The 115343-nt window shown below is 62.9% G+C and carries 92 protein-coding genes, 2 pseudogenes and 3 CRISPR repeat arrays (2 of these 97 running past the window's edge); of the genes and pseudogenes, 15 read left to right on the top strand and 79 right to left on the bottom strand.

The genetic code is table 11. The annotated features are described in order from the left end of the window. A protein-coding gene (locus ABZN20_RS04230; protein WP_367025178.1) for an IS1380 family transposase crosses the window boundary here: on the top strand, window positions 1–734 show its 3' portion. 658 nt of this gene lie to the left of the window's left edge; only the last 734 of its 1392 coding nucleotides appear in the window; the start codon falls outside the window, past its left edge; it ends in the stop codon at window positions 732–734. A 411-nt stretch (window positions 735–1145) separates the two neighbouring features. Here ABZN20_RS04230 and ABZN20_RS04225 read toward each other — a convergent pair whose 3' ends face one another. From ABZN20_RS04225 to ABZN20_RS04160, 14 genes and pseudogenes are all read right to left on the bottom strand, one after another. Further along, the gene (locus ABZN20_RS04225; RefSeq protein ID WP_367026857.1) at window positions 1146–1385 is read right to left on the bottom strand and encodes a hypothetical protein; all 240 of its coding nucleotides are present in this window, start codon (window positions 1383–1385) and stop codon (window positions 1146–1148) included. 29 nt (window positions 1386–1414) lie between these two features. After that, window positions 1415–2608, bottom strand: coding sequence for an ISAzo13 family transposase (locus ABZN20_RS04220; RefSeq protein WP_367025483.1), 1194 nt, complete (start codon window positions 2606–2608; stop codon window positions 1415–1417). A gap of 23 nt (window positions 2609–2631) precedes the next feature. Beyond that, complete coding sequence (locus ABZN20_RS04215; protein ID WP_367026856.1) at window positions 2632–5100, bottom strand: YCF48-related protein; 2469 nt, start codon at window positions 5098–5100, stop codon at window positions 2632–2634. Between the two features lie 141 nt (window positions 5101–5241). Beyond that, window positions 5242–5985, bottom strand: a complete 744-nt coding sequence (locus ABZN20_RS04210) for an InlB B-repeat-containing protein (protein ID WP_367026855.1) — start codon at window positions 5983–5985, stop codon at window positions 5242–5244. Then, a complete protein-coding gene (locus ABZN20_RS04205; protein ID WP_367026854.1) occupies window positions 5976–7517 on the bottom strand; it encodes an FG-GAP repeat protein in 1542 nt (513 codons plus the stop codon). The genes ABZN20_RS04210 and ABZN20_RS04205 overlap by 10 nt, the downstream gene beginning before the upstream one ends. Before the next feature lie 25 nt (window positions 7518–7542). Then, window positions 7543–9444, bottom strand: a complete 1902-nt coding sequence (locus ABZN20_RS04200) for an InlB B-repeat-containing protein (RefSeq protein WP_367026853.1) — start codon at window positions 9442–9444, stop codon at window positions 7543–7545. Window positions 9445–9518: 74 nt separating this feature from the next. Further along, entirely contained in the window at window positions 9519–11399 is a 1881-nt protein-coding gene (locus ABZN20_RS04195) for an InlB B-repeat-containing protein (protein WP_367026852.1), read from the bottom strand. 32 nt (window positions 11400–11431) lie between these two features. Then, a complete protein-coding gene (locus tag ABZN20_RS04190; protein ID WP_367026851.1) occupies window positions 11432–12004 on the bottom strand; it encodes a hypothetical protein in 573 nt (190 codons plus the stop codon). An 8-nt stretch (window positions 12005–12012) separates the two neighbouring features. After that, window positions 12013–12564, bottom strand: a complete 552-nt coding sequence (locus ABZN20_RS04185) for a hypothetical protein (RefSeq protein WP_367026849.1) — start codon at window positions 12562–12564, stop codon at window positions 12013–12015. A 311-nt stretch (window positions 12565–12875) separates the two neighbouring features. Further along, window positions 12876–13271, bottom strand: a pseudogene (locus ABZN20_RS04180) (transposase); the annotation flags it as partial. Next, a complete protein-coding gene (locus ABZN20_RS04175) occupies window positions 13172–14227 on the bottom strand; it encodes a transposase (protein ID WP_367025156.1) in 1056 nt (351 codons plus the stop codon). The pseudogene ABZN20_RS04180 and the gene ABZN20_RS04175, both read right to left, overlap by 100 nt. 216 nt (window positions 14228–14443) lie before the next feature. Continuing rightward, on the bottom strand, window positions 14444–14977 hold the full coding sequence (locus tag ABZN20_RS04170; protein ID WP_367026848.1) for a hypothetical protein: 534 nt from the start codon (window positions 14975–14977) through the stop codon (window positions 14444–14446). A gap of 245 nt (window positions 14978–15222) precedes the next feature. Beyond that, a complete protein-coding gene (locus ABZN20_RS04165; RefSeq protein ID WP_367026847.1) occupies window positions 15223–16227 on the bottom strand; it encodes a hypothetical protein in 1005 nt (334 codons plus the stop codon). A 102-nt stretch (window positions 16228–16329) separates the two neighbouring features. Further along, window positions 16330–17685: a multidrug effflux MFS transporter gene (locus tag ABZN20_RS04160; protein WP_367026846.1), complete on the bottom strand. Its 1356-nt coding sequence runs from the start codon at window positions 17683–17685 to the stop codon at window positions 16330–16332. 313 nt (window positions 17686–17998) lie between these two features. Here ABZN20_RS04160 and ABZN20_RS04155 point away from each other — a divergent pair, with 313 nt between their 5' ends. Next, on the top strand, window positions 17999–18997 hold the full coding sequence (locus ABZN20_RS04155) for a helix-turn-helix transcriptional regulator (RefSeq protein ID WP_367026845.1): 999 nt from the start codon (window positions 17999–18001) through the stop codon (window positions 18995–18997). Between the two features lie 23 nt (window positions 18998–19020). On the opposite strand, the gene ABZN20_RS04150 is transcribed toward ABZN20_RS04155, so the two are convergent. From ABZN20_RS04150 to ABZN20_RS04135, 4 genes are all read right to left on the bottom strand, one after another. Further along, complete coding sequence (locus ABZN20_RS04150) at window positions 19021–19557, bottom strand: DUF2058 domain-containing protein (protein ID WP_367026844.1); 537 nt, start codon at window positions 19555–19557, stop codon at window positions 19021–19023. A gap of 48 nt (window positions 19558–19605) precedes the next feature. After that, window positions 19606–20790 carry an acetate/propionate family kinase gene (locus tag ABZN20_RS04145; RefSeq protein ID WP_367026843.1) on the bottom strand — a complete coding sequence of 395 codons (1185 nt, stop codon included), beginning with the start codon at window positions 20788–20790 and terminating at the stop codon, window positions 19606–19608. Window positions 20791–20797: 7 nt separating this feature from the next. Continuing rightward, a complete protein-coding gene (locus ABZN20_RS04140) occupies window positions 20798–21097 on the bottom strand; it encodes a hypothetical protein (RefSeq protein ID WP_367026842.1) in 300 nt (99 codons plus the stop codon). A gap of 70 nt (window positions 21098–21167) precedes the next feature. Beyond that, window positions 21168–23603, bottom strand: a complete 2436-nt coding sequence (locus ABZN20_RS04135; RefSeq protein WP_367026841.1) for a phosphoketolase family protein — start codon at window positions 23601–23603, stop codon at window positions 21168–21170. Window positions 23604–24381: 778 nt separating this feature from the next. On the opposite strand from ABZN20_RS04135, the gene ABZN20_RS04130 reads away from it, so the two are divergent. Continuing rightward, the gene (locus tag ABZN20_RS04130) at window positions 24382–24660 is read left to right on the top strand and encodes a hypothetical protein (RefSeq protein ID WP_367026840.1); all 279 of its coding nucleotides are present in this window, start codon (window positions 24382–24384) and stop codon (window positions 24658–24660) included. A gap of 56 nt (window positions 24661–24716) precedes the next feature. Then, window positions 24717–25910, top strand: coding sequence for an ISAzo13 family transposase (locus ABZN20_RS04125; RefSeq protein WP_367025483.1), 1194 nt, complete (start codon window positions 24717–24719; stop codon window positions 25908–25910). A 55-nt stretch (window positions 25911–25965) separates the two neighbouring features. On the opposite strand, the gene ABZN20_RS04120 is transcribed toward ABZN20_RS04125, so the two are convergent. The 11 genes from ABZN20_RS04120 to ABZN20_RS04070 all read right to left on the bottom strand — a co-directional run bounded on the left by ABZN20_RS04120 (window position 25966) and on the right by ABZN20_RS04070 (window position 42012). Next, entirely contained in the window at window positions 25966–29349 is a 3384-nt protein-coding gene (locus tag ABZN20_RS04120) for a GH36-type glycosyl hydrolase domain-containing protein (protein WP_367026839.1), read from the bottom strand. Window positions 29350–29431: 82 nt separating this feature from the next. Further along, window positions 29432–30202, bottom strand: coding sequence for a DUF2950 domain-containing protein (locus tag ABZN20_RS04115; RefSeq protein WP_423246441.1), 771 nt, complete (start codon window positions 30200–30202; stop codon window positions 29432–29434). 12 nt (window positions 30203–30214) lie between these two features. Then, a complete protein-coding gene (locus tag ABZN20_RS04110; protein WP_367026838.1) occupies window positions 30215–30532 on the bottom strand; it encodes a hypothetical protein in 318 nt (105 codons plus the stop codon). Then, window positions 30529–32451, bottom strand: coding sequence for a DUF3300 domain-containing protein (locus ABZN20_RS04105; protein WP_367026837.1), 1923 nt, complete (start codon window positions 32449–32451; stop codon window positions 30529–30531). Before ABZN20_RS04105 ends, ABZN20_RS04110 begins: the two co-directional genes overlap by 4 nt. Window positions 32452–32541: 90 nt before the next feature. Then, a complete protein-coding gene (locus ABZN20_RS04100; RefSeq protein ID WP_423246440.1) occupies window positions 32542–33411 on the bottom strand; it encodes a patatin-like phospholipase family protein in 870 nt (289 codons plus the stop codon). A gap of 198 nt (window positions 33412–33609) precedes the next feature. After that, window positions 33610–34962, bottom strand: a complete 1353-nt coding sequence (locus tag ABZN20_RS04095; protein WP_218806980.1) for an IS1182 family transposase — start codon at window positions 34960–34962, stop codon at window positions 33610–33612. A 38-nt stretch (window positions 34963–35000) separates the two neighbouring features. Next, a complete protein-coding gene (locus ABZN20_RS04090) occupies window positions 35001–35531 on the bottom strand; it encodes a hypothetical protein (RefSeq protein ID WP_367026835.1) in 531 nt (176 codons plus the stop codon). Window positions 35532–35549: 18 nt separating this feature from the next. Beyond that, window positions 35550–36323, bottom strand: a complete 774-nt coding sequence (locus ABZN20_RS04085; protein ID WP_367026834.1) for a DUF3313 family protein — start codon at window positions 36321–36323, stop codon at window positions 35550–35552. A 454-nt stretch (window positions 36324–36777) separates the two neighbouring features. Continuing rightward, window positions 36778–38859 (bottom strand): glycogen debranching protein GlgX, encoded by a 2082-nt coding sequence (gene glgX / locus ABZN20_RS04080; protein WP_367026833.1) that lies wholly within the window; start codon window positions 38857–38859, stop codon window positions 36778–36780. 37 nt (window positions 38860–38896) lie between these two features. Then, the gene (locus ABZN20_RS04075) at window positions 38897–41329 is read right to left on the bottom strand and encodes a glycogen/starch/alpha-glucan phosphorylase (protein WP_367026832.1); all 2433 of its coding nucleotides are present in this window, start codon (window positions 41327–41329) and stop codon (window positions 38897–38899) included. Window positions 41330–41868: 539 nt separating this feature from the next. Further along, window positions 41869–42012: a hypothetical protein gene (locus ABZN20_RS04070; RefSeq protein ID WP_367026831.1), complete on the bottom strand. Its 144-nt coding sequence runs from the start codon at window positions 42010–42012 to the stop codon at window positions 41869–41871. Between the two features lie 139 nt (window positions 42013–42151). Between ABZN20_RS04070 and ABZN20_RS04065 the strand changes: the two genes are divergently transcribed. Both ABZN20_RS04065 and ABZN20_RS04060 read left to right on the top strand, forming a co-directional pair. Beyond that, window positions 42152–43144 carry a DUF6929 family protein gene (locus ABZN20_RS04065; protein WP_367026830.1) on the top strand — a complete coding sequence of 331 codons (993 nt, stop codon included), beginning with the start codon at window positions 42152–42154 and terminating at the stop codon, window positions 43142–43144. A gap of 93 nt (window positions 43145–43237) precedes the next feature. Further along, complete coding sequence (locus ABZN20_RS04060; protein WP_367026829.1) at window positions 43238–45589, top strand: fatty acid cis/trans isomerase; 2352 nt, start codon at window positions 43238–43240, stop codon at window positions 45587–45589. A gap of 1 nt (window position 45590) precedes the next feature. On the opposite strand, the gene ABZN20_RS04055 is transcribed toward ABZN20_RS04060, so the two are convergent. Further along, the gene (locus ABZN20_RS04055; protein WP_367026828.1) at window positions 45591–45926 is read right to left on the bottom strand and encodes a hypothetical protein; all 336 of its coding nucleotides are present in this window, start codon (window positions 45924–45926) and stop codon (window positions 45591–45593) included. 2 nt (window positions 45927–45928) lie between these two features. Next, on the bottom strand, window positions 45929–47347 hold the full coding sequence (locus ABZN20_RS04050) for a sensor domain-containing diguanylate cyclase (protein ID WP_367026827.1): 1419 nt from the start codon (window positions 47345–47347) through the stop codon (window positions 45929–45931). A 340-nt stretch (window positions 47348–47687) separates the two neighbouring features. Between ABZN20_RS04050 and ABZN20_RS04045 the strand changes: the two genes are divergently transcribed. Together ABZN20_RS04045 and ABZN20_RS04040 are read left to right on the top strand one after the other, a co-directional pair. Further along, window positions 47688–48938 carry a hypothetical protein gene (locus tag ABZN20_RS04045; RefSeq protein ID WP_367026163.1) on the top strand — a complete coding sequence of 417 codons (1251 nt, stop codon included), beginning with the start codon at window positions 47688–47690 and terminating at the stop codon, window positions 48936–48938. A gap of 590 nt (window positions 48939–49528) precedes the next feature. Beyond that, a complete protein-coding gene (locus tag ABZN20_RS04040; protein ID WP_367025483.1) occupies window positions 49529–50722 on the top strand; it encodes an ISAzo13 family transposase in 1194 nt (397 codons plus the stop codon). Between the two features lie 66 nt (window positions 50723–50788). Then, window positions 50789–51941: a CRISPR direct-repeat array (repeat unit 36 nt; unit sequence GTCTTAATCCCTTCTTCATCAGGTCTCGATTACAAC). Between the two features lie 67 nt (window positions 51942–52008). Here ABZN20_RS04040 and istB read toward each other — a convergent pair. The 9 genes from istB to ABZN20_RS03995 all read right to left on the bottom strand — a co-directional run bounded on the left by istB (window position 52009) and on the right by ABZN20_RS03995 (window position 63399). Beyond that, a complete protein-coding gene (gene istB, locus ABZN20_RS04035; protein ID WP_367025276.1) occupies window positions 52009–52764 on the bottom strand; it encodes an IS21-like element helper ATPase IstB in 756 nt (251 codons plus the stop codon). A gap of 26 nt (window positions 52765–52790) precedes the next feature. Further along, entirely contained in the window at window positions 52791–54329 is a 1539-nt protein-coding gene (gene istA / locus ABZN20_RS04030; protein ID WP_367025277.1) for an IS21 family transposase, read from the bottom strand. Window positions 54330–54563: 234 nt separating this feature from the next. Beyond that, window positions 54564–58656: direct repeats of the CRISPR family, unit length 36 nt; unit sequence GTCTTAATCCCTTCTTCATCAGGTCTCGATTACAAC. Window positions 58657–58822: 166 nt separating this feature from the next. Continuing rightward, window positions 58823–59140: a CRISPR-associated endonuclease Cas2 gene (cas2, locus tag ABZN20_RS04025; RefSeq protein WP_218809138.1), complete on the bottom strand. Its 318-nt coding sequence runs from the start codon at window positions 59138–59140 to the stop codon at window positions 58823–58825. A gap of 2 nt (window positions 59141–59142) precedes the next feature. Further along, window positions 59143–59916, bottom strand: coding sequence for a CRISPR-associated endonuclease Cas1 (locus ABZN20_RS04020; RefSeq protein WP_218806812.1), 774 nt, complete (start codon window positions 59914–59916; stop codon window positions 59143–59145). After that, window positions 59913–60887 (bottom strand): CRISPR-associated endonuclease Cas1, encoded by a 975-nt coding sequence (gene cas1, locus ABZN20_RS04015; protein ID WP_367026826.1) that lies wholly within the window; start codon window positions 60885–60887, stop codon window positions 59913–59915. The genes ABZN20_RS04020 and cas1 overlap by 4 nt, the downstream gene beginning before the upstream one ends. A gap of 7 nt (window positions 60888–60894) precedes the next feature. Beyond that, a complete protein-coding gene (gene cas2 / locus ABZN20_RS04010) occupies window positions 60895–61179 on the bottom strand; it encodes a CRISPR-associated endonuclease Cas2 (protein WP_218806814.1) in 285 nt (94 codons plus the stop codon). Window positions 61180–61308: 129 nt separating this feature from the next. Further along, window positions 61309–62478 (bottom strand): TIGR02221 family CRISPR-associated protein, encoded by a 1170-nt coding sequence (csx2, locus tag ABZN20_RS04005; protein ID WP_367026825.1) that lies wholly within the window; start codon window positions 62476–62478, stop codon window positions 61309–61311. A 138-nt stretch (window positions 62479–62616) separates the two neighbouring features. Further along, the gene (gene csx16 / locus ABZN20_RS04000; RefSeq protein WP_367026824.1) at window positions 62617–62916 is read right to left on the bottom strand and encodes a CRISPR-associated protein Csx16; all 300 of its coding nucleotides are present in this window, start codon (window positions 62914–62916) and stop codon (window positions 62617–62619) included. Continuing rightward, window positions 62917–63399, bottom strand: a complete 483-nt coding sequence (locus tag ABZN20_RS03995) for a Uma2 family endonuclease (protein ID WP_218806817.1) — start codon at window positions 63397–63399, stop codon at window positions 62917–62919. Between the two features lie 212 nt (window positions 63400–63611). Here ABZN20_RS03995 and ABZN20_RS03990 point away from each other — a divergent pair, with 212 nt between their 5' ends. Together ABZN20_RS03990 and ABZN20_RS03985 are read left to right on the top strand one after the other, a co-directional pair. Next, window positions 63612–63923 carry a DUF1778 domain-containing protein gene (locus ABZN20_RS03990; protein ID WP_218806818.1) on the top strand — a complete coding sequence of 104 codons (312 nt, stop codon included), beginning with the start codon at window positions 63612–63614 and terminating at the stop codon, window positions 63921–63923. Next, the gene (locus tag ABZN20_RS03985; protein ID WP_218806819.1) at window positions 63892–64377 is read left to right on the top strand and encodes a GNAT family N-acetyltransferase; all 486 of its coding nucleotides are present in this window, start codon (window positions 63892–63894) and stop codon (window positions 64375–64377) included. Before ABZN20_RS03990 ends, ABZN20_RS03985 begins: the two co-directional genes overlap by 32 nt. A 93-nt stretch (window positions 64378–64470) precedes the next feature. On the opposite strand, the gene cmr6 is transcribed toward ABZN20_RS03985, so the two are convergent. Further along, a complete protein-coding gene (gene cmr6 / locus ABZN20_RS03980) occupies window positions 64471–65667 on the bottom strand; it encodes a type III-B CRISPR module RAMP protein Cmr6 (RefSeq protein ID WP_367026823.1) in 1197 nt (398 codons plus the stop codon). Between the two features lie 47 nt (window positions 65668–65714). Here cmr6 and ABZN20_RS03975 point away from each other — a divergent pair, with 47 nt between their 5' ends. Further along, window positions 65715–65930, top strand: coding sequence for a CopG family transcriptional regulator (locus tag ABZN20_RS03975; protein ID WP_367026822.1), 216 nt, complete (start codon window positions 65715–65717; stop codon window positions 65928–65930). Next, the gene (locus ABZN20_RS03970) at window positions 65927–66349 is read left to right on the top strand and encodes a putative toxin-antitoxin system toxin component, PIN family (protein WP_367026821.1); all 423 of its coding nucleotides are present in this window, start codon (window positions 65927–65929) and stop codon (window positions 66347–66349) included. Before ABZN20_RS03975 ends, ABZN20_RS03970 begins: the two co-directional genes overlap by 4 nt. Before the next feature lie 14 nt (window positions 66350–66363). On the opposite strand, the gene cmr5 is transcribed toward ABZN20_RS03970, so the two are convergent. Together cmr5 and cmr4 are read right to left on the bottom strand one after the other, a co-directional pair. Then, window positions 66364–66711, bottom strand: a complete 348-nt coding sequence (gene cmr5 / locus ABZN20_RS03965) for a type III-B CRISPR module-associated protein Cmr5 (RefSeq protein ID WP_367026820.1) — start codon at window positions 66709–66711, stop codon at window positions 66364–66366. Between the two features lie 2 nt (window positions 66712–66713). Further along, window positions 66714–67634, bottom strand: coding sequence for a type III-B CRISPR module RAMP protein Cmr4 (gene cmr4 / locus ABZN20_RS03960; protein ID WP_367026819.1), 921 nt, complete (start codon window positions 67632–67634; stop codon window positions 66714–66716). Window positions 67635–67676: 42 nt separating this feature from the next. On the opposite strand from cmr4, the gene ABZN20_RS03955 reads away from it, so the two are divergent. After that, entirely contained in the window at window positions 67677–67985 is a 309-nt protein-coding gene (locus ABZN20_RS03955) for a type II toxin-antitoxin system Phd/YefM family antitoxin (RefSeq protein ID WP_367026818.1), read from the top strand. After that, entirely contained in the window at window positions 67982–68377 is a 396-nt protein-coding gene (locus ABZN20_RS03950; RefSeq protein WP_367026817.1) for a type II toxin-antitoxin system VapC family toxin, read from the top strand. The genes ABZN20_RS03955 and ABZN20_RS03950 overlap by 4 nt, the downstream gene beginning before the upstream one ends. Before the next feature lie 4 nt (window positions 68378–68381). On the opposite strand, the gene ABZN20_RS03945 is transcribed toward ABZN20_RS03950, so the two are convergent. The 33 genes and pseudogenes from ABZN20_RS03945 to ABZN20_RS03785 form a co-directional block, all read right to left on the bottom strand. Beyond that, a complete protein-coding gene (locus ABZN20_RS03945) occupies window positions 68382–69629 on the bottom strand; it encodes a type III-B CRISPR module-associated Cmr3 family protein (RefSeq protein ID WP_367026816.1) in 1248 nt (415 codons plus the stop codon). Then, complete coding sequence (gene cas10, locus ABZN20_RS03940; protein ID WP_367026815.1) at window positions 69626–72763, bottom strand: type III-B CRISPR-associated protein Cas10/Cmr2; 3138 nt, start codon at window positions 72761–72763, stop codon at window positions 69626–69628. The genes ABZN20_RS03945 and cas10 (ABZN20_RS03940) overlap by 4 nt, the downstream gene beginning before the upstream one ends. A gap of 18 nt (window positions 72764–72781) precedes the next feature. Continuing rightward, a complete protein-coding gene (locus ABZN20_RS03935) occupies window positions 72782–73810 on the bottom strand; it encodes an RAMP superfamily CRISPR-associated protein (RefSeq protein WP_367026814.1) in 1029 nt (342 codons plus the stop codon). A 117-nt stretch (window positions 73811–73927) separates the two neighbouring features. Then, window positions 73928–76057, bottom strand: coding sequence for a CRISPR-associated ring nuclease (locus tag ABZN20_RS03930; protein ID WP_367026813.1), 2130 nt, complete (start codon window positions 76055–76057; stop codon window positions 73928–73930). Beyond that, complete coding sequence (locus ABZN20_RS03925; RefSeq protein WP_367026812.1) at window positions 76054–76647, bottom strand: NUDIX domain-containing protein; 594 nt, start codon at window positions 76645–76647, stop codon at window positions 76054–76056. Before ABZN20_RS03925 ends, ABZN20_RS03930 begins: the two co-directional genes overlap by 4 nt. An 88-nt stretch (window positions 76648–76735) precedes the next feature. Beyond that, window positions 76736–78427, bottom strand: coding sequence for an RAMP superfamily CRISPR-associated protein (locus tag ABZN20_RS03920; RefSeq protein ID WP_367026811.1), 1692 nt, complete (start codon window positions 78425–78427; stop codon window positions 76736–76738). Next, window positions 78424–79392, bottom strand: a complete 969-nt coding sequence (gene csm4 / locus ABZN20_RS03915) for a type III-A CRISPR-associated RAMP protein Csm4 (RefSeq protein WP_367026810.1) — start codon at window positions 79390–79392, stop codon at window positions 78424–78426. Before csm4 ends, ABZN20_RS03920 begins: the two co-directional genes overlap by 4 nt. A 50-nt stretch (window positions 79393–79442) precedes the next feature. Further along, complete coding sequence (gene csm3, locus ABZN20_RS03910) at window positions 79443–80168, bottom strand: type III-A CRISPR-associated RAMP protein Csm3 (RefSeq protein ID WP_367026809.1); 726 nt, start codon at window positions 80166–80168, stop codon at window positions 79443–79445. Window positions 80169–80221: 53 nt separating this feature from the next. Further along, window positions 80222–80765 (bottom strand): annotated as a pseudogene (locus tag ABZN20_RS03905) (REP-associated tyrosine transposase). A 58-nt stretch (window positions 80766–80823) separates the two neighbouring features. Next, the gene (gene csm2 / locus ABZN20_RS03900) at window positions 80824–81291 is read right to left on the bottom strand and encodes a type III-A CRISPR-associated protein Csm2 (protein ID WP_367026807.1); all 468 of its coding nucleotides are present in this window, start codon (window positions 81289–81291) and stop codon (window positions 80824–80826) included. Between the two features lie 9 nt (window positions 81292–81300). Further along, window positions 81301–84048: a type III-A CRISPR-associated protein Cas10/Csm1 gene (gene cas10, locus ABZN20_RS03895; protein ID WP_367026806.1), complete on the bottom strand. Its 2748-nt coding sequence runs from the start codon at window positions 84046–84048 to the stop codon at window positions 81301–81303. A 147-nt stretch (window positions 84049–84195) separates the two neighbouring features. After that, window positions 84196–85913: a CRISPR direct-repeat array (repeat unit 36 nt; unit sequence GTCTTAATCCCTTCTTCATCAGGTCTCGATTACTAC). A 212-nt stretch (window positions 85914–86125) separates the two neighbouring features. Beyond that, a complete protein-coding gene (locus ABZN20_RS03890; protein WP_367026805.1) occupies window positions 86126–86548 on the bottom strand; it encodes a hypothetical protein in 423 nt (140 codons plus the stop codon). Window positions 86549–86556: 8 nt separating this feature from the next. Next, the gene (locus ABZN20_RS03885; RefSeq protein WP_367026804.1) at window positions 86557–87087 is read right to left on the bottom strand and encodes a hypothetical protein; all 531 of its coding nucleotides are present in this window, start codon (window positions 87085–87087) and stop codon (window positions 86557–86559) included. A 10-nt stretch (window positions 87088–87097) separates the two neighbouring features. Next, window positions 87098–87502 carry a hypothetical protein gene (locus tag ABZN20_RS03880; RefSeq protein ID WP_218806841.1) on the bottom strand — a complete coding sequence of 135 codons (405 nt, stop codon included), beginning with the start codon at window positions 87500–87502 and terminating at the stop codon, window positions 87098–87100. Window positions 87503–87654: 152 nt separating this feature from the next. Further along, window positions 87655–88785, bottom strand: a complete 1131-nt coding sequence (gene csm6, locus ABZN20_RS03875; RefSeq protein ID WP_218806842.1) for a CRISPR-associated ring nuclease Csm6 — start codon at window positions 88783–88785, stop codon at window positions 87655–87657. Between the two features lie 41 nt (window positions 88786–88826). Further along, complete coding sequence (cas6, locus tag ABZN20_RS03870; RefSeq protein WP_218806843.1) at window positions 88827–89822, bottom strand: CRISPR system precrRNA processing endoribonuclease RAMP protein Cas6; 996 nt, start codon at window positions 89820–89822, stop codon at window positions 88827–88829. Window positions 89823–90306: 484 nt separating this feature from the next. Further along, a complete protein-coding gene (locus ABZN20_RS03865) occupies window positions 90307–91761 on the bottom strand; it encodes an NADH-quinone oxidoreductase subunit N (RefSeq protein WP_367026803.1) in 1455 nt (484 codons plus the stop codon). A gap of 1 nt (window position 91762) precedes the next feature. Then, on the bottom strand, window positions 91763–93238 hold the full coding sequence (gene nuoM / locus ABZN20_RS03860; RefSeq protein ID WP_367026802.1) for an NADH-quinone oxidoreductase subunit M: 1476 nt from the start codon (window positions 93236–93238) through the stop codon (window positions 91763–91765). Then, the gene (nuoL, locus tag ABZN20_RS03855; RefSeq protein ID WP_367026801.1) at window positions 93235–95076 is read right to left on the bottom strand and encodes an NADH-quinone oxidoreductase subunit L; all 1842 of its coding nucleotides are present in this window, start codon (window positions 95074–95076) and stop codon (window positions 93235–93237) included. The genes nuoM and nuoL overlap by 4 nt, the downstream gene beginning before the upstream one ends. Window positions 95077–95084: 8 nt before the next feature. Next, window positions 95085–95393: an NADH-quinone oxidoreductase subunit NuoK gene (gene nuoK, locus ABZN20_RS03850; protein WP_367026800.1), complete on the bottom strand. Its 309-nt coding sequence runs from the start codon at window positions 95391–95393 to the stop codon at window positions 95085–95087. 11 nt (window positions 95394–95404) lie between these two features. Continuing rightward, window positions 95405–95899, bottom strand: a complete 495-nt coding sequence (gene nuoJ, locus ABZN20_RS03845) for an NADH-quinone oxidoreductase subunit J (protein WP_367026799.1) — start codon at window positions 95897–95899, stop codon at window positions 95405–95407. 22 nt (window positions 95900–95921) lie between these two features. After that, window positions 95922–96437: an NADH-quinone oxidoreductase subunit NuoI gene (gene nuoI, locus ABZN20_RS03840; protein WP_218806849.1), complete on the bottom strand. Its 516-nt coding sequence runs from the start codon at window positions 96435–96437 to the stop codon at window positions 95922–95924. Window positions 96438–96450: 13 nt separating this feature from the next. Continuing rightward, the gene (gene nuoH, locus ABZN20_RS03835; protein WP_218806850.1) at window positions 96451–97401 is read right to left on the bottom strand and encodes an NADH-quinone oxidoreductase subunit NuoH; all 951 of its coding nucleotides are present in this window, start codon (window positions 97399–97401) and stop codon (window positions 96451–96453) included. Beyond that, window positions 97398–100460 (bottom strand): NADH-quinone oxidoreductase subunit NuoG, encoded by a 3063-nt coding sequence (gene nuoG, locus ABZN20_RS03830; protein WP_367026798.1) that lies wholly within the window; start codon window positions 100458–100460, stop codon window positions 97398–97400. Before nuoG ends, nuoH begins: the two co-directional genes overlap by 4 nt. Continuing rightward, on the bottom strand, window positions 100453–101736 hold the full coding sequence (nuoF, locus tag ABZN20_RS03825; protein ID WP_218806852.1) for an NADH-quinone oxidoreductase subunit NuoF: 1284 nt from the start codon (window positions 101734–101736) through the stop codon (window positions 100453–100455). Before nuoF ends, nuoG begins: the two co-directional genes overlap by 8 nt. Then, a complete protein-coding gene (nuoE, locus tag ABZN20_RS03820; RefSeq protein WP_218806853.1) occupies window positions 101736–102209 on the bottom strand; it encodes an NADH-quinone oxidoreductase subunit NuoE in 474 nt (157 codons plus the stop codon). Before nuoE ends, nuoF begins: the two co-directional genes overlap by 1 nt. Before the next feature lie 15 nt (window positions 102210–102224). Next, window positions 102225–103988, bottom strand: coding sequence for an NADH-quinone oxidoreductase subunit C/D (nuoC, locus tag ABZN20_RS03815; protein ID WP_367026797.1), 1764 nt, complete (start codon window positions 103986–103988; stop codon window positions 102225–102227). Window positions 103989–104006: 18 nt separating this feature from the next. Further along, on the bottom strand, window positions 104007–104648 hold the full coding sequence (locus ABZN20_RS03810; RefSeq protein WP_218806855.1) for a NuoB/complex I 20 kDa subunit family protein: 642 nt from the start codon (window positions 104646–104648) through the stop codon (window positions 104007–104009). 8 nt (window positions 104649–104656) lie between these two features. Beyond that, entirely contained in the window at window positions 104657–105076 is a 420-nt protein-coding gene (gene ndhC, locus ABZN20_RS03805; protein ID WP_218806856.1) for an NADH-quinone oxidoreductase subunit A, read from the bottom strand. A 181-nt stretch (window positions 105077–105257) separates the two neighbouring features. Beyond that, window positions 105258–108422: an efflux RND transporter permease subunit gene (locus ABZN20_RS03800; protein ID WP_367026796.1), complete on the bottom strand. Its 3165-nt coding sequence runs from the start codon at window positions 108420–108422 to the stop codon at window positions 105258–105260. After that, window positions 108419–109549 carry an efflux RND transporter periplasmic adaptor subunit gene (locus tag ABZN20_RS03795; RefSeq protein WP_255556466.1) on the bottom strand — a complete coding sequence of 377 codons (1131 nt, stop codon included), beginning with the start codon at window positions 109547–109549 and terminating at the stop codon, window positions 108419–108421. Before ABZN20_RS03795 ends, ABZN20_RS03800 begins: the two co-directional genes overlap by 4 nt. A 166-nt stretch (window positions 109550–109715) precedes the next feature. Then, window positions 109716–111311, bottom strand: coding sequence for a TolC family protein (locus tag ABZN20_RS03790; RefSeq protein WP_367026795.1), 1596 nt, complete (start codon window positions 111309–111311; stop codon window positions 109716–109718). A gap of 203 nt (window positions 111312–111514) precedes the next feature. Then, window positions 111515–111766 (bottom strand): zinc-ribbon domain-containing protein, encoded by a 252-nt coding sequence (locus ABZN20_RS03785; RefSeq protein WP_218806859.1) that lies wholly within the window; start codon window positions 111764–111766, stop codon window positions 111515–111517. A 235-nt stretch (window positions 111767–112001) separates the two neighbouring features. On the opposite strand from ABZN20_RS03785, the gene ABZN20_RS03780 reads away from it, so the two are divergent. Further along, window positions 112002–112811 carry a helix-turn-helix domain-containing protein gene (locus tag ABZN20_RS03780; RefSeq protein ID WP_367026794.1) on the top strand — a complete coding sequence of 270 codons (810 nt, stop codon included), beginning with the start codon at window positions 112002–112004 and terminating at the stop codon, window positions 112809–112811. 6 nt (window positions 112812–112817) lie between these two features. Here the strand turns inward: ABZN20_RS03780 and ABZN20_RS03775 are convergent, their stop codons facing one another. The 3 genes in view from ABZN20_RS03775 to ABZN20_RS03765 are tightly spaced (at most 60 nt apart) and all read right to left on the bottom strand, a layout consistent with a single transcriptional unit that may run on beyond the window. Further along, the gene (locus tag ABZN20_RS03775) at window positions 112818–113903 is read right to left on the bottom strand and encodes a YkgJ family cysteine cluster protein (RefSeq protein ID WP_218806861.1); all 1086 of its coding nucleotides are present in this window, start codon (window positions 113901–113903) and stop codon (window positions 112818–112820) included. A gap of 60 nt (window positions 113904–113963) precedes the next feature. Beyond that, window positions 113964–114467 (bottom strand): hypothetical protein, encoded by a 504-nt coding sequence (locus tag ABZN20_RS03770; RefSeq protein WP_218806862.1) that lies wholly within the window; start codon window positions 114465–114467, stop codon window positions 113964–113966. A gap of 18 nt (window positions 114468–114485) precedes the next feature. Beyond that, window positions 114486–115343, bottom strand: partial view of an ABC-F family ATP-binding cassette domain-containing protein gene (locus ABZN20_RS03765; RefSeq protein WP_367026793.1) — the 3' end only. The gene runs 1044 nt beyond the window's last position; only the last 858 of its 1902 coding nucleotides appear in the window; its start codon lies off the right edge, out of view — the gene reads right to left on this strand; it ends in the stop codon at window positions 114486–114488.

The raw sequence follows: 115343 nt of genomic DNA, 5'->3' as shown, positions 1-115343 counted from the left end.
GCCTGCGCCAGGCCTGGCCGGATACCCACCTCGTCCTGCGCGGGGATGGCCATTTCGCCAACCCGGAGTTGATGGCCCTGTGCGAAGCCGATGCACGGATGGATTTCCTCTTCGGCCTGGCCGGCAACCAGGTGCTGACGCCCAAGGCCGAGCCGCTGCTTGCCAAGACGCGCGCCTTGCATGCGCAACGCTGTGATTTCGCTCGCCGCGCCGAACAGCCCGAGCCGGCGGCGACCCGTTTGTATGACGAGGTGGCCTACCAGGCCGGTTCCTGGCCCAAGGCCTATCGGGTGGTGCTCAAGGCCGAGGTCATGGGCCTGGGGGACAACCCGCGCTTCGTCGTGACCTCGCTCGCCGACCCGACGCCGGAGGCGCTGTACCGGGATCTGTACTGCGCACGCGGCCAGGACGAGAACTTCATCAAGGCGGTGAAGAACGATCTGGCCAGTGATCGCACCGCCGACCATGCCTTCCTCGCCAACCACCTGCGCCTGTTCTATGCCTGTGCCGCCTACAGCCTGATCCACAGCCTGCGGGAGCACACCCTGTGCCACACCGAACTGGCCAAGGCGCAGCCCATGACCCTCATCCTGAAGCTGTTCAAGCTGGCGGTGCGGGTGGTGCAGTACAAGGACCGGATCAAGTTGCACTTGCCGAGCGCCTGTCCGGTGAAGGCGCTGTTGCACCGGGTCACCGAGATACTCTATCTCGTCCGACCACCGGCCATGGCCTGAAGCGCGCCGTCACCCTCAACCGAGGAGGATCCGGCAGGACTCGGAGGGTTGATTGCGTCCAGTGTCTGGATTCCGGCCACCACCCCCGCGAAAAGAGGCAGGTCGAGGGGCTGCCCATGCCTCATGGGGGGCGTAGGTCAGTTCGGTGGACTGAAAAAATAGGCAGCTGGCCAAGCTATCGGGCGCAGGGGGCATTTTTATGAAACATCCGGGATAAGTATCTCCCTAAGTTATTTTGTACATTCTTTCGTTGAACATGTCGGTTGAGCGCTAACACGTTGCGGTCTGGCGTGTTTCGGAAATTGAGGTCTTTCGGTCGGTGGGGGCTGGTCTCCTGTTTCCTTGATACCGGGGTGAGAAATAACCACTGCGGGTTGTCAGTCCGCAGCGGCTCGGAGGCATGAGTGGACTTCAGCGTGCGCCGACGAATGACACTCGGCGAAACGGCACGTCGACCGGTGGCGTCTGGACCGCCCAGGTCGTCCCGCCGTCGGTGGTCTGCAGAATGATGCCGTGGCTGGCCTCGACGCCGATGCCCCTGCCGACCATCCAAGCCGTATCTTGAGTGGCCGCGCTTACGCCCAAGAGGTAATAGTTGCCGGGCACGTTAACCCGCTGCCGTGCCCAGTCCGTCCCACCGTCGCTAGGCATTGGAACAAAATAAATCTGCCATATGAATGCTACGGCAGGATCGTATAATTCCATTCGCCATGGAAGGCATGGCGCTGTATTTTGAGGCCGTCCATTTCCGCGTCGGTGACCTTGATCCCTTTGGGATATTCGCTATCGTCCAGTTCGCAATAGACCCGCAAGCCTTTGCGATTGGTCGTCGAGGCAATCAAATTCACCACGACCTCGTGACTGATGAGCGGACGACCGCGCCAATTCATCGTGATAAAGGAAAATAGGCGATGCTCAATCTGGTTCCATTTGCTGGTTCCCGGCGGGAAGTGACACACCGTGATGGCCAGTCCTAACTCGGTGGCTAATGCCTGAAGCTCCCGCTTCCATAAGCGCACACGCGAGCCATTGCTCCCACCGCCATCGGCCGTAATCAACAAGTGCCGTGCCTTCGGATAACACGGTGCGCCCATGGAGTGCCACCAGCGGCGAATACTTTCCACCGCGAATTGCGCGGTGTCGTGATCCGTCCCGACATTGACCCAGCCGATATTCAACGTCGGATCGTAAATGCCATACGGTGCCACCTTCCCCAGTTCGGGGTCTTGAAAATCATACACCCGAACGGCTTCCGGCTGCCCTTCGGGGCGCCATTCCAGGCCCTGTTGCTTGAAATTCCCGACCAGTTCCTTCTTCTTGGTGTCCACCGAGATGACCGGATCGCCCCGCCCTTGGAACTGCTTCACCTGGGTGTAGATATGCTCGAACTGGGCATTGCGATCCGGATGCGAACCGCCCTCCAAGGTTTTTCGATTACCTTGCAGGCTATAGCCCAGCGCGCGGAGCAGTTCGCCCACCATCCGATGGCTGGTTCGGTGCCCCATCTCAGTGAGGGCTTCGGCCAATTGCCGCGTGCTCTTACACGTCCAACGCAACGGGGATTCCGGATCCCCGCGCGTCACCGGATCAATCAATCGCTCCAAATCGGCCTTCAGGGTGGAGTCCTGGTCAACCGTCCGTTTCCGGCCTGCCCCCTTCCGGCGAATACGGCCCTGAGGCAAGGCATTCTGTTGTTCCAACTCTTGGCAGCCTTGACGAATCGCCTCTCGACATAAACCGGTTTCCCGTGACACGGCCGAGATTCCGCCTCGGCCAATCGCCAGCGCCTCCGCCCCGGCAACCAAGCGCCGCAGACGCTCGTCCAGGTACCGATCGAGTTTCTCAAAGCGCTTCTTGATTGCGGCATGTTCCATACCGCAACTTTAGAACAAACCCCTCAGTATTTGGAAGAGTTATTTTGTTCCAACGCCCTAGTCCGGTAGGCGACGTTGTAGTCCGCGGCAATCCAGGCGGTCTCGCTGTCCACCGTAGCAACGCCGTTGTTGTGGCTGAGTCCGTGGCCCATCTGGAGTTGCCAGGTCTTGCCGCCGTCCGAGGTTTTCGACACGGTGCTGTCCGTGCCCACCGCCCAGGCGGTCTGCCGGTTCGGGGCGGCCACGTCGATGAATGCCTGGGCGCGCAGTGTGGCGGTGGTACCCTGCCGTTCCCAGGTTCGTCCGCCGTCGGCGGTGTGGAGGACGACGGCATAGCCGTCCTCCTGGTCGCCGACGATCCAGGCAACCTTGGAATCCACCGCGGCCACTTCGTAGAGATTGGTGCTGGTTCCGCTCGCTTGCTGGACCCAAGTCCTCCCGCCGTCGCGGGTCCGCAGAATGGTGCCCCCGTTGCCGACCACCCAGGCGGTCTTCGCATCGGCCGCTCCGATCCCGTGCAGCTCGACGTCCGGGATCGAGCCCGGTTGCCCTTGGCGAACCCAGGTCTGGCCGCCGTCGCGGGTTTTCAGGATCACGCCGTAACCGCCGTCGCGGTCGCCGACGACCCAGGCGACTTCGCGGTTTGCCGCCTTCACGTTGTTGAGCGCCACGTTGGGAACGTCGCCGGCCGAGCCCTGGCGTTCCCAGCGTAGGCCACCGCTGGCGGTATGCAGGATGACGCCGTAGCCGTCCGCCGGCGCGGTGCCGACCACCCAGCCTTGGGCCAGACCGGGGAGGGGGGCGAACACGGCTTTCACGGTCTTGGACTGGTTCAGCTTCACCGTGCAGGGCTTCTTGCCGGAGCAGCCAGCGCCGCTCCAGCCCTTGAAGCGGTAGCCCTCGGCGGGGACTGCAGTCAGGGTGACGGCTGTGCCTTTGGCGAAGCCGGCCTCGCAGGTGGCGCCGCAGTCGATGCCTACCAGCAGGCTCGTCACGGTGCCGCCGTTGGCGGTCACGGTCAGCCGGTAGGCGGAATCGTAGGCATAGACGGCGCCGGCATTCGTCAGGCCGGAGACCGTCGCGTCGAAGGCGCCGATGAAGGCGGTGCCGCCGTTTGCGGAAAGGGCAGTTTTGCCGAAATGGGCATTGGCCTCGGCGTCGCTCGTTCCCGATTCCGTCTGCGCGGTGAGTTTCTGCTGGATGCGCCAGCGCTTGCCCTCGCGGCGATAGAGGTAGGCGGCTCCGGCATGGGTCAGCCCCTCCGCATCGGCGAATGTGGCGCCGATCAGCGCGGTATCGCCATCGGCCGTCAGCGCGCTGGAGCCGAAGAAAGCGTTTTCCATTGCATCCGCCTTGCCGTTGGGAGTCTGCGCGATCAGCTTCTGCTGGATGTTCCAGCGGCCGCCCTTGCGCTGATAAACGTAGGCTGCACCGGCCTGCCGCAGTCCGGAAACGGTGGCTTCGCCCGCGGCGACCAGGGCCGTGTTGCCGTCGGTGGACAGCACTACCGCGCCGCCGAAACGGGCGCCCGGCTCCCTGTCGTCCTTGCCGCGGCTGGTCTGAGCGATCAGCTTCCGCTGAATGGCCCAGCCGGCGTCGGTGGCGCTGTAGACATAGGCTGCGCCGGACCAGTCCTCGGTAAAGTCGGCGCCGGCCAGCAAGGTGCCGCCGTCCGCGGCCAGCGCGACGGCATCGCCGAACTCTGCGCCGGGCGTGGCATCGCTGGTGCCGTCGGTGTTCTGCGCCATTACTTTCTGCCGAATCTGCCAGCCCGTATCGGTGCTCCGATAGACGTAAACCGCGCCGGTATACGACTGGCCGAGTGCGCCTTCGCCCAGGGCTTGGCGGGCGCCGATGGCGGCGGTATGGCCGTCCCCGCTCAAGGCGACCGCCGAGCCGAAGCCGGCATCTTTCGAAACGTCGGCTGTGCCGTCGGTTTTCTGGGCAGTGACTTTCTGCTGAATCTGCCAGAGCGAGCCGTTGCGGCGGTACACATAGGCGGCGCCGGCCCAGGCTTGGCCGGAAACCGTTACACCATCCGCGCCGACCACGGCGGTCCCTCCATCCGCGGCCAGCGCGACCGAGCGGCCGAAGACCGCATCCTTCTGCGCATCGTCGCTGCCGTCGCCGTTCTGCGCCGTCAGTTTCTGCTGGATGGTCCAGCCGGTGCTGGTGCGGGTATAGACGTAGACGGCTCCGGCTGCTTGCAGGCCGTCGACCTCGGCCCCGCCCGCGGCAACCAGGGCGGTATTTCCGTCCGCCGAAAGCGCGATGCGGAACCCGAATTCGGCGGATTTCTGCGCGTCGCCGCCTTCGCTGGTCTGAGCCGTGAGCTTCTGCTGTACGTCGTAGGCGCCCAGGCTTTGGTTTATTGCCGTCTGCAGGTCCGCCGGAAAGTCGATTTCGGGCGTGGCCAGGGCGGCTGTTCCCCATAGCCCCGCCAGGAGCAGCCCGACGATGTGCCAATGCCGGCACGGATTGATGTTGTTCATGACACTCCTCTTACATCGTTTGTGAGTCGTTCCGTGGCCGAATCGCGTGGAACGGTGGCGCGATTCGGCTTACCCATTAGGCTGAGACCTCTGTCTATCCGTTCCGGAAAATCCTCCGGTGTACGCTGCCGGAGGGGATTATTACTGCTGCGGCACGTACTTTGCCTCGACGGTCTTGGACTTGTTCAGCTTCACCGTGCAGGGCTTCTTGCCGGCACAGCCGCCGCCGCTCCAGCCTGTGAACCGATAGCCTTCGATGGGGTGCGCGGTTAGCGTGACGGCCGTGCCTTTAGCGAAACGGGCTTGGCAATAGATGCCGCTGCCGCAGACGATGCCGTTTGGCTGGCTCGTCACCGCACCCACAGCGCCGACGGAAGTCGTTACCTTCAGCACATACGGCGACTCGAACGCGTAGACGGCGCCGGCCCCTGTTTTGCCGGAGGCCGTCGCGTCATAGGCCCCGACCATGGCAGTGCCGCCGTTGGCGGAGAGGGAGGTCACGCCGAAGTGGGCGTTCGCCTCGACGTCGCTGGCGCCCGCATCCGTTTGCGCCGTGAGTTTCTGGCGGATGCGCCAGTGTTTGTCCTGATATCGGTAAAGGTAGGCCGCGCCGGCTTCGGTCAGACCATCGACCGGGGCCTGCTGGGCGCCGATCAGCGCGACGCCGGGACCCAGGGCGCATTTACCAAACCGGGCGTCAGGCGAAGCGTCGTTCTTGCCGTCGGCGGTCTGGGCGGTGAGCTTTTGCCGAATCCTCCAGGTTTCGATTCCGTGCTTGTCTTCGACCATCCGGTAGACATAGGCCGCGCCCGCCTTCGGTTTCCCCGACACGGTTGCCCGGAAGGCCGAAATCAGCGCCTCGGTGCCGTTGCTGTTCAGAGCCACCGAGGCGCCGAAACTGGCGCCCGCTTCGGAGTCGTTCTTGCCGCTGCCGGTCTGCGCCGTGAGTTTCTGCCAGATGCGCCAGCCGTCGCTCCAGGGCTTGTAGACATAGGCCGCGCCGGCTTCAGCGTCGGCGAAATAGGCCCCACCAGCAGGGCGCCGCCATCCTGGGACAAGGCCACGGCGTCGCCGAAGGCCGCGCCGGATTCTGCATCGTCGGTGCCGTCGGTCTTCTGCGCGATGATCTTCTGGCTGACTTGGCAGTGCTTCCGCCAGGGATCCGAGATGTCGGTGGTGCAGCCGTAGAGATAAACCGCGCCGGCGTAGTCGACCATACCCGCGTTCGCGTCGAGCGCGCCGACCGCCGCGGTATTGCCGTCCCCGGTCAGCGCGACCGCCATCCCGAAGTGGCCGAGCTTCACCGCATCGTCGGCGCCGCCGCTGGTCTGGGCAGTCAGCTTTTGCTGGAATAGCCAGCCTCCTCCGGTGCGCGTATAGAGGTAAGCTGCGCCGGCCTCGGCTTGGCCGGCGGCCGTCATGCCATAAGCGCCGATCAAGGCGGTATTGCCGTCGGCAGAAAGCGCGACCGAGGTTCCGAACTCCCCGAATCCCTCAGTATCCTGGGGCACCAGCTTCCACTCGATTGTCCAGCCGGCCGCGTCTAGCGTGTAGACGTAAGCAGTACCGGCATAGGGCAGGCCGGACACTTCCGCAAAAGGCGCGCCGACGAGGGCGGTTCTGCCGTCGGCCGAGAGTGCGATTGCACGGCCGAAGCCGGCGTCCTTCTGTGCGTCGTCGCCGCCGAACATGGTCTGCGCCCTGAGCTTCTGCCCGATGTCGTAAATCAGCGGATCGACCACGACGGGCCATGCCGCGCCGTGGACATCGACCCGGATGGCGAGGGCGTTCCCGGCCAGGGTAAGCTTGGCCGGCAGGTGTTTGCCCCGTGCGTCGACCACATCGAGCTTGCGGTAGGCCAGTGTCTCTTTGCCGGCGCTGTCGACGAGCGTGGCGCCGTGGCCGTCGGTGTCGAGCTTGAGGCTCAAGTCGCCGTTGGCGGACAGGCGCAGTTCCACTTCGCGGACACCGGCCTTGGGTGGGTGGGCCAGGGTGAATCCCTGTTCCAGTCCTTCGGGCCGGTTCTCGTACCATTCGGTGATGCCGTCACGGCGGTACTCCAGACGCGGGCCATGGTTTACAGTCTGGGCGCGCCGAACCGGCGCGATCCGGCCGGGAACACCATAGCCCTGGAGCTTTAGGCCCCAGTGCCAGCTCGAGCCTTTCGTCGAAGGCGCCAGACGGATGCCTTGCCCGTCGAAACCGACGGCGAGGCGCTGTTCGGGATTATGGGCGATGTAGTGTCCGTTAGGGGCGGGTTCGATACGGCGCAGGGTCTCATTGATGGCGGTTCGCAGGTCGGCCGGCGGCTCAAGCCTGGCGGCGGCGCAGGCCGGCAGGCTCAAGGCTTCGATGCCTGCCGCAGCGATGAAAAGCCAGGCGAAGTGCCGGGATTGGAGTGCTGTACGGGTATTCATTCTATTCTCCCAAATCGTTGGTGATTTATTCGATGCCGCTGGGTTTGACGGGCTTTACCGTGCGGGTCTTTGTGCCAGAGCCGCCGCTGCTCCAGCCCTTGAAGCGGTAGCCTTCGGCCGGTACGGCTGTCAGAGTGACGGCGATGCCTTTGGCAAAGCCGGATTCGCAGCTGGCGCCGCAGTCGAGGCCAACTGGACTGCTCGTCACCGTACCGCCGCCGTTGAGGGTCACGCTCGGCCGATACGCCGAGTCGTAGGCGTAGAGCGCTCCGGCCTTCGCTTTGCCGGAAGCCGCGGCCCCGAATGAGCCGACCAGGGCGGTGGCGCCGTCGGCGGAGAGGGCGGTCACACCAAAACGGGCGTCGGCCTCGGCGTCACGGGTGCCGGCGTCCGTTTGCGCCGTGAGTTTCTGGCGGATGCGCCAGTGCTTGTCCCGATATTGGTAAACGTAGGCAGTCCCGGCTTTGGCAAGCGCATTCACCTCTGCCTCTTCGGCGCCGATCAGCATAGTGGTTCCCGCCAAGGCGCATTTGCCGAACCGGGCATAAGCCGATGTGTCGTTCCTGCCATCGGCGGTTTGAGCAACCAGCTTCTGCTGAATCTTCCAGGTTTCCACGCCGTGCTTGTCCTCGATCAACCGGTAGACGTAGGCAGCTCCCGCCTCGGCCTGGCCAGCCACGGTCGCCATACAGGCGGAAATCAGCGCGGTCGTGCCGTTGTTGTTGAGCGCCACCGATGCCCCGAACATCGCGCCCGCCTCGGAATCATCCTTGCCTCCGGCGGTTTGCGCCGTCAGCTTCTGCCAGATGCGCCAACGTTCGTTCCAGGGCTTATAGACATAGGCCGCGCCTGCTTCCGCATGGGCGAAATTGGCCCCAACCAGCAACGCGCTGCCGTCGGAAGACAAAGCCACAGCGGTTCCGAAAGCTGCGAGTGCCTCGGCGTTATCGGAGCCGTCGGTGTTTTGTGCGCAGAGTTTCTGCTTGATCCGCCAATCGGCCCCAACGCGGCCGAAGAGGTAAACCGCGCCGGCGCCTTTGACCGAGCCGGCGTCAGAGCCGACCGCGCCGATTGCGGCGGTGTCGCCGTTCCCTGTCAGCGCCACCGCCATCCCGAAGTAGCCGCCTGCCACGGTGTCGTCGGCCCCGTCGCTGGTCAGGGCCGTCACTTTCTGCCGGATTGCCCAGCCTTCAGGCTCACGGACATAGATGTACGCCGCGCCGGCGTCGGCTTTGCCACCGGCTGTAGCATCCATCGCGCCGATCAGGGCAACGCTGCCGTCCTCAGAGAGTGCGACCGAGTAGCCAAACTCCGCGAAGCTTGCCACGTCGCTCGCTCCTGAGCCGGTCTGGGCCGTCAGCTTTTGCTCGACCGTCCAGCCGGAAGCGCCACGCGCGTAGATATAGGCGGCGCCGGCAGCGGTTTGTCCGGAAACGTTGGCACCCGGCGCTCCAACCAAGGCGAGGCTGCCATCGGCCGACATCGCAATCGACCGGCTGAAGTCGGCGCCCGCTTGCGCATCGTCAGTACCGCCGCCGGTCTGCGCCGTGAACTTCTGCCGGATATCGTAGATCAGCGGATCGACCACGACGGGCCACGCCGCGCCTTGGACATCGACCCGGATGGCAAGCACTGTTGCGTCAAGCACGAGCCTGGCCGGCAGGCGTCTGCCTTGAGCGTCGACTGCGTCCAGCTTGCGGCAGGCCAGCACGTCGCGGCCGTCTCCGTCCACGAGCGTGGCGCCGAGGCCGTCGGCGTCGAGCTTGAATGCCAGGTCTCCATCAGCGCCGAGCCAAAGCTCGATTTCTCGGGCGCCACCCTGGGGCGGTTGGGCCAGGGTGAAGCCCTGTTCCACCCCTTCCGGCCGGTTTTCGTACCATTCGGTGATGTTGCCGGCGCGGTATTCCAACCTTTTGCAGGTATTCATACTTCTCTCCCATGTCGCTTGTTATTCTCTGCCGCCGGGTTCACGATCAAACCCGGCGGATTTTGATATGGGACTTAGCGAAGAAACTCCGCTTTTACCGTGAGGTCCGCATCGAGAGTAACATGGCACTGCGAATTATCCGAACTGATGCTCTCGCAGTTTTCCCAGACCATATCGGCGACGTTATACCCCGAATAGGCCGTGGCTTTGAGCGTAATTGCCGTGCCCGAGCCAAACGATGCTTCACACGAGGAGGCGTTTTTTCCGCAAGATATGCCCGTCGGGGAGCTGACAATCAATCCATCGCCTGGATTGGAGTTATATTTTCCTGTGACCTTCAGCGTATAGTTTATTTGCCCGAATATCGCCGTAATTGTGGTATTTCCGCTGATCTTCTTGATCCAGCAGTAGGCGCCGTCTCCTTCGACCTTTTCACAGCCGGTCCAGGTCGGGTATGAATACCCGGTGTCCGGTGTCGCCTCCAAGAAGACGAGGCTGCCGTCCTGGAAGGTTTCGCTGCACTCGGTGAATTCCCCGCTGGAGGTCGATCCGCAGTAAATGCCACCGGTATCGCTGGCGACCAGGCCATGCTCGATCTTACCGCCGTCGGCGCCGGCGACCGTCACGGTATACGTGGGGACCGGCGTCGGCGTCGGGGTTGGCGATGGAGTCGGCGTAGGCGTTGGATTGGCATCTTTGATGACAAGTTCGAATTTCTTTGAGCCGGCAAATCCTTCGCCGTCGGTGTGTCGGGTCAGCGTGTAGGACCAGCCGTCGATGGTAGTAGAAACCGATTCACCTTCGGAGAAATAACCGGCATCACTCCAATCGCCATAATTCGGGAGAGTGACATTGCAGCTCGGATAGTCGATATAGTAATTCATGCATTCGACCTCTCCTTGGCCACGGCTGGTATTTATCTCAATATAGGTAATGCTGTTATATAAGAATGTGGAAGGCCCGGTCTTGGTATAGCTTTCCGATGGTCTAAGGTCAGTCCATGGTCCTTGGACGGAATCCCCGTACTGAATCGTCTCGTTGAGATTGTTCGTGAGCGTGATATCGACTCCGTTGGAAACGAATCTAGGCTGAGCGACGATAGGCTTTTCCGCAGGCGAGACATTCTCCGTCGCTTGAGTTTCGGAGGCCGAAAGCCCGGGACCGGCCGGCTCCGGCTTTTTCCTGCCCACGCTCAGTGCCAGCGTATACCGGAGATCGGGATAGGTGGTTTGCTTGACCGTGTGTTTGCGGGCGTCGCCGCCCACGGCCACGGTCAGGAAGTTTTGCCCGCCCGGTTTCAGCTTGACCCAGCCGGTGACCTGGGCCACATCCTGGCCAGCAGTGCCGTAGGCGGTGTCCCAGCCGCTACTCTTAGTGCTGCCGCCGGTGAACGGGGCCAATTGGCTCGCCCAGAACGCCGGAGCGGACTGGAAGAATTGCGGAAACCAGCCCAGGTTGCTGCCGATGTCCTGCGCGCCCTGCCAGAGCGTGAGCGCGGGAATCAGCGGATTGTCCGCGGCAGCGTCGACGCGCCGGGCCGTGGCCGACACCCAAACGCCCTTCAGGCCGCTCTTCTGGAGCGCGTTCAGGTCGAGCACGTACCAGTTGGACTTCGAGGCGTTGCCGTAACAGGTGCCGAAGTCCTCGTTGTTGGGGAGCAGCGGGTTGGCGTAGGAGTCGCACCAGGAGGTGGCCGAAAGGGAAGGCACCAGGATCTTGGCTTTAGCGAGTTTCTGGTAAGGCGGCGTCACGTCGTCGCCGGTCCTGACCACGAATTCGGGCGCGCCGGGTTTCACGTCCTGTTTGTCGAACACGACAGTGCTGACCCAGGGAATGGGCGAATCGTCGAAGCCGAGGCCGTCGCCACCGAAGATCGTGGCCGCGCCGGCCGGGCCGGCGAGGGCAGCCAGGGCGCCTGCCACGGCGCGGAACAGGTTTTTGTTTATGGTTTTCATCACTGAATGCTCCTGAAATTTCCTGGGGGTGCTTACGGGGCGGGCTTCAAGATCAGCTCGAAGCTCTTGGCGCCTCTGAGAGCCGCGCCTGCGCTCTCGTCGCTGTGCCGGGTGACGGTGTAGGACCAGCCGTCGACGGTGACGGCGGCGGTGTCCCCGACGTCGAAAATCCCAGGGTTCCATTGGCCATGGCCGGTAATCTGGGCGAATGCCACCGGGTAGCCGATGATGCCGTTCTGCACCAGGAACTGGTCGTCGCCATGGCTGCTCTTGACGTAGACGTTGGCGTGATTGACCTCGAAATTGCCGATGCCTTGCACGGTGAGACTTTCGGAGGGCTTGACCTCCGTCCAGGGACCGGAAGCCTGGGAACCCACCTGGATCGTCTCATTGAGGCCGTTGGTCACGGCAACCTTCAGCGGGCTGGCCAGGTAGCCGCCCTGCCCGGTAGCGGCGCCGCCGGCCCTGGGCGTTTGCGCTGGGGTCGCCGATGCACCGTTCCCCTCTGCCGGCTTCTTCTTGCCGACGGTCACGCTCAGCGCGTACTTGCATTGGCCGTCGCTCGTCCGCTGCTTGACGATCCGCTTGCGGGCATCGCCGCCCACGGCTACCGTCAGAAAATTGCGCCCGCCAGGCTGCAGTTTGACCCAGCCGGTGACTTCCGTCTGATCCTGGGCGGCGGTGCCGTAGGCCGGGGCCCAGCCGTGCTCTGGGTATTGCCGCCGGTGAAGGGGTTCAACTGGTTGGCCCAGAACTTCGGCGTGGACTGGAAGGACTGGGGAAACCATTGCAGGTTGCTGCCTTCCGTTTGCTTGCCCTGCCAGACGGTGAGCGCCGGAATCAGCAGGTCGTCCACCGAGGTTTCGGTGCCGTCGCTGACGCGCTTGGCTGTCACGGAGACCCACACGCCTTTCAGTCCGCTTTTCTGGAGCGCGTTCAGATCGAGCACATACCAGTTGGATTCCCAGCCGTTGCCGTAGCAGAGATTGAAATCCCGATTGTTGGGAACCAGCGGATTGGCGTAGGAATCGCACCAGGAGGTCGCTGCAAGATAAGGCACCCAGATCTTGGTACTGGAACCCTGCTGCGAAGGCGGCGTCACGTAGTCGCCGGTCTGGACCAGGAACGCGGCCGCTCCGGCTTTGGCGTCCTTCTTGTCGAACACGATGGTGCTGACCCAGGGGATGGGTGAGTCGTCGAAGCCGATGCCGGAGCCGCCGAGGATTTCGGCTGCACCGGCCGGGTCGGCCAGGGTGATTAAAGCGCCTATCGCGGCATCCAGACGGGTTTTCTGATTTCTAGGAGTCTGTCGGACTATGGATTTACTCGGGTCGGGATTCTTGGAATCGAGAATTTTTCGGGGGCATTGGCGGGGTAGTCACCAGCGTTTCGCGTCGATAACTAGACCAAGATGTGCCCCGCCTCCCCCATGGCGGCGCTATTGGTGTGTAACGCTTGGTTTTTACGTGAAGCCTGTCACGCTGCCGCCAACACGTGCATCCGCCTCAGATTGAACGCCATCGCCACCAGCTTCCATTCTCCGGCCACTGCCTCCAAGCCGCGCAGAGAGAACTGGCGGAATCCCAAGACCTGTTTGATGATGCCGAACACCGGCTCCACCGTGGATTTGCGCTTGGCGTAGCGGGCCTTCCCTGCCTTCGTTTTGAGTTTCCAGGCCATCTTCTCCACGGGATCGGTGGTTTCCGGTTCCGGGGCATCCGGAGCCAGGCGTTCCGCCAGCGGCACGTGATGGCTGTCCCGTCCCATCGCGATCAGCGGTTCGATCTGCTGTTCGCAGCAGGCGTGCACGTTGCCGGCGCTGAAGTAGCCCGTGTCGGCCAGCAGGGCTTCGGGCTTCCCCAGGCTTCCGGCAGCTTCTCGATCTCGGCCAGCATCGGTTCGACCTGCTGCTTGTCGTTGGTCTGCTGACTGACGGTGGTGGCGACGATCAACATCGTCTCCACATCCACCGCAGCCTGGCTGTTATAGCCCTGGAGGAAACCCGCGTGGCTCGGCATGATGCGGGATTCCTCGTCGGTCAGATTGATCTGGTCGCTGGCCTTCGGCCCGGTTTCCGGCGGCTTCGGCTCCTGCCCACGTGGCTTCTTGCCCGCCTGCCGCTGGCCTTCGCGACGGGCTACCTTGGCTTCATAGTCCTGCTGCGCCCGGGCATCGCGCTCCGCGACCCGCTCCACGATCTTGGCCTTCGCCTCCGCCAGGGCCTTCAGCCGATCCTGCCGCCGCGCCAACTCCTCTGGCAGGTCGATGCCGTCCGGCTCCTCCGCCCCGTCGGCCTCCGCCGCCTTCTGCAACAAGGCCTGCACCTCCTCCCGCAACTGCGCTTCCAACTTCTCGATGTGGCCATGAGACAAGGCCTTGTGCTTGGAGGCGTTGGCCTTAATCTTGGTCCCGTCCAGGGAAATCTGCCCGAGCCTCACCAGCTTCATCGCCTGCGCCAGGCTCAAGACCTGAACGAACAGGTCCTCCAGCTCCCCCAGAAAGGTCTTGCGAAAGTGGGCCAGGGTGTCATGATCGGGATGGGTTTCCGCCGACAGAAAGCGGAAGGCCACCGAATCGTAGGTGGCCCGCTCAATCTTGCGGCTGGAGAACACCCCGGTGGCATAACCATAAACCAGCAGGGCCAGTAGTACCGACGGATGGTGCGCCGCCGACCCGCGCCCCGAGTAGCGGCTCGTCAGTCGACTTAAATCCAGCTGATCGATGACCTCGACGAGGAACCGTGCCAGGTGGTTGGCTGGCAGCCATTCGTCAACCGAGGGCGGTAGCAGATACTGCTGGTGGCGATTGACGGGGATGAAGCGGCTCATCGGGTCTCACCTTGTCGCGATCTATCCGGAATAGGCCGCTATGTTAACGGAAACAGCGGACTTCCGCCCCTCCAATCCGGTTCGAACCAGAACCGGAAAGTCCGACAGACTCCTAGGTTTCATCATCTACTCCCAAAGATTTCCGGTGTTACTCAACGCCTACGGCCTACACCGGCTCCGGTCGAAGGCTATGGCTGGGTCGGATGTGCTTGGTGTTCAGCGAAGGTCGTAGTGCCCATTCAGTTCTGCAACGCAACGCTGAACCCCACTAGCGGCTGAGTCGTGTTCGAGCGTAACGGTGTTCCCCGGGTTCAGATATATCTTCGCCGCCTGCGAGAACACTTGAACGCCGTTGCTCCCTGCCGGAGCGATATATTGGTTGGGCGCGAAATAAAATAGATTGTTGCTGAAGTTATCGCCTGACTCTGGGTTTTTCTTGGTGTCTCCATTTGGGGTGGACTCTATTGAAATATAATCGGCTCGCCCGTCGCCGGTGCAAGCTCCCGACACAAAATCAATCACAAGTTTATTAACCTTTTTGTAGCCTATTTTAGAAACGACCGTAAATGAAATCGGCAAAGCCGGTTGCATGGCGTCGCAGGGTGCGGTAGTTATATTTGAATTGCACAGCCGCTTGCTGAACGATGTGAGCGGAGCGCCCGGGGCTGCGAGTGCCGTTTCTGAGGAGAAAATACCGAACAGGGTGAGTCCGGCAATCATGGCGTTTATGGGGTTGGGATATTTTGACACGGCTTTTTCCGTTCTATGTCACAGTTAAACAGTCGTTGTTTTTCGATTGCCGCCGCTTTGGTTAAAAACTGCCTAGATCTTTTCGTGAAACTCGTTGCAATTCAAAATCTTGGTGCTCAAGTGGCTGCCGCCGTCAAACGAAGCGGCGGCGACCTGTCCGAAGGGAGACCCGGAGAAGACTTCGGGTCTACCACCTAATCTCAGGTAGCCATAACTAAATTGCACCGGCTTGGCCGGAAAAGCACTTAGTTTCCCGTATTGATGTAAGGTAATGCTATATCCAGAGCCTTGGATTTAACCGCTTTGCGCATGGATAGGTGGTCTGGGTTTTCCGATACATGGATGAGCTCCCAGATACCAACCTTTGAACCATCACCGAACACACAGATTTCGCTCACCCCATTCGGCGTGAGAAACCCTCCCATGGAATACCGGGAGATCGACGAGCCCTCCAGAGCCTTACAGTAAAAGGTGCCGGGGTTGTCGGACGTGCCTGGGTGGGGTAAGGCGCCGAGATCGAGTCCTTTCAACAAATAGGTAGCGGCGATCGATGGCTGCTTGGATCCCAGGGTTTGCAAATCTATCATGCCGCTATTAGTAGAATTCTGGAACACGCAGAATTTATTGGCCAGTCCTTTCACATTGCCGCCGCCCACCTCCATTTTGGCATAGGAATTGTAAACGGATGTTCTTACCCCCGCGCTCCGGTCACGGGCGCGCTGGCACACGGCGGCTATGGCCGTGTCGGTCTCGTTGATAGCGGCGGTATTGGCGGTATTATGAGTAATGGTGAGTTCCATCACATGATTCGGCGTCCAACTCGTTGAGTTGGAGAACGTATTTCCGGTGCATAACTGATTCTTGACCACTGCTCCGTCCCACACTATCTTAGCGCAATAAGTGCCGCTTGCAGAAGCGCCTTGGTCAACTTCGTAGCTAGTGGCATTCGTACGATTGTTGTGATTGAGGGAGGCGGAAGTAGTCGCTACCGCCCAGGTACAGGTTTTTATTTTTTCCCAGCCCGGAATGGTGTCATATTCCGTAATTGAAACTTTTTGTGATGAGGATGGGTCCGCATCCAAATGGTCATTCGTCCATGTTTCATTGGGCTGGATGGTTTGCGGAGCGTCGACCCCATCCTGAATGACCATCGGGCAGTTGGTATTATTGTTGACAGTGACCGTATATGGCATTGCGGCAAACGCATTGATGCTGACAGTGCTCAACAAAACTATTAGAGACTTGTTCATGGGATCTCTCCTTGAATGAATAAAAACCTTTATAATTAAGGCGTTTTGTTTCTGACTTTAAGTTTCGGCGATTTTCATCAAAAGCCTTTTTGGTGAATCTATTCAATTATCATGGCGATGTTCCTTCTGAGGGGGTGAGAGAGACATACCGGACGTTTTGATACGGGTATGATGTTTTTTCCGGTGGCCATTACGTCGGTTATTGCGAAAGGCCGTTTTTTGGGGTTTGCGCTGGCGTTCGTTCGCCGCAGGCGCGGGCTGGGGCCGAGTATGTTCGAATACGACCCATATCAGGCCTGCTCCCAATCCCGACGCTGCAATGGCTATGGTCATGGGGTAGGCCGTGCCGTTCTGATGACCGGCGACCAGGCTGCTGACGAGGAAGGCGCAGCCGAATTGCACGACGCCGATCAGCGCCGAGGCACTGCCGAGATGCTGCCCGCTTGCGGCCATGGCGATCGTCGTGGCATTTGCGCCGATGAAGCCGAGCGAGGCGATGGACAACCAGAGCGGAACGAGCAGGGCGGCCAAGCTGTTGTAGCCGGCGATGGCGACCAGCGCCGCTCCGGACACGGCGTTTAGCGCCAGCGCGGCGCCGAGCAGGACGGCGGGGCTCCAGCGCTTCAGGGCGATGCGGTTGCCTTGGGCCGCGAGGATCAGGCCGGCGGCGATGGCCGCGAACAGGCCGCCGTAGGCTTGTTCGCCGACGCCGTACAGACGGATGAACACGAAGGGCGAGCCGGTGATGAAGGCGAACATGCAGGCCTGGGCCAGCCCGCCCACCAGCGTGGGGGCGATGAATCCGCGCGTGCTTAACAAATTCCAGTAGCCTTGTGCGACGCCGGCCAGACCGTCGTTCCGTCTGCGGCTGGCCGGCAGGGTTTCGGGCAGGCCGAACCAGACCAGCAGGGCGCCGAACAAGCCGAAGGCCAGCATGACGACGAAGATCATCCGCCAGCCGGCGACGGCCAGAATCTGACCGCCCAGCACCGGCGCGACGATGGGCGCCAGCGTCATCACGACCATCATCAGCGACAGTACCCGGGCGCTTTCCCGCTCATCGAACAAGTCGCTGACGACGGCGCGGCCGACGATCATGCCGGCACAGCCGCCGACGGCCTGGAGGAAGCGCAGCCCGACGAACAATTCGATCCGGGTCGTCAGCAGGCTCAGCAGCGAGGTCAGCACGTAGATGGCGATGCCGATCAGCAAGGGTTTGCGGCGGCCGTAACGGTCGATCAGTGGGCCATAAATCGCCTGGCCGACGGCGAGGCCGATGAAGAACACCGACAGGGTCGCTTCGATGCCGCCTCCGCCGACTCCGAGTGCCCGCGCCATCTGCGCAAAGGCGGGCAGGTACATGTCGGTCGCCAGCGGTGGAAAGGCGCACAGCGTTCCCAGGATGAGAATGACCCTGATCGGGGGAACCGGGCCCGTGCGGGTCGTATCTCTCGTCATGCCGGTGATGTCGTGGGTTTCAGCCGGATTGCGGCTGGAGACGGATACCGCCTTTGCTGTTCCAGTCGAGGGAAGCCGTGGCAACTTTCCGTGTTGGGCAAAGCCTTGCGGTTCGGCTGTCGGCGCGGGGGCGTAACATGTATTTCGCAAAAATTTCTGATTCATAGCCTTAAGGCGGGCATATTTCTGCGCATCCGCTAGTTTAGACCTCCGCTCTTTGGAAGCGCTGAGTTGCCGTTATGCGAAAAACGGAATGATTTATGCGAAAAGTGACGTCGGTTAGAATCGCTGCCCCGTAGTCACGATGCCGCTCATGGAAGCCGTTGCCACCCAAATGAATATCCGCTGGCTCAGCGAACCGGACGCCGAACCGGTGCTGGTCAAGGCGAACCAGAAGGAACTGGTCCGGACCGAGTTGCCGTTCCGGCAAGGTGCGGGGCACGGCTGGATCGAAATGCTGGACCTGGCGCTGGGAATGCATCTGTGCCGGGTCGTTCATCATTTCGAGCCGGGGGAGGCGAATCTGCAGCCGATGTCGGAAGTGGTGACCGAGCTGACCGAGCCCCTGCTGTTCGTGCAGACGGCGCGGCGCGGCCGAGGGGTGCTGCATGACCGCCGACTGGATGTCAGGCTGGCGCACGATCCCGGCGTGTGCATCTTTCAGCACATGGACCGTATCGATCATCAACATTGGGCGGATACGTCGGCGACGGTGGAGGTGACGGCCCTGGGAATCAGGACTTCAAAGCTGTCACGTTCGCTCGGCGAGCCGATCGTTGGGAGCTTGTTCGAGGCCTTGGGTCTGACTCTGCTTCCGTCCGCCAGTGTGCGCGCGGTACCAAAGCACGTCACGGGGATACTGCAATCCTGTTTTGCGGATCATTTGGCCGGGAACCTGCGCAAACTGCACGCCCAGGCCAAGGTACTGGATTTCATCGTGGCTTTGGCGGACCACCTGGCGGGCGAAACCAGAGAGGAATCGCGCAAGCTGCGCTCGATCAGACGGCTGCGCGAGGAGCTGGACCAATTGGAGGGTGCAGTGCCGTGCCTGGACGAACTGGTCAAGCGCTACGGGCTGTCGGAACGGCTGATGAACGAGCTGTTCAAGCGGGAGTATGGGCAGTCGATCTATGCCTACGTCACCGACCGGCGGCTGGAGGCGGCGCATGCGGCGGTGCAAAGCACCGGTACGCCATTAAAGGTGTTGGCGGCCCGGCTGGGCTATTCCAGCGTCAGCCATTTCAGCAATGCATTCACGAAGAAATTCGGCTACCGTCCGGGGAGCCTGAGGCGGGGGAAATCCGGCCGGTAGGTCCTGGGGGGGGCGGGTGCGGACTACCACATCAGGTCGTCCGGCACTTGGTAGGCGGCGTAGGGATCGTCCCTATTTTCCTCGCCGGTTCGGCTCGGCACGTTTTTCAGCACGACGCAGGAGGCATCCCTCGCTGCGATTCGCTCGGCGATGTCCGCCGGCACCAGTTCGTATTTGCCGTCCAGTTTGACGATGGCGATCTGGCCCTGGGCGATGCGCTTGCGCATGGCCTCGTCGACGTAGATGCGCTTGACGGTGCCGCCGTCGGCAAAGTTGTAAGCGACTTCGCCGTCGGCGGGCCGGCGGTTGGCTTCGACGAGCTGGCGTATCTGCGCGGCCAACGCCTTGCGTTCCTCGGCTTCCTTCTTCTGCAGATTCAGCTCGCGGTCGCGCGCGGCTTTCTCGGCCTGGGCCTGCTGAATCCTGGCCTTTTCGGCATCCGTGCCCTTGTTTTCGGCGGCGCGCTGGCGTTCCTTGCGCTGCTCCTTCTGCGCCTTTTTTAGTTGCTTGTCGTTGACCAGGCCTGCCTTGCGCAGTTGTTCCTGGAGAGGATTGCTCATGGGAGGTTTCCTGTTCGCTTCTCTATCTCGGGGGGCGAATGTTAAGGCTTAAAGGGGTTGGGGGGAACCTTGCGTCAGTTCCAGAATTTGCCGGACGTGGCGGGCGATCATGGCTTCCTCGTCGGTTGGGACCACCAGCACGTGGACGGCGCTTTCCGGCGTGTGCAGGATCCGGTCGGCGGCCGGATCGATCGCGACCCCGAGCCAGGCCGAAAGCTCGCAGATGCGGGCGCGGACGGGCGCCGCGTGTTCGCCGATGCCGGCGGTGAAGACCAGGGCGTTCAGTCCGCCCAGCGCGGCGGTCAGCGAGCCGATTTCGCGGGCGATGCGGTAGCAGAAATACTCCACGGCCTCGGCGGCTTCCGGCCTATCGCTGGCCAGGAGGTCGCGCATGTCGCCGCTCAGGCCGGACAGTCCCAGGAGTCCCGAGCGCTTGTACAAGAGGTCCGAGAGGGTCCCCGTATCCATGCCAGGCTGGCCCATGAGATGCAGCAGCACGCCGGGGTCGATGGCGCCGCAGCGGGTGCCCATGGGGATGCCGTCCAGGGCGGTGAATGACATGGTGGTCGCGACGCTGCGGCCCGCCCGCATGGCGCAAAGGCTGGCGCCGTTGCCGAGATGGCAGACGATGGTGCGGCCTTCGGCCGCGGCGGGGTCGATCTCCGGCAGGCGCGATGCGATGTATTCGTAGGACAGGCCGTGGAAGCCGTAGCGGCGGATGCCGGCCGCTTCATAGTCCCTGGGCAGGGCGAAGCGCCTTTCCACGGCGGATTGGCTGGCGTGGAAGGCGGTGTCGAAACAGGCGACCTGCGGCAAGTCGGGGAACTTCGCCGCCAGCAGCCGGATGGGCGCCAAGTTGTGCGGCTGGTGCAGGGGCGCCAGAGGGACCAGTGCCTCGATCTGGCCGATGACCTCATCGGTCACCCGTGCCGGCCGGGTCAGGCTGTCGCCGCCGTGGACCACCCGGTGGCCGACCGCGGCGGGCTTGAATCCTCCGTCGTTGCGGGCCAGCCAGTCGAACAGCCAGTCCAGCGCCTCCTCATGGGTATGCGCGGGGATCGGGCCTTGAAACAGCGAGGCGCCTTGGGCATCGCGTAAGCGGGCGCAGGCGCCGTTGGCGGCCCCGCTCCCGAGCCGGTCGAGCAGGGCGCCAAGCAGCCGTTTTTCGCCATTCAGCAGGGAGAACTTGACGGTCGAGGAACCGGCGTTGATGACGGCGATGGGTCCGTCCATGGCGTTCTTAGAGCGGGGAAGCCGGTCCCAGCCGTTCCCGCTCGTTCTCCATCGCCTTGTCCATGATTTCCGCGTAAAGCTCCACCGCGCGGGCGTATATCTCCTGGTACTCGGGCTGGCGGTCCACCTGCGGCTTGATGGTTTGCGCGGTTTCGAACACGTCGCGGAGAAAACCGATATCCAGGTCGTCGAGTGGTTCCTTACGCTCGACTTTCGCTTGGATGTCCAGTGCCCGCGGCAGGCGATGAGTAGTGAACTCGGTGAGCAGCGCGACCGCGATGCCGTGGTCTTTGGAGACTTGCGTCATGGGGATTCCTGCTTGTGGTGGATGAGGGATAAGAGGAGGGGGAAGGCCGCGCCGCCTTCCCCCTCGCCGGTCAGCCCGGCCAGCGCCAGCCGGCGACTTCCGGCATGTCGATGCCATGTTCGTAGGCGTACTGCCGGCAGGCGATCTGCTGTTTGCGGAACCTGGCCTTGGCGTGGGCGCCGGAGACCGCGATTTCCGCAATCCGGTCGATGACGTCGATGGCCAGGCTGAAGCGGTCGATCTGGTTGTTGATCGCCAGCTCCAGCGGGGTGTTGATGTTGCCTTTCTCCTTGTAGCCGCGCACGTGCATGTTGGCGTGGTTGGTGCGCCGGTAGGCCAGGCGGTGGATCAGCCAGGGATAGCCGTGGAAGTTGAAGATGATCGGCTTGTCCTTGGTGAACAGGCTGTCGAAATCCTTGTCGCTGAGGCCGTGCGGATGCTCGGATTCGGGCTGCAGCTTGAACAGGTCCACCACGTTGATGAAGCGGATCTTCAGTTCCGGGAACTCCTCGCGCAGCAGGGCGGTGGCGGCGAGGGCCTCCAGGGTCGGGATATCGCCGGCGCAGGCCATGACCACGTCCGGTTCCTGGCCCTCGTCGTTGCTGGCCCATTCCCAGATGCCCAAGCCCTCGGTGCAATGGGCGATCGCGGCGTCCATGTCCATGAACTGGAGGTGCAACTGTTTGTCCGACACGATCACGTTGATGTAGTTCTGGCTGCGCAGACAGTGGTCGGCGACCGACAGCAGGCTGTTGACGTCCGGCGGCAGGTAGATGCGGGTGACGTCCGTGCTCTTGTTGACGACCACGTCCAGGAAGCCGGGGTCCTGGTGGGTGAAGCCGTTGTGGTCCTGCCGCCACACCGTCGAGGTGATGAGCAGGTTGAGCGAGGCCACGTCCTGGCGCCAGGACAACTGGTTGCAGATCGACAGCCATTTGGCGTGCTGGTTGAACATCGAATCGATGACGTGGACGAAGGCTTCATAGGTCGAGAGGAAGCCGTGGCGTCCGGTCAGGAGGTAGCCTTCCAGCATGCCTTCCAGGGTATGCTCGCTGAGCATTTCCATGACCCGGCCGTCGGTGGCCAGTTCGCCGCCGTCCTGGTCTTCGGGGAAATACTCGGCGATCCAGAATTTCTTGGCGGCGGCGTAGACGGCGTCCAGTTTGTTCGAGGTGTTTTCGTCCGGGCCGAACACCCGGAAGTTGCGCATGTTCTCCTTCATCACGTCGCGCAGGAACACGCCCAGCGGCTGGGTGTTCGGCGCTTCGATCTGGCCCGGTTTGGCGACTTCGATGCCGTAGTTGCGGAAGTTCGGGATGCGCAGCGCCTTTTTCAAATGGCCGCCGTTGGCGTGGGGATTGAGACCCATGCGGTGGAAGCCGGCCGGCGCCATCTCGCGGATTTCGGCCACGGGGCGGCCTTCGGCGTCGAACAGTTCTTCCGGCTTGTAGCTGCGCATCCAGCTTTCCAGCAGCTTCAGGTGTTCGGGGTTTTTCGTGACGTCGGCCACCGGCACCTGATGGGCGCGCCAGAAGCCTTCGACGTTGCGGCCGTCGATCTGGCGCGGCGCGGTCCAGCCCTTGGGCGAGCGCAGCACGATCATCGGCCAGCGCGGCCGTCGGGCGATGCCGGAGGCGCGGGCTTCGGTCTGGGCGGTGTGGATGTCTTCGACGCAGCGGTCCACGGTCGCGGCCATCGCCTGGTGCATGCTTTCCGGTTCCGAGCCTTCCACGAAATAGGGGGTGTAGCCGTAACCCTCGAGCAGGTTTTCCAGCTCGTCATGGCTGATGCGTGCCAGCAGGGTGGGGTTGTTGATCTTGTAGCCGTTGAGGTTGAGGATCGGCAACACCGCGCCGTCGCGGATCGGGTTGAGGAACTTGTTGATGTGCCAGGAAGTGGCCAGCGGGCCGGTTTCCGCCTCGCCGTCGCCGACCACGGCGGCCACGATCAGATCAGGGTTGTCGAAGGCCGCGCCGCAGGCGTGCGACAGCACGTAGCCCAGTTCGCCGCCCTCGTGGATCGAGCCCGGCGTCTCCGGCGTGCAATGGCTGCCGATCCCGCCGGGGAAGGAGAACTGCTTGAAGAAGTTCAGCAGGCCTTCTTCGCTCAGGTCCTTGTCGGGGTAGATTTCGGTGTAGCTGCCTTCCAGGTAGAGCGGTCCCAGCACGCCGGGGGCACCGTGGCCGGGGCCGGCCATGAAGATCATGTTCAGGTCGTGTTTCCTGATGGCCCGGTTCAGGTGGGTGTAGACGAACGAAAGGCCGGGGCTGGAGCCCCAATGGCCGAGCAGGCGGTTCTTGATGTGCTCGGGTTTGAGCGGCTCGCGCAGCAGCGGGTTGTCGCGCAGGTAGATCATGCCCAGCGCCAGGTAGTTGCAGGCTCGCCAGAAGGCATGGAGTTGCCGGGCTTCTTCGGCATCCAGCGGGGTTCCGCTCACGGTGGCGCGGGTCGGGCCGTAGACGGTGAGCCGTTCGAATTCGGCAGAGAGGGGGGACGTGGCTTCCATCGGTAATCTCCATGTGGGAACGATCGTTGGTAAGGCGCGCTTGAAAACGCGATAATCCATCGGGTCTGGCTATTTTGCTCGGGGATTATGACAGCGCAAGAGGTTTGGCGGATTCCGCGCCGGTACCTATGGGAGCCCTTGCACGCCGGCAGCAGTGTCCCCCACCCGTCGGTCGTTTTGCAAGGCTTTGACACCGGCTGCGCCGGGAAGCTCTGGCCGGACTCCAATACTGAAATCCCATCCATCGCAGCGCCAACAATGAATCAGGAACACACTCCTCTGGATCGCCAGGCCTGGGCGCGCTTCAAGCGCCATGTAAGAACCTGTCTTGAAAAATCTATTCAAGCAAAGTCGATCCGTTGAAGTCAGGAAAATTCTCCGCTCAGGTAGGGTGGATAAGCGTAGCGCATCCACCTCCGCGCCGACTCGGAGAGCAGCGAAGCTGACTCGAAGAGCAGCGAAGCTGAATTTGGCGGATGCGCTGCCGCTTATCCGCCCTACGATCCTCCATTTTCTTTTTCAAGACAGACTCTAAGAGTCTTGCTGCATTCCGACGTGGGCGGCAAGGCGCTCGGCCTGTTCCTTTTGCTGATCGTGTTCCTCGAGTTGCTATTGCCGCCACATCCTCTCGAACTGGTCCGTGCCGGCTTCGGCGCTGCAGGTTGTTCCATCGAGTTCGAGGCGTCGGCGGGTATGCCGCCGATTGTCGACGGGCGGATCGACGATGCACTTGCAGCGTTGGGGTTGGCGTCTCTGCCGACTCGTTTCGGTGGCCTCGATGTGGAGCAGGACTGGAGCAACATCCTCCCTCTGGCAGAGCAGCAATTGCTGGTGTTCGCCCGAGTGCTGGCCGGCCGTTCCCGGCTTCGCCTTCCTCGATCGTCCGGCCACCGCGCTGGGGGACGATCAGCTGGACTTGGTCCTGAACCAGTTGAGCCGGAATTCCATCGGCTACGTGGTCTTCGCCGAAACCGAAGACCGGATGGATCGTTACGACGGGATGCTGGAACTCAAGAGGGACGGCGCCTGGGAGTGGAAACCGCTCGCCGCCCCTTAGGCGTTGGAACAAAATAACTCTTCCAAATACTGAGGGGTTTGTTTTAAAGTTGCGGTATGGAACATGCCGCAATCAAGAAGCGCTTTGAGAAACTCGATCGGTACCTGGACGAGCGTCTGCGGCGCTTGGTTGCCGGGGCGGAGGCGCTGGCGATTGGCCGAGGCGGAATCTCGGCCGTGTCACGGGAAACCGGTTTATGTCGAGAGGCGATTCGTCAAGGCTGCCAAGAGTTGGAACAACAGAATGCCTTGCCTCAGGGCCGTATTCGCCGGAAGGGGGCAGGCCGGAAACGGACGGTTGACCAGGACTCCACCCTGAAGGCCGATTTGGAGCGATTGATTGATCCGGTGACGCGCGGGGATCCGGAATCCCCGTTGCGTTGGACGTGTAAGAGCACGCGGCAATTGGCCGAAGCCCTCACTGAGATGGGGCACCGAACCAGCCATCGGATGGTGGGCGAACTGCTCCGCGCGCTGGGCTATAGCCTGCAAGGTAATCGAAAAACCTTGGAGGGCGGTTCGCATCCGGATCGCAATGCCCAGTTCGAGCATATCTACACCCAGGTGAAGCAGTTCCAAGGGCGGGGCGATCCGGTCATCTCGGTGGACACCAAGAAGAAGGAACTGGTCGGGAATTTCAAGCAACAGGGCCTGGAATGGCGCCCCGAAGGGCAGCCGGAAGCCGTTCGGGTGTATGATTTTCAAGACCCCGAACTGGGGAAGGTGGCACCGTATGGCATTTACGATCCGACGTTGAATATCGGCTGGGTCAATGTCGGGACGGATCACGACACCGCGCAATTCGCGGTGGAAAGTATTCGCCGCTGGTGGCACTCCATGGGCGCACCGTGTTATCCGAAGGCACGGCACTTGTTGATTACGGCCGATGGCGGTGGGAGCAATGGCTCGCGTGTGCGCTTATGGAAGCGGGAGCTTCAGGCATTAGCCACCGAGTTAGGACTGGCCATCACGGTGTGTCACTTCCCGCCGGGAACCAGCAAATGGAACCAGATTGAGCATCGCCTATTTTCCTTTATCACGATGAATTGGCGCGGTCGTCCGCTCATCAGTCACGAGGTCGTGGTGAATTTGATTGCCTCGACGACCAATCGCAAAGGCTTGCGGGTCTATTGCGAACTGGACGATAGCGAATATCCCAAAGGGATCAAGGTCACCGACGCGGAAATGGACGGCCTCAAAATACAGCGCCATGCCTTCCATGGCGAATGGAATTATACGATCCTGCCGTAGCATTCATATGGCAGATTTATTTTGTTCCAATGCCTTAGCTAACGGTTCGGACAAGTCAGCCCAGCGTCACGGTCAGCCGGTTATAGCCTTCCGTCAACTTCGCCCGTAGCATGTCCACGGCGACTTCGGCGCCGCCCGTCCGGTAGGGATTGGGCGCCCGGCTGAACGGCAGATCGGCACCGTTCAGGCTGAGCGACAGGGGGCCGCAGCCGGAATTTCGAACGGAGTAAACGACTTCGAACTCGCAGCCGGCGAAATCCAGTTCGATACGGAGGCCGTCCAATGCCTTCGGGATGACCGGGTCGATCACCAGCTTCGAGCTTTCCAGCCGTAACCCCAGCAATCCGCGCAGGATCAGGCCCATGCCGATGCCCGCCCCGCTCGAATACACCCGCCAGCCCCCCTCGAGGGCGATTTCCCCTTTCCGAATCCGCTCGTACTCGGCGTAAGCCTGGTAGCGGTCGGCGAAGGCGGCATCGGAGCTCGAGTAGTAGCAGTTGGCCTGGCGCAGGGTGGCCTTGGGTACGAGAGTACGGATGCCGATGGGATTGGCCTTGCATAGCGCCTTGAAGAAGCCCTCCGCGTCACCGTAGCGGGCCAGCGCTTCCGCGTAACGGAGATGGGCGTGGGTGTACATCAGCCCGATTTCGCGGCCGAAGAAGCTGCTGCTCTCGGCGCGCTGGAAGTATTTCTGCGGGCCGCCGCGGTAGGCCATCGGCCGGTCGAACAGCCTGGCGCCGTCGGGCCCGAGCAGGTGGTCTTCGATGAGCCGCAGGTGCCGCGCCGCTTGTTCGGGCGTCAGCAGGCCGTTGGTGATGGCATGGATCATCGGTAGCAGGCTGTAGGAAAGCCCGGTGGCCCGGTCGCGCGGATGCACGAGATAAGCGATTCGTCCGTCCTCCCCGAAATGGGCGTAGCCGGCGAGGACGCCGTCGACCAACAGCCGCCGCTGGAAGTCTTCCCGCACTCCCGCCGCCGCGGTCTCGAAGGCCGCCGCCTGGTCATCGCGCTTCAAGCGGCGCAGCGCTTCGGCCAGCGTGGTCAGAGTCTGGTAATGTAGGGTCACCGTCCAGGCGCTGCACAGCCTTTCGCGCATGGTCGGGTCCACCGGCTGCAGGGAATCGTTCCAGTCGCCGTGGCCATAGGCGGCCAGCCGGGTGCCGGGAATGGTCCGCGCGGCCACGACCTGCAGCGCGCGCTCGACGTGCCCCCATAGCGTCGCCCGCTCGGCCTTGTCGCCGCCTTCCGGATGGAAGAAGGGCAGAACCTCATCCAGCAGCGCACCGTCTCCGGAGGCCAGCAGGTATTGGGCGAGGGCCAGGACCGGCCAGAACACGATGTCGCCGTGCGAGTCGCCGGGGCGGATGTTGCGTTCCCGCTCGAAGAACATGAACCATTGCGGCCAGTCGCCGTCCGGATTCTGGTTCTTGAACACCCGGCACAGCAGGTCGCGGATCGGCTCGGACCGGCCCAGGGCCAGGAGCATTTCCACCGGTCCCTGGCAGACGTCGCGGACGCCCCAGCCGCCGCCGGAATACTGCTCCAGCCCGCGCGGGCTGAGGTAGTGGATCAGGGCGTTATGGGCGAACCACGGAAGGACCTCCCGCAGGCGCTCGATGTCTCCCGTCAAATCGCCGCCGGCCGGCGGATGGACCCGCAAGGCCGCGGTCATTTCGCGCCAATATCGGCTCGCGTCGGCCGCGGCCGGGGCCGCCGGCACCAGACAGCCGGTGATGCGGAAGCCGGCCGACGAGACCGGCGCCGTGACGAGGCACAGGAAAGGCTCTCCCCGGGACCGGCCGTCGGCGTACAGCAGCTCGTCCCCGCCAACGGTCTCGAGCGGGGTGGTGGGCAGCGGATCGATGCGGAAGCCGCCGTCCGGGAAACGGCGTCCGACGTCGGATTCGGGTACCGGGCGGACGAACACCCCCGTCCCGTCGCGGATAAACTGCGCCGGCACGGCCTCGGCGCCGTCGTCGCCGTTGAGGGCGACATGGTTGCTGAGCAGGCAGCGGATGGGCGGTCCCTCCAGCACATCCAGGGTTACGGAGAGTTCATGGCTCCCGGTGGCGGCCTCGCTGCGCACCTGCAGCAATCCGCCGGCGTACTTGTAAATCCAGCGGCAGCCCTCCGGCCTCATTTCGAAAGCCGAGGGCACGTCGAGCAGCCGCCAGCGGCCGTCGATCTCGACGAACAGCCGTTGGCCGTGCGCCCGGAACAGGCTCAGATAACCGTGGGTGGTGGACAGGAAGCGGTTGATGCTCACGTGGCCCTGGGTCATCATCGAATGAAACACGCCGGCCATCCAGACGGTGGAGGTCAGGCCGGCCTCGTCCGGCACCAGGCCGCTGCCGGTGCGGAGGATGTGGCCGTGGGGACGCAGCACCTCGAGTTCCTTGGCCCTGAGCACGACGTGAGCGCGTTCCCCCGAAAAGAAGGACAGCAGGCGGCCATTCTCCAGTTCCGGCTCCCGCCTTTCGCCGCCGAACAGCCCGGTGATCTCGGCATCGCCGAAATCGAAGGTTTCGAGGAGCGGCGCGGCGCTGAATAGACTGGCCGACGGCGCGAAGCCTTCGGATGGATCCTGCCTTGCCGGGGGAGGCGCCGCTTCCGGCAGGCTCAGGGCGAGATCGACGAAGGCCAGATCGGCGGCGGAGGTCGCCTCCGGGTGGTCCGGTTCGAACCAGCCGAAGAATCCCGCCGCCGATGCCTCGCCCGGTGCCAGTGTCAGCGGGGCGTCCTGGATCACGGCCATGGCGTGTTCGTGCTGGCGGCGCGTTCCGGGGAGGCCCTCCATCAGCCCCCGCGGCGGGCGGCCGGCGCGGCTCTCCAGACCGTAAAATTGCAGCGCGTCGGTGGCGAAACTCCGGGCCCGGTTCAGCGAGCCGATGGCGACCCAGGGAAAACGTCCGCCCATCGCCAGGTTCTGGCGGGAAGCCAGGACCGTACCCTGTGAGGGGTGAGGGAGCGGCGTATGGTCGAGGTACTGGCTGACGTAGTATTCGTTGAGCCGCACCGCGCCATATTGCGCCAGCCCCAGGTCCTGGGCGTAGACCAGATTTACCGTTGCGGCGGTCCGGCCGGTGTTCTCCAGCGCCACGTGCCAGAACCAGGCGGGCGCGGCTTCGGCCAGCACCAGGCAGACGCCGAACCGGATGCCCGCCCATTCCCCCTCGATCGATAGCCCTCGTCCGCCGCACCGTATGCGGCCGGGACTGCGCGGACCGAGCAGCGGCACGGCCTCCGCCGGCTCCGCGAGGCGGCGCAGATAGAGGTTGGCCGGTCCGCCCTCGGCCTCCGAGCCGGGGAACAGGTTGATGAGAATGTCCCCGTGATCCAGGCGCCGGATCGAGCCGCTGGAATTGACCGCGAATTTCAAACCCGATGGACTTTGGAGAGTGTTGGTTTTCTTGATGGAATCCGGATTCCGAGTGTTCATTATGTTTTTCTGTACGGGCCGCTGAACGACCGCCTTTTTCCTGTCCTTAGGACCTTAGCGCTGGGCTGGGATAGTGCTCAATTCACTTCCCGCTATTCGTGACCAGTTCCCACCCGGCTCCCGGGTTGTATTCCTTCAAGGCGCTCGCCAGTTTGGCCGTCTCCGGCCCCAGGTCCCGCTGGTAGATCTTGCCTTGATGATTGACGATGAACGTCATGACTCCGGAAGAGCCGTACTGCGCGGGAAAGGCTACCAGGCCGAAACCGGCAATCATGTTGCCATTGATCACATAATTGTATTTCCCACCCGGCGCATCGTTGCCCTGCCGGGTCAGGATGCGATAGTAATAGCCGTGATAGGGCGCTGACTTGCCCGTCGTTCCTTTGGCTTGGTAGCCGGCGGCCCGCGCTTCGGCAACCAAGGGGCCCAACGGACTCTGCGGTCGGTCGGGTTCGGGGTCCCAATATAATCCATCGAACGAACCCGGCGTGCTGCCGAGTCTTTGCGCATATTCGGCGACTCCGTCGCCATCTCGATCCGCAGCGGCATATGCGAACTGGGCCTCCACGTAAGCGTTGATCACTCCGAGGGTGCTGAGTTCGTTGCGGCCTACGCGGCGGTTGATGATTTCTTCCCGCCCTTGTTCAGCATCGAACCGCCAGCTTTCTCCTTGTTTGACAAGCGGGATCGGGAACGGCCAGTCCGCGGGGCCCACCTGCAGAATGGCACGGTGATCGTCGATATTTTTTATGGTGGTCCTTTCCTGTGCTTTCACCACGAACGCCTCCCGGTCGTTCTTGTCCTGGATCTCGTCTCCCGAGGACAGAAGCTCCGTGTAGCGGCTGCCGAACAGATCGGCAAGCCGTTATTGATCGTCCCCGCGCGCCGCATCGACGAGGGCTTTGGCGGCTTGTTCCGGCGAGGGGAAGCGTTGGGCATCGCTCTCTGGCTGTCTGGCGATGCCGGCCGGCGGAGCTGAGGCGGCAGGCGAAGCAAGCCAGGACAACTGAGCCAGGGCGAATACCGTGAAAAGGATCGTTCGAAACGCAGGATGCATGACGGGAACCTCGATCTTGGATGCCAGAAGGGAATTGACGAACGCGGACGAACCACGCGCGGGCCGCCTGAACGGAGTTCCGGCGCGGCTGCGAGACTTGACCTGAATGTTGGAGACCGGCGTCATCGGCGCCGACCTTCGCCGCCGCGAAGTCCGCCCCCTCCACCGCGGTTGCCTCCTCCGCCCAAGTTTGGCCGGTTTGCCGCTTCTCCCCTATGGGCCCGGCTGGCTGCTCCGCGCTGGCTGAAATTCTGAGTGCGTCTGGCATCGCCCACACCTTCGAAGGCATTCGGCCTGGCGGACTCTCCGATCCGGGCGGTGTTTCCCTGCCGCGCAAGGTTGCGCCGTCCGCCAAGCGCTTGCCCATGCGGTGCAGCGACGCGCCGTTCGGTCAATTGCGGCTTGTTCGGGGCCTGCGGGCGCTGGCTCTGCTCCGACCCGGACTGCCCGCGCCGCCGTTCTCCAGATTGCTCCGGCGGGCGCTGCTGAAATCCGGCCAGGGACTCGGTCCGGCGGCTTTGCGCGCCGCGCCGACTCTCGATCCGCGTTTCCGGACCGGCTGTCCTGACGCCTTCCAGGGAATTGGAGCCGCTTCCACGCTTAGAACGGGATTGCATTTCGGCGTTTCCCCGGCTCTGTGCCAGCCCTCCGCCGGATTCGACCGAGGTTTCTGGCCCTTGTGCTAGCCGTTTGCGAATCTCGGCGCTCGACGGTCTGTGCTCTCCGACTTGCCTGGGCAGTCCCTCCCTCTCTCCGGGCTTGCCGAACCCCCGCCTGTCGGCCGGAAGGGCATCTGGCGCGCCCAGGCGGTCTCCGGCCAATCCAGGTTGTTCGATCTGGCCGAGCCGTTGTTTGACGGGTTCCGGGTACGGCTGGCCCCGCCGGTGGCGGGGGTCAGGCGTCCAGTCGGTTCGCTGACGCAAATCCTTCAGCCGGTTCTGGCGGAAGGTCCCATCCCGGTCGATATTGATCTCGTTGCCCGATATATTGATATTCCGATTGCGGTTGATATCTCCCCGGTCGATGGCAACGCCGCCGTAACCGCCGCCGTACCAGCAGTTTCCGTTACGGCATACGGCGTTGCCGTAGTAATGGCTGACGGGCGGGTAGTAACCGCCGTAATAGCCGTGCCAGTCGTCGTCATCCGCCCATTCCATGAGGCCCCAGGTCAGCAGCCCACCGACCAATGCACCCGCCCCGAATGTCATCCACTGGTCGGTGCTGGAGGTCGTGGACGCTGGCGTCGGCGCGGGGTAATAGGCATAGCCGGCCGCCGGCGCGGCAGCGGGATAAGCATAATTCGCCGCGGAAGCGGGGGGCGATGCCAGCGGCGCGGAATAAGCCTGCTCGGGATTGTATTGCGGCACGTAAACGGTATTGGACTTGGCCGGTTCGATCACTATCGCCTCTTTTCTTTGAGTTGCCGGTGTTGCCTGAGGCCGGCCTTCTGGAGCCTGCACCTCGGTTCCCGAGGCGGACGGTGCGGACACGGTCTTGGTCGTGACCTTCTGTTCGGCGCTATCCTTCAAGAAACCTGATTCCCTGGCGCGTTTGCGCAAAGATTGAATCGCGTCCATCAATTCCGCCGGCCTGGCGAGAAAGGCATCGCCGAGCTGGGTTGTCCATTCGAGGTGGTCGTTCATCATCTTGATGATTGAAGGCAGCTCGATCAGGCGCTGGATACTGGCATCCCAGTCTTTGTCTTTTACGGCGGCGGGCTCGGGGTGCGAATCCAGCCAGCGCGACGCCTGGACCACTTCCAGCGGGTAAGTGGATGCCACCAGCATTTCTGCGAGAAGCGGGTCGGGATAAAGCGCGATAGGGGCAACCAGGGACTCGATCTCGGTGAGCGGATTGGCCGCGTCGGTGGGGCGTTGGGCTGCCTCGGGAGGCGTCGAACCTGAGCTGGGCGTTGGGTCCGGTTCCGAGGTAAGCCCTGGGGTAGCCAGCAATGTTGCGGGGACGGCAACGATGTAGGCCAAGGTAACCAACAGGAGCGGGCGCAGCGCTCGAAATGCGGGACGGATGGTTTCGCGTTGGGGCATGGGCTTATCCTCGTAGGGACCTGCAACATTGAAACGGAGAGTGCCACCGCAGGCCACATTCTCCGTTGCCAGTCCGGTGCAATTCAATGGTCATCTCCCTCGAGGCGCTACGATCGGCCCGTCGTCGTCCAATTTTTCCCTGGCCGGTGTAGACGCGGTGCTGTCATCGGTTGCGTCGCGGGTGAAGCCGGGCGGTACTTTCTGCCAGCGATATCCGTGCCGGGCAAGTTTATAGCCGGTTTCGAACAATACGTTCATCACCCGGTTGTCGAATTCGTCCGAGCGGGTGGTGTCCAACTGGTCCGGAATGTAGCCGAGGTTGAAATCGCCGCCGTCACGCTGGGTTGTCGCGAAAATGCGGTAGATGTCGCCGATACCCTGGCTCTTGATGAGGGAGGAGACCGTCCTGGGCGCGATGGAGCGGACCAGGGGTCTCACCGATTGCCAGGCCGGTTTGATCTGGCTATTTCGCAGCACGAACACCCGGCCCTTCCGGCGCGGGGCCGAAAATCCCAGGCTCTTGACCGCGGCCAGGGGCCTCAGCACCGGCCCATAGAGAAACACCTGGTGGGCGACGCCGCCGTCGACATGCATCTCGTCGTAAAGCTTCCCGCCGGCCTCGACCGGAATATAGACAGGCGGAAACACGACCGGCACCGCGGCCGACGCGATCATGACCTTCCGGAACAGCTCGAGGGCGTCGGGATGGCCCGACGTGGCGATGGCACCCATGTTCCAGACGACGGGACGCTGGGCATCGAGCGCAGCGGTGCCGATGAAAAGGCGGCGGCCTTTGGCGTGCTCAGCGGCGATGTCCGCCAGCATTTTTTCGTCGACGTATTCGGCCGTGAGCCTGGCGAGCGGATCGTTGAGGCTCATGGCGTCGGTCTGGAGCATGCCAAACAAGGATTTCAGGCGGAAGATGTCCCGCGACGAGACCGTGGTGTAGACCTGTTTCAGCTTGTCGTCGTAGGCCGGTCCTAGGAGTCTGTCGGACTATGGATTTACTCGGGTCGGGATTCTTGGAATCGAGAATTTTTCGGGGGCATTGGCGGGGTAGTCACCAACGTTTCGCGTCGATAACTAGACCAAGATGTGCCCCGCCTCCCCCATGGCGGCGCTATTGGTGTGTAACGCTTGGTTTTTACGTGAAGCCTGTCACGCTGCCGCCAACACGTGCATCCGCCTCAGATTGAACGCCATCGCCACCAGCTTCCATTCTCCGGCCACTGCCTCCAAGCCGCGCAGAGAGAACTGGCGGAATCCCAAGACCTGTTTGATGATGCCGAACACCGGCTCCACCGTGGATTTGCGCTTGGCGTAGCGGGCCTTCCCTGCCTTCGTTTTGAGTTTCCAGGCCATCTTCTCCACGGGATCGGTGGTTTCCGGTTCCGGGGCATCCGGAGCCAGGCGTTCCGCCAGCGGCACGTGATGGCTGTCCCGTCCCATCGCGATCAGCGGTTCGATCTGCTGTTCGCAGCAGGCGTGCACGTTGCCGGCGCTGAAGTAGCCCGTGTCGGCCAGCAGGGCTTCGGGCTTCCCCCAGGCTTCCGGCAGCTTCTCGATCTCGGCCAGCATCGGTTCGACCTGCTGCTTGTCGTTGGTCTGCTGACTGACGGTGGTGGCGACGATCAACATCGTCTCCACATCCACCGCAGCCTGGCTGTTATAGCCCTGGAGGAAACCCGCGTGGCTCGGCATGATGCGGGATTCCTCGTCGGTCAGATTGATCTGGTCGCTGGCCTTCGGCCCGGTTTCCGGCGGCTTCGGCTCCTGCCCACGTGGCTTCTTGCCCGCCTGCCGCTGGCCTTCGCGACGGGCTACCTTGGCTTCATAGTCCTGCTGCGCCCGGGCATCGCGCTCCGCGACCCGCTCCACGATCTTGGCCTTCGCCTCCGCCAGGGCCTTCAGCCGATCCTGCCGCCGCGCCAACTCCTCTGGCAGGTCGATGCCGTCCGGCTCCTCCGCCCCGTCGGCCTCCGCCGCCTTCTGCAACAAGGCCTGCACCTCCTCCCGCAACTGCGCTTCCAACTTCTCGATGTGGCCATGAGACAAGGCCTTGTGCTTGGAGGCGTTGGCCTTAATCTTGGTCCCGTCCAGGGAAATCTGCCCGAGCCTCACCAGCTTCATCGCCTGCGCCAGGCTCAAGACCTGAACGAACAGGTCCTCCAGCTCCCCCAGAAAGGTCTTGCGAAAGTGGGCCAGGGTGTCATGATCGGGATGGGTTTCCGCCGACAGAAAGCGGAAGGCCACCGAATCGTAGGTGGCCCGCTCAATCTTGCGGCTGGAGAACACCCCGGTGGCATAACCATAAACCAGCAGGGCCAGTAGTACCGACGGATGGTGCGCCGCCGACCCGCGCCCCGAGTAGCGGCTCGTCAGTCGACTTAAATCCAGCTGATCGATGACCTCGACGAGGAACCGTGCCAGGTGGTTGGCTGGCAGCCATTCGTCAACCGAGGGCGGTAGCAGATACTGCTGGTGGCGATTGACGGGGATGAAGCGGCTCATCGGGTCTCACCTTGTCGCGATCTATCCGGAATAGGCCGCTATGTTAACGGAAACAGCGGACTTCCGCCCCTCCAATCCGGTTCGAACCAGAACCGGAAAGTCCGACAGACTCCTAGAAAGGCGAAGGGCGCGGTCAAGGCGCCGGTGCTGATGCCGGTGACTATCTTGAAGCCGGGCCGGTTGCCCGCCGCGCTCCAGCCGCACAACAGCCCCGCACCGAAAGCGCCGTCGCCGCCTCCGCCTGAAATCGCCAGGAAGTCCACGGTCCCGTTTTGTCGAAACAGGCCGCTACGCTCTTCTTGGCCTATCGATTCGACCAGATCCTGCTGGAACGCTGGGCTGAATTCGTCGCCCCACGTCCTCACATCGGGCATGCCGGGGATCCGAACTTCGGATTCGACTCGGGCCGGCGGCGGTGAATGCGGCTTCAGCCCGGCGCAGCCCGCCGCCGTGAGCAGCAAGGCCGCGAGCAAGACGCGCTCAGCCGGGCGGTCGGGATGTGTGCGGAAGGCGGTGATCGGGGCTGCAGCCCGTGCTTCGGCGGGAGTGTAAGCGATTTCGTGTTCCATCCCTGCCGGTCGCGGATTTCAGAAAGGCCGCACGGTGAAGGCCGTGGGATCGGTGACCACCTCGCCGGGCTTGCGGTTGGCGATCTGCACGAACTGCTCGGCCCAGCGGTCCATGATGCCCTTGGCGGGGCCGTACCAGGTCAGGCGGGTCAGGTCCAGCGGGCCGACATCCGCCATATCGCGGTCGGCGAAGGTCGCGACCACCTCGCCGGTCCGCAGGTCGCGCAACCGGCCTTCGAAGGCGGCCCGGCGCTGATTGACGGCGCCCGCCGCGCTGCCGGTGCCGATCGGTCCGGCCCAGCTGAGGGCGTGCAGCACCGGCATGGATGGGTCGATCTCGATCAACGCGAGTTCCAGGCGCAGAGCCGGCTCCTTGTGCTGGCCCGCGCGCTCGATGACCTTGAAACGGTGTTTGGGATCCTCTTTGAACGCTTTCACGACCTGGTCGTGAAAATAGTGGCCCAGTTCCGCGATATCGGATTTGACGTCGCTGACCCATGCCGCCGAACTCAGGTTGTGCAGCCAGTCCATTTCCATCATGTACTGGGTGTTCACCGGTGCGACCACCAGCTCTCGGTAGCCGCTTTTGTCGAATCCGGGCTTGATCCAGACTTTCTGGAACGGCAGGTCCGCGCGTTTGGTCTGGCGTTCGGGATGCGCGATGAAGCCGGCATCGGGTGCCGGTTCGACCGCCGCTGCCTTGGCGGTGTCGGAGGCCGACTGGAGACTCGAACAACCGGCGGCGGCTGCGGCCAGGCTCAGGACGAAGATGCCGCGTAATTTATGGCGCATGCGATTGATATCCGGTTTCGGGTCGATGGACGGGAAGGCGGCCGGTCGGTGCGACCGATCCCGGCGGGAGGATAGTTGATCGCGCGGAGGAAACCAAGATCGGCGTCAGCTCTGCGGCGGCGTCCTTGCTGGATCTAGAGAAGCGCATCCCGCAGGTGTTGCGGGCGACCGATCAGCCGCTCACGCTCACCGTTCTGGCCGAATAGGCAGACTCTCCGGAGCAGGTCGAAGCGGTGTGCATGATTGTGCGCCACCTCGAAGCCAACCAACGGGGGAATCGTTCTGCAGGGCGATCGGGCAAAACCGTCCACACTCTTCGTCGCTTCCAAACAGCTCGGCGAGTAAGGGTGAACGCGATTGGTGGAGAAACTCACCCATCGCTCGCGATCCGTGATTTCGGGCTTCGAGTGTATAGCCCGAAGGTCGCGGCTGATTGGCGTCGATGAGAGGATGCTTAAGTGGCCTCTTGAAGCGCCAGCGCGAGCAGGACCACCGAGCGTGGCTTCACTACATACGTGGCCTGCCCTACCAACGGCGCCTTTTCCCAAGAGTTGATATCGTCGGGTGAAGCAAGGGCGGTGTCGATACAGCGCCGCCAGGTTTGCCGGCTTTCTGCAGGCACGGGGGGTAATTCGAACGCCAAGGGTTCCCAATAGGCGTTGAGCATCCCGTGGAAGAGAAAACGGGCATGCACGCTGCGCAACGTGAAAGCGAGGGTGTGCGAGTCCTCGCTCCAGTCCGGGCGGTCGAGCGCCACGCCATGCCAGTGGATCTGCGCCCGGCGCAAGAGTTCATTGAGACTGAACCGGTCTTGTTCCGCGACCACATCGCGGCGATGCCGAAAGGCATTGAGCTGCCGGACGAACCGGTGGATGTCGGCATGTCGTTCCAATAGGCTCCAGTCGAACCAGCTGATCTCGTTGTCCTGGCAATAGGCATTGTTATTGCCTCGCTGGGATCGGCGCACCTCGTCACCCATGAGCAGCATCGGAGTGCCGGCTGCCAGCAACTCCAGGGCATGAAAATTCTTCACCTGGCGGTTGCGCAGCGCTTCGATCGCTGCGTCGTCGCTCGGCCCCTCCGCGCCACAGTTCCAACTCAGGTTGTCGTTCGCGCCGTCGCGATTGTCCTCGCCGTTGGCCTCGTTGTGCTTTTCGTTATAGGAAACCAGGTCGTTGAGAGTGAAGCCGTCATGACAGGTGACGAAATTCACGCTTTGTTCGGCTTCTCGTTCCTCGTGGCCGTAGATGTCCGGACTGCCCAGCAAGCGCGAGGCCAGGGGGGATACCGTACCCTTGTCGCCCTTCAGGAACCGCCGCACGTCGTCGCGGAAACGGCCGTTCCATTCCTGCCAGGTATCGCCGACGAAGCTTCCCACCTGATAGAGTCCGGCGGCATCCCAGGCTTCCGCGATCAATTTGGTGCCCGCCAACAGGGGATCTGACTCGATGTCCCAGAGTACCGGCGGGTTTGGCAGCGGATGACCCGCCTCGTCGCGCGACAGGATCGCCGCGAGATCGAAACGGAAGCCATCGACGTGCATCTGCGTGACCCAGTAGCGCAGGCTGTCCTGGATCAGCCGGCGTACAATCGGCTGGTTGGCGTTCAGCGTGTTGCCGCAGCCGGTGTAGTCGGCGTACCGCGATTTATCCTTTTCGAGAATGTAATAGAAGTCATTGGCCAGGCCGCGATAGCACAAGGTCGGCCCGTCCTGGCCGCCTTCCGTCGTATGATTGAAGACCACATCGAGGATGACTTCGATGCCGGCGCGATGAAGTGCCTTGACCATGTCGCGAAACTCATCGAGCACATCGAGGGGTCCCTTCCGCGAACCGTAGGCATGATGCGGCGCAAAAAAGGAGACCGGCTGGTAGCCCCAGTAGTTCACGCGGCCTTGCGGAGCGTCCTGCGGGTCGAACTGAAACACCGGCAACAGCTCGACGGCGGTGATCCCCAGATCCTTCAGATAGGGAATCTTTTCGATCAACCCGGAGTAGGTCCCTCGCTTTTCGGAGGCGATGCCCGAACTGGGATCGCGAGTGAAACCGCGGACGTGCAGTTCGTAGATCACCGTCTCCGCGAAGGGCCGCCTCAGCGGCACGTCGCCTTGCCAGTCATAGCGGCCGGGGTCGGCCACGACGCTTTTCATCGCCACCGCCGCATTGCCGCCGGGCCGGCTCGCGGCTTTTCGGTTGTAGGCGTCGGGGACCGCTACGGCGAGACCATAAGGATCGAGGAGAACCTTCTCGCCATCGAATCGCAAGCCCTGTTCCGGCGCAAAGGACCCATGGGCCCGGTACGCGTAGACCTGCCCCGGCTCGAGGTCCGGGACAAAGGCATGCCAGTAGTGATAGGTACGGTGCCGGCGAGGATCGAGCGCGATGATCCTTACCGGCTTCGCGGCATTCTCATCGTCGAACAGTAATAGCTCGACGAGGGTGGCGTTCTTTGAAAACACGCTGAAATTGACGCCGCCGTCACGAACGGTGGCGCCAAGAGGCGCGCTCGACCCCTTTTGGACAACACCGGTGTTCATCTCCGCCTCACCTCAAGAGTAAAAACGGCCGCGGCGCTTACAACTTCACCGTCACCGGTTGCACGTTCCAGACCTCCTCGCAGTATTCGGCGATGGCGCGATCGGAGGAGAATTTGCCGCTGCGTGCGGTGTTGAGGATCGAGCCGCGCGTCCAGCGTTCCGCGTCCTGCCATGCCTCGCTGACCTGCTCCTGGCAGGCGACATAGGCGGCGTAGTCGGCCAATACCAGAAAAGGATCGGACTCGATCAGGTTCTCGACCAGCGGGCGAAGCACTTCGCTGTCGCCTCGCGTGAAGTGACCGCCGCCGATGAGTTCCAGGACCGCGCGCAGTTCGGCGTTGCCGGCGACATGGTCGCCCGGCCGGTAGCCTTCGCGTTTGACCTGCTCCACTTCCTTTGCCGTTAGGCCGAACAGGAAGAAGTTGTCCGCGCCGGCCTCTTCGCGCATTTCGACGTTGGCCCCGTCCAGCGTGCCGATGGTGAGCGCGCCGTTGAGCATGAACTTCATGTTGCCGGTACCGGAAGCTTCCTTGCCGGCGGTGGAGATTTGCTCGGACAGATCGGCAGCCGGGTAGATGAGGTGCGCGTTCTGCACGTTGAAATTGGGCACGAAGGCGACTCTCATGCGCGTGTTCACCTCCGGGTCGGCATTGATCGTCTCGGCGACTGCATTGATCAACTTGATGATGCGTTTGGCCAGAAAATAACCCGGCGCGGCCTTGCCGCCGAAGATGAAGGCGCGCGGCGGCACGTCCAGACTCGGATTCTCCTTGAGCCGGCGGTAGAGGGTGACGATGTGCAGCACATTCAGATGCTGGCGTTTGTACTCGTGGATGCGCTTGACCTGGACGTCGAACAACCAGTCGGGATCCAGCTCGATGCCGGTGTTTGCGCGGACATAGGCGGCGAGACGCTGCTTGTTGGCGTGCTTCACGGCGCGCCAGTCGCGCAGGAATGCCGCGTCGTCGACATGGGCCTCGAGCTTGCGCAGTTCGGCCGGCTCCACCGGCCACCGGTCGCCGATGGTGCGGTCGAGCAACGCCCGCAAGCCCGGATTGGCGAGCGCCAGGAAACGCCGCGGCGTGACCCCATTGGTCTTGTTGCTGAAGCGCTCCGGCCAAAGCTCATAAAAATCCTTGAGCACGCTGGCCTTGAGCAGGTCGGAATGCAGCGCGGCCACACCGTTCACGGCGTGACTGCCGACGGTGGCGAGGTGGGCCATGCGCACGCGCTTGTCGCCTTCCTCGCCAATCAGGGACATACGCGCCACACGCGCCTCATCGCCGGGGAATTTGGCGCGCACTTCATCCAGGAAACGTTGATTGATCTCGTAGATGATCTCCAGATGTCGCGGTAACAGTTCGGCGAACATGGGCAAAGGCCAGGTTTCCAACGCCTCGGGCAGCAGCGTGTGGTTGGTGTAGCCGAAGGTTTCCACGGTGATGGCCCAGGCCGCGTCCCAATCCAGACCCCTCTCGTCCACCAGGAGACGCACGAGTTCGGCGACGCCGATGGAAGGATGCGTGTCGTTGAGCTGCACGGCGAAGCGCTGCGCGAACCGCTCCACCGGTTCACCGGCCAACTCGAGCAGGTGCAGCATGTCCTGCAGGGAACAGGAGACGAAGAAATACTGCTGGGCCAGGCGCAGCCGCTTGCCGATTTCGGGTTCATCGTTGGGATAGAGCACCTTGGTGACTGTCTCCGACACCAGCTTGTCTGTCACCGCCTGATAGTAATCGCCAGTATTGAAGGCCTGGAAATCGAACGATTCGACGGCTTCGGCGCTCCAAAGCCGCAAGGTGTTGCAGGTGTTGACGCGGTAGCCCTGGATCGGGGTGTCGTAGGCCGTGCCCTTCACCACCCGCTGAGGGACCCAGCGCACGCGATCACAACCCGCTTCATCCTGGTAACGTTCGGTGTGGCCGCCCCAGTTGACGTAATAGGCGACCTCGGGCTTGGCGATCTCCCAGGGATTGCCATAGCGCAGCCACTTGTCGGTGATCTCCATCTGCCAACCGTCGTGGATCTCCTGGTCGAAGATCCCGAATTCGTAGCGGATGCCATAGCCGATCGCCGGTCGCTGCAGGGTGGCCAGCGAATCGAGGTAACAGGCGGCGAGCCTTCCCAGGCCGCCGTTGCCCAACCCCGGCTCCTCCTCGCAGGCGAGGATGACATCGAGGTCCTGGCCGAGTTCCGCCAATGCGCCGCGCGCCGCCAGCTCGATGTCAAGATTCACCAGATTGTTGCCCAGATGCGGACCCATGAGAAACTCCGCCGAGAGATAGCAGGCGACTTTTCGGCTCAGGTCGAAATAGGTCTGTGTGGTGTTGATCCAGCGGTGCTGCATGCGGTCGCGCACCGCCAGGGAGAGTGCCCGGTAGTAATCGTGCGGGCTCGCCACCGCCGCCAGGCGCCCGATGGAATAGCGCAGATGATCCGTAATCGCCTGCCGCAGGTCCGCAGCCTGCATACCAGTGCGCACATCTGTTTCAGGCGGGGTGCTGGTTGCTGCGGACGTATTCATGCGTGTTGTTTGCGTTCTTGTATTCATGACTTTTCAATCCTCGTCTGTGAAACTCTTTGCTTATGCGGCCGGCGCTGCGAATCGCTCTTGGGTTTTCCTTTCGCCTTTCCTGCTGTGCATTCAGTTGCGCAGACGCACGAGCCGATTCGAGAACGCACGGGCCTGCGCGTAAGGCGCAAAAAATCAGTGTCGGCCCCCACTACGATCGTCGCCCCCCGATGCGAAACGCCGTAGAGCAGCCACTGAAAGATGGAATCCAGAAAGATGCCCGTGAGCGGAAGATTCACGACCGGCCGCGGTGACAGGCATCGCGCAGAGAAGCGGGCAACGAAAACGCGAGCACCCCGAGGGTAGGGTATGACAGAATGGCGGTGAGATGCCTTGCCTCAGGGTCGATTTCCTTTTTACCCTGGAATTGTTACGAAATCCTTACCCGGCACCACGGACGGTGCCTCCCCAAGGCCGCACCTTCAGGATTCTTGTCCTTATTGTTGACGGCGCTTCTCGATGGCCTCTGCCGCCGCACCGACGGCGGCTCCGGACAAAGCCCCATCCTGACCGGTCCCGTGCTTTTTGGTGACTCCATGCACGCCGGCTACCGTGGCGCCGAACGAAATTTTCTTGAACATGAGCGAGTCTCCTTGGACAAGATCGACAACAATACGTCATCTGAACAGCGGAAAATGGTACGTTTTGGCACGGCAGGAAAGCCATGCACTGCCGGCACAAGCCCGTGACGCGAAGCTTCCTATTGAACAGGAGTGAGACGTGATCTCACGCATTTCCTCGTTGCGCGATTCCTCCTTGACGGCAACCGTATTGACTCGGGTTCCCCTCCTTTACACCAATGGGCCCGATGCTTCACTGGATCGTCCCGATCACGTCCGGGCGGGATCGAGCCTGACTTGGTTCGAAAACCGGCTCGCCGTCGTTCAGGATGACGCCAATTTCATCGCGCTGATCGATCCCGAGCACGGCCGCGTCGATGCTTTGCCGTTGCCGGCGGGGGAAGGTGGCCTTCGACAGTTCGACGATGTGCGAGGCAACAAAGGCTTGAAGCTCGATCTGGAAGCGTGCCTGACGGTTCCCGGCCCAGATGGCGACCTGTTGCTGGTTTTCGGCTCGGGATCGAAAACCCGGCGTGAGTCGATAGTGACGGTGTCCGCCTCCGGCGCCATCGAGATCACCCCCGCGACCGGGCTGTACCGCCGCTTTCGAGCGACCAAGACATTTAGCGGCAGCGAACTGAATCTTGAGGGCGTCGTGTTCACCGACGGCTGGGTGCGTTTCTTCAACCGCGGAAATGGAGAAGCGCGTGACGGTTTCTTACCCCTGGATGCCGCCTGCGATATTGCATGGTCGGAACTCGAAGCCTATTTACGAGCACCCGAGTTTCACCGTGTCCCCGAATTACATCGAGTCGTGCAGTACGAACTGGGAACCCTCGACGGTGTAAGGCTGACATTTACTGACGCCACAGCTACGCATTGCGGCATGTTCTATGTCGCATCGGCGGAAAATTCGCCCGACGCCGTCACTGACGGCAGCGTGGCTGGGTCGGCTGTCGGCGTTCTCGAGGAAGGTGGGCGATGCCGCTGGACCGAGTTGCGCAATGCCGATGGCGGCATGTGCAGCGCCAAAGTCGAGGGGATTTGCGCCGCTCGAAGCACCAATGGGCGAATCTATCTGGTCACTGATGCGGACGATCCCGCTCTTCCGTCCGAACTGCTCGAAGTGACCTTGTCGGGTCCTTGGCGTTAACGCCGACCGAGCCCGGCCGTGTTAGCACGGATGTACCGTTGACGCCCCCGCTATAGGGGCAAAATGCCGTGCCTTGCTTCCGGAGATTTCTGAATGCGTAACTTTGTCGCGCTTTTCCTCGTCGCCCTCATTGCCGGCTGCGCCGCCTATGGCCGGTATCAATTGGATCAGCGCTACGGCGCGCCGGATCCCGGCCGTTTCGACCAATCCCGGAGCACGGCGGCACTGCCCATCGAGTACCGGCGCGACGTCAAACCCATCCTCGACAGCCGCTGCGTGGTTTGCCACGCCTGCTACGATGCGCCCTGCCAGTTGCAGTTGGGAAGCTACGAGGGGGTGACGCGCGGCGCCAACGGCGAATGGGTCTACGATGCCGCCCGCCTGCTGGCGGCCGAACCGACCCGCTTGTTCCAGGATGCCGCCAGCAACGCCGAATGGCGAACCAAGGGATTCCACCCCGTGCTCAACGAGCGCAGCCCCGCCGCCGAGCCCAATCGGGAAGCGGGCGTCTTGGCGCGCCTGCTGGCGCTCAAGCGCCGGTTCGAGTTCCCCCAATACGGCTTGCTGCCACAGGATCGCTACGATTTCTCCCTGGACCGCAGCCAGCAGTGCCCGGCCATCGAGGAGATCGGCCGCTTCGAATCGGAGCACCCCGAATGGGGCATGCCTTACGGCCTTCCGCCGCTCTCCGAGCGGGAAAACCGCACGGTCACGGCGTGGCTGGAGGCTGGCGGCCCCGCCGCCCCGGAGCCTTCCCTCACCGAGGCGCAGCGCGACCAGATCGCCCGCTGGGAAGCATTCCTCAACGGTGCCGATGCCAAGACGCGGCTGATGAGCCGCTACCTGTACGAACACTGGTTCCTGGCCCATCTCTATTTCGACGAGCTTCCGCCTGGCGATTACTTCGAACTCGTCCGGTCCCGCACGCCGCCGGGCCGGCCCATCGACCTCGTCGCGACCCGCCGCCCCTACGACGATCCGGGCGTGGCGCGGGTCTACTACCGCCTGCGGCCGCATCGCCCGGCCCTGGTCTCCAAGACCCACATGCCCTACGCCCTGAACGCGGCACGCATGGCGCGCATCAAGGCGTGGTTCCTGGATGAGCCCTATGCCGTCAAGGCGTTGCCGTCCTACGATCCGAAGGTCTCGGCGAATCCGTTCATCGCGTTCGAACAAATTCCGGTGCGTTCGCGTTACCGCCTGTTGCTCGACGAGGCGCAGTTCACCGTCATGAATTTCATCAAAGGGCCGGTGTGCCGGGGCCAGGTGGCGCTCAACGTGATCACCGATCACTTCTGGATCGGGTTCATGCACCCGGATATCCCCGTGTTCAACGAAACCTCGGGCTTCCTGGCCGACGTGCTGAAGGAGGTCAGTCTGCCGACGGAACAGCAGAGCAATGCGCTGCTCACCAAATGGCTGTCGTATTCGCGCGGACAGACCGACTACCTGCGGCGCAAATCGGAAATGGCGAATCGGCGGTTCACCGGCAGCAACAGCCCGAGTCTGTCCATGCTGTGGGACGGCGACGGGAACAACGCGAACGCCGCGCTCACCGTGTTCCGCCATTTCGACAGTGCCAGCGTGGTCAAGGGACTGCTCGGCGACCGGCCGCAGACCGCCCTCATCATGGGCTACACCTTGCTGGAGCGCATCCACTACCTTCTGGTGGCGGGCTTCGACGTCTACGGCAACACCGCGCACCAGTTGGAGGCCCGGCTCTACATGGACTTTCTGCGGATGGAGGGAGAGCTGAATTTCCTCGCCCTGCTGCCGGGGGGCGACCGCAACGCGGTGCGCGACCTCTGGTATCGCGGGGCGGGAGATGAAGTGAAGTCCTATCTCAACGGCAGCAAGGCCTATTTCACCCAGCGCACGGGCGTGGAATACCGGACCGGCGACCCCTTACCGGAACTGTTCGGACTCTGGAAAGCGCATCTCGCGCCGGTGCTGGATCATCGCCACGACCTCGCCGAAAGCGCGCGGGACGACCCTAACGCCGACCTCTTGAAAAAACTCGCCGGTTTGCGGGGCAGGGTGCTTTCCTTCCTGCCCGAATCGAGTTTCCTGACCGTCCAGGGTGTGGATGGCGTCGGCCGCCATTACACTCTGATCCGAAACAGCGCCCACAGCAACATTTCCGAACTGTTTTCCGAGGCAAACCGGCGTCTGCCCGACGAGGACACCCTGCTGGTCGCATCCGGCTTCATCGGCGCCTATCCCAATGCCTTCTACCGGCTCCGGAGCAACCGGCTGGCGGCGTTCGTCGATCTCGTCAGCCGTCTCCGGTCGGAGCAGGATTATGCGGCGCTCGCCGCCCGTTTCGCCGTCCGGCGCACGGATCCGCGTTTCTGGGCGCAAAGCGATGCCGTGCACGAAGCCTTCCGTCGGGCCGACCCGGTGGAAGCATCGCTGTTCGATTTCAATCGCCTCGAAAACCGGTAGTTCAGCGTTTGAACAGCAGATCGAAGGTTTCCTGCTGGCGGGTGTCCAGGCCTGCGGTCGTGATCTGCAAATTGAGGATGTTGCCGTTGATGAAGGCCACGCGGCAGGGAATTTTCAGCAAGGCTTTGGGCAGGCCGGGACCGCGGATGGTGAGGGTGAGTACGCCCCTGTCTCCCGGCTTGGGGCGGCGTGGACCCGGTGTCAGCAAGGCGGCGCTTTGCAGAGAGACGTCCACGGGCGACAGATCCCGTGTGTTGCCGCTGATCGTCGAACTGCCGGAAAACTCGATCCTGCAAGCCAGGCGGAGCTCCCGGCGGGCGGCATGGGCCTGCGCCATCGTTACGGCTCCCCGCCGGAACGGCTTTGCTTCTCCGCATACATGGCGGCATCGGCCCGGCGCAGCAATGCGTCCAGCCCGGTGTCGGATTCTTCGCGCACCGCCACGCCTATGCTGGCTCCGACGCCGGGTTCGGAAGCCGAAGCCGACCGCAGTATTCGGGCGATCCGGGCGGTAACCCGGCGGGCGTCGGCCTCGTCCGTATCCGGCAGGAGTGCGGCGAATTCGTCGCCGCCGATCCGGCCGACCAGGTCGCCCGCCCGCAGCCCGGCACGGCAGGCTTCGGCGACCCGGGTGATGGCGGCATCGCCCATGTGATGGCCGTAGCTGTCGTTGATGACTTTCAGATCGTCGACGTCGATGATCAGGGCCGCCAGGGGCCGGCCGGAATCGCGCGCCTCGGCGAGCGTCGCCTCGCCCCGTTCGAAAAAGTAGGCGCGGTTGCATACATCGGTGAGGCCATCGTGGGTGGCGCGGTAATGCAGCTCTTCGGTGCGCTCCGCCACGCGCCGTTCGAGGGTCTCGTTCATCCGCAGCAGTTTCTCTTCGGCGGCGCGGCGTTCGCTGACCAGGGCCCCCGTGGCCAGCGTGGAGGTCCCCAGGGCCACCACCAGCAAACCCACGTTCAGCAAGGGCTGAGTGCTTCCCAAGAGATGGAACGGCCCATGCCGCAGCAGGGTGCCGCCGATCGCGATCAGCGCCACGGCCGACAACAGGGCGGTGGCCGCATGCAGGGAACTGCGCACGGTCAGCCACAGAATCGGGGCGAACAGCAGGTAGGGAAGTCCCTCGAACGGGTGCGTGGGCGCACGGATTCCCAGAAATACGGCGGCGGCGAAGACCAGCGTCGAGGCCGCCACCGTGACAGCCTCCCCAGGTTTTCCCGGCAGCCGGCGCTGGCGACGCCTGCCGCACCACAGGATCAGCGTCGGTCCCAGAAGAAAAATGCCGCCCGCCTCGGAAAGCGTCCAGCGCCACCAGGCGCTGTCGACACCTCTCAGCGGAACGAGACCGGAGGCGACCGCGAGGGCGATCCCGGCGGAAGCGGCAAGGCAGGCTGGTACGAGCGCGCCGAAAACGACGAAACAGACCACGTGGCGCAGCCTGAAGAACGGCTGTTTGGACCGCGTCGTCCAGCGGACGAGGAGCGCGCCGAGAACCGGGGTGGCGACGTTGACCCGGGATATGGCCGCCGCCAGCGGAAACGGTTCGCCGAACAGTCGCCAATTGACGAAGAAAGCCCCGGCGAAGATGCCGGGCCACAGCCGGGCGCCGCCCAGTAGCGCCGCCGCCAGGGCGATGCCGGCCGGCGGCCAGAAAGGCGAAGGGAAAAAGCTGTATCCCGCGAGCAGCGTCGAGGTGCCGAGTCCTGCCGCGGCATAGGCAAGGGCGACGGTCAGACTTTGTAATTCGATACGCATCGTGACAGGCCGGGAAATGGTCGGCGAACGGCCGAAAGGGACTCACCCTCGCCCGAGGTCGATGTTCGTACAGAAGGGGGGGCGCGTCGAGACCGGTGGTGGCGGGAAGAAACTCATTCAAACAGACTTCGGAGCCGGGGGCCTGCCCTCAACCCGACGCTTCGACCTCAACTGCCCGTGGATACGACCGAACCGCCGGTTACGGCGCCCAGTCTAGTGCAATAGGCAGGCTGCTGCCAGCAGGAGCCTTGTCCAACGGAAGATGAGCCTGAAGGAGGGGCGTGATTCCACCGGAAGGTGAGCCTGAAGGGGTGGGTTTTGGGATCATCGGAGGATGATCGTGAAACTGCATACCCAACGCCTTCAAACCCTCGACGAGATCCGGGCCTTCCTGGAGGGCGCCTCACCGCTGGACTTCACCGTACCCTCCCGCCCGGAGGCCTATGGCTGGATCGAGTCCTCGCTCTGTCAGCTCGGCTACTTGCGCCTCGGCAAGGCCGACAAGGGGATCGTCCGGGATTACCTGATCAAGGTCAGCGGCTTCTCCCGCGCCCAGATCACCCGCCTGATCGCGCAGTACCGCCGAACGGGACGGGTACGCGACCACCGCGGTCGGCCGGCCAACGCCTTTCAGCGTCGCTATCTGCCCGCCGATGCCGTGCTCTTGGCCGAACTCGATGCCCTCCACGGCACCCTCTCCGGCCCCGCCACCCGCAAGCTCTGCGAGCGCGCCTTCCACGTCTTCTCGGATCAACGCTTCGTCCGCCTCGCCCGCATCTCCAACGGCGGCCTCTACAACCTCCGCCACTCCACGGCCTATCGACGGCAGCGCACTCACCACGACAAGACCCGACCCACGCCCGTGGCCATCGGCGAGCGCCGCAAACCCTTTCCGGACGGACGCCCCGGCTTCCTGCGCGTCGATTCCGTCCATCAGGGCGATCTCGATGGCATCAAGGGCCTCTACCACCTCAACGCCGTCGACGAGGCCACCCAGATGCAGTGCGTCGTCAGCGTCGAACGGATCAGCGAGCACTTCCTCATCCCGGCGCTCAACCCGCTCCTCGACAGCTTCCCCTTCGTCATCCGCGGCTTCCACTCCGACAACGGCTCGGAGTACATCAACCACCGGGTCGCCCAACTCCTGGAGAAACTGCGCATCGACTTCACCAAGTCCCGCGCCCGCCAGACCAACGACAACGCCCTCGTCGAAAGCAAGAACGGCTCCGTCGTGCGCAAGCACCTCGGCTATGCCCACATCCCCGGACGCTTCGCCGCGCGGGTCAACACCTTCTCCAGCGGCGTCCTTACCCCCTACCTCAACTTCCACCGCCCCTGCCTCTTCCCCGAGGCGGTCGTCGACGCCAAGGGCAAACGGCGCAAGCGCTATCCCTACGCCAATCTCATGACCCCCTACGAAAAACTCAAATCCCTGCCCGAGGCCGAGCAGTACCTCAAGCCCGGCATCTCCTTCAAACAACTGGATGAAATCGCCTACGCCATCAGCGACAATGAGGCCGCGCGACTCCTCAACCAGGCGCGCACCGAACTGTTCCAATACATCAACACTGCCCAACAACCCGCCGCCTGAACAGGTTCACTCAGAACCCTCCTTCAGGCTCATTTCTGGATTGGAAAGGACTGCAGGGGGAATGGCGATAACGTCTTAATTCCTTCTTCATCAGGTCCCAATTACAACACGCACAAGTCAGAGTCTGTCTTGAAAAAGAAACTGGAGCGTCGCCATTTTTTGCGAAACCCGACGGGACATCCCAGTCACCCTCGGGAGCAAATTGTGGCGACGTCTTTGCCTTCGGCGGCCCGCGCCGTCCTGCGTCCGCCTCGGCTTCGTCCGTCTCTTAAGCGACGCACTCCGCCAAGGCTCCCACAATGACTCGACGCCGTGTCGGTTCCCTTATGTTTTGTCTCCGCCCGCGATGAAGCCGCGGACTCCGACAAAACATCCGGGCCTACGGCTTCGCGGGGGGCGTCGCACTCGCTCGCTTCGCTCGACTTCCTTGTGCTCCTTCATGGAGGATCGTAGGGCGGATAAGCGGCAGCGCATCCGCCAAATTCAGCTTCGCTGCTCTCCGAGTCGGCGCGGAGGTGGATGCGCTACGCTTAGGCATTGGAACAAAATAACTCTTCCAAATACTGAGGGGTTTGTTTTAAAGTTGCGGTATGGAACATGCCGCAATCAAGAAGCGCTTTGAGAAACTCGATCGGTACCTGGACGAGCGTCTGCGGCGCTTGGTTGCCGGGGCGGAGGCGCTGGCGATTGGCCGAGGCGGAATCTCGGCCGTGTCACGGGAAACCGGTTTATGTCGAGAGGCGATTCGTCAAGGCTGCCAAGAGTTGGAACAACAGAATGCCTTGCCTCAGGGCCGTATTCGCCGGAAGGGGGCAGGCCGGAAACGGACGGTTGACCAGGACTCCACCCTGAAGGCCGATTTGGAGCGATTGATTGATCCGGTGACGCGCGGGGATCCGGAATCCCCGTTGCGTTGGACGTGTAAGAGCACGCGGCAATTGGCCGAAGCCCTCACTGAGATGGGGCACCGAACCAGCCATCGGATGGTGGGCGAACTGCTCCGCGCGCTGGGCTATAGCCTGCAAGGTAATCGAAAAACCTTGGAGGGCGGTTCGCATCCGGATCGCAATGCCCAGTTCGAGCATATCTACACCCAGGTGAAGCAGTTCCAAGGGCGGGGCGATCCGGTCATCTCGGTGGACACCAAGAAGAAGGAACTGGTCGGGAATTTCAAGCAACAGGGCCTGGAATGGCGCCCCGAAGGGCAGCCGGAAGCCGTTCGGGTGTATGATTTTCAAGACCCCGAACTGGGGAAGGTGGCACCGTATGGCATTTACGATCCGACGTTGAATATCGGCTGGGTCAATGTCGGGACGGATCACGACACCGCGCAATTCGCGGTGGAAAGTATTCGCCGCTGGTGGCACTCCATGGGCGCACCGTGTTATCCGAAGGCACGGCACTTGTTGATTACGGCCGATGGCGGTGGGAGCAATGGCTCGCGTGTGCGCTTATGGAAGCGGGAGCTTCAGGCATTAGCCACCGAGTTAGGACTGGCCATCACGGTGTGTCACTTCCCGCCGGGAACCAGCAAATGGAACCAGATTGAGCATCGCCTATTTTCCTTTATCACGATGAATTGGCGCGGTCGTCCGCTCATCAGTCACGAGGTCGTGGTGAATTTGATTGCCTCGACGACCAATCGCAAAGGCTTGCGGGTCTATTGCGAACTGGACGATAGCGAATATCCCAAAGGGATCAAGGTCACCGACGCGGAAATGGACGGCCTCAAAATACAGCGCCATGCCTTCCATGGCGAATGGAATTATACGATCCTGCCGTAGCATTCATATGGCAGATTTATTTTGTTCCAATGCCTTATCCACCCTACCTGAGCTGTTGCCTCTGTTGTCTTAATCCCTTCTTCATCAGGTCTCGATTACAACCTCTCTTGGAGGCAATGCTGGGAAATTGCAGTCGTCTTAATCCCTTCTTCATCAGGTCTCGATTACAACTTCGATCCAGCAAAAACTCCAATAGGGACTAAAGGTCTTAATCCCTTCTTCATCAGGTCTCGATTACAACAGATGATGGCGTGGAATACGTCGGTCTCCGCCTGGTCTTAATCCCTTCTTCATCAGGTCTCGATTACAACGGAGGTTGGCGATAGCTTCGTCATCCCGAAGAAGTCTTAATCCCTTCTTCATCAGGTCTCGATTACAACTCTAGGGCTATTCTAACTAGGGCTAACTTATCTGTCTTAATCCCTTCTTCATCAGGTCTCGATTACAACGTATCGCATCGATCAACACCAACGAACTGCGGGTGGTCTTAATCCCTTCTTCATCAGGTCTCGATTACAACTGTATTACCTAATGGCATACGGGTGAGGCATAAGGTCTTAATCCCTTCTTCATCAGGTCTCGATTACAACTGAATCTCAAGCCTCTCACCTGCCCGGCCACAACGTCTTAATCCCTTCTTCATCAGGTCTCGATTACAACGGCAAGACATTGTCAAAGCACCACTGAAAACGAAAGTCTTAATCCCTTCTTCATCAGGTCTCGATTACAACGTATCTACGTATGATGATGCCGAATGGCTTTGGTCTTAATCCCTTCTTCATCAGGTCTCGATTACAACTGGGGAAAGGCAACAAGGCAGTAATCAATGCGCTGTCTTAATCCCTTCTTCATCAGGTCTCGATTACAACGGTGAAAACCAAATGGACCTCGGAGAGATCCGGGTGTCTTAATCCCTTCTTCATCAGGTCTCGATTACAACATCAGCAGCGGTGGGTGTAGCCCATGAAGGGGAGGTCTTAATCCCTTCTTCATCAGGTCTCGATTACAACTCAGCGGCGCAGCAGCCTTCGGTGTTTACAGCTGTCTTAATCCCTTCTTCATCAGGTCTCGATTACAACTTAGCCCAGAATGGGAGGCAGTTGGGTCCGAGGAGTCTTAATCCCTTCTTCATCAGGTCTCGATTACAACGTTTGGCTTCCTTGAAGTGCATGGAAAAGACGGCGTCTTAATCCCTTCTTCATCAGGTGCGCATTCCGGCGAACGTGACCGTTGATTCCGGTGATCGTGACCGCCGGGGATCTCATGCCGCGCTGGAGGTTGGTTTTTTACTTGGACCGGTCACGTTGGGTCAAGCCGGCGGTGGTTTTGCGCATCGACTCGCCGGTCAGGGGTAGCCGGTGGGCGTTGTGCAGGAGGCGGTCGAGGATGGCATCGGCGAGGGTGGGCTCGCCGAGGTAGTCGTGCCAGTGCTCGACCGGCAGCTGGCTGGCGATGAGGGTGGAGCGCAGGCCGTGGCGGTCTTCGATCAACTCCATGAGGTCGTTGCGCTGAGAGGCGGTGAGCGGCTGGATGCCCCAGTCGTCGAGGATGAGCAGGTCGGTGCGGGCGAGCTGGTTCATGAGCCGGGAATAGGAGCCGTCGCCGCGGGCGACGGCGAGCTGTTCGAGCAGCCGAGGCAGGCGCAGGTAACGGACGGCTAGTCCCTGGCGGCAGGCCTGATTGCCGAGGGCGCAGGCGAGATAGGTCTTGCCGGTGCCGGTGGGGCCGGTGAGGCAGAGATTGTGATGGGCGCGCAGCCAAGAGCCTTCGGCGAGCGCGGCCATTGGGGGACGATGCAGGCCGCGGGGGTGGCGATAGTCGATATCCTCGATGCAGGCGGCAAGGCGCAGCTTGGCGTCCTTGAGCAAACGGCTGAGGCGGCGGTTGTCGCGGTAGAGCAGCTCCCGGTCGACGAGCAGCGCGAAGCGCTCGTCGAAGGAGAGATCGTGGGTGGCGGGCTGTTCGAGCTGTTGTTCGAAGGCCTCGCGCATGCCGGTGAGGCGCAGGGTGTGGAGCTTGTCCAGGGTTTGCTGGGTGAGCATGGTTTTGTCTCCTGTTGTAACGGGTTTCAGTTGTAGTAGTCGGGACCGCGCACGTTGCCGTGGGCCGGCAGCGCCGCGGCGGTCTCGTCATGGGCCTCATGCGGCTGGCGGTCGAGCCCCTTGTCGAGGATGGAGCTGACGGAGCGATAGGACGGTGATTGGATGGCCAAGGCCCGCGCACAGGCCGCCTCCAGCCGCGCTCGGCTGTAGCGCCGAGCGAGATTGAGCAGGCCCAGGCAGGCGCGGTAGCCGTGCTCGGGATGGGGCCGGTTGTTGAGCTGGTGTTCGACCACGTGCAGCGTCGCTACGCCGATGTCTTTGGCCCAGTTCATGAAGCGCCCCGGTGACCACTGGCGGTGCTCGCGGTGGGACTTGGGCATGTGCTCGGGGAGGGTGGAGAAGCGGCCGGCGCCCTGGCGCGGGTGCGCGGCGACGCGGTGTCCCCGGTGCAGCACCTCGATGCTGGTGGCGGTGGCGCGCAGCTCCAGCACCTGGCCGACCAGCGCATGGGGCACGCTGTAGAGGCGACCGCCGAACTCGACGTGGTAGTCGATGCCGGGCTTGACCTGTTTCCACTCGGCGTACTCGTAAGGCACCAGCGGCAGGGGTTTGAGGGCCGGCCGGTCGAGGGACTCGAACAGGTCGCGGCGGCTGTCGGGCTGGCGCTGGAAGGGGCGGCCGTTGAGTGACTCCAGCAGCTCGTGTATGGCCTGGTTGAGGGCCGCCAGGGAGTGGAAGGTGCGATGGCGCAGCCGGGCCAGAATCCACCGTTCCACGACTTGCACGGCCACCTCCACCTTGGCCTTGTCCTTCGGCTGGTAAGGGCGCGCCGGCAGGATGGCGGCGCCGTAGTGGCGGGCCAGCTCGGCGTAGGTGGCGTTGGGCTCGGGGGCGTAGCGGCAGGGCTGGCTCACCGCCGCGCGCAGGTTGTCCGGCACCCACAGCGCGGGGGTGCCGCCGAAGTAGCGCAGGGCGCGCTGATGGGAGGCGATCCAGTCCGGCAGCGCCTGGGTCCAGGTGGCCTCGGCGTAGGTGTAGCTGGAGGCGCCGAGCACGGCGACGAACACCTGCGCCTGGCGCAGCTCGCCGGTGGCGGGGTCGATCACCGGAACGGTGGGGCCGCAGTAGTCGAGAAAGAGCTTCTCGCCGGCGTGGTGAACCTGGCGCATGCTGCGCCGCTGCTGGCCCTGCCAGAGCCGGTAACGGTGGCAGAACTGGCTGTAACGGTAAGCGGCCTCGCCGTGGGTCGCCACGTACTCGGCCCACAGCAGCTGCAGGGTCACCCCCTTGCGCTTGAGCTCGTGGTGAAGGCGCGGCAGGTCCGGCTCCACGAAGCGCGCCGGGGCCGTGGGGGCGGGGAACAGCAACCGCTCCAGGGCCGCCTCGTCCATCGCCCCGGGCAGCGGCCAAGCAACGCCCTTCGCCTGGGCGAGGCTCACGTACTTGCTGACCACGCCCTTGGAGACGCCCAGCGCCCGGGCGATCTTCTCGTGGCTGAGCTTCGCCTCGTGCTTGAGGCGCAGAATCTCGGTGATGTGTCGCATGGAACTCCTCTTTGCCGGCATGTCGCCCCCTTCGAAAGTAAAAGGGCGGCTCTATGCCTGTTGGGGTTGAGAAATTCCAGCGCGGCTGAGGTGATTCCGGGAACGTGACCGCGATTTCCGGCATCGTGACCACCGATTCCGGCCGGAAGGCCAAAATCGGTCACGATCAAACGGAATCGCCGGTCACGTTGGGCCGGAATACGCATCAGGTCTCGATTACAACCGAGAACCAAACGGACCTGGGGGAAATCCTGGGTCTTAATCCCTTCTTCATCAGGTCTCGATTACAACGGCGGGCAATAGGAATGCCCGCGTTGAACGCATGGTCTTAATCCCTTCTTCATCAGGTCTCGATTACAACGGAAAAGAGGGGCATAAGGTCGCGGAAGATTACATCGTCTTAATCCCTTCTTCATCAGGTCTCGATTACAACTATTTAAAGTCGCCACGTTAGGTGGCGGCACGAGGTCTTAATCCCTTCTTCATCAGGTCTCGATTACAACGGCACTGTTGCAGGCAACCTGACGGAGTATTATTGTCTTAATCCCTTCTTCATCAGGTCTCGATTACAACATTATGTTGATTGAAATATGTTATGGCGAAAACCAGTCTTAATCCCTTCTTCATCAGGTCTCGATTACAACTACAGTGAGCGCATGGGGCGTGTGCTGTTGGGCGTGTCTTAATCCCTTCTTCATCAGGTCTCGATTACAACCTTCGAGGAGGCAGATGCTATCCTGGCATCTGCCGAGTCTTAATCCCTTCTTCATCAGGTCTCGATTACAACGAAGAGCTCGCTAGGGGCATGTTGGTCATTTTGGGTCTTAATCCCTTCTTCATCAGGTCTCGATTACAACGGAAAATTTTTTCGATGCCCGCCCCTACGGGACCGTCTTAATCCCTTCTTCATCAGGTCTCGATTACAACGCAGACGCTATTCTGGCATCTGCCGACCAGTTTGGTCTTAATCCCTTCTTCATCAGGTCTCGATTACAACTACCGGATGCGGTGAAAGTTGAGAGTGCCGCCGAAGTCTTAATCCCTTCTTCATCAGGTCTCGATTACAACATTCCCAACGCCACCAATGGGGTGGCGGTAATTGGGTCTTAATCCCTTCTTCATCAGGTCTCGATTACAACTGAGACTGTTGATCCTCCTTGCCCCGCTTCGGCGGTCTTAATCCCTTCTTCATCAGGTCTCGATTACAACTTCGCCCTGGACATTAATCAAGCAGTAATCTACGGTCTTAATCCCTTCTTCATCAGGTCTCGATTACAACCCCTGGGTGGCGGCACGTTGGGGTATGAAACCCCGTCTTAATCCCTTCTTCATCAGGTCTCGATTACAACATACGTTCGTCGCAAACAAGAATCCGGCGCGCTGTCTTAATCCCTTCTTCATCAGGTCTCGATTACAACCCCATTCCAGTGCGGAATGGCTTGAGGTCAATGCGTCTTAATCCCTTCTTCATCAGGTCTCGATTACAACTCAAGACCGTGGCCACAATCATCAAACATTCCACTGTCTTAATCCCTTCTTCATCAGGTCTCGATTACAACTAAGGCTGGCGGAGAAATCCAAAAAAATCCCAGCGTCTTAATCCCTTCTTCATCAGGTCTCGATTACAACTCGTATTTCTGGTTGGTTACGAAAACCTCGGTGAGTCTTAATCCCTTCTTCATCAGGTCTCGATTACAACCTACCCACATTCGGGTAGTATGTAAAAACACCATTGTCTTAATCCCTTCTTCATCAGGTCTCGATTACAACGATAATCGGTTAGATAATTATTGTCTTAATCCCTTCTTCATCAGGTCTCGATTACAACTATGAACACTATCGACAACAATTTCTCCGAAATCGTCTTAATCCCTTCTTCATCAGGTCTCGATTACAACAATTGTTTAAAGTCAATTAAGGAAAAAGAAAATGGTCTTAATCCCTTCTTCATCAGGTCTCGATTACAACCCCTCGTTCGCAACCAATATGGCGCTCTTTACGCGTCTTAATCCCTTCTTCATCAGGTCTCGATTACAACGGTGCTGGAGGTGGAGGCCAGCGGGCGTGAAATCGTCTTAATCCCTTCTTCATCAGGTCTCGATTACAACAACAGATTCCCGATGCCGCTTGCAGCCCCTCGTCTTAATCCCTTCTTCATCAGGTCTCGATTACAACATTGCAGGCGTACCCAGCGCGGCAGATCAAAAGGCGTCTTAATCCCTTCTTCATCAGGTCTCGATTACAACAAAAAGTCACGCTTGAAAAACGCGCCAAAGAATACGTCTTAATCCCTTCTTCATCAGGTCTCGATTACAACAAAACGGAGCGCTGAAGATTACATTGAAATGTTCGGTCTTAATCCCTTCTTCATCAGGTCTCGATTACAACGGACCGCTGCCCTTGGGACTGGATTTAACCAGGGTCTTAATCCCTTCTTCATCAGGTCTCGATTACAACTCGAGATGCATTTGCAAGGCGCGGGATTGCGGATTGTCTTAATCCCTTCTTCATCAGGTCTCGATTACAACGGCGTAATCGGCGATGTTCTTGATCGCGCTCTTGTCTTAATCCCTTCTTCATCAGGTCTCGATTACAACCTACTACGCCCACGACAACACTATGGGTGATATCGTCTTAATCCCTTCTTCATCAGGTCTCGATTACAACGGCTGCGGTGCTCAACAGTCCTATTTCCATAGGGTCTTAATCCCTTCTTCATCAGGTCTCGATTACAACGCGGACGCCGAGGCAAAGCCCACGACCACGCCGTGTCTTAATCCCTTCTTCATCAGGTCTCGATTACAACGCAAGGCCGAGAACAACTCGGCACCGGCGCAACAGTCTTAATCCCTTCTTCATCAGGTCTCGATTACAACAACGCCGGAAAGCTGCGGGCTGGCCAGGAGTACGGGTCTTAATCCCTTCTTCATCAGGTCTCGATTACAACAACCGTGTCCGCCCTGGTGGCGGACGCCGAGTCCGTCTTAATCCCTTCTTCATCAGGTCTCGATTACAACGCTCCGGCAGCTCCAAATCGAGGAACTGTCCGGCGTCTTAATCCCTTCTTCATCAGGTCTCGATTACAACTGTCGCACGCTGAGAGCCCTTGGATGGACCGTATCAGTCTTAATCCCTTCTTCATCAGGTCTCGATTACAACGAAATCATCTTCGACGTATACCCCGTATGCGCTGTGTCTTAATCCCTTCTTCATCAGGTCTCGATTACAACATCAACGAGAACGGCAACGTTGCGGTTTTCCACGTCTTAATCCCTTCTTCATCAGGTCTCGATTACAACCGCTCGAGTACGCGACATGGAACCTGTTCTGGTGTCTTAATCCCTTCTTCATCAGGTCTCGATTACAACATCTGAAGTCCGTCTATTTTGAGGATAATTTGGCGTCTTAATCCCTTCTTCATCAGGTCTCGATTACAACAACTCCAGATGAGATCGACATGCGGGTGTGGAGAGGGTCTTAATCCCTTCTTCATCAGGTCTCGATTACAACAGCCGTCGCCGTCGCCGTCGCCGTCGCCGCTGCGTCTTAATCCCTTCTTCATCAGGTCTCGATTACAACATGGAAATCGAAGTAAATATGTTCGCAGCCGTTTGTCTTAATCCCTTCTTCATCAGGTCTCGATTACAACGACTGGGGCCGGCAAGACCGTGGTGCTCTCAAGTCTTAATCCCTTCTTCATCAGGTCTCGATTACAACAAAGGGGCAGCTTGGGTTATCGGTTGCCTATTCGGTCTTAATCCCTTCTTCATCAGGTCTCGATTACAACCCTGAGCGGGGCCAACCTGAGCGGGGCCGACCTGGTCTTAATCCCTTCTTCATCAGGTCTCGATTACAACCCTGCAACACGCGCAAGGGCGCCCGTCCCCTGGCCGTCTTAATCCCTTCTTCATCAGGTCTCGATTACAACCACAACTGGCGGTCGATGGGACCAGCAAGCCCAGTCTTAATCCCTTCTTCATCAGGTCTCGATTACAACAAGAGCAAACGACATGAAGAGAAGAGAAATCGACGTCTTAATCCCTTCTTCATCAGGTCTCGATTACAACTCCCCGATCCAGCGAAGCTCTCTGCATCCACGTTGTCTTAATCCCTTCTTCATCAGGTCTCGATTACAACCGGGGTGATGGATTGTTGTCGTGGTTCGACGAAAGTCTTAATCCCTTCTTCATCAGGTCTCGATTACAACCTCACGCGGCCGATGCCTTCCTCACGCTGGCGATGTCTTAATCCCTTCTTCATCAGGTCTCGATTACAACAGAGAAAGATTTCTAGCTATGAATGAATTTGTTGTGTCTTAATCCCTTCTTCATCAGGTCTCGATTACAACTGCTTCGTCTTTTTTCTCCTTGCCATTCAATGGCTTGCAAAGGGGGTTGAAGAAAAATCGCCGGTTCAAAAAGCTGACTCCCCGGAGGGTGGCTTTCCTGCGTATGTCATGACGTCCGTTCCGTGTGTAGTAAACCATCGGTGCGAAATCCGGGCAAGACGGGCGGTCAGGATTTGCTCAGGGAAAGCAGGTCGCAGCCGCGGTCGATGAGGAAGACGCCCTCGGGAAAGCTCTGGCGTCCGAGCCGGATGCGTTCGCCATGCAGGGGAAAGGGATAAACGCGGACGTCGTCGCGGCGCGGATCGATGATTTCGCCGATGGTTTCGAGCATGCGCGCCCGTTTGCGCGGTGAGAGTTCGGCGACGAATACCGAATACTGCAAGGGTACGCCCAGACCGCTGAGATAGCGGTGCAGACGGGTCAGACGGCGGGGATCGGCGATGTCATAGCTGATGATGTGGAGCCGGGGGAGGTTTTGGGCCACGTTCAAACCGTTTCTATCAGCCAGCGGTGCATACGGGAAGTGATGCTGCGGGTCAGCCAGTCGAGTCTTTCTCTCCGTCGTTCGTACCAGGCAACGATTTCGGACGGCGACGGACTTTCGGCGATACGGCCTTGCTGGAGCCGGTACTCCAGCCACGCTGCGCAGGGCAGCTCGAACTCCCACCGCAACAGGCGGACCCAGCCGGCGACGGGGTCGAAGCCGAGCGCGGCACACTGGCTCAGGTCGACGCCGAGATCGTGCAGGGTCTGGGTGACGTGTGAATTCAGCAGGCAGCGAAGGTGAGCGCCGATGGCCCGGTAGGCGTCGTATCCCCCCATTTCCTTGGCGGAGTCGAGGAACAGCCGCCGCAACTCCGTGGCGGTGAGGTCGGGTGCGAAGGCGAGACCGGCGCGGCGGATCAGGCTGCGGAGGGCGCTACGCTCGACGCCGTCGAGCCAGTCGGCGTAGAGCGTGTCGCGGTCGGGGTGCTGGAGCAATTCGTCGAGGCGTTGGGCGAAGCGGTCGTGCGGCGAGGGACGCGGTCCGATGCAGCGCATGGCGAGTCTGCCATCTCCATCGAGGAACGTGACGGTGATGCCGGATTCGGCGCACAGCAGCAGGGCCGCGGTGCTCCACTCGACGTTGCGCGTGGATACCACCCGTGATAGCCGGCCCAGGGGGTACCAGCGCGGCGCATGTTCGGGCTGGCTGATTTTCAGCGCGGCGCCGTCGTTGGCGACCTGAAGGTTGCTGCCGTAAAGGTAGAGCGGTTTCATGCGGCGGCGCTCCCGTTCGCGTCGTGATCTTCCTTGAGGCGGGTGGCGATGCCGTGTACCTGTCGCCGCAGCAGCCGGCGTAAGGGGCGGCAGCGGATTTCGAAGGCGCTGTAGAAACGTTCGCGGCCGGCTTTTCCGAGCAGACAGGCATCGCCGCTGCTGGTGAAATGGTCGTCGCGCAGAACACGGTCGGCGAACAGTCGCCAGACCCAGCCGTCGATGTGGGCGCGCAGGGGTTCGATCAGGTCGGCGGCCAGCGATTCGCGGTTATAGGCGGGTTCGTGGTAGAAGCCGATATAGGGGTCCAGTCCGCCGGCATGACAGGCGGCGATGGCTTCGAAATGCAGCAGGGTGTAAGCCAGCGACAACACGGCGTTGACCGGGTCCCGCGGCGGCCGGCGGTTGCGGCCGGTGAAGCCGAGCGCCGGTGGAAACAGGCTTTGCATGGCGCCGAAATGGGCGGCGGCCCCGGCGCCTTCCAGTCCGCGCAGGCTGGGCAGGGCGCCGGCTTCGGCTGGCAGGGCTTGGACCTTGCCGATCAGTTCCATCAGGCTGCCCTGGGCATCGGTCAGAGGCTTGCGGCAATCGGGCCGTTCCAGCAGGGCCCGGGTGAGCATGCGGTGCTGGGCGCGCAGCTTGAGCAGCACCAGGGTGCGGGCCCAGCGGGCGCGGTAGCCGGCGTCGTGATACCAGCGGTATTGGCCGATCCGCCGCCAGGCATCCCCTTGCGGACGGCCCAGCACGGTGGCCATGTGCCTGCCGTGGCGGCCGCTGAGCAGTACCAGGCCGATGCCTTCTTCGGTCAGTGCGCCGATGGCTCCGGAGGTGAGTGTCACGGCGCCACGGATCACGACGCGGTCGATCAGGCTGATCGGCACCGTGCCGCTTTTGGCGCCGTTTTCATAAAGGCAAAGGTGCTTGCCTTCGTGGCGGAGTTCGAGGTCTTTGCGGTCCAGATACAGGGTGCCCATGGGGATGTCATCCGACGTAGTAGTACTCGGGATCGGCTGGCGGAATGGCAATGCCGAGGACGGCCACCTTGGGTGCCGGATCGAGCCGGATCAAGAAGAAGCGGTCTTCGGCGGGGTCGATCACCCCGGCGACGTCTTCCAGCAGTTGGCGTTTTTCACTGGCACTGAGGAAACATTCGAACACCGATTTCTGGCCGCCGGTGCTGTAGTTGCGCAGCACTTTCAGTGCGGCCCGCAGCCGGTTGTCGTTCGAGATGTCGTAAGCGCCGAGGTACAGGGTGCGTTTCGCCATGGCGCAAGATTACCGGGCGAACGGCGGGGAGGGTGGGGTGGCAAGCTTGCCGGGGAGGGCGGTTGCGACTTCGCTCAGCCGGCGGCTTTCGCTTGCCGTTCCCCGAGCGAAGTCGCGGGGGCTCCGGCTTTAACCGAAGAGCGCCTTGCGAATCTGTTGGAGCGTCGTCCGGAGCTTATTCGCGTCTGTCATCGCCTGTCGCACATCGTTGTCGTTGGCGCGCAGTCCGTGCGCCATGGCGTTGCGCAATCGGGTGAGCAACTTGAAGCCGGCCTGATCTCGATGATCGTTCCGGGCAGCCTCTCGCGCCTGGTAGTCGTTGATGTCTTCCTTGCGCTCGTAGACCTGGCCGGTGATGAAGCTCTCCTGCAGGAAGATCGCGCTGCGCAGGAAATCGGAGCGCTCCAGCGCGGCATCCGCCAATGCCAGCTCCCAGTCGGCGCGGCGGGGTTTGCGGCACCACGCCAGGCGGCGCAGCAGTTCCGGTTGGAACAGTCCGCCAATCGGGGTATTCAGTTGCTCGATCGCTGAATAGACGGTGTTGAGCGATTGCTGTGCCTGGACCGGATTGCCGGTGCGTTCACGGAAGGCGGCCAAGCGCAACTGTTCGGCGTTTCTCGTATCGAAGCCTTCCTGCTCGAGCAACGAGGCGAAAACTCCATAATCCCCGTCCTTGTCATAGGCGGCCAGGGCTTGAACCCAGTTCATGAGCCGGAGCAGGCCGCCCAGACGCACCACGGGGGTGGCATTTTCGCTCTCCATGCCGAAAGCCCCGTAGTAAATATCGGCGATTTGGGCTTTCTTGACCCGCTCCAGATATTGGGCGGCGACCAGCGCCAGCATCGGCAGGGTCCGGAAGGCGTGGGTGATGTCCAGAAAAACCTCGTCGCCCTCCTTCACGGTGTCGGCGAGCCTTCGCAGTACCGCGACCTGTTCTTCCTGGCTCACGGCATAAGGCACGATGGCCGGGTATACCGGAACGCCCAATCGGTTCTCCAGCAACGGAGTGAGTTTTTCGAGCAGCGCATCGTCAACCCGGTTTGCCTGTGCGGCGTCAAGCAGTTGCAACCGGGCTTCTTCATGTTCGCCGGCTTGGGCCTGATGCTCGATGAATACGTCCCACATGCTGCCGGAGGTGCCGAGGATGACCAGCCGGTCGGGCCGCAGATATTCAGTCAGCGCCAGTCCGAAGTAGGGCGAGGTGCGTTGGCTGCCGTCTTCGAAACGGTAGGTCGCGGTCTGGTAGCCGGTATTGGGGTCGAGACGGCCTTTGCCGAGGAAGCTGATGAGGGTTCTCACGGTGTGCTTGGTTCCCACGGATCGGTTTGTTCGGAACTTACATTCCAGGAATCTCCCGTTACGGAATCGGTAGTCCGCTGGCAATGCCGAGCTTCGGCTTCGCACCCCAGCATCACGACCGATGGGACCGTACGGCCGTCAAGCCGACGGGATGGCCCGCACCTCGAATTGTTCCAGGCGCGCGCCGAAGCGGCGGAGATCGTCGGCGGAAAGTTCCCGCCCCCGCCATTCCGCCGGCACGGTCAGACTGAGGTGGAGGTAGCGGGCGCCGCGTGCGCACACCTCGGCGGCGAGGTTGACCGGCAGCGTGCCGAGCACCGTATCGCCCGGGCTGACTTCAGCCGGGTCGAGATGATCGACCCGGCGGTCGACCCGGATGCCCTCTTGTTCCGCCCACACGCGGGCGCCGGGGTGGCGGGTGATGAAGAAGGTGGTCATTCAGAAGGGCAGCTCGACGCGATCGGGAAAGTCCGGCACCAGTGCCCTGTGTTCCAGCCGGGCATGATTGTTGTAGAAACGCATGCCGCCGTCCTGGTCGCAAATCCAGAATTCACGGGCGCCACGGGCGAAATACGGTTCTTTCTTTTCTTCCATTTCCGCGATGCCATTCGATGGCGACAGAATTTCCACCACGATTTCGGGGGACTCGGGGTAGGGGTTCGCGTCGTGATAACGGCGGAGGAAGTCGGTGCTGGCCAACGCGACATCCGCGACTCGAACGCCATCGGACGTCTGAATGCTGCATTCCGTGATCGGCCGGTGGCCGGGGGCCAGTTTGAGCAGCCATTCCGTGATCGCAACCCGAAACTGACCATGGCGGTTGGAAGCGGGACTCATCACGATATGACCCCAGCGATCGGTTTCGAATTTGAAGGGCAGATTCTCGAATAACGGGTTTTCGCAGATTTCTTGCCAATTCATGGGAGCCTCAGGGAAGGGCGTCGATGTTAAGCGCTTGTACCGGACAAGGGGCGCAGTGCCTTTTTGATATCGTCTTTTTTTAGCCCGAGACGTTCAAGGGCTGGACCCGCGATGGTTTTCAGCGTGCCCTCAACAGGTTGTCATTATGCGGGTGTGGCGCCATTTTGGCGACAATGTTACGCTGATCGTCGTAATCAACCGAGGAGGCAACGATGGGAACCACTGGTGCCAAACAAGACCGCATCGGCGCCCGCGTGCCCCATGAGGTCTACGAAACGCTGTGCCGCGCCGCCGAGCTGACGGGATCCACGGTCAACCAGTTTCTGGTCCAGGCTGCGCTGAAGGAGGCTCAGGCGGTCATCGAGCGCGAAGAAGTGATCCGCCTGTCCGCCCGCGACTGGGACTGGCTTCTCGACCTGATGGAGAACCCGCCCGAACCAAACGCCAAGCTGAAGGCAGCCCTGGATCGCTACGAGAAGGCCAAGCTGGACGATGCGGGTACTTCCTTTAACTGGAAACCATGACCGGCAGAGTTTCGACTGCGGCCGCCAGGAGCTGAACGACTGGCTGCGGCAAGTCGCGCGCCAACATCAGGACAAAGGGCTATCGAGAACCTTCGTCGCCATCCGCGAAGAGGAGCCGGAGCGCATTTGCGGTTACTACGCGCTGACCTTGGCGGAATTGGAAAGCCTGCACCTGCCCGCGACTTGGCGCAAGAAGCTGCCGCGCCGCGTTCCCGGCGTGCGCCTGGGGCGGCTAGCCGTCGATCAGCGCCATCAGGGCAAGAAGCTCGGCGAGCTGCTGCTGGTCGATGCGCTGGGCCGGGCGGAGCGAATCTACACGGAAGCCGGCGGCATCGGTCTCTTCGTCGACGCCATCGACGAGCGAGCGGCCGCCTACTACCTGCGCTTCGGCTTCCGGGCGATTCCTGACAACCCGCTCCTGCTGTTCTTTCCAGCCAGCGTGGCGGTCCGCTGACGAAGAGACGGCAAGGTGAGCTTTAATTAGGCCGAAACCGGCCTCCCCCGATAATGCCCGATTCCGTCCACGGGCGGGTGATGAAGAAGGTCGTCATGCGATTTCCACACGCACCACGGTTTTCCCGCATACATAGGCCGTGATTTTGATGAACTGATTGGCGAGAACCTTCTTTTGAATTTCGGGCGGCAAGGTTTCCAGTAACTTCTTTCCTTTCGGCGCGAGAGCGGCGGCGCTCTTGCCATCCTTCTCGACCGAGAGCGTTCCGTTGCTCTGGTTGAATTTGATGCGCGCACCGGGCCATGGAACAGCCTGCTCGGCTTGCCGCGCTTCCTCCTGTTTTCTGGCGATTTCCTTCATTTGTTCCGCACGTTCCGCGGCTGCGGTTTCCTGCGCTTGGCGCTGTTTGTCGGAGCGCATCGCCCCATACCCCACCGCCGTCTTGGCGCCGAAGCCGAGCCATTGAAACGCGTGCTCGAACGCGGCTTCGATCAGTTTTTGCCATTGGCCATCGGTGGCAAGCTCCGGGGCGAGGCGATCAAGATGCGCGAGGTCGCACTGCACATGGAAGGTGAACCCGGAGCCGGGCGGCACGGTGAGGAAGCTGATAGGGGTGGGCTGGCCGGAGTCGTGGGGGGATTGGCCGTCCTGGTAATAATGCTTCTGGTGCGGGGTCATGATTTCGACCATCAGGCTGTCGCCCTTGATTTGGGGGATGACGTCCCAGAAGGTCAGGGCACCGCGCAGATGCTCGGTGTCGCCGTTTTTCGATTCCAACCCGAAAAGGATGTCGACGACGGACAGGCCCTCCCCCTCTGCCAAGTCCCTCTCCCTCTGGGAGAGGGATTTAGGGTGAGGGTGCTCTTCGTCCCAGCCGTGCGTTTCTCCCCATTCGCCCGAAGCCAATTCCCGCGCCGCTTGCCGCAGCACGCCCTTGACCCCGCTGCCGGGGAGATAGGGCAGGCCGTAGGGGTTGAGAAAGGCGAAGCCGTTTTCCAGCGGGTGCTCGTTGCCCAGGCCGGTGGTGAAGGGGGCGATGGATTGGGCTTCGAGGCGGAGCGTGTTTTCAGACGACGCAATGGCGTCAAAACATCGCTCTTGCCGGGCAATCAGCGCCTGCATGGTCTTCATATCGTTGTCGCCAAGACGCTTGGCCCCATCAAGTGGTTTGTCTCTCGTTTTTGACCAAGCAGCGCCTTCCCAAAGCGTTAAATACATCCCAAATCGCATCCCTGGCGAAGCGTCCTTAAAGTCGTTGCCCAAATAGACGGGTACGGCTGCAATCGGCATGGCGTGTTATCCTGTATTACGTTGACTTACATTGAGCGGAGGACACTATGGCCACTCTGACCATCCGTCTCGACGATGAGCTCGATGCTGCCCTGACCCGACTGGCAGAAGAGGCGCATCGCACCAAGAGCGATCTGGTGCGGGAGATGATTCGCAAACAGACGGCGCTGCAAGCCTTCAAACGGGCGCGTTCATTGATCGTGCCGGCCGCCGAGCAAGCCGGATACCTCACCGATGAGGACGTGTTCCGGGATGTGTCGTGAAGGTCTTTCTCGACACCAACGTCTGGGCCAGCGCTTTCGGCAGCCGCGGTATCTGTCAGGACTTGCTCGAGCTGCTGCTTGGCGAGCCCGGTGTCCGAGCGTTTCGGTTGCTGACTTGTGAGCAGGTCAAAGCGGAAACCCTGCGCACCTTGCGTGACAAGTTCCGTGTTTCCAGCGCGGGTTTGGCTGCGGCAACTGCCGTTCTTGCCGATGTTGAAGCGGTGGACGTTTTCAATTGTCCACCCTTGCCGGCGGGTTTTCCCGATGCCGACGACTGGCCAATCCTGTGCGCGGCTATTGCGGCCAGAGCCGACATGATCGTCACCGGCGACAAGGCGCTGCTGGCGCTGGAGGCCATCGAGGGCCTGCCGATCGTCGATCCGCGCACCGCCTATCTGCGCTTGCGCGGATTGGCTTAGCTCGTTCATCCTGCTCATCCCTGCCTCGCGGCGGCCATCTGCCGCAACCAACGCAGCCAGGCGAAGGCTTCGGTGGTGATGGCTTGATATTTGGCCGGCTTGGACTTCATGAGCGCTTGCATCAAGGGCTCGAAGCCGGGGTCGTGGTTAACGCCGTTGAATCGTTGGTTAAGCCAGGCGCGCAGATGTTGCGCAACCGCTTCATTGGCGCCGCCTTTTTCATGGCAGAACGCCAGCACTTGCATCAGCCCGCTGTTCATGATGAGCGCGGGCAAGCCCTTGGCGACGTTGACGTGCTCCTTGGTATAACTCGCGCACTTCTCCCACGCATCCTGAGCCCGTTGTTGTTCCAGTGTCGCCATGTTCAGCCCTCCACCACTTTGGCTACCACCAATCCGCGTCCGGTGGTCGCGTCGCCGCCGATCTGCAGCAGCTTGCCGTCGATGACGTTTTTGATCTTGGCCATCACGCTCACGGCGTCCTCCCAGTCGTCCTTTCTGCCGGTGCGGGTCTGGCTCGCCAGCATGGGGGCCACGAGCAGCGATTCCGGCGGCAGGTTTTCGGTGTAGAACAGGCCGCCGTCCTTGGCGGTGCCGGTCTTTTCATCGATGCGCACATGCGGTTCCACCAGCATGGCGTTCTCGGCGAAGTAAGCGAAATCGGTGTCGGAGAGGACGACCAGGTCGGTTTTGAGTTTGTCGCGGAAGAAGGCGTAGCCGTTGTCATCCGGTAGAGCGCGGGTGGCGAGGTCTTCGGAAAGCCTGGGCAAATTCGGGGACACCCTAGCGGTGTACTCGAAGGCTTCCAGATGCAGCTTGTCGCCTGAGAGCAATGCCGGATTGGCGATAAGGCACTGGCCTTCTCCGATATCTGGAAGGTCGGGCCAATTCGCCGCAACGCCGATGAGCCCGAGCAACCGCCGCGCCCGCGAAATCGCCTGCGGACAAGTGGCATATACGTAACCGCCCTTGAGCGAGCGGATCGGCAGGGCTACGAGTTGGGCGTCGCCGAAGCTCACGGCGCCGGCGTGGAGTTCCGAACTGTCCGCGTCCGGACCGAACAATACCGTAATCAACTCCTTCAGCGGGCGATCCTGGCTCGTTCCCTTGGCGAGGGCTTCAAACCCATGCCGCACCGCCCCCTTGATGCCGGAGCCGGCAAAGCAGGGATGGCCAGTGTGGCGCTCGCGCTGGATCGGGTTGTCGATGACGCCCACGGCGCTTCCTGCCCCGAGATGCACGGGACTGACGGCGTAGAGGAAGATGGCGGCGTGTTTCTCAAACATGGTTAAATCGTCCCGTAGTTAGTCAATGATGAGGTCATCAAGATGGTTGCGATCAATGTTCATGAGGCCAAGGCGCATCTGTCTGAGTATCTGTCCCGGGTCGAGGCGGGCGAGACGGTGATCATCGCCCGGCGCAACAAGCCCATTGCCAAACTCGTGCCCGTCGGCCCGGAGGAGACGGGAAAGACGGGAAAGAAGCGCCGGCCGATCGGACTGGCCAAAGGCATGGGACATGTCTTGCCGGCGTTTTTCGAGCCGATGAGCGAGGAGGAGTTGGCCGATTGGTATGAGATCTGTCCCGAAGATCCTCTCCATCCAGACTGGAGACCGTCCGAGGAGAAAGGCGTGTGAAGCTGCTGCTCGACACCTGCGTGTTCCTTTGGCTGATCTGGGACGAACCGGAGTTGACCGGGCCAATGCGTGAGGTCCTCGGCGATCCAGAACACGAGGTGTGGGTCAGCGCCGTATCGATTTGGGAGGCTGTCCAAAAACATCGCCTTGGCAAACTCGAGGTTATCGCGCCCGAGGGGGCGTGGGCACATTTCGTGACCCAGAGAGATACGCATGAGCTGAATCCGCTGCCGTTCGATGAAGTGCATGTGCGCCATTTGCGGCAATTGCCCGTTCTGCACCGCGACCCCTTCGACCGCATGCTGATTTGCCAGACGATCGAGTGCGGCTTGACGCTGGTCACGCCAGACCACGCTATCCGGCGTTACCCGATCCGCACGCTGTGGACATAGCCATTCATTCATCTTTTAACCTCCAGGCAGCCAAAGCCACGCGGTTGAAGCCCTCGGCGCGACGGGCGGCATCTTCGCATGGCTCGTTCCAAAGGCCGCATTCGGCAAGCTTGCGCAGCGCTTCCGGCGTGGCCTCCAGTTCATCGAGCCACCAGACGCTGCCGGTGGGGGCGGCACGCTGGGCGCTCTTGGGTCGCCATTTGGCCAGATCCCAGCCGGAAACTACCTCGGCGCGCGGCACGGCGGCGCAGACCAGACGGCCCTTGACGCCGTGCAGGTCGAACCGAAATTCGCCCTCGGCCGTTTTCGTGACGCCGGTGGGCAGCCAGCCGGCACTCACCCCCGGCCCCGAAGGGCGAGGGGAGCCGAAAATGCCGGGAGTGGCCAACACCAGGCGGCAGCGGCGGGCGGCGGCGATGGCGTCGAAATCGGCTTGCGGCATGCACGGGTCGACGGCGTGAATCGCGGCCGCCCGGCCATCGCCGCCCAGCCGCAGGGCGCCGTCCTTGGGCGGATTAGCGCCTGCCACGCCAACCAGAAAGCCCACGTCATGATTCGCCAGGATGGGTTTGCCGGATTCGTTGTCCGTGCCGATGCGGTGGCCCTGCTTGGTCATTGCCACCGCCTGCACCGAAAACAGCCGGCCATCGGCGGCGCGGCGCTTGTCGGCAACCAGCCCCACACCCACGCGCGGGTCGATCCGCCAGAGCGCGCTGGATTTCACCAGGTCGTCCGGTGTCGGCGTTTCGCCCGCAAGATAGCGTTTCCAGCCGGATTCGGTCAGCCAGTAGCCCGACGCAGGTTTGCTCCGTTCGGTTTCGGCCAGCACCGGCAGCAGCGGCAACGGGGCGGAACTCGATATCCCCTCTCCCTGTGGGAGAGGGGAAGGGGTGAGGGCGCGAATGCTTGGTGTGCCGTCCGAGCTTTCGCTCACCACCAGGTCCGCCGGCATCTGGAACAAGGCCTCCACGCTGCCGCCGCCATGGCGGCGGGCCAGTTGGAAGGTCGTCACGATGAACGCGCCGGGTTTTGCCGGGGTACCCAGCGCCGGATGGTCGATCTCGCCGCGCGCGAAAGCCGCCAAATCCACCCCCTCATCCGCCAGCATCCGCGAACGCAGCGCCCCCGCCGCGACGGAAGGCCAGGGCGGAATCAAGGATTCGCCGAAGCTGCCGGGGTCGCCGAACAGCTTGTTGCCGCGCAGGAACAGCACGTCCAGGGGTTCGAGAAAACGGTATTCGACGGCGCTCATGCGTCTTCTCCATTGCTACGGGTTTCGCGTGCGAGGAATTCGGCGACGGACAGGAAGTTGGCCAGCCATTTCAGGCCGTCCCTGGGTTGTTTCGATGCCAGATTGGCCAAGCGTCCGGAAATGGCGCTGGCCTGGTCTTTCAAGTTCTTGCGCCTGTCCTGGTCTTTTTCGTTCACTTGCCGCGCAAGCTGAAATGCAAGCAAGGATTTCAGCATCTCGGGTTTGCCTTTCGGATCGGGCAGGTCCGTCAGCCATTCCAGGCTGTTGTAGACCGCCCGGCGCGAAGTGCCTTCATCGGCGAGGAAGTCGCGCAGATCGCCGAGCAATTTCACCGGCTCGCCCCATTTCTCGGTGAGATACAAGGCCCCGCCGGAGCGCTTGATGACGGTAATGGAAAAGGCGTCACGGCCGCCTTCCTTTTTGGCGCGTTGTTCCGTTGCCCGGAGTTCCCGCAACACCGCCCTGAGTGGGGCCTGATGGTGGGCGATGACCGCGCCGCAGGACGCTGTGGCGGTATGGCCCATCATGCGCAGGAGCGACTTGATGCGCTGGTTTTTCCCTTCGCCGACGGACAGCGCCGCAAAGCCTTTCTGTAGCGTCAAGCCGTGGTGCTTTCCGCCCTCGTGTTCGGGATCGACGCCCGAATAGGCATGGCGCAGCCTTTGCATGGTCGAAAGCAAATCGGCCACCGGCAGCATGGCCAGCACGTCGTCGCCGCCCGCATAGATCACCCGCCCCAAGTGCTCGTCCTCGACCACATGGCGTACCACGGTTTGCGAAAAATCGTTGAGCGCGCCGGAAATGGCCAGATGCCGGTTGGGCGAGATCGGGCGCTTCTGCGCGCCGTACTTCCGAATCAAATCCTGCCGCGCCGCGTGCTCGTCGAATCCTTTCTGTACCTGTGGATGGAAGCTGTCCCGGTAGGCGATGGCGGTGCCGGTTTTCTCATCGCCCGAGAGAATGGCCCCCATGCGGTCGCCGTCCATCATCAGTAGGGCGTAATAGGTTTCCAGCCGGATTTCCTCCGTATTCTCCCCTCTCCCTTTGGGAGAGGGGCCGGGGGTGAGGGCCAGCGTCCGGCGCACCAGACGTCTGATTTCCGCCGCTTCTGTTTCCGTGATGTCTTCGTCGCTCTCGAGGTCGAGCAGACCGGGAATGCGCTTGGCATCATCCAGCGCCTGATTGCCGTGATGGCGCAGCATGAGGCGTCGCGGCAGCGCCACCGTGTCGCTGCGATACTTCTTGAGGGCAAAGGCAAGTCCTTCAGCCGTATGTCCGCCTCCTTCCAGCCATTGATCGAGTTGATGCGCCAGCGCCATGGTATGGGTGGACACCACGAAACGGCCTATATCTTTTTTGCGGGTGGCGTTTTCGACCTCCTCCGCAAAAATCGTCGGCCACAGGCGCTTGATCGCGGGCAGCGCGCCGAGGTGCTCGCCTTTCTTGGCCCAGGAGGGTTTGCTGGCGGCGACTTTGGCCCAAAGCGTGTCGGACTGCTGGCGATACGATCTATTCAGTTGGTCCGGATCCGTGGTCAGCCACTCCGTCTCGCCAGTCAGCGCGCAACGCCATCCCTTTTGTTCGGTTTGGTCGAAGGTGCGCGCGGCCTTGGCCGCCGCCATGACCCGCTCGGCCAGGTCGTACACCGCCGGGTAGAGCACGCCGGGGTTGGGGGCGAAGAAAGTCGTGCCGTCACCCCAGTCGATCTCTTTACTCAGCGCTTGCCAGGCCGGCGTGGCGAGAAAGCCGTAACTGCCCTCACCCCCGGCCCCTCTCCCGCCTGCGGGCGAGGGGTGGAAGAACGGCGCCATGGCGGCGGTCAGCGCCGTGGTATCGAGATCGGTCTGATTTTCCGCATTGCGCGGCCGGATGAGCGAGAACGGTACCGCTGCCCAATGCACTTCCGGGAAATCTTGTAGTTGGTCGCGCATCTGCCGGTAGGCATGGACGGATTCGTCGCGGGGCGCATTCTTTTCCTTGAAGCCGGCTTCTTCGAGCAGCCGATCCACCACCGTTTGTCCCAACGTGAGCAACCAGCCGCGCACGGCCAGCGTGACCTGCTCGGCGATGGTTCGCGCCTGGCTGGCCGGCACCACGGCCACGAAACGGTTGGGCAGCGCCGCCGAAAACAGCGGGTTCGCATCCGTCGCGCCGCGCATCCAGTCGCAGCTCTGGAATAACTCGGCGGGCAACTCCATTTGGTCGCGCAGCCATAGATCCACCTGGGGAATGCCGCGCAGGCGTGGGAACAGAATGGCGTCCGGCCCGAGTTGCTCGCACACCGGGCGCATCGCCTCCCAAGCCAGGCGCGAGAGCAGATGCGAGCCGGCCCACAGGTCGGAGGTGGTGCGGGCGGCGGCGATGAACCCCTGCACCGGGCCGATGGACAGCGCCAGCAGCGCGGCGCCGCCTTCGGGGTCGGCGGCAAAGGCGCCGGCGAAAGCCGAGGTCAGGTCGAGATGGTCCCAGATGGAATGATCGGGAAGGCGCGTGTCGGCGGGCAGCAAGCCCCACAACGCGCCCAGCTTGCCATTGTCCTCGGTATCCGCTCCGCTCAAGGACAAATCCGGGCCGAAGCGCCAGTAGGCGAGCAGCGTCTTGCGCAGATCGTGCGTTTCACCCTCTTTGGCGCCGAGTTTCACCAGCAGGCTGGAGAAATGCTCGAAGCTGCGCTGCTTGATGTCGTCGAAATCCGTGTCGGCCAGGCCGCCGGGCAACTCGTATTGCTCGCCGGTCAGCGGATGGATGAGCACCGGCTTTTTCGTCCAGCGGACCTGAGCCCATGGTGCAACGGCCAGGGTCTTTTCCTCGCCCTTCTTCGTGGTGACGGTGATTTCCTGCATCGGCCATTGCGGACGGTCGGCGGCGGCGGCCCACCAATCGGCGCGCTGGACATGGCGGTAAATCTCCAGCGGCAGACCCTTCTTGAAGATCACCGTGGAAAGCGCGTCGGCGTTGTCCGGGTCGAGGGTCTCGGCACCGATTTCGGACAAGCCCAGCAGCCGGGTCAGCGCGCGGGAGGTACCGCCCTCGTGTCCCGCCGGGTCACGCAGCAGCACCAGGGCCTTTTCCGCCGGGTCATGGATGCGGGCGGCGAGTTTGGTTTGCCAGAGGATGTTGTTGGTGTTTTCCATGATCTTGTCCTATCAACCCTAGCGGGTAACATGCGGGGATTGGTCAAGGGTGTTGCATACGACCTGCCATGCTCGTCGCAACAGATCAGCCTGCATGGATTTGCCGCTTTCCGCGGGTAGCTTGTGTGGCAGGGCAAATACTCGAATTCCCAGCTTCCCGTTTTCACTCGGAATAATCTTCCAGCGCAATGGGCTTGGCATGCGACCGGGCGTGGCAAATCCCAGCGCGGGACGCAAGTCTCTTCCGCTGATTCCCTTTAGTTCGCTACGAACCCGCCGGCGCTCAATGGCAACGACCCTCATCGCTTCATGCCATGCGTTGAATGACAGATTGCTCTGCCAGACACACAATCCGTCATCGTCTGTTGCCAGCGACATTGGCCAATCGTGGCCAAGGCATTTGTCGAGGGGCCTTGCATAACGGCTTATCTCCTCGCGACGCATCTGCTCAAGGTCCTCGACGCGAAGTGCTCCCCAGCCGCCGCGGCTGCGGCTACCGAGTAGGCCGAATGCATTGATCAATCGCATGATTTCCAGGATTTTTGGTGCGTATTCATCTGGCACGGCGATATACAGCCGGCGTGTCGTTTCGATGGTCGGTCCTTCGTTGCTGTCGGCTGCCTTGATCGCAGTACGGTCTGGTTGCCCAGCACCTCGCTTGATGAGACCAAACCAGGCATAGCTGGTCTCTAATCCGTTGGAGAGCGGTGCCACTCCTGTTTGGGTTCCAACTAGCCATGCCTTTTCATGATCATCGTTCGGGTGTTCCAACCGCATTCGCACCAAACTCTTGCGTGCCGACACTTTTTGCCCGCGCTCATCGCGGTCATCATCGAGCCAGGCATGGCCGAATAGTTTCCCTTCTTCATGCCGCATGTCCGCGATGTCCACGCGAAAACCATGATCAGCCGCATACGCCACCCGCCACCATTGCCGCAGCAGCGCCTTGAACGGCGGTGTGCGCCATTGGCCGCTTTGTTCGGCGTTGCCAAGGAAGGCCGGGGTGAGGAATTGCACTCGGTAGGACAGCGTTTTCGTCGGGCTCAAGAGGGGCTCTCCTTGATCAGTAGCCAAGCAGCGGAAGATCGGAACGTATTATGATCGAGCCGATGGCGGTTCTCCCGGTCCGGCAAGCTTGCCGACAACGAGATGCTCGGACGGGGATCACGCATGGGCATCGGTGAAGTGGTCGAGCACCCGCCGATAAATTTGGGCATCGGCCTCCCGGAGCAATTCCGCCTTGTCCGGCGCCGGCAAAAAGCCATGGGTGAATGCCTGCCGGATCATGGCCAGCGCATCCCAGAGACAGAGCTTGCCTCCGCTCATGCGCGCCGCCGTCAGGTATTCATCGCTCAGGCCGGTGTGGCTGATGCCGGGATTGTCGGTGCACAAGGTAAGCGGCAGTCCTTTTTGCCAGAGGTCCAACAACGGGTAGGCCGGGCAGTCCTGGCTTTCTGCCACGGCGGGATCGCGGTAACCGACGACTTCCCGGTTCGAAGTGGGGCAAAGCTCCAGGCAAATGCGGCGGTCGCGGAAGCGTTCCGCCAACTGGGGATGTTCGGCGATGGTGAGTCCGTGGCCGATCCGGTCCGCGTGCAGATGATAGGTGGCCTGCCAGATCGACTCGGCTGATTCGCCTTCGCCGGCATGGATGGTGATCGGGAGACAAATTTCGAACGCTTTTTTGAATAGGCTGGCGATCTGTTCCGGCCGGGTGGTGCCCTCGTCACCGGCCAGGTCCAGGCCCGCCACGAAATCCGGCATCTCCTTCTTGGCTTCGACGGCGAGTTCGATCACCTGGGCGATGCGGTCGCGCTGCCGACGGTCGGCGATGACGGTGAAGGAAAAGCGCGGAACCGGGCCAGCGGCGGGGCTGGGCAGAGCATCGTGCAGCGCCTGGCGCAATTGCCGCAGAAAGGCGAGGCCGTCGCCGTATTTCTGGGGGCTGCCGCGCAATTCGACATACAGGAGCCCCTCGCCGAGGGACTGGCGGACGACGGCGCGGGCATACTGCTGGATGGCCGCCGGGTGCGTCAACAGGGCGGAACCGGACAACTCGCCGGGCCGCTCGTAAGCGGCGAATTTCAGCGGATGCCTTTCGCGCAGGGCGACGCGCGGCTCGGTGACGCCGTACAGATTGTGGTGGAGCCGATCGTCGTCGGCCTCGACCAACAGGGCGGCGGCGCAATGCGAGCGGGGCTCCGGCGCGGCGCGGAGCAGTTCCGGCCAGTCGTTAGGCCAGTTTCGATGCTGGAGCAGGGGCGCTACCCTGGTCAATGCCGCATCGCGTTCGGACGCGGTCAAGCTCTGCCAGATGGCCCGGCCTGTTTCCCGCTGGGCGGCGAGGTCGAGACAGCCGCCCAAATGCCGGTGCAGATCGGCTTTGGGCAGGCGTTCCAGCCATTCACGGTGTTGCGGGCCGATGGCGGTGTTGCGCAGGAAATCGATGGTACGGGGCGGCAGCCGGTAGAGACTGCGCCAATTTTCGTGCTGTTCGGCGTGGCTCAGTTGTTGCAGATAATTGCCCAGAAGCCGGCTTCCCGCGGTTTCGCGTTCGGTCAGTTCCTGTGCCAGCAGACTTTCCATCGGCGCGGGCCAGGCCAGAACCGTTCCCGGCTCGGGCAGGGGCAAAGGAAAGCGGCTGGCGGCGACCGGCGGGCGCTCATCGAGGGCGACATCCAGCAACTCGCTGCGGGGCGATGCCCCCGTGGCGATCAAGGGCAGGATGGTGCCGGCGCAGCTCCGGCCTTCGGGGTCCGTGGCGGGCAGTGGCCGGGTCAGGCATTCCGCCGAGGGATTCTTCAGCACCGGCGGCATCTCGTTTTCGATCACGTGCAGCAAAGCCTGGCAGCCGAACACCGATGCGGCCCGCTGCAGATCGGCGCTCATGGTTTTGCGTCCCCCCGCCAGTGACAACAGCACTTGTCCGCCCTGGGCATGGTCATGCGCCAGCAGCGCGGCGCGGAGGACCAGTTCCCGCATGTGGTCACATTCGGCCTGGCTGGCAAGCTGGTCCGTGCCTTCGGCCTGCCAGATACGCAGTGTGACCGGAGCCTCCAGGCGGCCGAGCCAGTCGAGCAAGCGCTCGATGCCGGCGCGAGTTCTTTCGCCTTGCGTCGTGCACACCCAGATTTCGTCGGGTGCAGCCAAACCGTAGCGGGAGCGCAGCGCATCGAGTGCCTCGCGCTCGGGATGGTTCAGAAACAGCGGCAGGCGGGCGGGGGCGAGAAATCCATAGGCCTCCGGGATGACGGCCCAGGATGCGCCCAAGGTGCAAAGCAGGATGTGAGTCATCGGTTTTCCCCAGAAACGTATTGCGCCGCAAGCCGGCTCCACAATTCGAAGCGAGGCTCGGCCAGGATTTCAGGCGCCGGACGGAAGCCGATGCCCGCCAAGGCCGGGTCCACTGAGCTGGGCGGATCGCTGTCGTACCAGTCCAGCAGATAAAGCAGCCCCAAATGCACCCGCCCGATCGGAGAAAGCCCCTCGTAAATCCAGGCCACGGGCTCGATCGGCTCGGGCGGCGGCTGCCAGTTCAGCTCTTCACCGAGTTCACGCTGCAAGGTGTTCCATAGCGTCTCGCCCAGGGTGGCGTCTTCATCCTCACGGTCCACGTGCCCGCCCACTCCGCAACTGAAGCGCTCCCGCAGCCGCGCGTCGCCGCCATGGCGGCAATAACACCAAAGATCGCCTCGCCCATTACGGAGCAAGGCGTAAGGAATGAGCTGCAAGTAGCGCTCATCGGCCTCGGCATCGGCGCGGGGCAGCCACAGCGTTTCGCCCGGCCAAGCCCCCGAGTCGCGAGGCCACGCCAAGGCGGCGCCATGGCCGTCAGAAGCCGGCAACACGGGAGACGAGACCACTGGCAAGACGCGATCGCCCATCGGCAAGGACTCCTGAGCCCAACCGGGCGGTTTGGGAATGACGAGAACCTCGGTTTGCATCCTTCGCTGCCCTCCTTCGGGCCGTTGGCTAACTTTCCAGCGCTTCCAGGCCGGAGCGGAACTCCGCCTTGCGTTCCTTTTTCGAGGGCCATTCGGTCCAGTCCTTGATGGTTTCGCGTAGCAGGGCGGCGGCGGCCCGGCGCCCTTCGGGGTCGCTCCAGCCGAGGGCGGTTTGCAGCAAGGCGCGGCGCTTTTCGTCGAATTGGCTGCCCGGCTGATAGCGGCCCTTCTGTTTTTGTTCGAGGTAATAGACGCGGAATTCCTCGACGGCGCGCAGTTCCGGTCCCATCGCCTGCAAACGCGCCTGGTGCTCCGCTTGTTCGCGCTCGGCTTGGGCCAGCCGCTCGGCTTCCTGGCGGGCTTTTTCCTGTTCCTCTCGGCGTCGCGCCTCGGCCTCGGCGCGGTCCTGCGCCGCCTGGGCGTTGCGCTCTCGCAGCCGGTCCGCCAGATGGCGCGCCTCAAGCAGCCGCTCGTCACACAAGGCCTTCAGCTCCGGCCAATCGGTTTCAGGAGCATCCACCGGCCCGATCTCCACCAACAGCCAGCCGAACGGCAGCAGGTCGGCGTTCTGATCCTTGGTTTCGGCTGCGAGCCAGAGGGTTTTGGCGGCGTCCGCCTCATCGGGTTGTTGACCCTTGCCTTTCAATATCTTGATCTTTCGGGTACCGGACACCGTGATCGATTCCGCCCCGCTGTGGCGTCCCACCCGCAGCACGAAGGCCTGACCGGCCTCGAGCCTATCCTGAGACTGTTTCAGCGTGTTCTGAATGGTTTCGCACCAGTGTTGATCGGCGAAGCCGCGTTCTTTCAGCAGCTTGGTTTCCCCGGCCAGCACTGGGAGATAAAAGCGGTTGCAGGCCGTGGCCAATGCTTCCATCGAATACCGAAACTCCCGCGCGGGCAGTTGTTCTTGCCGGGGTAAACCGTCGAGCCGTTGCAGGTTGAGTTGCCCGGAAAACGCCCGGTAGCGCCAGGGCGATACGCATTCCAGGATCTGATACAAATTCTCGCCCATGGCCTTGCGCAACTGGCCTTTTTCGTCCTTGACCGGCGTTTTCTTGCGGTTCACGGCCAGATGCACCGCGGTAGCCGTGAGTCCGGAAGACTCCCGCCAGGCCAAATCCGACAGATGCACCAGACGCAGCGGATCGAGTTCCAGGCTTTGCCGTCCGGTTTTCGGATCGCGGTAACCCAGCAAGCGGCCCTGGAACTCGTGCAACCCCTTGCGCTCCGTCGCCCGGGCGCCGCCATTGATCTTGTCCAGCAATGCCGTCCGTATCGCGCCTTTCAGTGAGGAGCCGAACAGCACCGGTGCCCGGCTGATCGGATTGAAGGCGGTGCGGTCGATTTCCAGGCGGTTCAAAACTTGTCCGCCGTCGCCTTCCTGGTTGGCGGCCTGGCCCACCCGGCTTGCGTACATTCGGGCCACCTGGGGCAGAACCGGTACGCAGTGGCGGGACCACGGCATCAGCCTATTTCGGCGAGCGTGGAAAAAGCGCTGCACGGCCTTGATCATGTCCGGGTTCGGTTTGCCGCTGACGATGGACAGCAGCTCCTTCCGATCCTGGGCCGGCAACGCCGCCATCACCGCGCCCGTGTCGAACTCGTGCAGCAGATCGTCCTCGATCACGTAGTTGGTCGGCTCGTAGGATTCGCCGCTGCCGATGTGGATGGGTGACAGCGGCGTGATGTGCAGCCGGTAGCTGGTGAATGCCTTCATGCGGCCTCCCTTCGCGGCAGTTGAATTGCGAACACCGGCGCATAACCCTGGTGGACGGTGTCGTGTACGGCCCGGGACAAGGTACGGGCGCCGCCCAAACCTTGACCGACGAATGGCGCTTGGCTATCGCCGGAGCTTGGGCCACCGGCCCGCGGGGTCAGAACCGCCCCGCGCTGAGCCAGCAGCACCGGGGTTTTGAACGGGTGCCCCTGATGCACGCCGACATCGCCATGCCGTCCGAAACGAGTGAACAGCCGGTAAAAGCTGCGGTCGGCGTCCCAGTCCAAGCCCTGCGGCGCGCACGGCGCCAGCGTCAGCCAGGCATCGGCGGCGGCCGGCTCGGGCCAAGTGAACGGCGCCAGATCTTCAACCCGGAACTTGCCCAAGCCGATGCTGGCGTCGCGGCCAAAACCAAACGTGCCGATGTCGTCGAACAGCGTGGTCAGTTCTGGGCGGGTCAGGCGGGTTTCGTCCAACACCGCATAGACATCGAGTTCGGCGCCCGCGCCGTACCAGAGCTGGCTCTGGGTATAGGGTGCGAACTGGCCTTCCCCGGTCGTGCCGGTCTGGCGGTGGATGCTGTTATGCGGCTGGGAATGTTCCGAGGCGATCGCGCCGGCAATCTCGCCCGGCTTCTTGCAATGCCGGCCCCATTCGGCGGCCGGAGCCGTCGCCCGATCCAGCGGCATCCAGACCTGCTTCTTGGCTGTCTTGCGGTCACATTCCGGGTCGTGCTCAAACCAATGTCCGGGCAGGGCGGGGCGGGGCAGATAGCCAGCCGGCAAGGCATCGGAAATAACCGCGAACGGCCGGTTTTCGGTATAACCCGTCAGCAGCGTCTCCAGTCGTTCTACGCCGAAACGGTTGCGCACCGCCCAGCACAGTTGGCCGAACAGCATGTCTCCGAGCGGCTCCGACCCGAAGGCGGAGAGGGGGCGAATCATGAGGCGGTAAAGCTGATACATGCACAAAAGTCCGAAAACTCACGAATCATCGAAAATGCTCTCGGCCTTCCTCAAGCCGCCGCGCTGAAGCGGATTTTTCCGAGTTCCGGAAGCTTGTCTTCCCCTTCCAGCTCGAGCCGGGTGAATTTCAGCTTGCCGTAGCCGCGCGAGCCGGACCCGCCCAAGCCGGTCAGTTCCAGCAGCTTCAGGCCTTTCCATACGGTGGGCCAAAGATCGGCGTCGCTGGCGTGGACCCGCACGGTTAGATTGAATTCGAAGCGCGCCCCGGCCGGCACCCGTTCGGTGTTGCGCGGGTGTTCGGCCACGCCACGGATGCGGTCGATCATGTTTTCCGACTTGTTCTCGGTCAGCAGCAGATTGCGGCCGTTCATTTCCTCGATCCAGCCTGGTTCCAGCGCGCAATCCCAGAAGGCCAGCCGGGCCGGGCCGATCTCTTTCACCAGATCGCCGTCGTGGTTGCCGCCTTCCGGCGCGCCGCCGAACAAACGCAGCAGATTCTTGGCCGCCTCGTGCTGGGGCGGGTCGATCTTGCCGATGTGTTTGAAGCCCAGCGGAGCGCCGTCGGTGACGCCGACCACCCCCAGTTCCCATTCCAGCAGGCTGCGGATCTTGCCCTTGAGGCTGGAGCCGGGAATATAGGGGTGCTGGGTCAGCGGATGCTTGATCACCGGATTGTCCGTACCGCCGATGTGCATTTCGGTGTTGCCGGAACCGATGTGTAGGCCCGAGACCAGTTCGAGGGTGCCGGTGAGTTTTTGGATGGCGATCAGCTTCATGGGTTATGTCTCCTTGTTCAGTGGTTGTAGGATGCGGTGAGGAACGAACCGCATCATTCCCGTCGTTCCCCGGCCTCGATATTGCCCAAATCGATGCTGCTGCCCCAGTTCGCCGGGTACATTCCCCGGCGCATACGGTTGTGTAAACTGGAATACGGCCAATCTTTCACGCATTCCACCCAACCATGTTTTACGGGATTCCAATGGATGTAATCGATATGCCGCTGGTAATCCCCATCGTCGCGAATGAAATGCTCCCAGAAACGGCGTTGCCACAAACCTTTTTTGGCCCCGTTTGGCGCGGCTTGCGGAAATTCGCTCGCCTTTATCGATATGGCGAGCGAAATAGCTTTTGATCAGTCCCCAGCGGGTCGAAAAATCGCTATCGCCGGCCGGTAGCGTCCAAATGCAATGCAGATGATCGGGCAGAACCACAACGGCATCGATACGAAAAGTATGTTTGGCTCTCACCGTCAAGAAAGCTTCCCGTAATACCTCGATCCGCTCGACCAATAACCGATTGCCTTCCCGTTCGGCAAGGTTGACCGTGAAAAACCAGGTCGCTCCAGGGACGTAAAAACGGCGGTAGTCGGTCACGTGGGCGGCGGTGCGTTCGACGATGCGGTTCGTTCCTCACGGCATCCTAAGGGTTGTTTCAGTCCTGCCTTTCCTGTTTGTAAAAGCCCATGAAGGCTTCCCAGAACAGCTTGCAGGTGCCGAGCGTCGCGGGGTCGGTCACTTGGGCCAAAGTATCGTGCAACAGCTTCACGAAGCTGGAGTCAACAAGTTTGCGACCCTCGGCGTAAGCCGCCTTGGCGTTGATCATGCGGATGAACGGCAGGCATTCAGCGAACTTGGCGGCCCGCTGTTCGGTGGACGCCTGGTTCACCCGGGTTTCCCACAACACCAGCTCATCGTAAAAGCGGCGCAACTGGGTCGATTTGTTGCGGTTCCCGCCGGCCCGAGCGACCGCCTGCGCCATGTTTTTCGCGGTGCCGTTGAACAGTTCGGCATCCACCGGCGCCAGGCGGACGGTGCTGGTGTCCAGGGCCGGTGCCTGGAACCGTTCCTCGTGGCCTCTCCGCGGCCCTTGATTCCGCTGTTGCCCGTGATATTCAGCCATCTGTGCTCCTCAATCCCGTTGCTGATACAAATAGGTAAACAGGGCGATTTTGTAGGCCGCCCCGAACTGCCCGATGCCCTTATGGGCGATCTCCGCGGCCAATTCGCCTTGCAGCGCGCGCCGTTTGCGCTCGGTGGCCTCGCGGTCCTCGCCGCCCTTGACGCGCGATTCCAGCATCCGGCGGGTGCGGTAAGCGAAATAGGCATGCCACAGCGCATTCTCCGGGCGCTGGCTCACCGCCTCCGCCATCTCGGTCAGATGCAGCAAGCCGTAAACATAGCCGGTCGACAGCCCGAATTCGGCGGCCAGCCGTTCCAGTTCCGCCTCTTGGGCCAGAATGGCGTCGAAATCGGACCAGCTCGCCGCGTGGCCGAAACAGGTCACGGCGTTCTTGACCGGCGCGGTGTTCGGCCCCCCAGGCGAATACGCCTTGGCCGTCTCCAGCCCCTCTTCGGCCAGCGCCGCCAACTGGCGGATTGGCAAACCCGGCTTGGTCATCGACAAGCCGGCGGAGAAATGAATATCGGGATTGCCCGCGACGTAGCGATTGAACGCTTTGCGCATGCGCCCGGCCAGGCGCAGCGTGGAGTGCCAGGGCCCGATCAGGAAGAAGTCGTCGCCGCCGGCGAACACGGTGTAGGTGTTGCGGTAACGGGGCACGCCGCCGTCCTCCCCGTGCGCGCACAGCCAAGGCAGGTAGATGGCGAAAAAGGCATTCATCTGCCGCGACAGCGCCGCCATGCGGGCGAAGGTCGGCCGTTCCAGCCCGCTTTCGAAGATCCGTCCCAGATTGTCGACGTCCCCCTTTAGCGTCATCAGCGCTTCCTGGCCGTACCAGTGGCCGGCTTCGTCCGGCTTCCGGTCGTCCCGCGCGATGTGGTTCAGGGTCTTGATCTCCTCCGCGACGGGCGAATCCAGGCCGGTGTAACGGCTTCGCTCGAAGTCATTCAACTCGCCGAAGCGCGGCACGTAGGCGTTGATGTTGCGGCGCGCATAGCCGTTCCACAACGGCGCATCGGCGGATTCGGGCAGCGAGAAATCCCAGCAGCGGCGCAAATAGCCGGTTTTCGCTTCGCGCCCGAACAGGCCGGTGTCCGCCTCGCCGTGGGAGAAATTCACGTAATAGCCGAAGATCGGCAGGCCCAGCGTGTGATGGTTCAAGCGCTCGGTGCTGATCAACACCCGCTGCTGGGTGGCGAGCCAGTGCCCGGTTCGGATCTGGTCCGCCGCCAGCGCGCTGACCGCGATGCCGCCTTCCTCCTCCGTGGCCGGAGAGCGTCCATCGATGCCGCAAACCCCTTGCGCGGTGAAGGCATCGAGAAAATCCCGGAACAGCGGCTCGGCCGGCGCCGCGCCACACAGCCCAAAACGCCTCAGCTTGGTTTCCTCCAGTTGCTCGAACAGCCGCTGGGTCAGCCGGCGGAACGGGCTGACCTCGTCCGCCTGGCCGGTCTGGAAGTCCAGCGCCCGTGCCGGCAGCATCGCCAACCCGATGCCGGACTGGCCGTAGCTGTGGCTCAGGAACCAGTCATCGAATTCCGCTTGCACCGCCGTGACCGTGGCGCGCGCCTCCGCCGTGTTTGGCGCCACGATCAGGAACTTGCCCGCCGCGTTCACCACCTGGCTGGTCGGCGGCAAGCCCAGCGCTTCGAGCAATCGCAGCGCCGCCAGTTCGCTCAGCAGCGACACATAGAAGGAGCGTCCCCGCAGCAGCTTGGCCGCGCGTTTTTGGGTTTCGCCGCCGCTGGCGAAGATGAAGTCCTGGATGCCGAAGAAATCGCCCTGGATCAGCAGGAACTTCTCCTCCTCCCAAGCCTGCCGGCTGTCGGCGCCGTCGGCCCGCAAACGGTCCCATTGCGCCCGCAACTGCTCGCGGACCGCTCCCGGCGCGTCGCCGCGATCGTCATGGAAGCGCCACAGCGCCACCGCCAGCGCCGCCGTGGTCTTGGAATGGTCGTACAGCGACACGTCCGGCCGCACCGAACCGCCCAGACCGGCGGTGGCGGAAGGAATGGCATGGGTGAAGGTGAGCCACAGCCCGTCGAAATGATCCAGCCACAGCGCCAGATTGCGCCGGTGCTCTGCCGGAATCCGCGCCAGCCCCGCCCGGAATTCCTTCCACAGCGCCGCGTATTCCGCCTGCGCCGCCTTGCTGTCCGCCGATTCACAGCGTTCCGCCAAGACCGGGAAGATCGACGCCGGCGACAGCGGCTTCAGCGGATAGCGCCAGCGGCTGGAACCATCCCGCTTGTGCAACTGGATGTGCTCGAACAGCGTCCATTGGCGGGTCGTGTAATGGTTCAGCTTCAGCGCGGGCGCCTCGTCGGTGGCCTCGTTGTAGTTGGCGAAGCTCTCGCGCTCGAAGCCGGAAGCCAGCCGGTCCGCCGTCGCGATGATCCATTGCAAAAAGCTGTCCGGGCGATGGTGACGCGCCGCCGCGTTGATGAGGGAATCGTCGGCATCGCGTTCGCGCCAGGGCGCGAACGGCGTCATCTGCTTGCCCACCAGGTCCGGCAGGTGCTGCTCCAGCAGGTCGAAGCCAACCGCCGTGTAAGCCGCGTGTATGTGGGTAGCGCGGCCATTGAAAGAAGGGCAGCACAGATGCACCGCGATGTCGCGCCGCCGGTTGCCGTCCGCCAACCGCTCCTCCGCCTCCGGAATGCGGGCGCGTTCCGCGAACTTGCCGAGATCGTGAAGAAAAGCCGCCAGCGCCATCCGGCTGGAAGCGTCGAGCCGTTCCTGAAGGGTCAAAGCCATGCTCCTTATGAATTCGGGGAGAGGTCCGCTGCCCAGGGGCAGCCGTGGCGATCCGAAGTGTAGTGCAAGCCATTGGGCGCTGTCAGGCATCGCAAGCTTGCGTGGCGACGGCCGGGGGTAGCGCCAGCGTTACCCCGACGGTGAAAGGTCTTAATCCCTTCTTCATCAGGTCTCGATTACTACGCGACCAAGCTGACCAAACCGGCTAGTGACTCCAGTCTTAATCCCTTCTTCATCAGGTCTCGATTACTACGGCAGCGGAAAAGGAATCCCGTGCGCGGTTCATGGTCTTAATCCCTTCTTCATCAGGTCTCGATTACTACAACTGGAGAACTGAGATGCGAATTGAAAGAAAGGTCTTAATCCCTTCTTCATCAGGTCTCGATTACTACAGATCATGAGCATCATCAACATCGAAGACATCAACGTCTTAATCCCTTCTTCATCAGGTCTCGATTACTACCGTCACCAAACGTACAAAGCAACGAAAAAAATTCGTCTTAATCCCTTCTTCATCAGGTCTCGATTACTACGTGTTTCCACCGCTACCGGATGCAGAGAAACACTGGTCTTAATCCCTTCTTCATCAGGTCTCGATTACTACCCTCGGAGAAATCCGGGTCCGGATGGACCACCTCCGTCTTAATCCCTTCTTCATCAGGTCTCGATTACTACAGAACGTTGAGATCAAGAGCGTTTCCGGGGATTCGTCTTAATCCCTTCTTCATCAGGTCTCGATTACTACTGGGCAATCGGAATGCCCACGTTGAGCGCTTAGAGTCTTAATCCCTTCTTCATCAGGTCTCGATTACTACGTCGGCTAGAAACTGTGTCCGCCCTGGTGGCGGAGTCTTAATCCCTTCTTCATCAGGTCTCGATTACTACATTATCACCGCGGAGCGCTGGGTAACCGGCGAACGTCTTAATCCCTTCTTCATCAGGTCTCGATTACTACGAATTCGGGCCGACGAGAATGGACTCTCAGCTTAGTCTTAATCCCTTCTTCATCAGGTCTCGATTACTACAAGAAAGCTAGTAAAGGTCGCCACCCTGGGCGGCGTCTTAATCCCTTCTTCATCAGGTCTCGATTACTACAATGTGGTGGCGCATAACCGGAGGAGCAGCATGCGTCTTAATCCCTTCTTCATCAGGTCTCGATTACTACAATACAGCCACAAATACAACCGCAAAGTATTTGGGGTCTTAATCCCTTCTTCATCAGGTCTCGATTACTACGTAATCAATCTCATTCTTCCAAGAGACGGCTTGGGTCTTAATCCCTTCTTCATCAGGTCTCGATTACTACAAACAGGCCGAGCGCAATGGCGGCAATCTGGCCTGTCTTAATCCCTTCTTCATCAGGTCTCGATTACTACTCTTTCATATCTTCAAATCCACATCGATCGACGCCGTCTTAATCCCTTCTTCATCAGGTCTCGATTACTACCGCTGCTTGCCAACAACGGCTCCGGCGCCATCGGGTCTTAATCCCTTCTTCATCAGGTCTCGATTACTACGGATCATCGACATCTACAACAGCACGCCCGTTATCGTCTTAATCCCTTCTTCATCAGGTCTCGATTACTACGGAGGATGCCATGCTTGTTGAGATAATTTATGGAGTCTTAATCCCTTCTTCATCAGGTCTCGATTACTACCATGGAGGATGCCATGATTATGTTCCAAAATTGTCTTAATCCCTTCTTCATCAGGTCTCGATTACTACATGGACGGATGATGAGGGCCGCGCTGAGGAGATTGTCTTAATCCCTTCTTCATCAGGTCTCGATTACTACCCGCAAGTTTCTGACCGTACGGAAGGTCTCCGGGTCTTAATCCCTTCTTCATCAGGTCTCGATTACTACTGCTTCGTCTTTTTTCTCCTTGCCACTCAATGGCTTGCAAAGGGGGTTGAAGAAAAATCGCCGGCTCCAAAAGCTGACTCTCCCAAGGCGTGTGCCAACCGGCACCAACAAGGGGTTCGCTGGCGCCGGTCTTGGGTAGTTAAGCATCCGGGCTGGCGTCGGGCAAGCCCCTGCCCAAGCCCTTCGGCGCCGCTCACGGCACGCCTCGGAACTCAGTCGACGTCGTGCGCCGTGAGGAACATGGCTTTTTGCAGGGCGGCGAAGAACTGCTGGTAGGGTTCCGGGTCGGTGACGGGGGTGGTGTTGTACTGGGCGTTGGCCCGCACCACCATTTGCTTGTCGCCGCGTGGATGTACGGTGACGGTCATCTTGAGCTGGTAGCCGGACAGTTTGGTGCCGCTGACCACGCCGACGGTCAGGTCGGCCTTGTCGATGACGAACTGGAGGTCTTGCAGGGTGGCGATGACGCTGCGTAGGGTCTTTTCCTTGTCGGGGGTGTCGAAGGCTTTGGTCTGGATCTGGCGCAGGGCAAGCTGGCTCTGGTCGCTGTCGAGCAGGTGCTCGCGGGTACTTTTGCAGGCGGCGAGGGCGAGCGCGGCGAGGAGCAGGGCGGTGGCGGTACGGGGTCTGGTCATGACGGGCATCAGATCTGTTGGGCTTCGAGGAAAACGGATTTGGACAGCTTGGCGAAGAATTCCTGGTAGATCTCGGGTTCGAGGATGGGCTCGGCGGCGGTGGCCCTTTCCTGGGTGTCGTACACGATGCGCTGGAAGGTGATGCGCACGGCGGTTTCCTTGCCGTTGGGCTGGGGCCGGGTGACCAGCGAGGCGCGCATGATTTGGTAGCTGTCGGTGGGCATGGGTACCCGGGTGATGAGGGCGAGCAGAACCGCGCCGGCGATCTGGCCCGCCCGGCGGGCGTCGCGGGTTTTTTGGCCGACCAGGATGCCGAGGGGGGCGTTCACTTCCTCGAGGGTGAAGCCCATGTCTTGCAGCAGGGCGGAGGAGGCGCTGAGCAGTTGCGCTTCGTCACGGGTGGCGAACCGGCGGGTTTCCAACTGGCGGACCTGTAGGCTTTCCTGGGAAAGGGCGAGCGCTTCCTTGGGAATTTTGCTGGCGCAGCCGGAGAGTACGGCGAGGCCGAGTAACAGCGGGGGAGCAAGACGGTAATTCATGCCGGATTCTTCAGAAGCTGGATTGATGGTAGGAGAAGTCGCGCACCTTGTGCTGTTCGTCGAACTTGATGGCGATGGTGAGGGTGCGCTGGTTGGTGGAGCGGGCGCCGCTGTTGCCGCTGGCGCCGAGCAGCAGGAGGGTGCCGTAGCTGCTGCTGTTGGAATAGGCGACGTCGGTGGCGATTTTGTCGTACACCCAGACTTCGCGGCGCTGGTCGTCGGTGCTGACGATGTTGGGGGCGCCGAGCGCGGCGATGACGTCGGCGGAACTCATGCCGATGCGGACGCCGCGTTGCACCGTGCCGGCGGTGAGCTTGTCGCCGGGGGCCAGGGCATCCTGTACGTTCTGGCCGTGCCAAGCCGCGCCGCAGGCGGACAGAAGGAGGCCGGCGGCTGCGATCAGTGGTTTTTTCATCAAGCTGAGCTCTCCGGTGGAAGGTCGATGGCGATAGGCCGCGGTTGCGGCGGCCGGCGAGGAGTTTAGGGAGAGGCGGGGGCGGTGTCAGAGCCGGCAAGCTTGCCGCGGCCGGCGGCCGGTCCGGCGGCAAGTTTTTCAGGCCAGCGGCGTCAGTCTTCGATGCGGCCGAAGCGGATGGCTTCCGGCGGGAGGGTGAGGCCGAAGCGCCGGGGGCGGGCGCCGTCGTGGCCGATGAGATAGGGGCCGGCGGTATGGCCGAGCACGTCGTCGATACGGCGGTGCAGCTTGGATTTGGTCTGCTCGAAGAACGCCTTGTCCATGCCTTGGCGGAGCCGCTCATGGGTGCGGTCGCCATCGCCCATGGCGCCGATGATCTTCATGTATTCGGCGAGGTAGGCGCTGGCGTAGCCGGGTTCGGGAACGCCGTCGGGGGGACAGACCAGGGCCGGTGCTTGCGCCAGGCGGCGGCGGGCGAACCAGGCGAGGAAGGCCAACTGAGTCGGTGCGAGGGTGAGGCCGACGCCGCCGGCCTGGATGCTCCGATGTTCCAGATCGATCGTCAATTTCGGCTGGGTCAGGGAGGACTGCGCCGCTTCCACCACCTGCGAGAAACGGGTTCGGCCTTTCAGCAGGGTTTTGGGGAGGCTCCGGCGCAGGCGCACGAAAGGGATGTCGGCCAGTGTGACGGCGGCGGCCTTGGTATCCAACGGGCGGCTGTCGGCGCCCGCGGTGTAGATGATCCGGCTGGTCGGCGTGGGGTAGAAGAAGTCCGGGTGCGACTCGTATGGCGGCATCACCAGCACATGGGAGAGCCGGTCCTGCGGGCGGCCATACAGCGAGAGGGCGTAGCCGGCATAGAATCCCATGGACTTGCGGCCGCCGGCCAGGGAGACGTGGAGCTGGGAGGTATCGTCGGCGGTGAGGTGGCGGATCCAGTCGGTGATGGTGTCGGCGGCGGCGATGTTGTCGCTTTCGGTGCGGATGTCGGTGAGGGTCCTTCCCGCGCCATCCTCGAGGACGTGCAGGCAGGATTCGTCGAAGCGCATGGCCGGCAGCGCGTAATCCCGTCGCAGCCGGTGGAACCAGCCGGGCTCGTCGCTGAGCAGGGTGAGCCGGGCGCGTTCGATGCCTTCGGCGGTGGACAGGAGATGGATTTCGGTCGGCAGGACTTCGTCCCCTCGATGGCGAAGGGCATAGAGGGTTTCAGTGACGACTTGCGGCGTGAGGCCGGTCACCGCAAGCAGAATGCGTCGAGGGTAGCGGAGTTGTGGCGTTTCCATACGGTGCTGCGAAGATGGACACGGGGCGGAAGTATGCGGGATCAGGCGTTCGCGGTGGGCTGCGGCAAGTTTGCCGGGGTTTGCTCGGGCTTGGCGGCACTGGAGTTTGCCGGTATGGCTTCGATCCGGTAGCGCCCCAGCCCCATGCTGGTGGCCTTGCCGGCGTGTGTCCACTGACCCAGCCAGAGGTAGGGCCAGAACGGGGCGAGGCCCCTGCCGTCGAGGACGAAGCTGCCGGTGAGCCCGCCCATCTGCATCGTGGTGTCCTGCCGGGAGGAATAGCGGGTCCAGTCGTGCCAGGCCAGCTCGGCTTCTTTCACGACGAGGTCGCGCGCCCGGGCCATGAGGCCGGCGAAATCGGTTTCCAGCGGGGTGTCGGTGTGGAAATAACTGAGCATGGAGAGGCGCCGCAGCAGCGTGCCGAACAGGTCGGCGAAGCCGAAATCCCTGGGGCCGACCTGGTGCTCTTCCCGGCGCAGGCGCAAGGGGGTTTCCAGTTGGACCCGGCAGCGTTCCGGCGGCGGCGGGATGACGGGGATCGATGCGGGCAGCGGAGTGAGCGGTTGCTCGGCGGCCCAGATCCGGCGGGTGTCGCAGTCGCCGTCGACTTGGTGGATGGCCTGGAGTTCGAGCCGGTTTTCCCGTTTGCCGATGCCTTGCCGTCCCGCCTGCCGGAGGGCATGCACGAGGTAAGGCAACTGGCGTTCGGCTTGGCCGATCAGGGTCAGGCCGAGTCGGAAGATTTGGGGCTCGGGGTTGGGTTGGACGTCGAGCACGAAGGGGTGCGGGGCGGCATCGTACTTCCGCATCTTGCGGGTTCCCGGGGGTGGGGGGGTCTCGAACACGTAGGAATAGACGCAGGCGCGGTAGAGCAGGCATTGCTTGCAGGGGGTGCCGCGGACGACGCAGACCGCGCGCTTGAGCGCATGGCCGAGGGCGCCGCGCCAGGCCGAGCCGGGATAGTCGGGCAGGCGGACCGGCAGCTCAGAGGAGAATTCGAATCGGTAGTGGGCGAGAGGGAGACCAGGCCAGGTCATTGTGGGGATGGCAGTGTTGTTGTCGTCGCGCCGATCATAACATTCCGATTCTCGAACGCTGCCCGTCGGCAAGCTTGCCGATGCTTCATCCCGGAAAAAGCGGTTGGGTGAGTCTTGAGCGGCCCGAAACCCGACTTCCCCGTGGCTACGTCCTCACTTCTGCCCCGGTGGGAGAGGAGTTCTGCTTCCTTCTCCCTCGGGGGAAGGGCCGGGGATGAGGGCTGGCGGCCTTTCGGAATTTACTAAGAATCAAGAAAGGAACGCCATACACCCAGCCTGGCAAACCGAGAGACATCCCCGATGAGGAAACCACCGACTGGAGAGCCGTGTGCGGGAAAACCGCTCGCGCGGTTCGGAGGGCGGGGAGGCGAAAGCCTTCCCGACCCCTATCATCATCCAGGGCGGCGGGTCGCCATGACCGTTAGGGCGATGCAGCGAGTGGGGCGGAACCGTCTTGTCGGGCTCCGCCTGGTGCGGTGAGCCGCTACGGGTTGTCGGCGGTGGTGGTGGGCGGTTGTGGCACGTTGGCGGCGGCATCGATCAAAGGCTGCGGAAACAAGCCGGCCGCGAGGACGAGCAGCGCCGCGGCGGCCAAGGCGGTTCCGGCCGCCGGATGCAGCGCGAGCCGCTGCCCGGCGACCGCCGGCTGGATCATGGCCAGCACGACCCGGAGGTAATAGTAGATGCCGATGCCGCTGCCGACGACGACGGTGGCGACCAGCGGCCAGGTCTCCGCCTGCACGCCGGCGGCGAAGACGTAGAACTTGCCGACGAAGCCGACCGTGAGCGGGATTCCCGCCAGAGACAGCAGGGAGAGCGTCAGTATCGCGGCGAGCCAGGGCGAGCGCCAGAACAGGCCGGCGTAGTCGCTGAGGCGGTCGGATTCGTGGGCGTCGTCGGAAATGGCCGAGATGGCGCCGAAGGCCGCCAGGCTGGTGAGCGTGTAGGCGGCGAGGTAGAAGGCGATCGTTTCCGCCTGCAGGTCCCGCCGCAGCAGCCCCGCGGCGACGAATCCCACCAGCAGGTAGCCCATGTGGGCGATCGAAGAGTAGGCGAGCAGGCGTTTCAGGCTGTCCTGCAGCAGCGCCAGGAGATTGCCGGCCAGGATGGACACGACGGCCAGGAGGCCGAGCACGCAGAGAAAGGTTTCCGAGCGCTCGGCATGAACGGTGGTGAAAAACCTGAGCAGCAAGGCGAACACGGACGCCTTCGACACGGTCGCCAGGAAGGCGGTGACCGGCGCGGGCGCGCCCTGGTAGACGTCCGGCGTCCACAGGTGGAACGGCACCAGCGACAGCTTGAAGCCGATCGCGGCCAGGATCAGGAACATGCCGGCGAGAGCGAGCGGTTTTTGTTCCAGCTCCGCGCCGCTCGCGCCGATCTGTTCGAACGAGAGTACGCCCAGGTCGCCGTAGACCAGCGCCATGCCGAACATGAGGAAAGAAGAGGCGAGTCCCGACAGCATCAGGTATTTGATGCCCGCCTCCAGCGGGCGGGAGGCCCGGACGCTGTAGGCGATCATCGGGAACAGGGAGATCGTCAGCACCTCCAGGCCGAGGAAGAACATGGCGAGATGGGCGCTGGATACCAGCAGCAGTGCCCCCAGGGTCGAGGTGAGGAGCAGCACGAAGATTTCTTCGTTCTCGTTCTCGCGCCGGCGGAAATAGGCCAGGCACAGGAGGGCGACGGCGAGCGCGGCGAGAAGGAAAAGCGCATGGAAGAACAGTCCGTAGGCGTCGACCAGCAGCAGGCCGGTGACGCGGGCCGGCGCGACCGACAGCGCGCAGGGCAGGGTGGACAGCGTGGCCAGCAGGCCGCCGACCGTCAGCCAGAAAACGAGGCGGAAGCTCCGCCGGATCGCGATGGCGAGCATCACGGCGACGGCGGCCGCCGACAGTACGATGAAGGGGAGCAGGGCGGTGAAAGCGTCGGCGGTCACGTCAGGTTCCTCGCTGAGCCAGGGTCCGGGTCAGTCCGTTTACCGTGGCATCGGTGTAGGCCAGCATCGATTGGGGATGGAGCCCCATCCAGGCAGTCGCGGCGACCAGGAACAGCATCACCCCCATTTCGCGCAGGCCGAAGTCCCGGACTTCGCGGGGCGAGGCCGGCCCGTGGAACGCTCGCTGCATCACGTATAGCGCATAGACCGGCGCCAGGATCAGGCCGAGGGCGGCGAATGCGGTGATGACGGTATCGACGCGGAAACTCCCCAGCAGCACCAGGAATTCGCCGACGAAATTGCCCAGCCCGGGCATGCCCAGCGCGGCGACCGAGAAAAACAGGGTGATCGCGCCGATGCGGGGCGCCAGTGTCCACAAGCCGCCCATCTTGTCCATGTCGCGGGTGTGCAGCCGCTCCTGCAAGGCGCCGGCGACCATGAACAGCGCCGCCGCGCTGACGCCGTGGGCGAGCATGGTCATCACCGCGCCCTGCAGCGCCGCGGCGTTGCCGGCGAAGACGCCGAGCAGCACGAAGCCCATGTGGCTGACGCTGGTATAGGCGATGAGGCGCTTGAGGTCGGTCTGGGCGAAGGCGAGCTTGGCGGCGTAGAGGATGCTGACCGCGCCCAGCGCCATGGCGACGGGTGCGAAATCCTGCGCGGCGCCGGGGAACAGCGGCACCACGAAGCGCAGCAGGCCGTAGGCGCCGGTCTTGAGCAGCACCCCGGCCAGGATCACGCTGCCGCCGGTCGGCGCCTGGGTATGGGCGTCCGGCAGCCAGGTGTGGAAGGGAACCGCCGGCAGCTTGACCGTGAAGGCGACGAAGAAGCCGAGCATGATCCAGCGGGCCGCGCCCGGATACAGATCGGCCTCGAGCAGCTCGAAATAATCGAAGCTGAGCGTCCGCGTCGTCTGGTAGTGCAGGAACACCAGGCCGAGGATCGCGATCAGCATCAAGAGTCCGCTGACCTGGGTGAAGATGAAGAACTTCATGGCCGCATAGGCCCGGTTCTCGTGCCCCCAGATGCCGATCAGGAGATACATCGGGATCAGCATGACTTCCCAGAAGAAGAAGAACAGGAACAGGTCGAGGGCGAGGAACACCCCGATGACCCCCGCCAGCGTCCACAGCAGGTTGAAATGGAAGAAACCGCAACGTTCGCGGATCTCGCTCCAGGAGCAGAGCACCGCGGCGAAGCCGAGGAACACCGTCAGCGCGATGAGCAGCAGGCTGAGTCCGTCGAGGGCCAGATGGAAGCGGATGCCGAAGCGCGGAATCCAGGCCCAGTCGGTCTGCGCCAGCCAGGCGGCTTCGGGCGCGGCGCCGGTCTCCGCGAACAGGGTCAGGACCAGCACGGCGTCGACGGCCAAGGCGGCCAGCGCCAGCCAGCGCGGGGCGTCGTCCCGCCAGCGCCCGGCGGGGAGCGACAGCAGCCCGCCAATGAGGGGAACCAGGATCAGCCAGAGCAGGATCATACCCACACCCCCACGGCCAGGATCAAGGCGGCGCCGAACAGCATGCCGGCGGCGTAGCGCCGGAGCTGCCCGGTCTGGGTGGGCGCCAGCAGGCGGTGGCCGAGGCGGGTAAGGGCGACGATGCCCTGATACGGCCGGTCGACGGCATCGCCTTTGTTCAGCCTGGCGAGCGCGACGAAGGGAAAGACGAACAGCCGGTCGTAAAGCCAGTCCATGCCCCATCCGCTGAACCACAGGCGGCGCAATGCCTCTCCTCCGGGGAGCTTCAGCAGGGCCTCGGCGGAAGCGGTTCCGGTGCGGTAGACGAGATAGCCGATCGCGACGCCGAGGAAGGGCGCCGCCGTGGTCAAGAGGCCGATCGGGCCGCCGGCTTCCTCGGTTCCGGCCTCAGGCAGCGCCGGGAACAGCGGCAGCTTGGCCAGTCCCCCGGCCAGGGAAAGAATGGCGAGGATGACCAGCGGCACACCGATGTTCGAGCCGTAGTGCGGGCGGGCTGGCGTCCGTTCCGTGCCGAAAAAGGCGACCAGGAGCAGCCGGGTGCTGTAGATGCCGGTGAGGATCGCGCCCGCCGTGCCCGCGGCCCACAGCAACGGCCCGGCGTTGCCCGATCCGTAGGCGCCGAGCAGGATTTCGTGCTTGCTGTAATAGCCCGAAGTGAACGGCAGGGCGACCAGGGCCGCCAGGCCGACGACGAAGGTCCAGAACACCAGCGGCAGGCTGCGCCGCAGGCCCCCCATCCTGAAGATGTCCTGTTCGTGGTGCAGCGAGAGGATGACGGCGCCGGCGCCGAGGAACAGCAGGGCCTTGAAGAAGGCGTGGGTGGTCAGGTGGAAGATCGCCGCGGACCAGGCGCCCACGCCGAGCGCCAGGAACATGTAGCCGATCTGGCTGATGGTGGAATAGGCCAGGACGCGCTTGATATCGGTCTGGGTCAGGGCGCTGAAACCGGACATCAGCAGGGTGATCGCGCCCACGACCGCGACCAGGGCCTGCACGTCGGGAGCGAGGGTGAACAGCACATGGGTGCGGGCGATCAGGTAGACGCCGGCGGTCACCATGGTGGCGGCGTGGATCAGTGCGCTGATCGGCGTGGGGCCGGCCATGGCGTCCGGCAGCCAGACCTGCAGCGGCAACTGGGCCGACTTGCCGACCGCGCCGCCGAGCAGCAGCAGGGCCGTGGCGACAGCCAGGGTCGAGCCCGCCGGCCATTGGGCGCTCGCCCTGGCCATGGCCTCCTGGATGTCGAGGGTGCCGAGCTGGCTGAACAGCAGGAACAGCCCCAGCGCCATGGCGGTGTCCCCGACGCGGGTCACGACGAAGGCCTTGCGGGCCGCGTATCCGTTCTCGGGTTTCTCGTACCAGAAGCCGATCAGAAGGTAGCTGCACAGCCCCACGCCTTCCCAGCCGAGATAGAGCAGCGGCAGGTTGTCCGCCAGCACCAGGATCAGCATGGCGAAGACGAACAGGTTCATGTAGGCGAAGAAGCGGGCCATGCCGGGGTCGTCGGCCATGTAGCCGGCGGAATAGACGTGGATCAGGAAACCGACCCCGGTGACCACCAGCAGCATGTTGAGCGACAGGGCATCGAGGTAGAAGGCGAAGTCGACGCCGAAGTCGCCCGCCGCCATCCAGTGCCACAGCGTCTGCCGGAACACCCGGGCTTCCGGCGCCAGGGCCAGAAGCTCGAACGCCAGGGCTGCCGCCAGGGCCGCCGAGAGTCCGACCGAGCCGGCGCCGATCCAGGGGACGCAGGCCCTGGGCAGCCGGCCTTCGCTCCCGGTGAGGATCAGGAAGCCCGCCAGAGGAATGAAGGGAACCAGCCACAACAGATTCAGCATGACGACTCCTAACCTTGCATTTCGCTCAGGCGATCCGCGTCCAGCGTTTTGTAACGCCGGTAGATCTGCAGCACCAGCCCCAGGCCGACGCCGACCTCGGCGGCGGCCAGGGTCAGGATCAACAGGAACATGACCTGGCCGTCGGGCTGGCCCCAGCGTGAGCCGGCGGCGATGAAGGCCATTCCCGCCGCGTTCAGCATGATCTCCACCGACATCAGCATCACGATCAGGTTGCGGCGGATCAGCAGGGCGACGAGGCCCAGCACGAACAGGACCGAGGCCAGGAGCAGCGTGTGTTCGAACGGAATCGGCGCCATCGCTTCAGCTCCTAGGACTTGAGGGGACGGCCGAGGTGATAGGCGCCGACCAGCCCCGCCAGCAGCAGCATGGAGGCCGTTTCGACCGCCAGCAGGTAGGGGCCGAACAGGGCGATGCCGAGCGTCTTGGACTCGACGATCCGGCCCGCCTCGTGGGCGCCGGAGCGCGTCAGGGTGACCAGCAGTTCCGCGAACAGGATGGCACAGAGCGCGGCCGGACCGTGCCAGATGCTGGGACACAGCCATTGCTTCTCCCGCTCGATCGTCTTGCTGCCGAGATTGAGCATCATCACCACGAAGACGAACAGCACGATGATCGCTCCGGCGTAGATGATCACCTCCAGCACCGCCGCGAAAAAAGCCCCCAGCAGGTAGAAGATGAAGCCCGAGGCCAGGAGCGAGACGATGAGGTAGAGCAAGGCATGCACGGTGTTGCACTGGATCACCACCATGAAGGTGGCGGCGACGGCGACCAGGGCGGAGAGGTAGAAGAGGGTCAGTTCCATGTCGGTGCCTGTGGGGTTGCGGTCAGGGCAGGAGGCTTCGGACGTCGATCGGGGGGGCTTCGTTTTCCGCCTGCCCCTTGTCCTTGCCGCCGATCGCCTTGCCCGCCACCCGGTAGAAGCTGTAGCCCGGATATTTGCCGGTGCCCTGGATCAGCAGGTGCTCCTTTTCGTACACGAGGTTGCGGCGGTCGTATTCGCACAACTCGAAATCGGGGGTGAGCTGGATCGCGTAGGTCGGGCAGGCTTCCTCGCACAGTCCGCAGAGGATGCAGCGCGAGAAATTGATGCGGAAGAACTCCGGATACCAGCGGCCGTCGACGTCCTCGGTCTTCTGCAGCGCGATGCAATCCACCGGACACACCGCCGCGCAGAGGTTGCAGGCGACGCAGCGCTCCTCGCCGTCGGGGTCGCGGGTGAGCACGATGCGGCCGCGGTAGCGCGGATAGAGCTTGGGCCGCTGTTCGGGGTACTGAACCGTGTCCGCCCGGGTGAAGGTGTGCTTGAGCACGATCCAGAGGGTGCGCAGTTGGCTGATCATCTCGCTTCCTCCCTCACGGCACCGACAGGCCGACGGCCCCGGTGACGACGATATTGACCAGCGTCAGCGGCAGCATCACCTTCCAGCCGAAACTCATGAGCTGGTCGTAGCGCGGACGGGCCAGCGCCGCCCGCAGCAGGATGAAGAACATGATGAAGACCAGGGTCTTGAGGATGAACCACGCCAAGGGCGGCAGGAAGGCCGGCCCTAGCCAGCCGCCGAAGAAAAGCGTCACCAGGATGGCCGAGTTCAGGGTGATGCCTAAATATTCCCCGACGAAGAACATGCCGAACTTCATGCCGGAGTATTCGGTGTGGAAGCCGCCGGTGATTTCCTGTTCGGCTTCCGGCAGGTCGAAGGGCGCGCGATGGCATTCCGCCACGGCCGCCACCAGGAAGGCGAGGAAGCCGGCGAACTGCGGCAGCACGTACCAGCAGTCCTTCTGCGCCTCGACGATCTCCCGCAGGTTGAAGCTGCCGGACAACATCACCACGCCCATGGCGGCCAGGCCCATGAACACCTCGTAGCTGATGCTCTGGGCGGCGGCGCGCAGGCTCCCGAGCAGGGAGTATTTGTTGTTCGAGGCATAGCCGGCCAGCACCTGGCTGTAGACCGCCAGCGAAGACAGCGCGAAGAAATACAGCAGGCCGAAGTTGAAGTCGATGACGCCCACGCCCGGCGCGAACGGCACCACCACGAAGCCGAGCAGCATGGTCACCATGACGATGGCCGGCGCGATGACGAACACCGGTTTGTCGGCGAAAGGCGGAATCCAGTCTTCCTTGAAGAAGATCTTGACCATGTCCGCCACCACTTGCCCCAGCCCCAGCGGGCCGACCCGGTTGGGCCCGAGCCGGTCCTGCCAGATCCCGATCAGGCGGCGCTCCACCCAGATCAGCCAGGCCGCGACGACCACGACCGAGAGCAGGATGCCGACGACGACATAGGGCGATCCGACGGTCATGGCGTATCTTCTCCGGGCTTGTTCGGCGTCCATGGCCGCGAGGCGGTTTCCAGGAAAGGCAGGTCGGGCAGGCCTGCCGGCACGCCGGCGATGCCGGCCGCGAGGCCGGGGAGGAGCTTCACCGGCAGCCAGATGTCCGAGGCAAGCTGGACTTCTTCGCCCTCGGCGAGAGCAAGGCGTTCGGCGTCCTCGGGGCTGAGGGCCAGATAGGGATGCGGCGCCCGCTCGGCGACCGCGGCAGACTGCATGCTGGTCTCGTCGCTGCCGAAGATGTGGGGTATCGGTACCAGCCGCAGGGCGTCTGGGGGCGAGGTGCCGGCCTCGGGCGGCGCGAACCACTGAAGGCCGGTTCCGCCGCCCTCGCCGATCAGGCGGATGCCGGGATCGCCGCCGCGCAAATGGCCGCCGGCTTCGTCCTGGAATTTCCCGACCGACTGGTTCGAATTCCAGCCCGGCGCCCAGACGAAGGGATTCAGGGCGGGCGGATGGTCCTGCCCGGCGCCTTCCATGGAAAAGGCCAGGGCCGAATCCGTATCCTCCGGCTGTTTCGGCTCGTGGATACGGACGTCGGCCAGCATGGCGGTGCGCCCGCTGTACCGGTGCGGCTGGCGCGGGATTTTCTGGCCCGCGATGCGGAAGGCCGCTCCCGGCGCGCAACCGGTAATTTCCCGGAACACCGGCAGCGATTCGGCCAGCGCATGGGTGAGATCGTCGATGTGGGTCCAGGGCCCGAGCCAGCGCCAGGCGTCGCGGCTGTCGCCGGTGGGCTGCATCGCAGAGAAGAAACGCTGGGCGCGGCCTTCGCTGCTGACCAGCGTGCCTTCGGTCTCGGCGAAGCTTGCGGCCGGCAGGGCGAGGTGAGCGCGCCCGGCGGTCTCGTGCAGGGTATGGTCGATCACGATCACCTGTCTGGCGCGGTCGAGCAGGGCGTCGATGGCGGTCCTGTCCGCCCGCCGGTAGAGATCGTTTTCCAGGATGAGCAGCGTGTCGGCCTCGCCTCGTTCGATCGCTTGAACGGCAGCCGCAAGCGAGAAAGGTAGGGGCGTAACGGCTAGCTCACCCTCTCCCTCTGGGAGAGAGGGATGTGCGCCATGCGCACCGGATCGTTCCCCGGCACCTGCAGATAGGGTGGATAAGCCTAGCGCATCCACCTCCGCGCTGACTCGAAGAGCAGCGGAGCTGACTCGAAGAGCGGCGGAGCCGACTCGAAGAGCAGCGGAGCTGAATTCGGCGGATGCGCCGCGGCTTGTCCCCCCTACGATCCCGATAGGTTCCTGGGTAGGGCCGGGGTGAGGGAAATCGCCCTCCATGCCCATCAGCGCCAGCCCCAGGCTGTTGCATTCCGGCACGGCGAAATGCGCACCCGTGGGTCGGCCCTGCCGTTTCGCCGCCAGCGCGGCGGCGATCTGCCCCGCCGCCCGCAGCACGTCCTCGCTCAGGCAGCCGGTGCCGGACACGATCAGGGGCCGTTCGGCGCCTGCCAGCGCGTCGGCGATCTCCGCGGCCAGCGCCTCGTGTTCGGGCGTCAGGCCTGAGACGGCCGGCGCCTCGGGGCAGATGCCGTGCGCGACGGCGAAACCCAGCCGGGCGATGGCGTCGGGGCCGGCGCGGCAGATCCGCGCGGCGACCTCGTCCAGCCGGGTCGGCGCCGGACTGGCGACGAACAGCGGGCTTTTTTCGGCCTGGGCCGCTTCGCGCACGGCGGCGTCCTGCCAGCGCGGGATGCCCAGCCCCTCGGCGATGGCCAAAGCGCGGTTGCGCACCGCCTGGCGCAGCGCCAGCGCCAGCCGCGGCGCGGTCTGGGTCGGGTCTTCGCCCAGCACCAGCACCGCATCGGCCCGTTCGGCCTCGCGCAGGGACACGAGATGCACCGGGAAATCCCGGACGATACCGAGCAGGCTGCGCAGGCATCCGTATTCGGCGTCGCCGATGCCGGCATGGAAACGCTCCGCACCGACCCGTTCCCGCAAGGCGAAATTGGCCTCGAGGCTGGCGCGGGGCGATCCGATGCCGATGATCCCCTGAGCGTCCCGGATCGCGGCGGTGAATCGGTTTGCGGCGGTGTTCACATCGAGCGGACCTTCCTCGGCCGACCGGGCCTGACGGAGGCGCGCCGGGCCGTTGACGAAGCCGTAGCCGAAACGCCCGCGGTCGCACAGGAAATAGCCGTTGATCTCGCCGTGATAGCGGTTGACGATCCGCCGCAGGCTGCCGTAGCGCTCGCCGGGGCTGGTGTTGCAGCCGATCCCGCAGTGGACGCAGATCGAGGGCGCGGTCTGCAGATCCCATTTGCGGCTGTAATGCCGGCTGAAGGTCTTGTCGGTGAACACCCCGGTGGGGCAGACCTCGACCAGGTTGCCGCTGAATTCGTTCTCCAGCGCCCCGTCCTCATGGCGGCCGAAATAGACGTGGTTGTGCGAGGCGAACACCTGCAAGTCGTCGCCGCCGCAATAGTCCTGGTAATAGCGGACGCAGCGGTAGCAGGCGATGCAGCGGTTCATCTCGTGGTTGATGAACGGCCCCAGGTCCTGGTTGCGGTGGGTGCGCTTGAGGCCGCGGTACTGGCGGAAGGTATGGCCGGTCATCACGGTCATGTCCTGCAGATGGCATTCGCCGCCTTCCTCGCACACCGGGCAGTCGTGCGGGTGGTTGGTCATCAGCAGTTCCAGGATGCCGGCGCGGAAATTCTTGGCATTGTCGCCTTGCAGAGATATCCGCATGCCTTCGGCCACCGGCGTCATGCAGGCCATCACCAGCCGACCTTGGCTGTCGTCGGCGTTCTGGTACTGGATCACGGCGCACTGGCGGCAGGCGCCCACCGAGCCCATGGCCGGGTGCCAGCAGAAATAGGGCAGGTCCAGGCCCAGCGAGAGTATCGCCTGCAGCAGGTTTTCCCCCGCCTTGACCGGATAGCTCTTGCCGTCGATTTCGATGTGCGGACCCGCCTTCGGCTGTCCAAAATCGTTCCTTACGATTTTGTGCGGACTCCTTCCCTGGAGTCCGTCCTCCGGACCCGCCTTCGGCTGTCCAAAATCGTTCCTTACGATTTTGTCAGGCATACACGCCTCCGCTGATGCTCTGCGGCTGGAGATAGCGCTCGAAATCGGCGCGGAAGTATTTGAGGGCGCTCTGCAGCGGCTCCATCGCGCCGGGGGCGAGGGCGCAGAAGGTGTTGCCCGGGCCGAGTAGGCCGCACAAGCGCTCCAAAGTCTCGAGATCCTCCGGCCGGCCGCGCCCCGCGATCAGTCCTTCGAGCAGGCCGACGGTCCACGGCAGACCGTCCCGGCAGGGCGTGCACCAGCCGCAGGATTCCTGGGCGAAGAACCGCTCGAGATTGAGCACCATCCGCACCGGGCAGGTCCGGTCGTCCAGCAGGATCATCGTGCCGGTGCCGAGCCGGCTGCCGGCCTTGCCGATCGAGCCGTAGTCCATGGGGACGTCCAGGTGCTCCGGCAGCAGGAAGTCGGTGGATGCGCCGCCCGGCATGTAGCCCTTGAGCCGCAAGCCTTCCCGCATGCCGCCGGCGTGTTCCTCGATGATCTCGCGCGCCGTCGTGCCCATCGGCAGCTCCCAGGCGCCGGGGCGTTTGACCCGGCCGCTCACGCCGTAGATCTTGGTGCCCGGCTCGCCGGTCCGGCTGAGGCCTTTGTACCACTCCACCCCGTTGCGGAGGATGTGCGGCAGGTTGCACAGGGTCTCGACGTTGTTGACGATGGTGGGCTTGCCGAACAGGCCGGAAACCTGCGGAAAGGGCGGCTTGGCGCGGGGATTGGCGCGCTTGCCTTCCAGCGAGTTGAGCAGGGCGGTTTCCTCGCCGCAGATGTAGCGCCCGGCGCTGGTGTGCAGGCGGAGGTCCAGGCTGAACTCCGAGCCGAGAATGTTCTCGCCGAGCAGCTTGTGTGCTTCGGCTTCGGCGATCGCCCGCCGCAGCCGGTCCGCTGCCAGCCGGTATTCGCCGCGGAGGAAGACGTAGGCGATGTTCGCCTGGATGGCGTAAGACGCGATGGCGACACCTTCGATCAGTTGGTGCGGATCGCCTTCCAGCAGCAACCGGTCCTTGAACGCGCCGGGCTCCATTTCGTCGCCGTTGACCACCAGGTATTTGGTTTTGGGCGCGTCCTCGCCCATCGGCACGAAACTCCATTTCAGGCCGGTCGGGAAGCCGGCGCCGCCCCGGCCGCGCAGCCCCGAGTCCTTGACCCTTTGCTGAACCTCCAGCGGGGCGAGTTCGGCGAGAACTTTTTTCAATCCCTCGTAGCCGCCGTTGGCCCGGTATTCGGCCAGGCTGGCGGCGGAGCCGTCGGGCTTGATGTTGCGGGTAAGCGGCTTGTCCATCAGGGCGCTCCGGTTTCGCCGAGAATGTCGTCCAGCTTGGCCGGATCGACGTTGAAATGGGTTTCCTCGCCGATCATCACCACCGGCGCCCGGTCGCAGGCCCCCAGGCAGACGATGGGCAGCAGGGTGTATTCGCCGTCGCCGGTGGTTTCACCCAGCCCGATGCCGAGCTTGTCGCTCAAATGGCGGCGGTTGTCCTCCGCGCCCAGCATCCAGCAGCTCACGCTGTCGCAGTAGTGGATCACGCGCCTGCCGACCGGACGGCGGTAGATCAGGTTGTAGAAGGTGGCGACGCTGTCCAGGTCCGCCGGCGACATCCCCAGCAGCTCGGCGACCTCCTTCAGCAGCTCGTCGGAAATCCAGCCGTGGCCCTGCTGGGCGATGTTGAGCGCCTCGATCGCGGCCGCGGAAGGGCAGGGGAAGTGCCCGGCTTCCTGGCGGATGGCTTGGATTTCGTCGGGGGTGAGGATCACGGTCTTTCAGCTCCTTCAGCGGTCCACGTCGGCCATCACGAAATCGATGCTGGCGAGGATGGCGATCAGGTCGGCGATCATCAGCCCCCGGCTCATCAGCGGGATCATCTGCAGATGGGGGAACGAGGGCGTGCGGATGCGGGTGCGGTACGACATGGTGCCGCCGTCGGAAGTGAGGTAGTAGCCGTTCAGTCCCTTGGTCGCCTCGATCGTCACGCAGGCCTCGCCCGGCGGGATCACCGGTCCCCAGGAGACGCTGAGGAAGTGCTGAATCAGCGTCTCGATGTCGTGCATCGTGCGTTCCTTGGGCGGCGGCGTGGTGAGCGGGTGCTCGGCCTTGTAGGGGCCGGACGGCATGTGGTTCACGCACTGCTCGATGATCCGGAGACTCTGCCGCATCTCCTCCACACGCACCGCGCAGCGGTCGTAGCAGTCGCCGTTCGCGCCGGTGGGAATGTCGAATTCGAAGTTCTCGTAGCCCGAGTACGGCCGGGCCTTGCGGTAGTCCCAGGCGAGGCCCGTGGCCCTGATTCCCGCGCCGGTCACGCTCCAGTCGATGGCCTCCGCCGTGGTGTAGGCGCCGATGCCGCGGGTGCGGCGCTGGATCAGCTTGTTGGCCATCACCGCCTTGTCGTACTCGGCCAGGCGCTTGGGGAAGTAGGCGATGAACTCGCGGATCAGCCTGTCCCAGCCCTCCGGGAGGTCCATGGCGACGCCGCCGATGCGGAAGAAGCTGGAATGCATCCGGGCGCCGGTGAAGGATTCGATGATTTCGAACACCTTCTCGCGGTCGATGAACATGTAGAAGATCGGCGACATCTGTCCCACGTCCTGGGCAAAGGTGCCGTAGAACAAGAGGTGGCTGGCGATCCGGTAGAACTCGGAGATCATGACCCGGATGACCCGGGCGCGCTCCGGCACCTCGATCCCGGCCAGTTTCTCCACCGCCATGACGTAAGGCAAGTTGTTCATCGAACCGCCGAGGTAGTCGACCCGGTCGGTGTAGGGGATGTAGCTGTGCCAGGACTGGCGCTCCCCCATCTTCTCGGCGCCGCGGTGGTGGTAGCCGATGTCCGGCACGGCATCGACGATCTCCTCGCCGTCGAGCTGGAGGGCGACCCGGAACACCCCGTGCACGCTGGGATGATTGGGACCCAAGTTCAGGAACAGGAAATCGGTGTCAGCGCTCTGGCGCTGCATGCCCCATTCCTCGGGCACGAAACGCAGGGCTTCCTGCTCGTGCTGCTGCACGTCGTCCGGCAGGCTGAACGGTTCCATCTCGGTGGCGCGGGCCGGGTGGTCCTTGCGCAGGGGATGGCCCTGCCAGGTCGGCGGCATGATGATGCGGCGCAGGTTGGGATGGCCGTCGAAACGGATGCCGAACATGTCCCAGACTTCCCGCTCGTACCAGTTGGCGGCGGGACAGACGGAGGTGATGCTGGGCAGGACGGGCCCGGATTCGGGCAACGCCACCTTCAGCCGGACGTCGGCATTGCGCTCCAGGGAAATCAGATGGTACACGACGGTGTAGGCGCTGACCGGCAAGCCGTCGCGGTGTTGGCGGACCCGCTCGTCCACGGCGGTCAGGTCGAACAGCAGGGCATAGGGCCGGTCGATCTCCAGCCGCAGGTAGCGGACCGCCGCCACGATGGCTTGGGAGGGGACCCACAGCGTCGGGATACCGTCGGCGGTGGTCTGCGGGATGAAGCCCTCGCCGCCGAAGCGCCGGCTCAGGTCCGGTACGATGGTTCCAGCATGTTCCGTCATCGAGGCCGCCATGTCCGGGTTCCCTCTCGTTCAATCCAGGCTGAACGGATCGTGCAGTTCGGCGGCCCGGTTGCGCTCGGCCTGTTTGAGGTCGCGCCGGCTGGGCGCGGGGGCCTTTTGAATGCCTTGCGGGCCGATCACCCAGCTCAAGGGCCGCTCCTCTTTTCCCACCGATTCCTGCAGCATCATCAGCCCCTCCAGCAAGGCTTCCGGCCGCGGCGGACAGCCCGGCACGTAGACGTCCACCGGCAGGAACTTGTCCACGCCCTGGACCACGCTGTAGATGTCGTACATCCCGCCGGAATTGGCGCAGGAGCCCATGGAAATGATCCACTTGGGTTCGAGCAACTGATCGTACAGGTGCTTGACCACCGGCGCCATTTTCCGGAACACCGTGCCGGAAATCACCATCAGGTCGGCCTGGCGGGGGCTGGCGCGGATGACCTCGGAACCGAAGCGGGCGATGTCGAAGCGGCTGGTGAAGGCCGTCGCCATCTCGACGTAACAGCAGGACAGGCCGAAATTGAAGGGCCAGATCGAATTCTTGCGGCCCCAGCGCACCAGGTCGTCCAGGCGGGCGAACAGGATGTTGCGCCGCAGGGCTTCCTCGTAGGTCTGCCGACCCGGCTGGGGCGTTAAGGCTTGGTCCGCTCGTGTCAGGCTCCAGCGCATGGGGGCTCCTACAGGTGGATTTTGGCTTCGACGATGCGCTGGCGGGGCGTGCGCCAGTCGAGCGCGCCGATACGCCACAGATAGACCAGTGTGGCAACCAGGACGCCGATGAAGATCAGGATTTCGATGTAGCCGGGCCAGCCGCTTTCGCGGAAGGCGATGGCCCAGGCGAAGATGAAGACGGCTTCGAGGTCGAAGATGACGAAGAAGATCGCGATGAGATAGAACCGGACCGAGAAGCGGAGCTGGGAGCTGCCCACCGCGACGATGCCGGATTCGTAGGGCTGTTCCGTCGCGTGGGTGCGGCGGGTGCGGCGTTCGCCCAGGAAGGGAGGCAGCGCGAGCATGGTGCCCACGACGATCAGCACCAGCCCGAAATAGAGCAGGAGCGGCCAAAGATCGGTATGTGGAACGCCAGCGGAACTCATGTACTCATGTCTCCCGATGTTCGCGTAAGCATCTTCCGCCGGGGCGGAGGATATGCCACAAAGCTGGCTACACTTTCGTCAAGCGGAGCCGGGTTGTCAATCGCAATTATGGGAGCGGATCAAAGCCCGCTTCCATCGAGTTCCCACGGGCCGGCAAGCCGGGACGCCCATACGACCCGCCTCAGCCGGCCGCTGAGGATTCCGGCTTCCCTCCTTTCTTCCGCTCGCTCCAGCGCTGGGTGATGACGTAGAACACCGGCACGAACGGAATGGCCAGGATGGTGGAGGCCAGCATGCCGCCGAACACTACGGTGCCGATCGCCTGCTGGCTGGCCGCGCCCGCGCCGCCGGCCTTCATCAGCGGGACGACGCCGAGGATGAAAGCGAACGAGGTCATGATGATGGGCCGGAACCGGCGCCGGGTGGCCTCCACCGCGGCGTCGGCGATGGCCATGCCCTCGGCGCGCAGTTCCCGGGCGAACTCCACCACCAGAATGGCGTTCTTGCTGGCCAGCGCGATCATGAGCACCAGCCCGACCTGGGTGTACAGGTTGTTGTCGAAGTGGCGGATGATGAGGGAGACGATGACGCCCACCAGGGCCATGGGCACCACCAGGATCACCGCGGCGGGGCTGGCCCAGCTTTCGTACTGGGCGGCCAGCACGAGGAACACCAGGAGGATGGACAGGGCGTAGATGTAATACGCCTGGTTGCCCACCTGCTTTTCCTGGAACGCGGTCGCGGTCCATTCGAAGTTCATGCCTTGCGGCAAGGTGTTCTTGGCGACCTGCTCCATCAGCCGGATCGCTTCGCCGGAACTGAATCCAGGGGCCGCGGTGCCGAAAACCGGTGCCGCCGGATAGAGGTTGTAGCGCGTGACCAGTTCCGAACCCAGCTTGTGGTTCACGGTCAACAATGAGCCCAGCGGCACCATGTCCTCCCGGACGTTCTTCACGTACAGATTCTGTATGTCCTCCGGACGCAGCCGGTAAGGTGCGTCGGCCTGGACGTAGACCTGGAACGACTGGTTGAATTTGTTGAACAGATTGACGTAGGCCGACCCGAGATATGCCTGCAAGGTGGCGAACACGTTGTTCATCGGGACTTCCTGCGACTGCGCCTTGGTCCGGTCGATGTCGAGGTAGAGCTGCGGGCTGCGGTTGCTGAAGGTCGAGCCCACGAAGCCGAGACCGGATTGCGAGGAGCCGGCGCGGGTGAGTTCCAGCACGCCTTTCTGCAACTCGGGCAGGCCGAGGCTGCGCTTGTCTTCGACCATCAACTGGAAGCCGCCCGCCTGGCCGAGGCCGCGGATGGGCGGGGGAATCATGATCGCGAACTGGGCCTCCGGAATGGCGTCGAGCTGCTGTTTCAAGCCGCCGAGAATGCGGGCCTGAGTCAGCGTCTCGCCGCGCTTGTCCCAGTCGTCATAAATGACGAAGGTCGTGGAGGCGTTCGAAAGGTTGGCGGTATCGAGAATCGACAGGCCCCCGATCACGACCCAGGCGTTGACGCCGGGGGTTTTCTTCAGGACCTCATCCAGCTTCCGGCTGGCTTCCCGGAGCCTGGGCTGCGCGGCGCCGTCCGGCAGGCGCGTCATGATCATGGCGTAACCCTGGTCTTCGCTGGGCAGGAAGCCGGTGGGGTGGATGCTGAACAGCCAACCGCCCACGGCGATGACGGCGAAGAAAACCGCGGCCATCGCTCCGGTCCGGTTCACCATCCACCGCACCAGCCGGGTATAGGCCGCCTCGATTGCGCCATAGACTTTGTTGAAGCCGCGGTAGAACGCGTTCGGACGGTGCTCGGCCGGTCTGGCCTTGAGGTAGAGGGCGCACTGGGCGGGTTTCAGGGTCAAGGCGTTGATGGCGCTGATGACCGCGGTGGAGGCGATCACCAGGGCGAATTGCCGGAACATCTGGCCGGTGATGCCGGGCAGGAAGGCCGAAGGCAGGAATACCGCCGTCAGCACCAGGGTGATGCCGATCACGGGGCCGGTCATTTCGCTCATGGCCTTGATCGCCGCGTCCTTGGGCGTCAGTCCCTTCTCGATGTAATGCCAGGCGTTCTCGACGATCATGATGGCGTCGTCCACGACGATGCCGATCGCCAGGATCAAGGCGAACAGCGTCATCAGATTGACCGAGAAACCGAGCATCGCCATCGCGGCGAAGGCGCCGATGATGGTCACCGGCACGGTGGTCGCCGGCACCAGGGTGGCCCGCCAATTCTGCAGGAACACCATGATGACGATCAGCACCAGCACGCCGGCTTCGAGCAGGGTCTCGTAGACCGCGTGGATCGATTGATCGATGAACTTCGTGGTGTCGTAGAAGATCGCGTACTTGAGCCCTTCGGGAAAGTCCTGGCTCATTTCTTCCATCGACTGCTTGATTTTTTCGCCGACGTCGATGGCGTTGGCCCCGGGCAGGGTATAGACCACGATCTGGGTCGACCGGTGGCCGTTGACCTCGGCGTAGTTGGTGTAAGTCTGCTGGCTCAACTCGACTCGGGCGAGGTCCTTCACGCGCACGATCCGGGCGGTATCCTCGCTCGCGACCGCCTGCTGGGGCTTTCCCCGCGTGGTCTTGATGATGATGTTCTCGAATTCCGAGACATCGGACAGGCGGCCCAGGGCATTGATGGTGAACTGGTAGGGCTGGTCCTCGGGCACCGGCGGGCCGCCGAGCTGGCCGGCCACGACCTCGACGTTCTGCTGCTGGATGGCGTCGGCCACGTCCTTCGCCGTCAGGCCGTAGTAGCGCAGCCGTTCCGGATTCAGCCACACCCGCATGCTGTAGGAGCCGGCGCCGACGACCTTGATCTGCCCGACGCCATGGATGCGGGCCAGCGGATACTGCAGATTGATGACGGCGTAATTGGACAGATAGGTTTCGTCGAAACGGTCGTCGTCCGAGTACAGGCTGATGACCTGCAGCATGTCGGTCGAGACCTTCTTGACGGTGACGCCCTGTTTCTGGACGGCATCCGGCAACTGGGCCAGGGCGCCGTTGACCATGTTCTGTACCAGGGCCAGGCCGGTATTGAGGTCGCTGCCGACCCGGAAGGTGACGGTCAAGGTGTAGGAGCCGTCGCTGCCACTGGTCGAGGACAGATACAGCGAATTCTCCACCCCGTTGACGGCCTGCTCGATCGGGATGCCGACGGTGTTGGCGATGATTTCTGCGCTGGCGCCGGGATAGCGGGTGGTCACCTGGATGGTGGGTGGCACGATGTCCGGGTATTGGGCGACCGGCAAATTGATGAGGCTGACGGCACCCAGAATGATCGTGACGATCGCGATGACGTTCGCGAAGATCGGCCGTTCGATGAAGAACTTGGAGATCATCGGGCGGGCGCTCCCGCGGACTTGCCGGCCGAGTCAGCCGCCAACGGCTGCCGGACGGGTGCCACTTCCTTGCCCGGAATGGCGCGCAGCAGGCCGTCGACGACGATCCAGTCGGTGCTTTTCAGCCCGTCGGTGATCGACATCATGCGGCCGGAAGGGGGGCCGGTGGTGATGCTGCGCCGCTCGACCAGGTTGCTGTCGTTGACCACGAGCACGTAGGGGCCGATCTGGTCGTAGCTGATGGCTTCCACCGGGATGAGCAGCGCGGACTGCGCCGTATCGACCGGCGCCTTGAGCCGGGCGAACAGGCCGGGAAGAATGGAATAGTCCGGGTTCGGGAAGACGGCGCGCAGCAGCAGGGTGCCGGTGGAGGGGTCCAGCCGGATGCCGGCGAAGTCGAGTTTGCCTTGGTGCGGGTAGCCGTCCTCGTTGACCAGGCCCAGAAAGACGGGCACGTCCGGCATCCGGGGGCTGGTCGCCTCATCCTGGTGCTTGCCGCGGACCCGCAGCAGATCCTGCTCGCTGATCGTGAAATAAGCATAGATCGGGTCGATCTGGTTGATCTCGGCGAGCACGGTTTTCTCGCCGGCGCCCACCAGGTTGCCGGGATCCTTGAGGCGGCGGCCGGCGCGGCCGGTGAACGGCGCCCTGACTTCGGTGTAGCTCAGATTGAGCCGGGCCAGGTCGACGTTGGCTTCCGAGGCCATGACCGCGGCCTGCGCCGAATCCCGTTCGTAGTGCCAGCGGTCGACGTCGGTCTGGGCGGCCGCGTTCTGCTTGAGCAGCCCCGAGAAACGGGCGAATTCGGTTTCCGCATGCATCAGGCGGGCCTTGTCGGCGAGCACCTGGGCCTTGGCCTCCTTGAGCTTGGCGTCGTAGGTGTTCTGCTGGATGAGGAACAGCAGTTGTCCTTCCTTGACGATCTCGCCCTCGCGGAACAGGATTTTTTCCAGATAGCCTTCGACGCGGGCCCGGAGCTCCACGGTCTTGATCGCCTGGGTGTTTCCCGTGAGTTCGAGGTAAGGTGTGACCGGGCCTTCGACCGGCTGGCTGACGATCACTTTCGGCGGCGGCGGCGGCACGTAAGTGTTGGGTTTCTCGCAGCCGGCGGAGGCAAGCAACAGCATGGATATGCCCGTACCGATAAGCGCTCGCCACATAGTCCCTGGGCGGCAATGAGTCGTGCGAATCACTGGAAGAGTCTCCCTGAAGTCGTTTCCGGTAGCGGCGGGACCGTGTGAGGAAGCACGCGCCGCGAGGTCTTGAATCATAAGGCTTGAGAGGGTTCCGGCCTCACCAGTCCGGTGCCCGGATGAGGTTGGCCGGCGGTGCCTTGGGGACGGCCCCCGGCTTCAACAGATCGCCCCAGTTGGTTCGCTCGGCCATCGCCTGCTGGATCGGTTCGGGGACGAAGTCCTTGCCTTCGCGAATTTGCCAGCCGCCGCCCAGGGTACGATAAACGCCGACCAGATTGGTGGCGATGTTGCCGAGGGTCTGGGCGAAGTTGTCCTGCTGCTTGAGCAGATCCTGCTCCGCCGTCAGCACGGTGGTGAAATCGGTGATGCCTTCGCGGTACTGCAGCGTGGCCAGATCCAGCGAGCGCTGGGCGGCGGCGGTGCTCTCCGCCAGGAACTCCGCGGAATTCTGGGTCTTGAGGAATCCGATCAAGGCGCTCTCGGCCTCCTGCTGCGCCTTCAGCACCGTGTTCTGGTAACCCAGGGCCAGTTCCTGGAAGCGGGCGTCCTGGGCCCGGACCTGGTTGGTGAGCTGGCCGTAATTGAACAAATTCCACTGCACCGAGGGCCCGAAGCGGTAGAAATGCTGCCCCCAATTGAAGATGTCGCCCAGGCTATGGCCCTGGGAGTTGGTGGAGACGAAGCCGAAGCTGCCGCTGATCGAGAAGGCCGGATAGAGCGACGCCTTGGCGATGCCGATGCGGGCCGATTGCGCGGCGGCGCTCTGTTCCGCGCGGCGCACGTCCGGCCGCCGCCGTAGCAGATCGGCCGGAATGCCGACGGCGACCTGGACCGGCGGGGCGGGAATCTGTCCGAACCGGGCTCCCGAGCCCAAGGGCTTGTCGAGTTTTTCGGGCGGCATGCCCAGCAGATAGCTAAGCGTGTTTTTCGCCTGCCGCAACTGTCCTTCCAGCACCGGGATGGTTGCCTGGGTGCTGGCCAGTACGGTCTTCGCCTGCTCCACGTCGCGCTGGGTGCTGGTGCCGCCGTGGAACTTGGCGTCGGCGATGCGCAGGCTCTCGCTCTGGGTCTCGACGTTGTGGCGGGCGATGTCGAGGCGCTTTTCCAGGGTCCGGATCTGCACGTAGGTGTTGGCGACATCGGCGGTGAGGGTGACCAGGATGTCGTCGTACTCGGCGACGGAGGCCATCAACTGGGCATCGGCCGACTCGATGGCCCGGCGGTACTTGCCCCAGATGTCGATTTCCCAGTTCGACATGACGCCGACGCGGGTATACCAGAGGCTGTCGCCACTTCCCAAGCCGAGATCCCGGAGGAAAGGCATGCTGATTTTCTCGGTTTGCCCCTCGAATCCCTGTTGCTGCGGAAACAGATTGCCGGTGGCGACGCCCAGTTCCGCGCGCGAGCCCAGGATGCGGACGGCGGCGATCTGCAGCGGGAGATTCTGCGAATAAGCGGTTTCGATGAGTTTGTTCAGGACCGGGTCCTTGAACACCCGCCACCACTCGCGGAAATTGCCTTCCTTCTTGGAGACCCGGGAGTCCTCGCTTTCGAGCCAGTCGGGGGAAACCCGGGTTTCGGGAGTCTGGTAATCCGGTCCGATCTTATTGCTGCAGCCGACGGCGAGAACCGCCGGAATGATCAGAAGCAGCCGGCATCCGGCGTTCTTCAATACCTCGATTTTGGGCTCCATCCTGTACGGAATCCTGCTTCAGTCAAAGTCCTGGTGATGATCGTGTCTCACCGACCGCTCGTCGGAACGCGCCATGGCCATTCGGGCCGAATGGCTGCGGTACGCGCCAAGCATGCCTTAAGCCTTCCCATCGTGTCGAGCCATGCCTTGGAATTGTAATCGAGAACACGAAGGGGCTCCCTCCCTTCGTGCCCGGCACCCGCTTACAGTTTTCCAAGCATGAACAACACCACGCCCGGCATCGCGAGCGCGGGTCCCCACCAGGCGCCGACAAGGGTCGCCACGATGCCGGCGGCAAGAGTCAGGATTCCGATGGCCTGGAATTTTCCGCCGAGCTTCCTGATGGGAGGTTCATTTTCACCGGCGGATGATTCGACCGATTTTCCGCAGCTTGGGCAGACGCTTGCGGGCGCGGAGATTTTTGCTCCGCAGTTTGCACAGGTGCCGAGTTCCATATTTTTCTCCTCGTTCTGAGATCGGGCCAACGGCCCTTTGTTGTTTTGGGAGTGGAGACTGCATAGCCTTACGCCGGAACGCTGGTCCGGTGTGGCTATTCTGACACCTCAAGCCTGGCCGTGGCACGCCGCGCTGTCACGCGGGAGCCCCGCGGCGGAATCGAACTTGCCAAGCCGTGACCGGATGCGTTTGAATGCGCGGACGGGCAAGCGCTTAAAATACTTCGTTTTTCGGATGGCGGACAACGACATGGGCGACGCGATGGACAACGATCTTGCAGGCCGGCCGGGAGGGGAAGGGGGGAGCGCGGGGCAGAGGCTCCGGGCCGCCAGGGAGGCTCGCCGCCTCGGGGTCGACAAGGTGGCGCGCGAACTGCACCTGTCGGCAGGGATCATCGGCGCGCTCGAGCGGGACGACTACGCCAGCCTGCCGCCCCCGGCGTTCGTGCGCGGATACCTGCGCAATTACGCGCGTCTGCTGGATCTGCCGGAGCAGGAAATCGTCGACGCCTACAACCGCGTCGCAGGGGAGGAGGCAGGTCCGGAGCTGCGGCCGGCGGTGCGCGGCCAGGGCGAGGCGAAACCCGCTTCCTGGCTCGGTCCGCTGGGACTGGTCCTCCTGGGCATTGCGGGTATCTGGGGCTACCAGTATTGGCGTTCGTTCCAGACTTCGTCCGGCGCGCCGGCACCCGCCTCGAGCCCAATGGCGGCTGTCGAGGCGCCTGGCTCGCCGACCGTTCCGCCGTATCCGTCAGCGCAGCCGGAGCCCTCTCCCGCGCCCCCACAGCCGGAGGTGGATACCCTGACGCTGAGCTTCTCGGGGGAATCCTGGGCCAGCGTCATCGATGCGGAAGGGAAAAGACTGCTCTTTCAGACAGTGGCCAAAGACCAGGTAAAGACCGTCCAGGGGAAGGCTCCGTTCAAGATCACGCTCGGCCGTCCGGCGGACACCCGCCTGGAATACAACGGCAGGGCTTACGATCACGGCTATACCAGCAACCGCAGTTCGGTGCGGTTTTCCGTGCCCAGGGCTTCCGGGCAATGAGCGTTCCTACAGCGACAGGCCGACTCTCCGGCGGGCATCCAGACAGTTCGCGCTGCCGGGTGTGAAGTCCCGGCAGGTCCGGGGGCGGTCCTGGTAGATCCGGCAGGCATAGGATTCCGCCGGGTCGTTGCCGCCCGCCAGGGCGGCGCAGCGTTCGCCGTCGCGGCGCAATTTCCGGCGGTTCCCGGCGGCGATGACCAGTTCGGGATGCAGGCGGGCGACCGGTTCGCGCGCCGCTATCTCCACCGCCTGGTAGGCTTCCCGGCAGCAGGCGCCGCAGGCGAGGCAATCGAGCTCTTCAGCAGGCTCCCAGCGCATGCAGGCCGGCGCGTCGGGGGCGATGCGCACTTTCGGTGCATGCCGGCAGCGAATCCCCTGGCGTTCGGCGTGTGACCATGCGCAGCCGGCGCAGCCTTTGTCCGCCCGATGGAGCGCGACGGCGGCATGGCCCGCCGGATGCCGCGGCGGGGGTGGTGCGACCGTGCCCCACAGGGACGGCATCCGCCCTTCGCCGGCGTCATCGCTCCTGATGTGGGCGGGGACGACGACGGCGACGGCCGCGGTCGCCGCCAGGGCAGCCTGGAGGTGCGGCGCCCAGCGCGGCTGCGAGGCGCGCCAAGCCGCCAGCCGTGCGGCGACGCACGAAGGCTCGCGGCGGCCGCCTTTGTCCGCCGGCGCCGTCATCGGGTCGTCGCCGAGGGTTGGCCAGAATTTGACGCGAAAGTCGGTGGTGGGGGCGAAAAAATGGCGCAGGCCCACGCCGTCGGCGAGATGGGCCTGGAGCCGCAGGCAGGCCTGCTCGCGCCACAGGTGGCGGTTGCTGGTGTTGTCCAATCCCCAATCCACTTGGGCTTCGCCGGCCTCGCCCTCCACCAGCGCATGGCACAGCTCGTGGAAGATCATCTGGGCGAGGGAGTCGTCCGGGTCGAGCAAGTCGTCGCTGCCGATCAGGATCGTGCCGCGCCCGTCGGTGGACGCATAGACCTCGGGGCTGCGTGCGATGCGGAAGCCCACGTTTTCGGCGCAGGCGATCCAGATTCGCGCCAGAGGGTCGTCGTAACGGTGATGGGGTTGGCGCAGGAATGCGGTCATGTACCGGAAGTGGCGGTGCGCGGTGAAACGGGAAAAGCGGCGTGCGAGGTGCCGATGCGGTCAAACGGCCGAAGGGGGGAACAGCGTCATAATGACGCTGTAGCTTCCCGCCACGTACGCGACGGCAAGCAGCAGGCCGGTGGTCCAGGGTTTGGACAGCGCATGCCGGAAGATGTGCGCGACGACGGCGACGTGCCAGAGCATCATGCCGAACAGGATGAGATGGATGCCGGCGGCGTCGGGGACTGCAAGGGTCCAGCCCACCAAGGGGATGGCGGGCGCGCTGATGACGACGTCGCTGCCGAGAATGGCGGTCGCCGTCTTCTGCCAGCGCGGCGTCTTCTTGAAGAGAGCCAGCAGCAGCCAGACGAATCCGAGGAGCATCGCCAGTTCCGCCACCGATTCGATGATGGCCGGCAGCCATTCCACTTCCAGCCCCAGCAGGATGAAGCCGACGATGAGGTAGGTGCCCGCCGTGAGCCACAACAGCAGCGTGGACGGCGGGATATCCTGGGGACCTTTGCGGAACAGGCAGATTTCGATGAACAGTCGGATCAGCGGCATGCGGTGTCTTCTCCGGATTCAGGCAGTGTCAGCCAAGACCTGCGCCTGTTCCAGCGCCTCGGTGGCGGCATACCAGGCCGCTTCGGCGCGGACCAGCGACTCTTCCGCCTTGGCCTTGTCCAGCAGCAGCAGTTTGAGCCGGTCCTTGGCTTCCTCGGCGTAAACGCCGGGATCGGCCAACTGCGCCTCGAGTTCGTCCCGCCGCTTCGAGCAGCGCTCCAGCTCCGCTTCGGCACGTTCGAGCCGCAGGCGCAAAGGCCGGAGCTGCTGGCGCCTTTCGGCATCGGCCCGCCGGGTCTCGCGGCGGGAGGATCCGGCGTCGCGGCGGCCCTCGGCGGCGGATTCGGGGGAGTTACGGTTGCGCAGCCAGGCGCGGTAGTCGTCCAGATCGCCGTCGAATGGGGTGACCCGGCCGTCGGCGACCAGGAAGAAATTGTCCGCCACCGCCCGCAGCAGGTAGCTGTCGTGGGATACCAGTACCGCCGCGCCTTCGAAATCCTGCAGCGCCCGGATCAGCGCCAGGCGCATTTCCAGGTCCAGATGATTGGTCGGTTCGTCCAGCAGCAGGAGGTTGGGACGCTGGTAGACGATCAGGGCAAGCACCAGGCGGGCCTTCTCGCCGCCCGAAAACCCGGCGACGGGCTCGAAAGTCCGTTCGCCGCTGAAGCCGAAGCCGCCGAGGAAATCGCGGATGTCCTTTTCGGAAGCCTTGTCGTCCAGCCGCTGGACATGGAAGATCGCGTTTTCCTCGGGACGCAGCAGTTCCAGTTGATGCTGGGCGAAATAACCCAGCCGCAGTTCGCCGGAAACCCTGCGGTCGCCGTTGAGCGGCGGCTGCAGCCCCGCCAGCAGCCGGATCAAGGTCGATTTGCCGGC

Origin of the sequence: Methylococcus sp. ANG, assembly GCF_040730495.1 — a bacterium.
GTDB lineage: Bacteria > Pseudomonadota > Gammaproteobacteria > Methylococcales > Methylococcaceae > Methylococcus.
Note: the sequence above shows the minus strand (reverse complement) of the source record. Positions and strands in the feature narration are given on the sequence as shown.

Coding starts and splice junctions, on each gene's coding strand:
- ABZN20_RS04070 (WP_367026831.1), bottom strand. CDS start 42,012: ATGTTCAAGAAAATTTCGTTCGGCGCCACGGTAGCCGGCGTGCATGGA.
- ABZN20_RS04145 (WP_367026843.1), bottom strand. CDS start 20,790: ATGGACGGACCCATCGCCGTCATCAACGCCGGTTCCTCGACCGTCAAG.
- ABZN20_RS03785 (WP_218806859.1), bottom strand. CDS start 111,766: ATGGAACTCGGCACCTGTGCAAACTGCGGAGCAAAAATCTCCGCGCCC.
- ABZN20_RS04200 (WP_367026853.1), bottom strand. CDS start 9,444: ATGAATACCTGCAAAAGGTTGGAATACCGCGCCGGCAACATCACCGAA.
- ABZN20_RS04160 (WP_367026846.1), bottom strand. CDS start 17,685: ATGACGAGAGATACGACCCGCACGGGCCCGGTTCCCCCGATCAGGGTC.
- nuoJ (WP_367026799.1), bottom strand. CDS start 95,899: ATGGAACTGACCCTCTTCTACCTCTCCGCCCTGGTCGCCGTCGCCGCC.
- ABZN20_RS04020 (WP_218806812.1), bottom strand. CDS start 59,916: ATGAAACCGCTCTACCTTTACGGCAGCAACCTTCAGGTCGCCAACGAC.
- ABZN20_RS03775 (WP_218806861.1), bottom strand. CDS start 113,903: ATGACCGCATTCCTGCGCCAACCCCATCACCGTTACGACGACCCTCTG.
- ABZN20_RS04055 (WP_367026828.1), bottom strand. CDS start 45,926: ATGGCGCAGGCCCATGCCGCCCGCCGGGAGCTCCGCCTGGCTTGCAGG.
- nuoF (WP_218806852.1), bottom strand. CDS start 101,736: ATGGACAAGCCGCTTACCCGCAACATCAAGCCCGACGGCTCCGCCGCC.
- cas10 (WP_367026815.1), bottom strand. CDS start 72,763: ATGGAAAACACCAACAACATCCTCTGGCAAACCAAACTCGCCGCCCGC.
- istA (WP_367025277.1), bottom strand. CDS start 54,329: ATGCCGGCAAAGAGGAGTTCCATGCGACACATCACCGAGATTCTGCGC.
- cas1 (WP_367026826.1), bottom strand. CDS start 60,887: ATGGGCACCCTGTATCTGGACCGCAAAGACCTCGAACTCCGCCACGAA.
- csm6 (WP_218806842.1), bottom strand. CDS start 88,785: ATGGAAACGCCACAACTCCGCTACCCTCGACGCATTCTGCTTGCGGTG.
- nuoK (WP_367026800.1), bottom strand. CDS start 95,393: ATGGCGCCGATTCCGTTCGAACACACGCTGCTCCTGGCCTCGGTCCTG.
- cmr5 (WP_367026820.1), bottom strand. CDS start 66,711: ATGGCGACACTGGAACAACAACGGGCTCAGGATGCGTGGGAGAAGTGC.
- ABZN20_RS03975 (WP_367026822.1), top strand. CDS start 65,715: ATGGCCACTCTGACCATCCGTCTCGACGATGAGCTCGATGCTGCCCTG.
- ABZN20_RS03890 (WP_367026805.1), bottom strand. CDS start 86,548: ATGACCAGACCCCGTACCGCCACCGCCCTGCTCCTCGCCGCGCTCGCC.
- ABZN20_RS04205 (WP_367026854.1), bottom strand. CDS start 7,517: ATGAATACCCGTACAGCACTCCAATCCCGGCACTTCGCCTGGCTTTTC.
- ABZN20_RS04060 (WP_367026829.1), top strand. CDS start 43,238: ATGCGTAACTTTGTCGCGCTTTTCCTCGTCGCCCTCATTGCCGGCTGC.
- ABZN20_RS03795 (WP_255556466.1), bottom strand. CDS start 109,549: ATGCTGTTGCTTGCCTCCGCCGGCTGCGAGAAACCCAACACTTACGTG.
- csm3 (WP_367026809.1), bottom strand. CDS start 80,168: ATGAAGCTGATCGCCATCCAAAAACTCACCGGCACCCTCGAACTGGTC.
- ABZN20_RS04075 (WP_367026832.1), bottom strand. CDS start 41,329: ATGCAGGCTGCGGACCTGCGGCAGGCGATTACGGATCATCTGCGCTAT.
- ABZN20_RS04195 (WP_367026852.1), bottom strand. CDS start 11,399: ATGAAAACCATAAACAAAAACCTGTTCCGCGCCGTGGCAGGCGCCCTG.
- ABZN20_RS04085 (WP_367026834.1), bottom strand. CDS start 36,323: ATGCGCCATAAATTACGCGGCATCTTCGTCCTGAGCCTGGCCGCAGCC.
- ABZN20_RS03990 (WP_218806818.1), top strand. CDS start 63,612: ATGGGAACCACTGGTGCCAAACAAGACCGCATCGGCGCCCGCGTGCCC.
- ABZN20_RS03955 (WP_367026818.1), top strand. CDS start 67,677: ATGGTTGCGATCAATGTTCATGAGGCCAAGGCGCATCTGTCTGAGTAT.
- ABZN20_RS04105 (WP_367026837.1), bottom strand. CDS start 32,451: ATGCCCCAACGCGAAACCATCCGTCCCGCATTTCGAGCGCTGCGCCCG.
- ABZN20_RS04175 (WP_367025156.1), bottom strand. CDS start 14,227: ATGAGCCGCTTCATCCCCGTCAATCGCCACCAGCAGTATCTGCTACCG.
- ABZN20_RS04165 (WP_367026847.1), bottom strand. CDS start 16,227: ATGAACAAGTCTCTAATAGTTTTGTTGAGCACTGTCAGCATCAATGCG.
- nuoG (WP_367026798.1), bottom strand. CDS start 100,460: ATGCCTGACAAAATCGTAAGGAACGATTTTGGACAGCCGAAGGCGGGT.
- ABZN20_RS03810 (WP_218806855.1), bottom strand. CDS start 104,648: ATGCGCTGGAGCCTGACACGAGCGGACCAAGCCTTAACGCCCCAGCCG.
- ABZN20_RS03920 (WP_367026811.1), bottom strand. CDS start 78,427: ATGAAGGCATTCACCAGCTACCGGCTGCACATCACGCCGCTGTCACCC.
- ABZN20_RS03985 (WP_218806819.1), top strand. CDS start 63,892: ATGCGGGTACTTCCTTTAACTGGAAACCATGACCGGCAGAGTTTCGAC.
- ABZN20_RS03995 (WP_218806817.1), bottom strand. CDS start 63,399: ATGAATTGGCAAGAAATCTGCGAAAACCCGTTATTCGAGAATCTGCCC.
- ABZN20_RS04095 (WP_218806980.1), bottom strand. CDS start 34,962: ATGAGCCGCTTCATCCCCGTCAATCGCCACCAGCAGTATCTGCTACCG.
- ABZN20_RS03880 (WP_218806841.1), bottom strand. CDS start 87,502: ATGAAAAAACCACTGATCGCAGCCGCCGGCCTCCTTCTGTCCGCCTGC.
- ABZN20_RS04040 (WP_367025483.1), top strand. CDS start 49,529: ATGGAACATGCCGCAATCAAGAAGCGCTTTGAGAAACTCGATCGGTAC.
- cas6 (WP_218806843.1), bottom strand. CDS start 89,822: ATGACCTGGCCTGGTCTCCCTCTCGCCCACTACCGATTCGAATTCTCC.
- ABZN20_RS04155 (WP_367026845.1), top strand. CDS start 17,999: ATGGAAGCCGTTGCCACCCAAATGAATATCCGCTGGCTCAGCGAACCG.
- nuoC (WP_367026797.1), bottom strand. CDS start 103,988: ATGGCGGCCTCGATGACGGAACATGCTGGAACCATCGTACCGGACCTG.
- cmr4 (WP_367026819.1), bottom strand. CDS start 67,634: ATGTTTGAGAAACACGCCGCCATCTTCCTCTACGCCGTCAGTCCCGTG.
- ABZN20_RS04215 (WP_367026856.1), bottom strand. CDS start 5,100: ATGAACAACATCAATCCGTGCCGGCATTGGCACATCGTCGGGCTGCTC.
- nuoM (WP_367026802.1), bottom strand. CDS start 93,238: ATGATCCTGCTCTGGCTGATCCTGGTTCCCCTCATTGGCGGGCTGCTG.
- csx16 (WP_367026824.1), bottom strand. CDS start 62,916: ATGACCACCTTCTTCATCACCCGCCACCCCGGCGCCCGCGTGTGGGCG.
- ndhC (WP_218806856.1), bottom strand. CDS start 105,076: ATGAGTTCCGCTGGCGTTCCACATACCGATCTTTGGCCGCTCCTGCTC.
- cas2 (WP_218806814.1), bottom strand. CDS start 61,179: ATGGCGAAACGCACCCTGTACCTCGGCGCTTACGACATCTCGAACGAC.
- nuoH (WP_218806850.1), bottom strand. CDS start 97,401: ATGACCGTCGGATCGCCCTATGTCGTCGTCGGCATCCTGCTCTCGGTC.
- ABZN20_RS03780 (WP_367026794.1), top strand. CDS start 112,002: ATGGCGGACAACGACATGGGCGACGCGATGGACAACGATCTTGCAGGC.
- ABZN20_RS03800 (WP_367026796.1), bottom strand. CDS start 108,422: ATGATCTCCAAGTTCTTCATCGAACGGCCGATCTTCGCGAACGTCATC.
- ABZN20_RS03925 (WP_367026812.1), bottom strand. CDS start 76,647: ATGGGCGATCGCGTCTTGCCAGTGGTCTCGTCTCCCGTGTTGCCGGCT.
- csm2 (WP_367026807.1), bottom strand. CDS start 81,291: ATGGCTGAATATCACGGGCAACAGCGGAATCAAGGGCCGCGGAGAGGC.
- ABZN20_RS03770 (WP_218806862.1), bottom strand. CDS start 114,467: ATGCCGCTGATCCGACTGTTCATCGAAATCTGCCTGTTCCGCAAAGGT.
- ABZN20_RS03790 (WP_367026795.1), bottom strand. CDS start 111,311: ATGGAGCCCAAAATCGAGGTATTGAAGAACGCCGGATGCCGGCTGCTT.
- ABZN20_RS04110 (WP_367026838.1), bottom strand. CDS start 30,532: ATGACGCCGGTCTCCAACATTCAGGTCAAGTCTCGCAGCCGCGCCGGA.
- ABZN20_RS04140 (WP_367026842.1), bottom strand. CDS start 21,097: ATGACGCAAGTCTCCAAAGACCACGGCATCGCGGTCGCGCTGCTCACC.
- ABZN20_RS04125 (WP_367025483.1), top strand. CDS start 24,717: ATGGAACATGCCGCAATCAAGAAGCGCTTTGAGAAACTCGATCGGTAC.
- ABZN20_RS03885 (WP_367026804.1), bottom strand. CDS start 87,087: ATGAATTACCGTCTTGCTCCCCCGCTGTTACTCGGCCTCGCCGTACTC.
- cas10 (WP_367026806.1), bottom strand. CDS start 84,048: ATGGCTTTGACCCTTCAGGAACGGCTCGACGCTTCCAGCCGGATGGCG.
- ABZN20_RS04135 (WP_367026841.1), bottom strand. CDS start 23,603: ATGGAAGCCACGTCCCCCCTCTCTGCCGAATTCGAACGGCTCACCGTC.
- nuoI (WP_218806849.1), bottom strand. CDS start 96,437: ATGATCAGCCAACTGCGCACCCTCTGGATCGTGCTCAAGCACACCTTC.
- ABZN20_RS04150 (WP_367026844.1), bottom strand. CDS start 19,557: ATGAGCAATCCTCTCCAGGAACAACTGCGCAAGGCAGGCCTGGTCAAC.
- ABZN20_RS04225 (WP_367026857.1), bottom strand. CDS start 1,385: ATGCCTAGCGACGGTGGGACGGACTGGGCACGGCAGCGGGTTAACGTG.
- ABZN20_RS03930 (WP_367026813.1), bottom strand. CDS start 76,057: ATGACTCACATCCTGCTTTGCACCTTGGGCGCATCCTGGGCCGTCATC.
- ABZN20_RS04090 (WP_367026835.1), bottom strand. CDS start 35,531: ATGGAACACGAAATCGCTTACACTCCCGCCGAAGCACGGGCTGCAGCC.
- ABZN20_RS03945 (WP_367026816.1), bottom strand. CDS start 69,629: ATGAGCGCCGTCGAATACCGTTTTCTCGAACCCCTGGACGTGCTGTTC.
- glgX (WP_367026833.1), bottom strand. CDS start 38,859: ATGAACACCGGTGTTGTCCAAAAGGGGTCGAGCGCGCCTCTTGGCGCC.
- ABZN20_RS04130 (WP_367026840.1), top strand. CDS start 24,382: ATGTGGAGCAGGACTGGAGCAACATCCTCCCTCTGGCAGAGCAGCAAT.
- ABZN20_RS04050 (WP_367026827.1), bottom strand. CDS start 47,347: ATGCGTATCGAATTACAAAGTCTGACCGTCGCCCTTGCCTATGCCGCG.
- istB (WP_367025276.1), bottom strand. CDS start 52,764: ATGCTCACCCAGCAAACCCTGGACAAGCTCCACACCCTGCGCCTCACC.
- ABZN20_RS04120 (WP_367026839.1), bottom strand. CDS start 29,349: ATGAACACTCGGAATCCGGATTCCATCAAGAAAACCAACACTCTCCAA.
- ABZN20_RS04220 (WP_367025483.1), bottom strand. CDS start 2,608: ATGGAACATGCCGCAATCAAGAAGCGCTTTGAGAAACTCGATCGGTAC.
- csm4 (WP_367026810.1), bottom strand. CDS start 79,392: ATGTATCAGCTTTACCGCCTCATGATTCGCCCCCTCTCCGCCTTCGGG.
- nuoL (WP_367026801.1), bottom strand. CDS start 95,076: ATGCTGAATCTGTTGTGGCTGGTTCCCTTCATTCCTCTGGCGGGCTTC.
- cmr6 (WP_367026823.1), bottom strand. CDS start 65,667: ATGCCGATTGCAGCCGTACCCGTCTATTTGGGCAACGACTTTAAGGAC.